Below are 113435 nucleotides of genomic sequence, written 5' to 3'. Positions count from 1 at the left end.
CGGCACGTGATGGCCCGCGCCGCCCGGCCCGACCCGCCCGCCCTCGGCCGCACCGAGACCGCCGTCGTCCTCGTCTCCGCCATGCTCCGTGCCGCCGGCCTCGACTGGTACGAGCAGGGCGACGTCTGGAGCAGGGTCGCCGACCTACGCCCCGACCCGCCCGCCCTTGCGCCCGAGCGGGTGGCCACCCTGACCGCCGCGATGCGCAGGCTGATGACCCTCGACACCCGCCAGCTCACCCGCCCCGGCGAACCACTCGCCGGGCACACCGCCTGGGTCGACGCCTTCGAGCGGACCGGACAGGACCTCGTCCGCCTGCACCGCGACGGCCGACTCACCCGCGGACTGCGCGCCGTCCTCGCCCACCACACGCTCTTCCACGCCAACCGCGCCGGCGTCACCGTCGAGCACCAATCCGCCACCGCAGCAAGGGCGGTGGCCGCAGTCTTCCACTCCGGCGAGGACCCCGCGCCCTCGCAGCCAACCATCCGCACAACCACTAGGGTCGCCCACGTGACTACTCTCAGCGACAGCACCACCCCGGCCGCCGAGCAGCTGCGCGACGCTCTCACCGAGCGCCTGCTCACCGGCAAGCACATCACCAGCGCCCCGGTCGAGAACGCCTTCCGCGCCGTCGCCCGCGAGCACTTCCTGCCCGGCTTCCCGCTCGACGTCGCCTACGCCGACAACCCGACCTACACCAAGACCGACGGCTCCGGCACCCAGATCAGCGCCGCCTCCCAGCCCACCATCGTCGCCATGATGCTGGAACAGCTCGACGCCCAGCCCGGCGAGAAGATCTTCGAGGCCGGAGCCGGGACCGGCGTCAACGCCGCCTACATGGGCCACATCGTCGGACCGGACGGACACGTGGTCGCCGTCGACGTGGACGACGACCTCGTCGACGGCGCCCGCAAGCACCTCGCCGACGCCGGGGCCGCCAACGTCACCGTCGTCCTCGGCGACGGCGCCCTCGGCCACCCCGAAGGCGCACCGTTCGACCGGATCATCGCCACCGTGAGCGCCAGCGAGATGCCCACCGCCTGGCCCCAGCAGGTCAAGCCGACCGGCCGGATCGTCCTGCCGCTGCGGCTGCGCGGAACCGCCAGCAGGGTCATCGCCTTCGAACGCGGCGAGGACGGCTGGGCCTCCGTCAACGACCAGCTCGCCGTCTTCATGCCGCTGCGCGGCAGCATGGACGACGAACGCCGCACCGTCACCCTCACCGGCCAGGGCGACGTCACCCTCCAGGTCCACAAGGACCAGGCCGACGCGGTCGACGCCTCCAAGCTGCTCGGGGTCCTCGACACCCGGCGCCACGAGCGCTGGAGCGGCGTGACCATCCCGGCCGGCACCACCTACGAGTACCACGACCTCTGGCTGGCCCTCACCCTCCCCAAGTCGATCATGCGGATGAGCGTGGCCAAGACCGCCCAGGAGCGCGGCGTCACCCCCATGCTCCCCTGGGGCGCCATGGCCACCGTCCACGACAGCTCCCTCGCCTACCTCACCCTGCGCGCCGGCGAACCCGGCAACGACGGCCGCAAGGTGTATGAGACCGGCGTCGTCGGCCACGGCCCCTACGGCGCTGCCCTCGCCGACCTCGTCTGCGAGGAACTCCGCACCTGGAACGAGCACTTCCGCGACCGCACCCTCCGCTTCGAACTCCCCGACGCCGCCGGAGCTCCCGCCGACCCGGCCGCCGGGCGCTTCGTCCTGGACCGCCCCCACCACCCGATCACCGTCATCTGGGAGTAGCCCCGTGCACCCGACCGGACCCACAGCCCAGCGCTTCCCGCTGGTCGCCCGCGTCCGGCCCGCGTGCCTGCCCCTCGAAGCTCGTGTCGGCCGGCTCCAGCAGCTGGCCGACACGGCCTCCCGGCAGACCGACCCGGGCCTGGCCTCCACCGTCTTCAACCAGGCAGCCCTCCTGGCCTCCGACGTCGGCCTCCCCGACTACGCCCGTGAGCTGTGCCACCGCCACGCTGCCCTCTACCTCACCCGCGGCCCGCTCCCCGCGACGAGCGCCATCCGCGGCCTCGAACCCATCGTCAACGTCGCCCGCCTTCACATCCGCGCCGGACACCACCAGCACGGCCACCAGTTCCTCCTCGATCTCTACCGCGCCGTGACTGCCGGAACCGAGGCCGTACTGGACGGCATCGGGGTGCCCGCCCAGCTGACCGAGACCGACGAACAGCGCGCCGAGGTCCGGGCGTGGCTGTGGCGTGTGGTCCTCGCGGACGGCACCCGAGCCCTTACGTCCGCTGGCCGCTGGGACGAGGCCCTGCGACACATCGAGGGGCACCGCGGCATCGGTCGGCGCATCTTCGACGGCCGCCAGGTCGCGGTTCTCGCCCGAGCCACCGCCAACGACCTTCCCGGCGCCCGCGCCCTGCTGGAGGACACCGAGCCGGGTGAAGCATGGGAGAACGCGGTCACGGCGACGCTCACCGCCTTGTGCCGCCCTGGAAACCGGCGTGCCGCAGAGATGGCGATCAACCGCTATCTCGCGCTCCAGCAGGCAGACGGCCTCACGGTGTTCACCACCCGCCTCGCCCTGACCGCACTCGACGCCGCCGACCCGGACTCGTCTGCCGCCCGAAGCCTGATCGCGAAGGTGTCCGGCCAGGCGAATGAAACCGGCGACGGCTACGTGCTGCGCGACCTGCTTGGGCACTCGGTTGTCCGCGAGCGCCTCGTTCCCGACGTTGCAGGCGAGTACGAACGGATGCTCGCCTCTTGTGCACTCGACTCCGCTGCCCTGTCCGAACCCTTCCGCAGCCGCATGGAGGGCGCCCTGTCGGGTGCCGAGGAAGTGCTCGAAGAGGCCCCACACGACCCGCGGGAGCCGGGGGCTGACCCGTTGCATGTGAGTAGCGGACCAGGTGCGCGAGGGGCCCGGTGAGGCGCTAGTTGCGCTGGGTGGTTTTCCGGTTGTACTCGACGTTGCAGAGGGCCCCGTCCCCCTTCCGCGGCCCAGTATCCGGAGCCGGCCGCCCGCCTCAAGGGCGCTTCGCGTGGCTTCGCCACCGGCCTTCGGCCGGCCCTTGACCCGGACGGCCTCTTTGCCCCGGACCCCAGGCAGCTATCAGGGGGACGGGGGAGGTGTGTACGGGCTGGTCAGCTGTGCCGCCGTACCTTCCGCGCGACCCGCAAACGATCATGAATCCGCCTCGGCCGAAGCGGCCCGAAGCCATCAAGTCTGGTTGACCAAAAACCCTCATTGGGGTATTATTGTTCTTGTTGGGAGGGGATGGCACCCCCGCCCAACGGGCAGAGACCAGGCACCTGTTGGAGGATTTGTGACCACCGTAATCGCCCCCGCTGAGCTGCTGGACGACGAGAGCTGTGCGCCGGAGCCGATCGAGCTGACGGACGCAATCGGGGTCGACCCCGACGACGAGGCCGCCGACCCAGGGGAGGCCCCGGCGAAGATCCTCCTCGAAGGAATCGACCCCGCTGAGCTGATCTTCACGCGCAACGTCCGCAAGGCCGAGTTGACGCCCGACTTCGTCGGCTCGATCAAGGAACACGGCCTGCTCCAGCCGATCATCGCGACCCCCTACGAGGGCGGGGTCGCGATCATCCTGGGCAACCGTCGCGCGAAGGGCTCGATCGAGGCCAACCGGACCGTCGACGTCATCGTGCGCAACGACCTGAGCGCCGAGGAAGCGCGGATCATCGCGCAGCTCGTCGAGAACATGCACCGCGAGGACATGCGCGAAAGCGAGATCGCCGACGCCTACGCACAACTGTCCATCGAACTCGGCCTCGACGCCGACCAGATCGCCGCGCGAGTCGCTCAGGACCCGAAGAAGGTCAGGGCCTCGATCGCTCTGTCAGCGATGCCGAAGACCGCCCGGAGTGCCGTGGACGAGGGAGCGCTCACGCTGGACGACGCCGAGCTGATCGCCGAGTTCGAGGGCGACCCGAAGGCGTACAAGCGGCTGCTCGACACGATCGAACGGGGTGGCAAGCTCAGCTGGGCCATCAAGAACGAGCGTGCCAAGGCCGTGAAGGCCGTGCAGCGCCGGGAGACCACGCAGGCGCTCAAGGCTGCTGGCGTCCGGATGGTCGGCGAGCCGTACGGATTCGGCTGGGGCGGGTCGAAGGAGGTCGGCCTAGAGGATCTTGCCGACGCTGACGGGGTGGTGCTGACGCCGGAGAACCACAAGAGCTGCGGCGGACACGCGGCCTTCTTCAACGAGAACGTACAGGGCGACATCAAAGCCAGGTGGCTGTGCCGTGACCCGCACCAGTACGGGCACACGGTGCTGCTGCGGAGCTACTCGTTCCGCAGCCAGGCCGAGGAGGAGGCGAAGGCGGCGGCGGAGCAGGCCAACCGTGAGCGAAAGGAGGCGCTCGCCATCGCTCAGGAAGTGCGGCACGAGTACATCCAGCAGCTTTGCCGGTCCAAGAAGGTGCCGAAGGGGATGACCCGGAAGGTGCTCGCGATGCTGTACTCGCTGGGGGCTGACCAGCATGACCCCGAGGTGTTGGCCTTCCTCCAAGCGCCGGGTGACGACGACCGCACCGCCCGGTTCGGACGCTTCATCGGACGTACGGCCGAGGCACGACTGCCCCTGGTGATGCTCGCCATCGTGGCGGTGCGCGCGGAACGCGAGGTTCGAAATGCTGTTTCCGGGTGGGGGAAGGCGGCGGTGGCCGTGGCGTGGTTCGAATTCCTCATGGCCTACGGCTACGAGCTGAACGAGCCCGAGATCGACCTGTTGGCCGTACTCCGGGCGAGGATCGCCGAGGCCGCCGCCAAGGCTGCCGCCGAGGCTGCCGCCGAGGCTGCCGCCGAGGAGGACGAGGACGAGGAGCTGGAAGGCGAGGAGGGCGGGGACGGGCCGGAGCTGGCGGCCGTCGCCGAGGAGGACGAGGACGAGGAGCTGGAAGGCGAGGAGGGCGGGGACGGGCCGGAGCTGGCGGCCGTCGCCGAGGAGGACGAGGACGAGGAGCTGGAAGACCCGCTGGACCGCTACCTCGCAGTTGTGACGGAGAACGAGTCCGAAGATGCGGACAGCGACGGCACGGATGACCAGGTCGAAGAGGCCGACGACTGGGAAGCCCGCTACCCGGAGATCAACGAACCGATCGCTGCCTGACCACGGGGGGTGACGCCCTCCCCGCCACGCCGGGGGTGTCCGATGGCACCGGACACCCCCGGCTCTCGGAGACCACACCACCAAGGCCGGAGGCCCCGCATGCTGTACCTCGCTACCACCGACGACCCGCCGCCCATCGTCCGAACCGATCTTGCCGTGCACCTCGCCGGTCGCCACGAGGCGCACGCCGTACTGATCGCCCGAACGATCCTGATGACCATGCCCTCCGCCCGCATCCGCCTGGCCCACCCGCAGCCCGCCTACGAGGCGTACAAGGCGTGGTCGCGCGCTGCCGCTCAGGCCGCCGCCCTGTTCGCGGGGGTACGGTCTGGCGTCGTTCCGGAGCCCGAGGGCCTGATTTCCGGGCACCTGCGCTTTGACGCCCCGGTCCGCCCGCCAGTCGTGGAGGCGCTGCCCGCGAAGCTCAGCCCCACCCGCGCGCCGCAGCTGCGCGTCAGCATCGGCGGGCTCCTGACGATCGTCACCGACATGGACGCCGTCACCAGCCAGCTCAACCTCTGGACCACGGCCTACCGGCACGCCGCGCGCCGGTGGGGCAACCTCCCCGACATCGAGGAGCTGGCCGCCGGGAAGGTGCCGATCTTCGAGGACGCCGAGGCCCCCGCGCTCACCCGGGCGGCGGCATGAACAGCGCCCGGCCGGTCGGCCCGCAGTACGTCACCCTGGTCACCGAAGGCGGCTACCGGATGCACGCCACCATCACTCTGGACTGGGAACACGGGGCCGCCCTGTACCGCGTCGCGGAGCTGGGCGGCACCATCACCGTGGGGTGGCAGCCGGGCCACTATTACCTGGACTGCTGCTCTGGCACCGCCATCGAGATCACGTATGGCAAGCCGACGCCGAGCCCGTTCACCGAGCACTTTGAGGACGCGCCGACCGTCTACGGAGTCCAGTTGGCCCAACAAGCGGTCTTCCACCCCGAGTCGATGAGCCCGGCTAGTCACAGGTGGTTGGTCGTCCGGCGGGAGATCGGCGGCCACTACAGTCCCAGCGCCCCGGAAGGCACCCAGCGCAGGACCGCCGCCATCGTCTACGCGATCACACGGCACATGCTCTCCCGCCCGTGGGCGGCCGAGCTGCGCCGGGCCCACGACGAGCAGCACGCACCCGCCCGCCATCGCCACCACCAGGACGCCGTCAGGAAGTTGGAGGGTGAGGTGGCCCAGCTCCAGGAGCAGTTGACCCGGGAGCGGGAACGGGCGGCGGCCCAGTCTGTCGTGATCGAGAAGGCTGAAACCGGCGAGGGCCGCGTGACAGCGCTGCCTCAGCCGGTGGCGGAGGCCGAGCCGATCGCCGCCTGACCCGGCCGCCCGGACCGGCGGCCGGCACCGAGGGGGAGGGGCATCGAGCCCCTCCCCCTCGCGCGCGCCCGCCGACCGGGGCCGGCCGTCTGCCGCGCCCGTCCCGAGCGCCGGTGTGCCGGTCAGCGCCGGGCACGTACGCTGATGAGAACCACCCGCGCCCGCCCCGCGCGGAGACGAGGAGCAACACCGATGCACGACCCCGACACCCCGGAGAGCCGCCGCCGCGCGTTGTCCTCCGCACTGGGCTCGGTCCAGGCGGAGGGACTCACCCCCACGGCGGCCTACGACGCCGACGCGGAGGAGTACGCCGCCGGAACGATCTCCGCCGACGAACTGGTGGCCCGCGCCGAGGCCCGCCACCGCGCCCCGGGCACCGAGCAGCCGGCCCCCTGATGGCCGACCCGTACGCCGACCCGGACAGCGGCGTTCTGCGGAACACGCTCGGCATCACCGACCACCAGGCCCTCGCCACCGCCGAGGCCGACATCACCGCCGCCCGCCTCACCCGCCTCGCCCAGAAGCCGATCCCCGGCACCTACGACCTGGCGCACCTCCAGGCGTTCCACCGGGAGGTCTTCGGCAGCATCTACCCGTGGGCTGGCCAGATCCGCAGCATCGAGATCGCCAAGGACAACACCCAGTTCTGCCTCGTCCGCATGATCCCCGACTTCGCGAACGACACCTTCGGCCGTCTCGCCCGCCGCCAGAACCACCTGCGCGGCCTCGACCGCGACAGCTTCCTCGCCGGCCTGGCCGACCTGTACGGCGACGTCAACGCCTTGCATCCGTTCAGGGAGGGCAACGGCAGGGCACAGCGGGCGTACCTCGGCCAGCTAGCTGCCGACGCTGGACACCCGATCGACTGGACCCGCCTCGACCCCGACCGCAACACGCTCGCGTCCATCGCCAGTTTCAACGGCAACTCCGGCCCGTTGCGGTCGATGCTCTCGGACCTCACCGTCGACCAGCCGGCACCAAGGACCCGAGCAGCAACCGCGAGCAGCGCGACCGTCAGGGCAACTCCGACGCCGACACCGGTGATCCAGCCACCAGCCATCCAGCCGTCCAACCAGCCGACCATCCGGCGCTGACCCCGGAAACGAGGGCGGCCGGTGGACACCCCCGCGGAAGCGGGTTGGCACGGTCCACCGGCCAGAGACCACAGCACCCCCCGCGAACGGGTGGAGCATGCGGACTACCAGGGTAGAGCACCGGCCGAAGCGCCCGAGTGCTCGACGGCGAACCGGGCGGGATTCGGTCGCGCCTTCGGCGCGGCTGCTTTTTCTGGTCCGGGCGCCCCGCTGCGCGGTTCCCCCGGCCCCCCTTCGCGGCCCAGTATCCGGAGCCGGCCGCCCGCCTCAAGGGCGCTTCGCGTGGCTTCGCCACCGGCCTTCGGCCGGCCCTTGACCCGGACGGCCTCTTTGCCCCGGACCCCAGGCAGCTGTCGGGGGGACGGGGGAGGTACGCCCTCGTAACTGACGGCCCGTCACCCGTCTTTCCCGGGGTGGGGGAGTCCCGTCCCTGAACTTGCTTGAAAACCCTCTTTGGTGTATTCTTATCTTGTTGGTCGGGGAGGGCACCCCCGACCGGCGGACCGAGACCACGGCGCCCGTACCGAACCTCAAGAGGAGCAGCGACTATGGCAGGCGAGACCAAGATCACCCTCATCGGCAACCTCGCGGACAATCCGACCCTCCAGTACACGGACGGCGGTGCGGCGGTGGTCAACATGACCGTCATCGCGAACGAGAAGGTGTACGACAGCGCGACCCGCGCATGGCGGGACGGCGACTCCCTGTCCATGCCGTGTGTCGCTTGGCGCGGCTACGCCGAGAACATCGCAGCGAGCCTGACCAAGGGCGCCCGCGTGATCGTCACCGGCACGCTCAAGCAGCGCTCGTACCAGCCCGCAGACGGGCCCCGCCGCAGCTTCACCGAGCTGCTGATCGACGAGGTCGGCCCGAGCCTGCGCTTCGCCACCGCCGAGGTCACCAAGGCGTCCGGCAAGCGCCCCGCCCTCCAGCAGGCCGCCCTCCAGCAGGCCGCCCCCCAGCAGGCCGCGCCCGCCGCGACGTGGCCGCCCCGTCCCACTACCCCGCCCGCCACCAACCCCTGGCCGACTCCGGCCATGGCGGGATGATCAGCCGGGCCGGGCAGCGCTAAGCCGCCCGGCCCGCCGAACCCAGGCACCGAAAGGCCCCAACCGCCCGATCCTGGTCCCCGCCATCGCTTCCTAGGCCCCCTGCCAGTCCGGCCGAATCGAGGAGCCTCCTCATGTTCACCGATGGTCCCGAGCGGAGCACCGCCGACGAGGCGGCCCGCGCGCTGCTCGCCGCCCACGCCTTCGCCGCCGCTACACCTGGCGCCTACCAGTGCGAGCCCACGATCTCGGAGGCCATGTCCCTGGTCGTCTGCGACCTGATCACCGCACTGCTCCACCTCGCCGACGCCACCAGCGTTCAGGGCGACCGCCAGGAGCTGACGTACGGCGCGTACCTGCGGTACCGCGAGGAAGCCGCTTACGAGAGGATCGCCGAACTCGACCCGTTCTGAGTCCAGTTCCCCGTCCCCGTCCTCGGTGGTTGTTGCTGCCGGGGGCGGGCGGGATTCGGTCGCGCCTTCGGCGCGGCTGCTTTTTCTGGTCCGGGCGCCCCGCTGCGCGGTTCCCCCGGCCCCCCTTCGCGGCCCAGTATCCGGAGCCGGCCGCCCGCCTCAAGGGCGCTTCGCGTGGCTTCGCCACCGGCCTTCGGCCGGCCCTTGACCCGGACGGCCTCTTTGCCCCGGACCCCAGGCAGCTGTCGGGGGGACGGGGAAGGTGCGCCCTCGTAACTGACGGCCCGTCACCCGTCTTTCCCGGGGTGGGGAGTCCTGTCCCTGAACTTGCCTGAAAACCCTCTTTAGTGTATTCTTATCTTGTTGGTCGGGGAGGGCAACCCCGACCGGCAGCCCACGAGGAACTGACTGAAAGGTGCCACCTAAGCATGATCGACCTGATGCGCCTCCGGGAGATCAACGAGGCCAAGCGGGCCGAGTGCGGCCATGCCGAAGGGGCTGGCTGTGGTCGGTGCTGGCTCACCCCCGAAGCGATCACCGAACTCCCCTACGCCGAACGCCTGGCCGCCGCCGTTGAACTCGACCACATGCTTACCGAGATCGGCATCCCCCGCGCGCCCCGTACGGTCGTGATCGTCCACTCCGCGCGGACCTACGCCGTCCAGATCATGTGCGAAGAGCTGGGCACCTGGGAGCTGCGCGTCCCCGCGTCCGGCGAGGAGTACGCGCTGTATCGCGGGGCGATCTACGCCGCGCCCGCCGCGCAGGTCCGTGACGAGAAGGTGCCCACGTGGACCCGGGGCGGCGACGATCCCGCTGCCGTCGCCCGCAGCTTCGCGGGCCTGCTCTGGGCGTCCGGCCTCCGTAACTGACCCTCCACACGGCCCGGCGAGCCGCCGGGCCGTGGCCTGCCCTCGCTCGAAGGAAGATGCATGAAGATCATCGACGTCCACTACGATCTCACCGTTGATCGTCCGGCCCGCTCCCGTGAGGTCCTCGCCGTCCTGTCCGCCATCGGGTCGCGCTTCGACGACGCCGCCGCCGTCGTCCGGGAGGTGGCCCCGGAGGAGCTTGCGCAACTGCCCTCCGTCCCATCGCTCGCAGTCGCCGACTGGGAGCAGGCGTGCCGCGCGCTGGTCGCGCTCGACGCCTTCCTGGCGGGCGCTCAGGCCAGGGTCTCGGCTGTGCGCGAGGGCGGAAGGCTCACGGTTCCGTGGCAGTTGCGCCTGGCGTTCGTGTGCTCCCTCGACACCATCGGCAGGGCGTGGCGAAACGCCTACCTGCCCGGCGCGCACTACGTGGTCAGCCCCGAACTTCCGGTGCGGCCCGGCCTGCGCGCGGCGGTCGCGTGGGAGTCGGGTGCCGGGGAGGCTATCGCCTGCACCCGGCGTTGGTCGGCGGCCGTCACCGTGTCCGTCTTTCGAGAGATGTCGGACATGGTGGACGAGGTGACCAGGCGTCCGCATGTCCAGTGACTTGCCTAAAAACCCTTTTTGATGTATTCTTGTCTTGTTGGTCGGGGAGGGCAACCCTGGCCAGCGGCCCACGATTTGACCACATGCGAAGGGACCTCACACATGACCATCTCCCTGGCCAAGACCTCCACCCGTAACGCCAGTCTGCGCGAGATCGTGGACATCCTGCGGGAGCAGCAGCCCCGCAAGGCCGACATCATCACCCCGGCGCAGAACATCCGCGCCGAAGGTGGCCGACTGATCGTGGACGGCAGCGACTACGAGTACGACATCACCCCTGACGGGGTCACCCGCAAGGCCACCGAGCTTCGCCTCACCGGCGTCGCCGAGGCAGGGCTGGCCGAGAAGCTGGGCATCCCGGTGGGCTACCTGCGCAAGACCCGCGTCGAGGCCCCGGAGCTGTGGGATCAGAACGTCAATGGCTGGCTCACGCACGAGAGCCGCGAGGCCAAGAGCTACATGATCCGTACGCTCCGGCCCGGCCAGGGGGAGGACGCTGGTACGGCCCGCGCGTTCCTGAGCGCGAGCTACCGGATCATCGACAACCTGGACATCCTGACCGCCGCGCTCCGGGGCGTCTGCGACGCGGGTGTTCAGGTCCGCCTGGACAGCTGTGACCTCACCGACCAGAAGATGTACGTCCGGGTTGTCGCCGACGAAGTCCGCGCCTACGCCCCGGAGCTGCTGCGCAACTACCGCTCCCCGTTCACCGAGGCGCGCGGCAGCGACAACCCGACCGTCTTCGCCGGGTTCGAGATCAGCAACAGTGAGACCGGGTGCGGGGCGTTCACGATCGTGCCCCGGCTGGTCGTCCAGGTCTGCGACAACGGCATGACCATCACCAAGGACGCGATGAAGTCCGTGCACATCGGCGGACGTCAGGCGGACGGAGTGATCCAGTGGAGCGGCACCACCCAGGATCGAACCCTGGATCTGGTCACCTCCCAGACGGCCGACGCCGTGCGCACCTTCCTTGACCGCGACTACATCCTCCGGCAGTTGCGGGACATCGAGGAGAAGGCCGGAGCTCAAATCACGGACCCCGAGAAGGCGATTACCACCGTCAGCCAGCGTCTCCGGTTCTCCGAAGCGGTCCGGGCCGACATCTTCGCCCACTTCATCCGGGGCGCGGACCTGTCCGCCGGTGGCGTCATGCACGCCGTGACCTCCGTCGCCCAGACCCTCCCCGATGCCGACGAGGCTCACGAACTCGAATCGCTCGGCATCCGCGCCATGGAGCTGGCTGCCTCGCTGTGACCGCCCCGCCGCCCGGCCCGAGAGGGCCGGGCGGCTCGCCACGGACCAGCCACCGCAGCCCAGTGCGCCCGAGGGAGAGCCCGCCATGAACACCACCGCCGACCGCCTGCGCGATCTGGTCGCCGAGGTCACCACCTTCGAAGAGGAGTGGGAGGAGGAGCTGCGCGCAGCCCTCCCGACGTACGACCCGGACCGCGACGGATTCCCCGTCGAACCACACGACGAAGTCCGGTACTTCGAGCTGTACGACATCCGCGCCGCCGCCGCCCGGGACCAGCTCCACAGGACGACCATAGGCATCGAGAAGGTCATCAGCGAGCTGACGGAAGCCGAGCCCGAGGCCGACCAGCCCGGTTAATTGGTCCAACCGCCGCCCAGCGCGACGCTGGGCGGCCCACCGGACGGGAGCGCCGAGGAGCGGGGATCGACCCCGCACCTCGGCCCAACCCCTCCCGCCGCTTTCCCATCGCAGCACCAAGCGCCGCACCGCCCGCCGGCCTCTGCCGCCCGTGGCCAGCCGGCACCCGGCTCGGGGCGCCGAGCTGCGGGGATCGACCCCGCACCTCGGCCCAACCCCTCCCGGCCCTCCTGCTGCACACCCTCACCCTTCGCACCACCAGGAGAACCACACCGTGCCGACCCTGCCCCACACCGGGCTCCAGACCCCCGACCAGCCCCGCTACGAGGTCACGGCCTACCGTGAGTTGACGCTTCGGCGCGGCTTCCCGTTCAAGGCCACCCTCAGCCACGGCCGCGTGACGATCGGAAGCGCGGAGAACCACGGCACGGGGGGCGACACCGAGTTCGTCCCCCGCAAGGACTTCAACGCGGCCGACTTCGAGCGCTTCGCCGACGCATGCCGCCTCAACGGCCGTCCCCTCAGCACGTCGTTGCTGCTCGACCTGCTGGTCAAGGAGTACAGCATCGCCCGCGCGCTCCGGGCTCATCTTCGCAACGGCCGCACGATGGTCCGAGAGGTCACCGCAGACCGCACCCGGATCACCGCCAACGCCGTGATGCCCGAGACCGCCGCCGCACGGAAGCAGCTTCTCGAAGCCCTCGGCCAACCCCTCACCCTCGGCGCCGTGACCGAGTTCTGGAACGGCAGCAACTGGGAGCCCCTGACAGGCGCCTCCGACTCCTGAACCGCCTCGGCATGGCCCGGCAACCACCTGGCCGCGCCGAGCCCGGTCAGTACCAAGCCCCCAACTGCCCAGGAGACCAGAAGCATGCCGAAGTACACCGTTCCCGTGGACCACATCACCGTGCACGTGGTGACCGTTTTCGCGGCCACCCCCGAAGCGGCCCAGGCCGAGGCCGGGCGCCTGGTCGCGGCCGACTGGGAGACCCACTTCCACCACGCCGCTGACCTCGTGGTCGGCGATGCCCTCACCCAGGACGAGTGGGCCGCTCAGGAAGCCGAGTGGGCCGCGCTGAAGACGGCCGCCGAGCGCCGCGAACGCGAGGTTCACCCCACCTCGCCCCCGACCCGGCAGCCGGGAGGAAACGTTCCTGCGCTCAAGTGTCGCGCACCCCGCACCGACCACCACGCGGACGACAGCGAGTGCCCGCCCACCCACAAGCACACCAGCAGCGGCAGGCCCCTCACCGAGGGGTGCCCCGGGCGGGCGTACTCCACCGCCGCGTGCACGTGCGGGTGGGCCACCCGCTCCACCACCAAGGACTACGTGGACGAGAGCCGCAAGCGCCACGTCGGCGAGCACCGCTGACATCAGGCCCCGTCAACCGTCGCGGCCCGGAGGGCAACCGGGCCGCGACGACCTCCCACGAACCCGGAAGACCAGCACCACGTGAGCACCCCAACCCACCCCGGCAACAGAGCGCCCTTCCACAACGCCTCCGTCAAGCCGGCACCCACCAGGCTCCACCTCCCGCGCGACGGAGACGCGCTCACTGCGGACATCGTCGTCGGCGTCCTCGGAGTCGCGGCGTTTGCGGTGTCCTTCGCCCACGTCGTCCAAACCGCCGATCGCGCCGGCCAGACCGGTTGGGTGGCGTACGCCATCGCCGTCTCGGTCGAGTTGATGGCCCTGGGCGCCGTCTCCGAACTGCGCCGCCGCAAGCGCCACGGACACTCCGCCCGCTGGCCCCGGGCCGTCCTGGTCCTCGGCGTCGCCATGAGCCTGGCCGCCAACCTCGCCGTCGCACAGCCCACACCCTGGGGATACGTGATGGCCGCCTGGCCCGCCGTCGCGTTCCTGGCTGCCGCCGGAATCATCGAGTCCCGCTCCACCGACCCGCAGCCCCCAGCCGCACCCTCCGAACCCCGTGAACCGCAGGACAACCCTGCGGGAGAGAACGACGATGACGCCCCCGAGGCCGCCGCGCACCAGGCCCCGGCACCACCGGCGGACGAGCCCCAGCAACCGGAGCCGGCCGAGCCGGACCCCGACGACGAGCAGCCCGACCTGGCTCAGCCGCCCCAGCGGCGGCCGACTCAGCTGAGCGTCATGACCGAGCTGCTCGCCGCGATGATGGCCGACCCGCAGTGGAAGCCCGATTACGACGCGCTGACCCGTACGACCGGCTATGGCCGGTCCTGGTGCGAGAAGCGAGTCGGCGAGGCCCGCAAGCTCCATCGGGGCCGTGCGGAACCCTCCGTCTCCCAGGAGGCCGCCGCCCGTACGGACGCGCCGAAGCCCCTCAGCCCGGTCCGTACGCCCCGCGACGCCGACGACCAGCCCGTACCCCCCACCTCCCAGCCCGCACCGAACCCGTACAAGGAACCCGCACGTGAGCACCACCCTCCACATACCGCCGCAGCTGCGTGACGCCGACGCGTACGTGCTGAACAACAGCGCGGGCAAGGACAGCGCCGCGATGCTCCACCTGTGGGCGACCACCGCCACCGAGGAGATGCTGGAACGCACCGTCGTGCTCCACCTCGACCTCGGCGAAGCCGAATGGGACGGCGTGCCGGCCCTCGCCGCCCGCCAGGCCGCCGCGTACGGGCTGCCCTTCGAGGTCCGCCGCCGCGAGCGCGGCGGACTGCTCGACCTCGTCCGGTCCCGCGGCCGGTGGCCCGGACCGGGCACCCCCTTCTGCCGCTCGTACTTGAAGCGAGACGTAGCCAGGAAGTTCTACACCGAGCTGACCGCCCGGCTCGAAGTCACCGGCCGCCCCGCGCACATCGTCACCTCGCTCGGGCTGCGCGCCGACGAGAGCACCGTACGGGCTCGCCGCCCCACCCTCAGCACGGACCGTGCCGCCAGCTCAGGCCGGCGCCAGATCACCACCTGGCTGCCCATCCACCGACTCAGCACCGACGACGTGTGGAAGACCGTTCGGGCCAGCGGCATCCCGCCCCACCCCGCCTACCAGCACCTGCCCCGCCTGAGCTGCCGCCTGTGCCCGTTCGCCGGACGCGCCCAGCTCATCACCGCCGCACGGATGGCCCCCGACACCGCACTCGACTACGTCCTCGTCGAAGACGAGATCGGCCAGCCCTTCCGCCGCGACCTGTCGATGGAACAGATCATCACCGCCGCCGAGCGTACGGATGCCGATCCCGTACGCCCCCTGCGCCCGTACGGGGCATCATCCTGCACCGTGGGGGAGCGTACGGAGGGGTGTGCCGCATGACCCGTACCGGCCACGCCCCTGCGGACGCTGACCTCCCCGTCGTGCTGAGCTACGGCATGGGCCTGGACAGCACTGCCGTCCTCGCCCGCTGGCTCACCGAGCCGGCCAGTCGGGACTTCCCTCTGGACCGGCTGACCGTGCTCACCGCGATGACCGGCGACGAGCCGGACGTGACTCGCCGCCTCACCGAGGAACACCTGCTGCCGCTGCTGCGTGGCACCGGTACGCGCCTCGTCCAGATCAGCCGCACCAGCCAGCGCGGCGGGTACACCGTGCTGGACGACTCCCGAACCCCGCTCCGGCTGATCATGAAGGGGCCGTGGCGCCTGTCCGACGAGCTGCGCGCCAGCGGCACCGTCCCGCAGCTCGCGGCCAAACGTCGGCTATGCAGTTTGCACGCGAAGGGCCACGTACTCGACGGGTGGCTCGGCGACGAGTTCGACGGCCGACCCTTCCGGCACGTCCTCGGCTTCGCCACCGAGGAACTGCGCCGAGCCGAGCGCGACGAGGGGTTCACCGCCACCGGCCGCCGTCCCGAGTACCCGCTGATCAACGACTGGGGGTGGGACCGCCAGCAGTGCGCGCAGTACCTGCTCGACCTCTTCGGGGAGCCCTGGTCGAGGTCCGCGTGCGGCTACTGCCCCTTCTCGGCGGGCCACCGAGGTCGGGCCGAGCTGATCGAACGCTGGCGGGCGGAGCCGGCCATCGGCGCTCAAGCCCTCGCCCTGGAGTTCACCGCCATGGCCCTCAACCCGCGCTCGAAGCTCTACGGCAGCGTCGCAGCCCAGGACCTCGCCCGCTCCCACGGGCTGACCGACGTCCTCGCCCGGTTCGAGGAGGACCTTCGACGGCAACGGTGGAGCGTCTACGAGGTCCGCCGCATCGTCCACCCCCGCCGCGACGACCCCGCGGCCAAGGGCGCGGCGTGGCGCAGCGTCCGTACGGTGTTCACCGGGAACCACGACGACGCCCAGCACATGCTCCGCGCCACCTCCGCCGGAACCGTGGTCACCGACGAGTACGGCATCACCAGGGCCGAGATCATCCCGCGCACCATCGGCTACCCGGCCATCGAGAAGGCGCTCGCCCTCGCACCGGCCGGCGTTCTCGACAAAGAGCGGCCCGCCTTCGGCGCCTGGTGGGAGCGACTGCACCACCAGACCGCGCCCGGAACCCGGCGCTCGGTCACCCTTGCGGCGTGACCCGAACGGAAGCCGGGGGCCAGCAGCACGGCCGAAGCCGTGCCGACCTCTCGGGTCGGCTGGGCAAGCTGTCTGGCCCCCTCCCACGAGAAGACCGATCCCGGAAGACGGCTACCTCGCGCAGGTAGATTAGTGCATGTCGGAACAGGGAGGCCGTCACTCCCGCCGGCCTACCCGAAGGAGACCTAGCCGATGGCCCCCGTGACGCTTGCCGAGCGGTTGGCCGCTGCCCCGTCCGACAGCCTCAGCGTCGCCGACATCGCCAGCGCGACCGGCCTGTCCGAGTTCACCGTCCGCCGCCTGATCAAGGACCCGCAGTGGCCGGAGGGCACCGGGCTGGAGGACGCAGGTGAGCAGCGGTTCGCGCGCGATGCCTGCGTGAAGTGGATGCGAGCCCACCAGGCCGCCCGGGTCGACGTCACCGAGTTGCCCGGGGCGGACACCGACCGGGTCACCATCACCGACATCGCGGATCGAACCGGCATCGCTCGCGGCACGCTGAGCCCGATGCGCACGCACTACAAGGACAGCAGCGACCCGTTCCCGGTCGGCGATGCCCTGGGCACGTACAACTGGGGCGAGGTCAAGGCGTGGCTCAGCCGACGCCACCGCCGCACCGGTCCCCGAGGTACCGTCGAACCCCCGGTCACGACGGAGAAGCCGGCCACCACGCCGACGTCAGACGTGCTCACCACCGCCGCCATCGAACGGCTCACCGGCCGGGGCAAGGAAGCTGTCAAGACCCTGGTCCGCCGCCCCGAGATCGCTGATCTCAGCAGCGGCAAGGTGGGCCGCTCGCGGGTGTGGCCTGCCGCCGCCCTGCTGCCGGTCCTCTGGCGTCTCGGCTACCTGCCCGAGTCGGGTCCGCTCTCCCCGGAGCAGACCGCCGTCCTCGTCGAACTCGGGTACCTCCCCGAGACGGGGAAGCCGAGTGCCGAGCAGGCGGCCGTGCTGCGCGATTTCGGCTACGACCAGGAGGGCACCGTCGAACACCGTGCCTGGCTGGTCGGCCCCGTCCGCTCGGCGACCGAGCTGGCCGCCCACTACGGAGTCACTCTCAGCGCGGTGAGCCGGCGACTCAAGCGCGGTCGGGAGACCGGCGACCCACTCTGCCCGACCCCGATCGAAACCGACGAAGGCACGCGGTACGACCCCCGAGCCTTCGACACCTTCTGGCGCAGGTAGCCGGACCTCGACACGACGACGGCGCTGCCGACCATCACGGTCGGCAGCGCCGTCGTCGTTCCTCACCCCGGGCGGCACCCGGCAACGCCCGGACCTTCCGCTCACCCCGGTACCGCTTCGCCGACCTCGACGCTGCCGGAGCCGACCGCCGAGCCCGTCGGCCCGGCCCCTGCCGCAACCTCCGGCCCGGCCCCGCGCCCGCAGTCCCGCAGCGCGGCCGACCCGGCCGACTCCGCCAGGATCGTCCGGACGTCCCCCAGCGCCAGCCCCGTCAGCTCGGCGATCTGATCACGCGGCTCGCCCAGACCGTGGAGCGCGACCACCGCCTCCCGCGCCCGTCGCTCCGGCTCAACCGCAGCCGCCTCCGCGTCCGCCAGGACCTTCGCCGCCCGCGCGCTCGCGCTCGCGCGCAGCTGCTCCGCCCTCCCCGTCTGCTCGTAGAAGTCGGTCAGCGCCGCTTCCACCTGCTTCTCGCGCCGGAGACGCTCCGCGTCCCGCGCTGCCTTCGCCTTCTGCGCCGCCCGAACCGCACTGGCCCGCGACGCCGAAATTCGTCCGTTCATGCCAGCACCATAGCCGCAAAACCGCAGGTGATAAACCCTGTAGATCCTCGCATGATAGGAGTCGATAAAAGTCGAGAAGCCTCGATAGAAAAACCGAGAGGCGAATCACTGAAACTGCTCAGCGAGAGGCTCTGAGCTGGCCATATGCCAGTCAGGCCAAGTCATCCAGACACCTCTTGCAGATATTCTGAGCATGGTCCGCTGCGCGGGGCTAAAGTACTCACATGGCATTTGATGAGGCAGGTGAATCGGCGGCTCGAATAGCCGTTGTGCCTACCCTCATCCGCAACCGGAAAAGCTGGGGGTGGTCGCGTTGATGACCATCCACAAGCTCACCGCTGGCAACGGCTACACCTACCTGACGCGCCAGGTCGCGGGCGGCGACGTACAGCGTCAGCGGGGTCAGTCCGCAGAGGAGTACTACACCCAGAAGGGCAACCCGGCGGGCGTCTGGCTCGGCCGCGGCGCGCCCCTGCTGGAGCTCGACGGCACCACCGTCACCGAGCAGCAGATGAAGCACCTGTTCGGCCTGGGCCAGCACCCGGACGCCCAGCGCATCATCGCCGAGCACCTGGCCGCCAACGTGCGCGCCGACATGGACGATGAGCAGCTCAAGGCCGTCCAGGCCGCCGCGATCAAGGCCGCCACCCTCGGCCGCAAGTACCCCGAGTACGAGCCGCTGGACCCGTTCGCCGAGCGCGTCGAGCGGCGCCTGGCCGTCATCGAGAAGGAGACCCGGCGCACCCCCAGCAGCGCCGAGATCAAGAAGGTCCAGCACGAGGAGTCCCGCCGCCAGCGCGCCGCCGTCGCGGGCTTCGACCTGGTCTTCGCCCCGGTGAAGTCCGCCGCGGTGCTGTGGGCGCTGGACGAGCGCCCGGAGGTCCGCGCCGCCGTCCGCGCAGCCCACGAGGCCGCCCGTGACGCCGCGCTGGAGCTGCTGGAGGAGAACGCCGCGTACACCCGCACCGGCAGCACCGGCCAGGCCCAGATCGACACCAAGGGCCTGGTCGCCGTCGCGTTCGACCACTTCGACTCCCGGGCCGGCGACCCCAACCTCCACACCCACGTCGTCCTCGCCAACAAGATCCAGGGCGTCGACGGGAAGTGGCGCTCGCTGGACGCCCGCGGCCTCCTGGCGATGACGGTCGCCACCTCCGAGTTCTACAACTCGCGGTTCGAGACCGAGCTGACCGCCCGGCTCGGCGTCACCTTCGAGGCCCGTGAGGATTCCGCCACCAAGCGCCAGCCGGTGCGCGAGATCGTCGGCGTCCCCGTCGAGGCGATCACCCACTTCTCCTCCCGCAGGACCGAGATCGAAGCCCGCTACGAGCAGCTCCTTCGGGAGTACCGGCGCGAGCACGGGCACGACCCCTCCCGCGGCATGACCCACCAGCTCGCCCGCCAGGCCAACCTCGACACCCGCGAAGGCAAGAAGGCCGCCCGCTCCCTTGAGGAGATGCGCGCCGACTGGACCCAGACCGTCACCACCGCCCACGGCCAGGACATCGTCCAGCGCGTGATGGCGGCCGTTCCCGCGTCCGAAAGCGCCCCGGCCACTGCCCAGCAGGAGGAGCCGAAGCCGGTCGAGATCCCCACTCTGGCCGCCGCCGTCATCACCGCTGTCGGTGAGGAGCGCGCGGTGTGGACGGTGTGGAACCTGCGCGCCCACGCCGAGCGCCTGGTCCGCTCGGAGCACCCGGCCACCAGCACCGCCGAGCACCAGCAGCTGGTCGAGGCGATCGTCACCGAGGCCGTCTCCCCGGTGCACAGCGTCCGCATCGACGCCCCCGCCCTGCTCACCGAGCCCGAGGAACTGCGCCGGGCCAACGGCGACTCCGTGTTCGTCCAGCACGCCTCCACCCGCTACACCAGCACCGCCATCCTGGACGCCGAACGCCGTCTGGTCACCGCAGCCCTCACCCCCGTCACCGTGGGCCCGAACCCGGCCTTCGTCGGCGCCGCCCTGGACGGCTTCGAGGCCCGGAACCGTGCGCTCGACGAGGGCCAGCGCGCCCTCGTCACCGCGTTCATCACGGACACCCGGATGGTCTCCCTCGGCCTCGGCCCGGCCGGCTCTGGCAAGACCACCGCGATGCAGGCGTACGTCCACGTCGCCAACCAGGCCGGCCAGCGCGTCGTCCCGCTCGCCACTTCCGCAGCCTCCGCCGCCGTCCTCGCCAAGGACCTCAAGCAGCCCGCCGAGAACCTCCACAAGTTCCTCTGGGAGTACACCGGCGGTACGTACATGGGCGAGTTGCTCAGCGGCCGGAACGTGCCCAAGAGCCGGTCCGGCTTCGTCCTGAACCCGGGCGATGTCGTCCTGGTGGACGAGGCCGGGATGGCGGGCACCCTCAACCTGGACAACCTCGTCAAGATCGCCGATCAGCGCGGCGCGACCGTGCGCCTGCTCGGTGACTACCGCCAGCTCAGCAGCGTCGAAGCGGGCGGCGCGCTGCGGCTGATCGCCGCCGAAGCCGGAGCCGTCGAACTCACCACCCTCCACCGGTTCAGCAACAAGACCGAGGCCGCCGCCACCCTCAAGATCCGCACCGGCGACACCGCCGGGCTGGACTTCTACTTCGCCAACCAGCGGGTCGTCAGCGGCTCGCGCACCGCCATGGTCGAGGCCGCGTACGACGGCTGGAAGGCCGACATGCTCGCCGGTCGGACCACCCTGATCAGCGCCCGCACCGGCACCGACGTCACCGCCCTTTCCGCTCGCGCCCGCGAGGACCGCGTGGCCGCCGGTCAGGTCGAGGCGGACGGCGTCCTGCTGCGCGACGGCAACCGCGCGGGACGCGGCGACTGGATCGTCACCCGCGAGAACGACCGCAAGCTCACCACCAACCGAGGCCGCGACTTCCTCAAGAACGGCGACGCCTGGGAGATCCTCAAGCGCCACGAGGACGGCTCGCTGAAGGTTCGCCACCTGGAACACCGCGGACGTCTCACCCTGCCCGCCGAGTACGTCGCCGCCAACGTCCAGCTGCTCTACGCCTCCACCATCACCCGCTCCCAGGGCGGCACCGTCGACACCGCCCACCCCCTGGTCACCGACGACACCACCCGCGAGGAGCTGTACGTCCAGCTCACCCGCGCCCGCCACACGACCACCCTCTACACCGCCACCCACGAACTCCTCCCGTTCGACACCGACGAGCAGCTCGACCGGCCCAAGAACGACCCCGACTCCTTCGCCGCCCGCGAGGTCCTGGAGCGCGTTCTGGGCCGCGAGGGCGCCCAGCTCTCCGCCACCGAGACCATCCGCAACGCCCAGGAGGACGCCGTCTCCCTGGCCACCCTGGTACCCCGGCACCAGCACGCCACCGAGACCCTGACCACCCCCTACTACCACCAGCTCATCCACCGACTCCTCGGCCCCGCCCTCGCCGAACAGATCACCGCCGACGACGCGATGACCGCCGTCACCCGCGCGCTGCGCAACGCCGAAACCATGGGCTGGCAGCCCGAGCGGCTGATCGCCGCCGCCACCTGGCGCGGCGACCTGACCCCCGCCGACTCCCCGGCCCAGGCCCTCGCCTGGCGCCTGAACACCATCACCAACTCCCGCCCCGCCCCCGCCCACCTCAACGCCCCCACCACCGCCGACACCACCCGCTACGCCGCCCTGGTCGCGCAGCTCACCAGCCTGCCCGCCCACCGCTTCGACCCCGAGACCGCGACCACCGAACCGGCCTCCCTGCGCATCGCGCCCGCCGCCGCCCAGGCCCCCGACGCACACCCGCACGTCTCCGCCGACACCCTCAACCGCTACGCCGCCACCACCGCCACCGCGCTCAACACCACCACCGACAAGGTCACGGCCCACCCGCAGTGGCCCCACCTCGCCGGCGCCCTGGCCGCCGCCGAACGCACTGGGCGCGACACCACCAACCTGCTCACCACCGCCACCGCCCAGGCCATCGGCACCAGCGACCTGGTCACCGCCCTGACCCGCGCCGCCCGCACCACCCTGGCCGAAGACGGCATCCCCGAGAACCACCAGCAGGCCCCCGAAGCCCTCCGCCACCAGGCCCTCGCCGCCACCGTCCTCGGCGACGCGCATTTCACCCGCGCCCGCAACGAGGACAGCTGGCCCGCTCTCACCGCCGCCCTGCGCCGCGCCGAGACCACCGGCCACGAACCCGCCGCCCTGCTGCGCCAGGCAGCCGAGCGCCGCTCGCTCACCGGCGTCGACAGCCTCAGCCAGGTCCTCGCCTGGCGCATCGGCCGCCAGCTCGCCGCCAACGCCCCGGCCACCGCTGAGCAGCAGAGCGACCGCGCCGAAGCGGAGCTGTGGCGCACCCTCGCCTGGAACCTCAAGGCGATCGAGAACACCGGTACCACCGCGGAGACCGCCCTCTCCGAGGTGACCGGCCGCACCGCCCTGCCCGAACTGCTCCAGCACACCCAGCGGCAGGTGCTCGCCCACACCCGCGCCGCCTCCGGCCGCGCCGACCTCCCCGCCTGGATCAGTGCCGTCCCGCGCTCCACCGCCGCGAACCCGCTTCACCACGAATACCTCACCGACAGCGCCGCCCTGATCGCCAACCGGCTCTCGGTGCTCGCCGACCGCACCGTGGAGCACCGTCCGGAGTGGAGCCGGACCCTGGGCGAAGCCCCGACCGACCCCACCCAGCGTGCCCAGTGGCAGCAGCACCTCGCCGTCGTCGCCGCCTACCGCGACCAGTACCGGGTCACCGACGACAACGCGATCCAGCCCGCCGGTCCCTACATCGAGGAAGGCCGTACCGGCCACGACGCCTACTGGCAGGCCACCGCGGCAGCCCTCGCTGCCCGCCGGACCGCCGCCGCGCCGGTCGGCCCGGCGAGCAGCACCGGGAACACCGACCAGCAGGCCCGCCACCAGCTCACCGCCGACGTCTACCGCGCCCTTCCCGAGGCCGACCAGGCCGAGATCCTGCGCACCGTCGCCACCCGCACCGGCGCCACCTGGCTCGCTAACCTCCCGCGCCTGGACGACGCCGCCCTGGCCCAGCCGTCCGTGGCCGAGCAGGTCACCGCCGTGCTCACCGAGCGCCGCCAGCTGACCGCCGAGGCCACCCAGCCCGAGCAGCCGCAGGCGGAAGAACGACGTCAGCCGACTCTCGCCGAACGCCGCCGCGCCGGCCGCCAGGCCGAGCGCCAGGCCCACCGTGAGCAGCTCCAGCAGCGTGGCGGACAGCCCACCCGAGCTGCCCGGCCCGTACCCGGCCGCCGACCCGAGCCTGTCGAACAGCGTCAGGCTCAGGCCCCAGTCCAGCGCCCCGCCGCGCCGCAGCAGCAAGTCCAGCAGCCGCCGCAGGCTCGCCAGGACCAGCGCGGTCCGCGCATCCGCTGACGATCATGACCGTTCGCGGCCGAGGGTCCCAGGCCCGGTGCCGAGGTCAGAGCCGTCGAAGTGCCCTCTCGCACTCACGGCATCGTCGGTCCTCGAACGCTGCTGGATACCACGGCTCCCCGTAACCGGCCTGGTAGTGCGTGTGCACCAACGGATCGGTGCTGATGCCACAGAGCGTCGTCAGCAGCGGGTCCTCCGGCACCTCAGGATCGCTCGCGGCGGCGTGGACCGACCGGATGAAGACGGGGTCGGCTTCATCCGGGTCGAATCCCTCAAGAACCTCCAGCAGCACCAGTACGCCCATAGCTCGACGGTGCCCGCAGCACCTGGAGAGCGCACGTCGAGCGCCCTCAGTGGGGGTGGCCGAACGCGGCTCGGCGGTCCGCTAGCTGGGCCGCGCCAACTCGATGGCGGCTGGCCCGAGCCTTAGCACGCTGACATCGAGCCCGTCAGGGTCGGAGTCGTGGACGGCGTCGGCGATTCGGATGGCGCTGTTGACCAGAAGATCCCCTACCTGAGCGCAGGACGGCCCCTTTCGCCATGTCAGGCAACGGGTGGTGTTGCTCCGGCGCGCGGGAACGATCTCGGCGGTGTGGGGCCAGTGCCTCCACCAGGTGCTCGCGCGCACCATCAGCCCACTGCGCAACGGCGTACACGGAGTGGGCGCCCAGTGCGGGGAAGCACTCTCCTCTGCATCCGTGAGACCCGAGGTGTGCCAGAACGTGAGGTTCTCCGGGGTCTCGTCGGAGCCGGTTTCCCACCGCAGGCGCGAGTGCATCAAACGCACGGTGCCATGGTGGGATTCGCGCAGTTCGAGACGGCCCTGCGTGGGCAGGTGAAGCAAGTGGACGGCTCGGGCAGAGACACGTTCGATCCGCAGGCCCGGGATGCCGAAGTGCACATGTGAGCCGTCAGCGTAGGTCGCGGTCGTCGGCAGCAGGTAGTGCGCTACCCGTGGAGCCACGCTCACCTGAATCGTCAGCTGGTTTGGTACGGGCATGACCCACTCGTAGTACCCGGCGAGTTCACGGAAGGACCTTCCACCGCGGTGGTCCCACGGGTGAGAACGACCGGAGCTGAACAACAGATTCCACAGAAGGGCCTGGAACCTCTGCTGGCCGGCGTCCTTGGTGTCCAGCTCGATTCGTCCGTTGACCGTTGCCGCCCGCAGCACGTGCTGAGGCACGGACATGAGGGCCAGGTACTGCTTGAGGCGCGCACGGTCGTTGACATGCGGCATTGGAGATCCTCGCTGGCGACAGCCCGGACTGCGCCGCGAAGTGAGACGGTGAAGACGTCTGATGGCACGGCGAATCGCGAGGAGGTTGGGCATCCCACCCGCCGGCTCTCCAGCACAATTCGTCCGGGCGAACGGCCAGCCGTGGACCACCTCCGGGCCCAATAGGAGAGTAGGGGAACCCGTTGCGATCAGCACTTCGCCACGCCGATGCGCCGAGCACCAGCGCGGTGCTGGCAGGGGCCTGGGGATGGCTCTATTCACCGAGAACCACAGCGGTTGCTCGCGGGTTTGGACAGCACTCGACCCGCTGTAGGCATCGAACAACTCATGATTCCGCGTAGCACGGGGCAGCCGGATGGGCGTGGTCAGAGCCGGTCGGAAGTGATGTCCCTTGACGACACGTCGGCGAGTCCGTCTGTGCCTGACGGGTGCTCAGTGGCTGCCCAGGTGGCGAGCAGTCGCAGGGCGTCGTGGTCGGGGGTGCCGGGGGCGGCGCTGTAGGCGGTCAGGGTCAAGCCGGGCTGTGCCGGTAGCTCCATGGCATCGAAGTCCAGGGTGAGGATGCCGATGGCCGGGTGGTGGAACGCCTTCCGGCCGGTGTGGTGCAGGCGCACGTTGTGCTTGGCCCAGGCGGTGCGGAACTCCTCGCTGCGGGTGACGAGCTCGCCGATCAGACCGGTCAGTTCGGTGTCGTGCGGGGCGCGGCCGGCCTCGGTGCGCAGCAGGGCGACGGTGGTGTTGACGCCGGTTTCCCAGTCGGGGAAGAAGTCGCGGCCGGTGGGGGTGAGGAACTGGGCGCGGGCGATGTTGGTGGTCTTCGCGGTGGGGTCGGGGAACAAGGGGGCGTAGAGGGCGCGGCCGAGGGGGTTGGTGGCGAGGATGTCGAGGCGGCCGTTGCGGATGAAGGCCGGGGAGTCGGTCATGGAGGCCAGGACGCGCAGGACGCTGTCCGGGAGGGCTGCGGCGGGGCGGCGGGTGCGGCGGGTGGGGCGTTTGGCGGCGGCTCGGGCGAGGTCGAACAGGTGGGCGCGTTCGGCGTCGTCGAGCTGGAGGGCGTTCGCGACGGCGTCGAGGACTTCATCGGAGGCGCCGGCGAGGTGGCCGCGCTCCAGGCGGATGTAGTAGTCGATGCTGACGCCGGCGAGCAGGGCGACTTCTTCGCGGCGCAGGCCGGGGACGCGCCGGTTGCCGCCGTAGGCGGGCAGCCCGGCCTGCTGCGGGGTGATCTTGGCGCGGCGGGAGGCCAGGAACTCCCGGATGTCGCTCTCGGTGCTCATGCCTTCCACGCTAGACCGGACGGCGCAGACGTGGGGGGTCCTGCCAGTACCTGTAACAGCAGGCCCTTCTCCACCTTGGTGACCTGCGGTTTCCTCGATACCAGAGGCCGCAGGCGCCGCCCGGACCGGTCAGCACCCGGGTCGCAGCGGCTGCTGCGGACCCGGCACCGACACACCGTGGACCTATCCGGCCCACGCCGCCCGATCAAGGAGTCACCCCGTTATGCCGAAGCAGTCCGCGCCCCAGGCGCTTGCCGCAATCGCCCCGAAGCTGGTCGAGGTCACCAACGAGGTCCTCTTCGGTGACGTCTGGGAGCGTCCCGGGCTCTCCCCCCGCGATCGGAGCCTGGTGACCGTGAGCGTGCTGGCGGCGCTGTACCGCAGCGAGCAGCTCGGTTACCACCTGGGCGTCGCCCTGGACAACGGGCTGAGCGTGGAGGAGTTGTCCGAGGCGATCACGCACCTGGCGTTCTACGCCGGATGGCCCAACGCGATGACCGCGATCACGCAGCTGAAGAAGATCGCCGACGAACGCTCCGCCTGACCCTTACCGCGAGCGACACATCGACAGCCCGCACGGCCGATAGAGCCTGCCGGGCCGAAAGGAGAGAACGCCATGACCGACAGCGGATTCGATCAGATCTTCCCCCTCGGGGAGACGAACGACGCCTACGCGCAGTACTTCACCGGCCAGAGCTACCTGGCCCCGCTCGCCTCGGGGAGCGTTCCCGTCAGCAACGTCTCCTTCGAGCCGGGCTGCCGCAACAACTGGCACATCCACCACGGCAGCGCCGGGGGCGGCGACCAGATCCTGCTGTGCACGGCGGGCAGCGGCTGGTACCAGGCCGAGGGAGAGGAGGTCGTCAGCATGGGGCCGGGAACGGTGGTCCGCGTCCCCGCGGGCACCAAGCACTGGCACGGCGCGAAGGCCGACTCGTGGTTCTCCCACATCGCCTTCATCACGCCGGGCGAGGACGTCAGCAACGAATGGCTGGAGCCCGTCACCGACGAGGCGTACGGGAAGCTGCCGAAGAGCGGAGCGAACGCATGAGCATCCTGAACGAGACCTACACCCTGGCGGGCGGCGTCGAGATCCCCAAGCTCGGGCTCGGCACCTGGTTCATCGACGACGACAAGGCGGCCGATGCGGTCCGCGCGGCCGTCCGGACCGGCTACCGCAACATCGACACCGCCCAGGCATACGGCAACGAGCGCGGCGTCGGCGAAGGCGTGCGCACCTCGGGAGTGCCCCGCGAGGAGCTGTTCGTCTCGACCAAGCTCGCCGCCGAGATCAAGGACTACGACCAGGCGCTCGCCGCGATCGACAGCTCTCTGGAGAAGCTGGGCCTGGACCGCGTCGACCTGATGCTGATCCACAGCCCGCAGCCGTGGGACGACTTCCGCGGCGGCGACTACGCCCAGGGCAACCGCGAGGCGTGGCGTGCCCTGGAGGACGCCCACCGGGCCGGCAAGATCCGGTCCATCGGCGTCTCCAACTTCCAGCAGCACGACCTGGAGAACATCCTTGAGGGCGCGAGCGTCGTCCCGCACGTGAACCAGCTGCTCGTGCACGCCGGCAACACCCCCTCCGACCTGCTGGCCTACTGCAAGAGCAAGCAGATCCTCGTCGAGGCGTACTCGCCGATCGCCCACGGCGCGATCCTCAAGAACGCCGAAGTCCAGGCGATGGCACAGAAGTACGGCGTCTCCGTCCCCCAGCTGTGCATCCGCTACACCCTGCAACTGGGCACGGTATCGCTGCCGAAGACGGTCAACCCCGAGCACATGCGCGCCAACGCCGAGGTCGACTTCGAGATCTCCGGCGACGACATGGACGTCCTGCGTGAGCTGCGCGACGTGGACTACGGCGAGCACAGCGCCTTCCCGGTCTACAGCGGCAGGTGACACCGGGCGAACACCACCTCGCGCAGGCACGAGTCGCGGTCGACGGGCAAGACGCTGCCCGACGTCGACCAGGGTGGAGAGGTGTAGGTCATCAGCTGCTGCGTTGAGGTCGGTCCCGACGTCGGCTGAACCGCGGTCGGGAGGGCGGTGTTCCTCCCGAAGTGGAGCAGGTCATGAGGGGCCGGTGGTTGCCTCCCAGGTCATGTGTCGCCACTTCGGCTTGGCGGTGTGGCTTCCGGACGCGGCTGAGGTGCGAGTTCTTCTGGGGCGGGCATCGGGAGCAGCTGTGGCCTGCGGTGGAGGAGCGGAAGCCACCTGAGTTGCTGGCGAACGAACCGCTGAGCTTTGAACAGCCACCAGCAGCGAGCCCAACGCGGCCCGTTGCGCAGCTCGGCGTAGCGCACCACGGCCTCCTCGGTGGTGGTGCGAACCCAGAGTGGGCGGCCCACGATGATCCGTTGGGCCCCCTGTAGGTCGTCGGTGAGGTTCCATCGGGATTCGGTGAGCACGACGTCCGTGTAGACCTCGGCCATGAGTTCGCACGCCTCCGCGTGGAGGATCGTACGGCCGCGGGTCTCCGGATGCCCTGGCTGCGAATTGGGCAACCAGCCCTCTTCGAGCGCGATCCTCAGCACCTCGACGGAGAGGGCCTCAGGGTCGTCCCACTGCGATGTGTTGACCTGGCCCCGGGTCTCCAGGAGTTCCTGCACCGCGAAGTAGGCCGAGGAGTACCAGCCACCGGTGAAGCTGTCGAGCGGTCCGCTGCCGTGGAGGTTGTCCAAGCTGCCGAACAGGCAGAGGTCGACCCGCTGGCCGGCGCGGTTGGTGGTTTGGAGGTGGACGAGAAGGCCGTCGTTCTTGGCATAGTGGATCATCTTCGAGAGATTCACCCGGCCGACAGTCCAGACCCACGCGGCCTTCGGCGTTTGGTCGAGGGCTTCGGTTGCTTCCGAGCCCATCGCCTCCTTGATCCGTTCAGCTTCCTCCGATCGGTTGCGGGTCTTCCTCTCGCTGCCGCTGAAAGCCCCCTGGAGCTGAGCCGATACCGGAAGGTGCGAAACCGTCGCGCTGACGTTGGCCTGGAGTCGTGAGTTCCTCCCCAGGTCCACGCCGTTGTCCTCCGCGAGCGATTGGATGGCTCGATCGGACCAATAGAGGAACCTGCCCGAGATCCTGGCCTTGCCCATGATGTTTCCTTTCCGGCTCGCCACGTGGTCTGCCCTGGCTACCGGAGAGTCGGGCCCGGAACAATCATGCTGCGCGGCCTTGCTACCGCAAAACGACGACCGCATGGCCGGAGGACGCCCGAGGTTGACCTAGCTGGCCGGCCGCTGCCATGCAAAGCGCGAGCTGCGGAACGCATGGATCGAGCACGCGGCGTACTGGCGTGCGGCCCGAGTCGCCGCCTGTCGGGACATGGCCTTTCCGTCTTCGGTGAAGATGGCGCCCTCCGTACGGTCGCCGATGGCCTCCCGGAGGAGGACCGATGCACTTTCCGGGATGAGCATCTCGGTCAGCCCGGTCTTAGAAGCGCCAGCGGTGGACAACGTGGTGTCGGTCGCGTCCCGGACGTCGAGGGAAAGGAAGTCCGTGAGGTTGAACTTGACCTCCGCGAGCAGCACCCACAGAGCGCGGTGAGCGACAGGGATGGTCGAGTCCGAGATCAACTCGTCGAACCGCTGGGGGGTGATGGTGTCGAGGTGCACGGTCAGCTCCTTGGTTACGTTCCGTGATAGTTGGGGTGGGCGAGGGCGCGCTGCTGCCCGCAGGCTCGCAGCGCTGTCCGACCCGGCTTGGTACCTGCGAGGGGGCCGTGGGCCTGCGATACTGATGGGGCCGCCGGCCAGCCGAGCAGTGGGGCGATCGGCGGCGGCCAGAAGGCCAGCGGATCGCCTCGCAGCACGGAATCGGCACACATGAGGCCGAGAAACGCGGAGAGGTTGCGAGAGCCCCAGAGAGGCATTCTCGCAGGTCACCGGCCAAGTGGCCGAAGTTTGCGCAGGTCAGAGGCTTGCCCGCCGAAAACTTGTAAAGCGGGGGTCGTCGGTTCGAACCTGACAGGGGCTCCGCGCAGAACGGGAAGTGCCGGTCCGACGGGTGTCGGTGGCCAGGGCGCCGCCGTCGGGATGGTTGGCGAAGGTCAGGGTGGCGCCGATGACGCGGGCGTGGCCGGTGGCGATGGTGAGGCCGTGGCCGCGGCCGCGTTCGGGGGCGTTGGTGCGGAAGCGCCGGGGGGCGTGCCGGAGGAGGTCCTCGGGGTAGCCGGGGCCGTGGTCGCGGACGGTGATCCGCGGGCCGTCGACGTGCAGGTGCACCGGGCCGGCGCCGTGGCGGTGGGCGTTGAGGATCAGGTTGCCGAGGATGCGGTCCAGCCGGCGCAGGTCGGTGCGGACCTGCCGGTCGGCGGTGATCTCGACGGTGACGTCCAGGCCGATGAGGGTGACGGTGCGGCGGGCCGCGCGCTCCAGGGGGACGGCGGAGAGGTCGGGGGACTCGGCGTGGGCGTCCAGGCGGGAGACCTCCAGCAGGTCCTCGACCAGGCCGCGCAGGGCCTGGACCCGGTTCTGCACGAGCTGGGTGGGGCGGCCGGGCGGCAGGGGTTCGGCGGTGACGAGGCCGGTGAGCGGGGTGCGCAGTTCGTGGGCGACGTCCGCGGTGAAGCGCTGCTCGTCGGCGAGGCGGCGGTGCAGGGTGCGGGACATCAGGTCGACGGCGGCGGCAAGGTCGGCGACCTCGTCCTTGCCGTCGACGAGTTCGCCGATCCGGGTGTCCGTCCCGCTGGCCGCGATGCCGCGGGCGGCGGTGGCCGCGGTGCGCAGCCAGCGGCTGATCCGGTCGGCGACGAGCACGCCGGCCAGCCCTCTCGCACTGCCCGGCCCGCGCCGAACCGCCGCGTTGAGCCCGTCGACCAGCGCCAGGCCCCGGCCCAGCGTCCGTTCGGTAGCCAGCACCTACTGCTTACTCGTGGGTGGCTCGTTCGATGCGCGCAGACGCCGGTGTCAGACGCTAAAAATCCGTAGTTAGAGGCCCTTAGCATGCGTTCTGAGCGACGCACAGAGCCTTCTGCGGAGCGTTCCAGGGCAGTAACGCCGGACGGCCTTGCTTCCTTGCCATCAGGGCCCTGGGGCAGGAGGCAAGATCGATGCCCAACGAGCCCCGCCCTGACAAGGAGGACGAAGTTGAGGAACACGACAGGACCGGCCCGCGGACCGAAGAACCTTGGACTCGCCCGACTTCAGAACTGGTTGATTACTGAGCGGAATCGATCTGGCCTCACGCTTTACGCTCTGTCTCGAAGGACCGGCTACTCAGTCAGCACGCTCTCGCGTACCTGCCACGGCGACAAGGTGCCGACCATCTGGGTCGTCATGTCATTCGCTGCAGGCTGCGGCTCTGACCAGGATGAGACGTTCAGGCTCTGGGCGAGGGCAGAGGTGTACCAGGGCGGGGGGTGCCAGACTCCCCGGCCGGAACTGATCAGCACCGCCGCTGAACTTCGAGAGGGGCTGCGGCGGCTCTATCGGCTTGCTGGCAGCCCACCTCCTCGGTTCCTGGAGCTGCGGGCACAGGAGATGGGGCTCTCGCTTCCACGAAGCACGCTCAGCGACCTGCTCGGCGGCGTGAGCGCCCCGCGGGAATCTACAGTGCTTGCCTTGATCCGTGTCCTCGGTCACAGCGAGAAGCAAACCAGCAAGTGGCTGGAAGCCTGGCAGCGATCACGCCAGATCCGACGTCCCCCAAGGGCCCTACTGGACATGCCTCCCCAGATCTCAGGTCTCGCGCAGTATCGAGTTGAAGATCTCTACCGAGAACTGATGGCGCTGGGCGCCTCAGTTGACGAAGCGGCTCGTGCTCTTGAAAGCAGCATTCGAGACGTAGGGGAGCGGTTTCACTGGGCCGTTGCTTTCGGCAGCTCCCCGCGTTGACATTCAGGTAGCTGATGTCCGCCGATGTCTATCGGCAATGCGGCTACCGGGACGTTTCTTCGAATCTCAGGGCGCGCTCGGCCGAGTCGAGTAGATCCGCATATGTCAGTACTTGAATCCGGCTAAGGTGCGAGTTGTATGAGCGAATCGTTTGGTCGATTTGCTCCCTGGTTGCGCGATCTGTTATCGCCCTCTCCTGGAATCCGATTACAACTGTTCCGCGAGCGCGTCGATAGTCGTAGTTGAGGCCAAGTTCATTATTGTGCAGAGTTCTAAGGGCTGCCCCCATCTCGTCAATTGTGCGAAGGTAGTTCATGCACTGGCTGACCGCTTCATGGACAGCGCTTGTCACGATTAGATGATTTTCCCTTGCGCGCCGAACGAGCGGGGCTTCGGGGCCCTTGAGCTCAATGATGTGCAGGCTTCCATCCGAACATACCAGAGGAAAATCATGCTCGTCCAGGTTCATTAGATCACGTCTGGCAGCCACTCCAGTGTACTGGCCTCCGAATAGCCAGTAGTGGCCTCCCATTGCCTTATGCATGGCGGTTTCACTGGCATCTGGTTGGAGGGCGAGATCGCGTAGCTCTGCGACCAGCATGCGGCGGCGCCGGACTACTGCCATCTCGGCCGCTGCTAGTCCTGTTGGCGTTGAGGTGAAGCCGGTCATGACATCGGCAATGTCATCTCGATGCGAGAGAGCCTCACCAAAGGAGGCAGAGGACATGCCACCCTGATCCTGGGCGTAACTTAGCGCAGAGACTCTGCTGACAATATCTGAAAGGAAATCTTCGACTCCCATATCCCAGCAAGGCTCTTCCGGCATGGAATCGCCATCGGGCGTGGAGGTGACGTAGCAAATCCCGTCGTAGACCCTATCTTTCAATAGTCGCCCGAAGAAGCCGGCAAAGCGGTCTCGGTAGGATATTCCGTTCATCTTTGATGGGAATCCGGCCACAGCTGACGTGGCCTTCACCGGCCTTCTCGACTCCGGGCAGTCCTCAAGGATAAAGAGGAGGCCGAGATGCGGCTGAAGATCCTTCAGGCCAGACCTCTCGTACTGGCGCCTGACATCCAGAGCCTGTTCGGTGATCTCCTGGATTCGGTTCCTGAAATTGTTCCCGAAGGATGGCCCTGCGGCTGATTTGATATATATGGCCGCGAGCGGGAAGCCATCGCGAGAAATGATGATATCCCAGCCGCCGCTGACGCCCCCGTAGAGCCCGGGAAGGCCGAGCTTCGGCCCACTTTCGATCCATTGTGGTGGAACTCCGGAGCCACAAGATCGGCGACGAGGCACTGCGTTATCTGCCGGAGCGCATGCCCCTGTTTCACGTAGGCATCTCGGCTCCACTCCAGGCGCCTTGCTTGCCAGACGTCCTTGAGGGCGCTTACGACCGAGTCCAGCATGAGGCGCTCCTGTGTTCTCCGAAGGCTGCTTGAAGGCTATCGCTCTGGTCGGACAGCGGTGGCCCTGGCAGTGGCCGGAGCCCGTCAGGGGTATTGCCGCACGGCCGACCATTGATGGTCTGGGCTGGCGGGCAGCTCGAAAAGCAGCAGGAAAGGCGGAGAGTGCCGACGGTCGGGATGCTGGGGACTCAACTGAAATGGCAGCATCCGCATGGGCCGAGGTCGGTCCCGCAGAGGGCGGGTGTCCGGCCGGCCTCCGGAGGACGCTCGGCGTGGTCCGGGTAAGCCCGAGTGGTCACCCTGACGCATGGTCCACAGGAGCAGGGGCCGTCACAATCGGTTAGGAGTGTGACGGCCCCTACTCCGCCCGGCAAGGCTGACTTGCCGTCAGCTATCGGCGTCGCCATTTCACACTCATTTCACATGAGGGCGAGGACGAGCGAGTGACGGCGAGAGCTCATGAGAGACGTTTTCGCAGGTCAGAGGCCATAAAATGGCCTCTTGGCCAAGTGGCCCATGGAGGCCGATCTAGAGGTCGTAGTAGAGCTCGAACTCGTGGGGGTGGGGGCGGAGGGCGATCGGGGCGATCTCGTTGGTGCGCTTGTAGTCGATCCAGGTCTCGATGAGGTCCGGGGTGAAGACGTTGCCGGCGAGGAGGTACTCGTGGTCGGCTTCCAGGGCCTCCAGGACGGCGGGGAGGGAGGAGGGGACCTGGGGGACGTTGGCGTGCTCCTCGGGGGCCAGCTCGTAGAGGTCCTTGTCGACGGGCTCCAGCGGCTCGATCTTGTTGCGGATGCCGTCGAGGCCGGCCATCAGCATGGCGGCGAAGGCCAGGTAGGGGTTGGAGGCCGGGTCCGGGGCGCGGAACTCGATGCGCTTGGCCTTGGCGTTGGAGCCGGTGATCGGGATGCGGATCGCGGCGGAGCGGTTGCGCTGCGAGTAGACCAGGTTGACCGGTGCCTCGAAGCCCGGCACCAGGCGGTGGTAGGAGTTCACCGAGGGGTTGGTGAAGGCCAGCAGCGAGGGGGCGTGCCGCAGCAGGCCGCCGATGTAGTAGCGGGCGGTGTCGGAGAGTCCGGCGTAGCCCTGCTCGTCGTAGAAGAGCGGCGAGCCCTCGGTCCACAGGGACTGGTGGACGTGCATGCCGGAGCCGTTGTCGCCGAAGATCGGCTTCGGCATGAAGGTGGCGGTCTTGCCGTTCCGCCAGGCGACGTTCTTGATGATGTACTTGAACAGCATCAGGTCGTCGGCGGCGTGCAGCAGGGTGTTGAACTTGTAGTTGATCTCGGCCTGGCCGGCGGTGCCGACCTCGTGGTGCTGGCGCTCGACCTCCAGTCCGGCCTTGGCGAGCTCCAGCGACATCTCGGCGCGCAGGTCGGCGAAGTGGTCGACCGGCGGGACGGGGAAGTAGCCGCCCTTGTACTTGACCTTGTAGCCGCGCACGTCGCCCTCGGCGGCGCCGCTGTTCCAGGCGCCGGCCTCCGAGTCGATGTGGTAGAAGGACGCGTTGGCGCTGGTCTCGAAGCGGACCGAGTCGAAGACGTAGAACTCGGCCTCGGGTCCGAAGTACGCGGTGTCGGCGATGCCGGAGGAGGCCAGGTAGGCCTCGGCCTTCCTGGCGACGTTGCGCGGGTCGCGGCTGTAGGCCTCGCCGGTGACCGGGTCCTGGATGAAGAAGTTGATGTTGAGGTGCTTCTCGGCCCGGAAGGGGTCGAGGCGGGCGGTGGCGAGGTCCGGCACCAGGGCCATGTCGGACTCGTGGATGGCCTGGAAGCCGCGGATCGACGAGCCGTCGAACATCAGGATCTCGGACGGGTCGAAGGTCGCCGCAGGTACGGAGAAGTGCTGCAAGACGCCCGGCAGGTCGCAGAACCGGACATCGACGAACTTCACGTCGTTGTCCTGGATGTACTGCTTCACTTCGGCGGCGTTGTTGAACATCCATCCTCCTCGGCGTGCGAATTGGGCTCACCATAGGAATGGGTCGTTTCCAGCCGGTGACCCGCTCGTTTCCTAGATGTTAACCACGGTCGCCTCGCGGGCGGCAAAGATGTACGGGACGGTACAAATCGCCCCGCCCAGCTGCGCACCCTTCCGCAAGTGGTCTGGACCACTTGGAAGGGCGCCGGGATGACGATTCACCCGGTCGGGGGTGATGCCCCGGCCGGAGGGGAGCCGGTGGCGGTGCGACCCGTCAGCCCGGTTAGTGTGGATTCGTGGACACCAGAGAAGCGTTGGGATCGTGGATCGACGGCCCCCGGGCGGCCGCCGAGAAGATGGGCGCCGACTTCGGCCACCGCGGCGAGCGCCTCGGGCTGCCCAAGGAGGGCCCCGGCTCGATCGCCGGCCCCGGCCGCCGGATCGGTGCGCTGTTCGTGGACGGCTGGCTCGTCGCCCTGATCTCGTACGGGCTGATCGCCCGCGGCGACCAGGCCGAGGCCAACCTGTGGACCAGCCCGCTGTACTTCCTCGTCGCGGCCCTGATGCTGTCCACCACCGGCACGACGGTCGGCAAGCGGCTGTTCGGCCTCCGGGTGGTCCGGCTGGACGGCCGCCGCGCGACCATCCCGCAGGTCCTGCTGCGCACCCTGCTGCTCTGCCTGGTGGTGCCGCCGCTGGTCTGGGACCGCGACACCCGCGGCCTGCACGACAAGGCGGTCGGCACGGTCGAGGTCCGCATCTAGCACGGTCCGGACAAGCCCGGCAGCAGATGCCGGACGATGCCGAAACGGCCCCGCTGAGGATTCAGCGGGGCCGTTCTCGTGTCGTGAGGGGCGGGGGAGGGTCAGCGGGCCTGGCCGCCCTTGGGCATCCGGGCGCCCTTCGGCATCGGACCCTTGGGGATCGGCGCCTTGGAGAGCAGGTCGCCCAGCGCGCGCAGGCGGTCGTTGGTCTCGGTGACCTGGGCGGCGGTGATGGCGCGGGGCAGGCGCATCAGGTGGATCTGGAGCTTCTTCAGCGGGATCTCGCCCTCGCCGTTGCCCACCACGATGTCGTGCACCGGCACGTCGCCGACCACACGGGCCATCTTCTTCTTCTCGGAGGCCAGCAGCTGGCGGACCCGGTTCGGGTTGCCCTCGCCGATCAGCGCGATGCCGGCCCGGCCCACGGCGCGGTAGACCGCGTCCTGGCTACGGGTGACCGCGACCGGGGTGCTGTTGGAGCTCCAGCCGCGCCGGATGTTGTTCAGCACCGCCGCGACGGCGCCCGGCTGCCCCTCCATCTGCCCGAACGCGGCGCGCTCGGCCCGGCGCCCGAAGACGATCGCCATGGCCAGCACGGCCACGATGAAGCCCAGGATGCCCAGGTAGACGGGATGCTCGATCGCGAAGCCGATGGCGAGGAACACGCCGAAGGTCAGCAGGCCGACGCCGGCGATGATCAGGCCGATCTTGGTGTCGACCTTCTTGGTCATGGTGTACGCCAGACGGATCTGCTTCAGCCGTCCGGGGTTCTCGGATGTTTCCCTCGCCATAACGCTCATGGTACGTGGCACGGGTACGGGATATCCAAGCCCGGGTACCCGTTCGCCCCAACCGTGACCCGCGCGCCGGTGCGCCGTCGCGCACAGCGACGCCGGGGGCTCACTTCCGTGGCGTGGAACGGGTCCGTGGCGCGGGACGGCCCGGGGGCGTGGAGAGGGGCTGCGGCGTGGTCCGGGCCGCCTCCGCGTCGTCGTGCCGGCGGTCCGCCGCGTACCGGCGGTTCTCGCACACCGCCGCCCACGCGTTGCGGCGCGCGTGCTGTTGGCCGGGGGCCAGCAGGACGCTCTCGGCGTACCGCAGTGCCACTCCGACCGATCGGATCCGCATCCGCATGCCGAACAGCTCCTCTCCGGGCTGATGGGGGCCGAGCCGGCCGAGCCGGGTGAGACGGCCGTGGTGACCGAGCCGGCCGTGGTGGCCGAGAAGAATCGAACGCTCACCAGGCGTCCAGCGTCCCCACCCCGTGTTACCAGCCCGTGACCAGGCCGTCAAAGCGTGGTGAAACCGAAAGGGCGGAGCCGAAGCTCCGCCCTTTCCCTGGCTTGAACAGCACGGCCGGACCGAACGGTCCGACCGGCCCGATCGGACCGAACCGGTCAGGAGACCGTCAGACCGCGGCCTGCTCGCGCCGCTCCAGCGCCTGCCGGTACAGCCGGCCGGCCCGGTACGAGGACCGCACCAGCGGGCCCGACATGACGCCCGCGAAGCCCAGCTCCTCGGCCTCCTGCTGGAGCTCGACGAACTCCTGCGGCTTCACCCAGCGCTCCACGGGGTGGTGGCGCAGCGAGGGGCGCAGGTACTGGGTGATGGTGATCAGCTCGCAGCCGGCGCCGACCAGGTCGGCCAGCGCCTGGCTGACCTCCTCGCGGGTCTCGCCCATGCCGAGGATCAGGTTGGACTTGGTCACCAGCCCGGCCGCGCGGGCCTGGGTGATGACGTCCAGCGAGCGCTCGTAGCGGAAGGCCGGGCGGATCCGCTTGAAGATCCGCGGCACCGTCTCGACGTTGTGCGCGAGCACCTCGGGGCGGGAGGAGAAGACCTCGGCCAGCTGCTCGGGCACCGCGTTGAAGTCGGGGATGAGCAGCTCGACGCCGGTGCGGCCGGCCGCGCGGTCGGCGGTCATCGCGTGCACCTGGCGCACGGTCTCGGCGTACAGCCAGGCGCCGCCGTCCTCCAGGTCGTCGCGGGCGACGCCGGTGATGGTGGCGTAGTTGAGGTCCATGGTGACGATGGACTCGGCGACCCGGCGCGGCTCGTCGCGGTCGAACTCGGCGGGCTTGCCGGTGTCGATCTGACAGAAGTCGCAGCGGCGGGTGCACTGGTCACCGCCGATGAGGAAGGTCGCCTCGCGGTCCTCCCAGCACTCGAAGATGTTGGGGCAGCCGGCCTCCTGGCAGACCGTGTGCAGCCCCTCCTTCTTCACCAGCGACTGGAGGGCGTTGTACTCCGGGCCCATCTTCGCGCGGGTCTTGATCCACTCGGGCTTCCGCTCGATGGGGGTCTCGCTGTTGCGGACCTCCAGGCGGAGCAGCTTCCTGCCGTCGGGCGCGACAGCGGACACGTGCGACTCCTAGAACTAGACGGGGTACCCCCAGGGTACGCCTGTGGTTGTACGGCCTTCGTCGGGCCTGTTGCCCTGCAATCGCAGGGCAACATGGCTACCGGTCGGTAGATTCCCAGCGGCCGCCGGGATTTCCGACGGCCGTCAGGACAGCGGGGCGGACGGCCGTCGGGGCGGACGGCCGCCAGGACGCATCAGGGCAGGTGCTCGGCGGTGCGCCGGAGCCGGGCGGCGGGGCTCAGCGGCTGAGCGCCGGCTCCGGCAGCTCGGCGAGGACGGCCGCCAGGTGCCGCTCGACCACCGGTGCCGCCTCGGCGGCGGACAGCCCGCGCCGCAGCTCGCCGGTGAGCGAGGCGACGCCCGCGTCCCGGATGCCGCACGGCACGATCTTGTCGAACCAGGTCATGTCCGGGTCGCAGTTGAGCGCGAAGCCGTGCATGGTGACCCCGCGGGCGACCCGCACGCCGATCGCGGCGAGCTTGCGGTCGTCCCCGCGCTGGCCGGCGTTGGAGGGCGCGTACTCGGGGCCGGCCAGGCGCGGGTCGATGCCCAGCGGCAGGCCCATCCGCAGGGTCAGCTTGCCGATGTCCACGACCTGCGCCGGGTCCACCACGGCGTCCGGGATGGACTCGCCCAGCACCCAGACCCCGCTGCGGCCCTCGACCCGGGTGGAGTCGATGCCGAACTCGCCGGCGGTGCGGATCAGCGCCTCCTCCAGCCGGCGGACGTAGGCGATGACGTCGATCGGGTCGGGCAGCTTGACGATCGGGTAGCCGACCAGCTGGCCGGGGCCGTGCCAGGTGATCTCCCCGCCGCGGTTGACCTCGACCACCGGCGTGCCGTCCAGCGGCAGGTCGGCGGGGTTGGTGCGCTTGCCCATGGTGTACACCGACTGGTGCTCCAGGAGCAGGACGGTGTCGGGGATCTCGTCCGCGACCCGCAGCGCGTGCAGCCGCTGCTGCTCCTCCCAGGCCTCCTGGTAGGGCACGGTCCGCTCACCTATGCCCATGCGAACAAAACGCACGTTCTCGCTCACCGCTGCCGCTCCTTGCCAGGCGTTCGAGACCAACCTCGCCACTGTACGCCCAGCCCGTCCGAACCCCTTCAGCCGCCTGCGGGCAGCGGCCCCGCCCAGCCCGAGCCCTACCCCGCCCCCGCTCAGCCCCCCGCGAGCAGCTGCAGCCGCAGCGCGAGCTGGAGCTCCAGCGACCGCTCCGGCTGGTTCCAGTCCCGCCCGAGCAGCGCCTCGACCCGGTCCAGCCGCTGGACCACGGTGTTCACGTGGACGTGCAGCTCGTCCTTGGCCCTGGTCAGGCTGCCGCCGCAGTCGAAGTAGGCGCGCAGGGTGCGGACCAGCTCGGTGCCGCGCCGGGCGTCGTAGGCCAGCAGCGGGCCGAGCGTCGCGCCGACGAAGCCGTCCACGTCGTGGCCGTCGCCGAGCAGCACGCCGAGGAAGCCGAGCGCCCGGGCGGAGGCGCCCTCCCCGGCCCGGCCGAGCACCCGCAGTGCCCGGAGGCAGCGCAGGCCCTCGCCGTAGGAGGCGGCCAGCGCGGGCGGCCCGGCCGCCGGGCGGCCCGCGCCGACGGTGACCGGGAACCCGGCCAGCCGGGCCAGCCGTTCGGCGGCCTGTCGGGCGGTCTCCTCGGGATCGCCGGCGCCGACCGCGCCGCCGCTGCCACTGCCGCCGCTGCCGCTCTCGACGGGCGTCAGCAGCACCACCGTCTCGGCGTGCTCGGCGCTGACGCCCCGGGAGCCGAACAGGTAGCGCCGGGCCGCCCCGGCCAGCCGTCCGCGCTCGTCGGTCTTCCCGTCGGCCGGCTCCGCGACCAGCACCAGGTGCGGCCGGGCGAGGTCGACGCCGAGCCGGCGGCCGCGGGCGGTGAGCCCGGCCGGGTCGCGCTCGGGGGCGGTCAGCAGGTCGGTGAGCAGGTCGCCGCGGATCCGGTTCTCGGTCTCGGCGACGGAGCGGCGCAGCAGCAGGAGCAGGGCGGTGACCACGCTGGCCCGCTCGAACAGCCGCCGGTCGGCGTCGTCGAGGTCGGGGCGGCCGCGCAGCACCATGGTGCCGAGCGCGTCGTGCCCGGCCAGCACCGCGCAGACCCACTGCTCGCGGTGGCGTACGGACCGGCCCTCGGCGCGGGAGGCGGCGACCGCCTCGGCGAGTTCGGCGGCGGGGGCGGAGCGTCCGGCCAGCGGCTCGCCCTCGGCGTCCAGGACCGCTATCTCCCCGCCCAGCAGGGCGGCGACGGCGGCGGCGACGTCCGGGACCTCGGCGCCGCGCAGCACCAGGTCGGTGAGCCGGTCGTGGGCCTGCTCGGCGCGCTGGACGGCGGCGGAGTGGGCCCGGACCAGCTCGTTGGCGGCGTTCAGCTCGGCGAGCGCGGCCCGGGTGTCGGCCAGCGACTTGGCGGTGTCCAGGGCGATCGCGGCGTGCGCGGCCAGCGAGCAGAGCAGCGCGACCTCGTCGGGGGAGAAGGCGCGCGGCGAGCGGTCGGCGGCGAACAGGACGCCGATGACCTGCCCGCCGAGCAGCAGCGGCACCCCGATGATCGCCACCAGGCCCTCGTCCAGCACGCCCGCGTCGATCGTGCCGGTGTGGTGGAAGCGCTCGTCGGTGCGGTAGTCGGGGGTGGCGTACGGGCGGGCGGTCTGGGCGACCAGCCCGCCCAGGCCGTGGCCGAGGCTGAGCCGCAGGGTCTGGAACAGGACGGAGACCGAGCCGTCGGTGACCCGCATGTAGGTGTCCCCGGCGGCCTCGTCCGGCAGGGTCAGGTAGGCGGTGTCGGTGCCGAGCAGCATCCGGGCCCGGCGGACGATCGCCTGGAGCACGGTGTCCAGGTCCCGGGAGGCGGCGAGGTCCCCGGCGGTGTCGAACAGGGCGGTCAACTCGGCTTCGCGGCGCCGGTGTTGACGCAGGGTGCGGTGGACCCGCAGGGCCTGCCAGGTGGCGTCGTCGATCTCGGCGAGGACGGCGGCCGGCGCCCCGCGGCGGCGGGCGTCGGCCAGCACGTCGGCGAAGTCCTCGGTGGCGGCGCCGGAGGCGAGCAGGTCGAGCAGTCGCCGCAGCGCGGGCGCGGCGCTTTCCTGAGGGTGGTTCATGGTGCGTGCTGCCAATCGGCGTCGGTTCCGTCGGTTCCGAGAAAGCGCGATCGTACCGGCTCGGCCCTCAGACGACGGCGGGCCTTCCGGCCGCGGCGGCGTCCGGCTCCGGGCCGTCCTGGCCGGCCTGCCCCTCGACCTCCGCGAGGTCCAGGCCCCTGGTCTCCCGGCCGCAGAGCACCGCCAGGACGGTGACCGCCGCCGCGATGGCGACGTACACCGCGATGGGGGTGGCGCTGCCGTAGTCCTTGAGCAGTGCGGTGGCGATCAGCGGCGCCGGGGCGCCGGCCGCCACGGAGGAGAACTGGGCCCCGATCGAGGCGCCCGAGTACCGCATCCGGGTCGCGAACAGCTCGGAGAAGAAGGCGGCCTGGGGCGCGTACATGGCGCTGTGGAAGACCAGTCCGACGGTCACGGCGGCGAGCAGTGAGCCGAAGGACCTCGTGTCGACCAGGCCGAAGAAGACGAAGGCCCAGGCGCCCACCCCGACCGCGCCCACCAGGTAGACCGGCCTGCGCCCGACCCGGTCGGACAGCGCGCCGAACAGCGGGATCAGCGCGAACTGGATCGCGGAGGCGACCAGCACGGCGTTCAGCGCGGTCTGCTTGGAGAAGTGGGCGTGGTTGACGGCGTACACGAGCACGAACGTCGTCATCACGTAATAGGAGATGTTCTCCGCCATCCGCGCGCCCATGGCCACCAGCACCTCCCGCCAGTGGTTCCGCAACACCTCGACCAGCGGCGGCCGTTCGGGAGCCTTCCGGGACTGCTGCGCCGCCAGCGCCTGCTTGAACAGCGGCGACTCGTCCACCGCGAGCCGGATCCACATCCCGACCGCGACCAGCACCGCCGACAGCAGGAACGGCACCCGCCAGCCCCAGGCCAGGAACGCCGCGTCCGACTGCACCGCCGTCATCAGCGACAGCACCCCGGCCGCCAGCAGGTTCCCGGCCGGCGCCCCGCCCTGCGGCCAGGACGCCCAGAAGCCCCGCCGCCGCTGGTCCCCGTGCTCCGACACCAGCAGCACCGCGCCGCCCCACTCGCCGCCGAGCGCGAAGCCCTGCACCAGCCGCAGCACCGTCAGCAGCACCGGCGCCGCGACCCCGATCGAGTCGTACGTCGGCAGCAGCCCGATCGCCGTGGTCGAACCGCCCATCAGCAGCAGGCTCACCACCAGCAGCTTCTTCCGCCCCACCCGGTCCCCGAAGTGCCCGAACACCAGCGCCCCGAGCGGCCGCGCCGCGAAGCCGATCGCGTAGGTCAGGAAGGAGAGCAGCGTCCCGGTCAGCGGATCGCTGTGCGGGAAGAACAGCTTCCCGAACACCAGGGCCGCCGCCGTTCCGTACAGGAAGTAGTCATACCACTCGATCGTCGTGCCGATCAGGCTCGCAGCCACCACTCTCGGGAGTGAACTGCTCGCCGCCGTACCTCGTGCGGAGGTGCTCATGGCCACCACTTCCAGAACCAGGGGGGAGACGATGTCGCCACAAGGTAGGAAGCGGCCGACCCCGGGACTATGTGGGCGGCCCACACAGTCCCGGGGTCGAATGTGCCCGCTCTCCCTATGAGAGGGATGGCCGGACCACGGAGCGCCCGCCGCTCAGTGCGCCGTCCAGCCGCCGTCGACGGGGAGGCTGGCGCCGGTGATGTACGAGGAGGCGGGGGAGCAGAGCCAGAGGGCGAGCTGGGCGACCTCGTCGGGTTCGATGAGGCGCTTCACGGCGGTGCGGTCGAGCATGATCCGCTCGACCACCTCGTCCTCGGGGATGCCGTGGGCGAGCGCCTGGGCGGCGATCTGCTTCTCCACCAGGGGGGTCCGGACGTAGCCCGGGTTGACGCAGTTGCTGGTGACGCCGTACGGCGCGCCCTCCAGGGCGACGGTCTTGCTCAGGCCCTCCAGCGCGTGCTTCGCGGTGACGTACGCGGACTTGAACGCGCTGGCGCGCAGGCCGTGGACGGAGGAGATGTTGACGACCCGGCCCCACCCCTGCTCGTACATGTGCGGCAGGGTGCGGCGCAGGATGCGGAAGGGGGCCTCGACCATGACGCGCTGGATGAGGGTGAAGCGGTCGGGCGGGAACTCGTGCACGGGGGCGACGTGCTGGAGGCCCGCGTTGTTGACGACGATGTCGGCGTCGTCCGGGAGGGCGTCCACGGCCCCGGGGTCGGCGAGGTCGGTGACGATCGCGCGGCCGCCGATCCGCTCGGCGAGCTCCTCGGCCGGGCCGGCCGCGAGGTCGACGACGTAGACCCGGGCGCCGGCCCCGGCGAAGGCCTCGGCGCAGGCTCGGCCGATGCCCGAGGCGGCCCCGGTGACCATGGCCGTGCGCCCGGCGAGCGGGCGGGCAGTAGAGGTGTCCATGGCCCAGAACGGTAGGAATCCGGCGGCCCCGCTCCCATGTGGCGGGCCGCCACAGCATCCCGCCGGTCTGTGGCGTTGTCCGCCATGACGGCGACCCGCGGCCCGAACGGCGGATCGACCCTCGGAGAGGCCCTCGGAGAGGCCCCCGGAACCACCGACGGTTCGGCTACGGAAGACCAAACCCCTCCCGGCTCCGCTTCCCCACAATGGGCGCGGTTGCTTCACCCGTTCGGTGGATTGCTCGGTCAGATCCACCCATAGCGCCCGAATGCTCGCTACATTCACGCCGATTCCCGACAGGGGGCGCCGCCCCAGGCCGCCGAAGTGCTGGTGAGGCCCGGTGCGACGTCCGAGAGGTGTTGACAGACATGCCCCAACGGCCTGCAACCGACAGCCCGGCGTACGGACCGCTCGACCCGCTCGGCCAGCACCGAGGTCCGGTCGGCCGGACCCTTCCGGACGCCCCCGACGCCCTGACCGCCGACGCCATGACCGCCGACACGCTGACGGCCGACGCCATGACCGCCGACGCGTCGACCACCGACACGTTGACCGCCGACGCCCCGGACGCCGACGACCTGCGGCTGCCGGTGCAGGCCACACCCGACCGGCACGAGAACCCCGTCGCGCCCGCCCCGGCCCGCGGCGCCGGCCACTCCGGCCCGGCCCCGCAGAACGGCCAGCTCGCGGCGCTGATCGAGGAGGCCGGCTTCTCGCACGCGGGCCTGGCCCGCCGGGTCGACCAGCTCGGCCTGGAGCACGGCCTCGACCTGCGCTACGACAAGACCTCGGTCACCCGCTGGCTGCGCGGCCAGCAGCCGCGCGGAGCCACCCCGGCGCTGATCGCCGAGGTCTTCACCCGCCGGCTCGGCCGCCGCCTCACCGCCCAGGACCTCGGCCTGGACGCCTGCGCCCCGGTCTACGCGGGCCTGGAGTTCGCCGAGACGCCGCAGGAGGCGGTGGACATCGTGGCGAGCATGTGGCGCAAGGACAACGGCCCGCAGTCCGAGCTGCGCCGGATCGCCTTCACCCCGGCCGGCCTGGTCGTCCCCAGCCGGGACTGGCTGATCGGCCGCACCGACGAGCGGGTCGCCCGGGACGGCTCCACCCTGGCCCGGCCGGACACCGCCACCGGTCCACCCTCCGGCAGCGCCACCTCCGCGGCCATCACCGGCGCCCCGGTGCCGGGTGCGCCCGGCGCGTCCCCCGGGAGCCCGTTGCGCGGCCCGGCCCCCGGCGTCCCCGGGGCCCCCACCGCGCGCAGCACCGCCGGGACGACCGGCACCGCCCCCACCATCGGCCGGGTGCCGATCCAGAGCCGCCGGCCGCCGGTCGCCGTCGAGCCGCCGTACACCGACCCGGCCCGCGAGTCCCGCCCCACCCTGCGGGTCGGCCGCGGCGACATCGCCGCCATCCGCGCCGTCGGCGACCTCTTCCGCGCGCTCGACCACGCCTACGGCGGCGGCCACGCCCGCCAGGCGCTGGTCCGCTACCTGGAGAGCGAGGCCGAGCCGATGCTGCGCGGCCGCTACGGCGAGCAGATCGGCCGGGCCCTGTTCGGCGCCGTCGCCGACCTCACCAGGCTGGCCGGCTGGACGTCCTTCGACATCGCCGCGCACGGCCTCGCCCAGCGCTACTTCGTCCAGGCGCTGCGCCTCTCCCAGGCCGCCGGGGACCGCGCGCTCGGCGGCTACGTGCTGGTGACGATGAGCCAGCAGGCCGTCCACCTCGGCCACGGCCGGGAGGCGGTCCAGCTCGCCAGGGTCGCCCAGCAGGGCGTGGGCACCGCCGTGCCGCCGGTCGTCCAGTCGCTGATGCACGCCGCCGAGGCGCGCGGGCACGGCCTGCTGGGCGACGTCCGGTCCTGCACCACCGCCCTGGTGCGCGCCGAGCGCGCCCTGGCGGCGGCCCGGACGGGCGACGAACTGCCCTCCTGGGCGCGGTACTTCGACGAGGCCCAGCTCTCCGACGAGTTCGCCCACTGCTACCGCGACCTCCAGCAGTGGCGGACGGCCGCGCAGCACGCCGAGAAGTCGCTGCGGCTGCGCTCGCCCGCCTACGCCCGCAGCCGGATCTTCTGCCGCCTGGTGCTGGCCACCGCCCGGCTCGGCATGGGGGACCTCGACGAGGCGTGCACCATGGCCACCGACGCGCTGCGGGCGGCGGGGGAGATGCGCTCGGCCCGCTCGCTGGAGTACGTCCGGGACTTCCACCGCCGCCTCACCCCCTACCGCGGCAGCCCGGTGGCCCGCGCCTTCGAGGAGACGGCCCGGCAGGCGGGAGTGATCTGAGCGCGGAGGTGAACTGACCGGCGGAGTGCGTGGGGACGGGCCTCACGCACCCGGCGTACGGAGGCCCGGGCCTACCAGCTCTCGGCCCGGACCCTCGGCTGATCCGCGTCGGCCGCCACCGGCGGCCGCGCGCCGCCGCGCACCCGCTGCGCCGCCAGCGGGAACACCAGCACCGACAGCATCCCGGCGCCGACCAGCGCCGCCGCGGTGGAGGACGGCAGGTGTCCGGCGTCCACCTCGATGGTGGTGATCACCACGACCAGCGGCAGCGCCGTCGCCCCGTACAGCGCGAGCGCCGCGCGGTCGCGCAGGCCGAGCCCGGCCGGGGCGAGCAGTGCGGCGGGCAGCCCCCGCACGGCCAGGAAGAGCAACAGGAACACCGGGACCAGCAGCAGCGTGCCCGGGTCGTCCAGCAGGGCGTCCAGGTCGAAGTTCATCCCGCTGACCACGAAGAACACCGGCACCAGGAAGCCGAAGCCGATGCCCTCCAGCTTGGCCTCGATCACCTCCTCCTCGGCCTGCCGGACGCCGGCCAGCAGCAGCCGGGAGACGATCCCGGCGACGAAGGCCCCGAGCAGCATGTCGAGGTCCAGCCAGAGCGCGGCGGCGACCATGGCGGCCAGCACCAGGATCACCGCGCGGATCGCGAACTGCCCGGAGGTGCGCAGGGTCCGTTCGATCAGCCGGGTGGTCCAGGCCGGGCGGGGCCGGCGCGCGCCGAACACGGCGAGCGCGGTGATCACCGCGAAGGCCCCGAGGATGACCGCCGTGCGGGCCGGGGAGTTGCCGCTGAGCAGGGCGGCGATCGCGATGATCGGCCCGAACTCGCCGACCGCCCCGGTGGCCATCACCAGGGAGCCGAAGGGCGTGGGCAGTTCACCGGAGTCGCGGAGGATCGGCAGGATGGTGCCGAGCGCCGTGGTGGTGAGCACCAGCCCGGCGAAGGCGCCGTCCAGCGGGTCCCGGTTGACCAGCGCGCCCACGCCGAGCCCGACGGCCACCGAGACCAGCCACGCGGTGCCCGCCCGTTTCAGCGGGCCGCCGCGCAGCTTGGCGAAGTCGATCTCGTAGCCGGCCAGGAACATCAGCATGGCCAGGCCGAACTGGGAGAGCGCGTCGACCAGGCCGTCGACGTGCGCCCAGCCCAGGACGTCCGGGCCGATCAGGACGCCGAGCACGATCTCGAACACGACGGTCGGGACGGCGATCCACCGCAGCAGCCGGTCGGCGAGCAGCGGGGCGGCCACGGCTGCGGCGGGGATCAGGATCAGGGTCAGCGGCTGGGCGGCGGCGCTCACCGCGCAACCGGCCGAACGGTCGAAACCATCCGATGAACGGTCAGAGCAGGCACCCCGGCATCCTGGCACGCCGTCGGTCTGTCACCCCGGCAGACCGCTGGTGTGTCCCGGTGCCCCGATGCGCTCCGGTGGTGGCAACGGCCGCCCCTGCCGCCCCGCCGCTCGGACCGCCCCGACGGCCACCCGTTCCGCCGTCAGGCCGCCGCCTCCGCCTCCCGGGCGTCCGCCGGGACGCCGAGGTCGCCCAGGACCGCCTGCGCCGCCCGCCGCCCGGAGACCAGCGCGCCCTGCACGGTGCTGGTGTCCCGGTGGTCCCCGGCGACGTACAGCCCGGCCAGCAGCCGCACCGGGCGGCGGGGGTTGTGCGGCGGCGGCATCGCGGGCAGCGCGTCCGGGACGTGCCGTACGCCGAGGAACTGCCAGCCCGAGGTCGGGACGTCGTACAGCTCGGTCAGCCGGGCCCGGACGGCCGGCTCCAGCCCGGCCGGGCCGCCCACGTCGAAGGCGCGCCGCCCGAGCACGGTGGTGGCGATCAGCGCCTGGCCGGTCGGGGCGTAGGACGGGTGCAGCTCGCTGAGCACCAGCGAGTGCGAGACCAGTGGCGGGTGCCCGTTCGGCCGGTCGCCGTCGAGCAGCAGGACGGCCTCGCCCAGCGGGGCGGTGTCGGCCGCGTGGTAGAAGGTCGTGACGGGGTGGAAGTCCGGCAGCCGCAGCCCGGGCAGCAGTCCGGTGGCGGAGCGGGCGTCGGTGGCGACGATGACGGCCTGGGCGCCGATCCGCCCGTGCGCGAGGGTCTCGACGCCGTCCGCGGCGATCGAGGTGACCTGCACCCGGGTGCGGACGGTTCCGGCGGGCAGGGCGGCGGCCAGCTGGGCCGGTACCGCTGCGATCCCACCGGCGGGCAGACAGAGCCGCCCGCGCGCGTACGAGCGCAGCACCAGGTCGGCGATCCGGCTGCTGGTGCCGAGGGCCGGATCGGAGAGCAGCGCGCTGAGCAGCGGGCGCAGGAAGCCGTCCACGGTGCGCTGGGCGAGGCCGTGGCCGGCCAGTGCGCGGGCGGCGGTGGTCTCCGGGCGGGCCTGGAGCCGGCCGACCGGGGTGGTGGCGAGCCGGCCGAGCCGGCCGGCCAGCCGGGCCTTGTCCAGCGGGCTGCCGAGCGGGGCCCGGGCGGCGGCCTGCCGGGCGACGGCGAGCTGGGGGTCCCCGGCGCGGTACCGGCGGCCGGCGCTGTGCACCAGCACGCCGGGCGCGAGCGGGCGCAGGTCGAGGCGGTCGAGGTCGAGCGTGCGGCGCAGCTCGGGGAAGGCGGTGTTCAGCAGGTGACTGCCGTCGTCGAGCCGGAATCCGTCCTGTTCGCGGGTGGCCATCCGGCCGCCGATCCGGTCGGTGGTCTCCAGGACCTGGACGTCGAGGCCGTGGCCGGTGAGCGCGCGGGCGGCGGCCAGGCCCGCGAGTCCGGCGCCGACCACGACGACGTCCGGGTCGGACGGCCGGCGGGCGCGGCGGGTGAAGTCGTACGTGGGCACTGGGGTGCTCCCTCCCTGGTCCCGGGGCTCCGGCCGACGCAGGCAGCGGGGTGCCGGGACACGGTCCGTGGAGGGTGATGCCCAGTCAGTACGAGCATCAGACAAGCGCATCGGGCCGGATCCGAGGGCCGGGGAGGGTTGTGCGGCACCGGGCGGGGGCGCGGTCACGGACAGTGCGCCGTGGCGGCCGGGTTCGGGGGTCGGCGGGCGCGTACGGTCACCGGGGGCGTGCGACGCGCCCACCATGTGCTCCCGTGCGCCCCCTCCTCGGGCCCCCTCGGGCCCGGCCCGGCATATGCCGCTGGCCAGGGTGGATGCCGCGGTCGGAGTACGCACGGCTCCGCACACCCCGCGCGCACACCCACGCGTCACATGCCCGCGCGCGCACCCATCCGTCACACCGCCGCGCGCACGCCCAGGCGTCGCGCCCCCGCGCGCACGCCCACTGGTCACATCGCCGCGAGCACCGCCGCACGCACGCCGGCCCGTCACATCGCCGCGAGCACCGCCGAGTACACGTCCGGGTGGGTGAAGCGGAAGCCCGCGTCCAGCAGCCGCCGCGGCACCACCCGATGGCTGCCGACCACCTCGACCGCCAGCTCGCCCAGCACCGCCTTGAGCACCGCCTCCGGCACCGGGAACGGCGTCGGCCGCCGCAGCGCCCGCCCGAGCGCGGTGGTCAGCTCGGCGTTGGTGGCCGGGTTCGGCGCGGTGAGGTTGAAGGCGCCGGAGAGGCCGTCGTGGTCGATCAGGAACCGCAGCGCGGCCACCTCGTCGTGCAGCGAGATGAAGCTCCAGTACTGCCGCCCGTTGCCGAGCCGCCCGCCGAGGCCCAGCTTGAACAGCGGGAAGAGCCGTCCGCCCGCCCCGCCGGCCGCGGACAGCACCATCCCGGTGCGGGGGTGGACGACCCGGATCCCGGCCCGTTCGGCCGGCCTGGCGGCGTCCTCCCACTCCCGGCAGACCTCGGCCAGGAAGTCGTCCCCGGCGGGGGAGTCCTCGTCGATCACCCGGTCGCCGGTCTGTCCGTACCAGCCGACCGCGGAGGCGCTCACCAGGACCTGCGGCGGCTCCTTGAGCGCGGCCAGGGCGACGGCCAGCGTCTCGGTGCCGTACGCCCGGCTCTCCCGGATCTCCCGCTTGTAGGAGTCCGTCCAGCGGCGGTCGCCGACCCCGGCGCCGGCCAGGTGCACCACGGCCTGGACTCCGGTCAGCCCGTCCCGCTCGACCTCGCCGAGCAGCGGGTTCCAGCCGATCGCCGTGCTGCCGTCCGGCCGGGGGCCGGTCTTCGAGCGGTGCCGGACCAGCCGGACCACCTCGTGGCCGTCCGCCAACAGGGAGCGGACGAGCGCCGAACCGATCAAACCCGTGGAACCCGTGACAGCGATGCGCATGCGCCCATCCTCGCAGCTCCCGCCCGCTCCCGCGGTGTTCCCGACCGCCCGTCACCTTCGCATGCGTCCCGTTAGCATGACGCGCATGCCTGACGACGATCTGATCATCCGTACGGCGCGGAGCGAGGACGAGCGCGAACTCGCCGTCCTCAACCACGCCGCCTGGTCCGTCCTGTCCGACGTCTCCCCGCGACCGCCCGTCGAGGACCCGGTCTTCGACGAGCGGCACCCGGCCGAGCAGTACCTGCTGGCCGTGCTGGACGGCCGGATCGTCGGCTACATCCGTCAGGTCCCGGCCACCCCGCTGGCGAGCAACCGGCACGTCCGGCAGATCCAGGGCCTGGCCGTCGACGACACCGTCCGCGGCCGGGGCATCGGCCGCCGGCTGGTCGAGGCGGCCTGCGCCGCGGCCCGGGCCGAAGGCGCCCGCAAGCTGACCCTGCGGGTGCTCGGCTGGAACGCCCCGGCCCGTCGGCTCTACGAGAGCTGCGGCTTCGTCGTCGAGGGCTCGCTGGCCGAGGAGTTCCTCATCGACGGCCGGTACGTGGACGACGTCTGGATGGCCCGCCGCCTGGCCGACTGAGCACCGGACGGCACCCCGCCGAGCCCGCCCGGGCCCGCGCCGAAGATCCGAACAGGCTTGCCGCGAGCGGATGTTCGGCGTTCCGGGCCGGTGCCGAGTCGTGACGGTCCCGCGCTGTCTGGACCGCCGCCGCGCCGGGTACCGTACGCCCGTGAGCAACTCGACGCCTCCCGGGTGGTACCCGGTCCCGGGTGCGGACGGCACCCCCGGTCACGAGCGCTGGTGGGACGGCAACGCCTGGAGCAGCGAGGTCCGACCGCTCCAGGACGGCGTCGCGGGCGGGCTCGCCGACGCCCCCACCCAGACCCGGCCGCCGTCCGACCAGCGGCCCGGCTACGGCTACCCCGGCGGCCCGGCGGCGCCCTACGGCTACCCGGGCCAGGACGCCCACCAGGCCCCGGCCTACGGCTACCCGGGCCAGGACGCCCACCAGCTCCCGCCCCACGGCTACCCGGGCCAGGACGCCTACCAGGCCCAGGGCCAGGCCCAAGGCGGCTACCCGGCCCAGGGCGCCTACCCCGGCCAGGGCCCCGGCTACGGCTACCCGGGCCCGGGCTACCCGCCGCCCCCGGCGGCCAAGGCCAGGCCGCAGACCGGCCTGGTCATCGGCATCGCGGTCGCCGTGCTGGCCGTGGGCGGGATCGTCGCCGGCATCGCGTTCAGCGGCGGCGGCGACCGGAGGGCGGACCCGACCCCGGACCCCACGGTCACCGTGACCCAGAGCGGCAGCCCCACGTCGAGCCCCAGCCCCACCGTGCCCACGCCCACCCCCAAGCCCAAGCCCCTGCCGGTGGTCAAGAGCACCGTCCCCGACCCGCAGCACGCGATCACCGTGCCGGTCTTCGACGGCTGGGACGTGTCCACCAACCCGCCGCACTCGACGGTCTACCTCGGCACCGGCCGCTACAGCTGCCCGGACGGCAGCTCCTGCATCCGCGGCCAGTTCTCGGTCGAGAAGGACACCGTCCAGGGCACCACCCCCAAGGCGGCCGCCGACGCCCAGATCCCCGTCTACGCCGGGCAGATCTTCTCCGGGGTCAGCTCGCACACCGACGCGGGATCCGGGTACGTCAGGGTGGCCGGGGTGCTCGGCTACGCCACCCGCTGGCACATCCGCACCACGGACGGCACCCAGGGCTACGTCCTGCTGGCCGCCCTCCCGGCCAAGGGCGGCGGCTACGTGGTCATGGAGGGCGGCGTGGACGACAGCCCGGCCGCGCCGGACTTCTCGGCGCTGGACCAGATCCTCAACGGCATCCAGCAGGACAGCTCCTCCGGCAGCAGCACCTGACGAAACCGCGAGGGCCGGTCCGCCGGCCCGTCCGGTCCGCCCTAATCCCCGTACCGCTCCCAGAGCTTGGGGTAGCGCTTGGCCATCACGTCCGGGTCGTCGAAGTCCAGCGCCGGCCCGGACGGCTGCTCGGCCTGCCGCCCGCCCACCTCGGGCAGCGGCAGCCCGGTCAGCCGCTCGTACGCCTCGTCGGCGGCGTAGCCGAGGTCCTCGGCGTCGCCGTCCTCCTCCTCGTCGAACTCCGGCAACAGGTCCGCCAGGTCGTCCGGTTCGGCCAGTCCGCCCTCGAAGACCTCGCGGCCCTGGCCGATCAGCCAGAAGCGGAAGTAGTCGAAGGAGTCGTCCGAGGCGCCGTCGAGCAGCAGGTATGCCGCGCCCCACAGGTCGTTGCGGTAGGCGCGCCGGAACCGCGCCTGGAACAGCCGGGCGAAGTCGATCACGTCGTCCGGGGTCAGCTGGAGGAGCCGTTCCACCAGGAGGTCGGCCTGTTCGTCGGGGTCGCCGTCGGCGGCGTCCCGGGTGTCGTCGATGATCTGCCAGAAGTCCGTCTCGTCCATCACCGCTCAAGCATCCCCGTTCGGCCGCCTCCGCGCATGCCACGACTCGACACGGGCCCGTGCCCGGTGTGCCCGGGGGCCGGGAACGGCGGAACCCCGCGCCGTCCGGGGACGACGCGGGGTTCCGTACGCGGGGTGCCGCGGGGACCTGGTGGGGTCAGAGGCCGAGCTCGACCTCGAACTCGCCGGCCTCCAGGATCTCCTTGACCGCGACCAGGTAGCGGGCGGCGTCGGCGCCGTCCACCAGGCGGTGGTCGTAGGAGAGCGACAGGTAGGTCATGTCGCGGATGCCGATGGCGGTGCCGCCGTCGGCCTCGATGACGACCGGGCGCTTGACGGTGGCGCCGATGCCCAGGATGGCGACCTGGTTCGGCGGCACGATCACGGTGTCGAACAGCGCACCGCGCGAGCCGGTGTTGCTGATGGTGAAGGTGGCGCCGGACAGCTCGTCCGGGGTGATCTTGCTGTCGCGGACCTTGCTGGCCAGCTCGGCGGTCTTCTTCGAGATGCCGGCGATGTTGAGGTCGCCCGCGCCCTTGATGACCGGGGTCATCAGGCCCTTCTCGGAGTCCACCGCGATACCGATGTTCTCGGTGTCGAAGTAGGTGACCGTGCCCTCGGCGTCGTTGATCCGGGCGTTGACGACCGCGTGGACCTTCAGCGCCTGGGCGGCGGCCTTGACGAAGAACGGCATCGGGGAGAGCTTGACGCCCTCGCGGGCCAGGAAGCCCTCCTTCGCCTTGGCGCGCAGCGACATGATCTTGGTGACGTCCACCTCGACCACGCTGGTCAGCTGGGCCTGCTCGTGCAGCGCCTTCAGCATGTTGTCGCCGATGACCTTGCGCATGCGGGTCATCTTGACGGTCTGACCGCGCAGGGCGGACGGCGCGGCGGCGGCCTTCGGCGCGGCGGCCGGGGCGGCAGCGGCGACCGGGGCCGGAGCGGCCTTGGCGGCCTCCGCGGCGGCGATGACGTCCTGCTTGCGGATGCGGCCGCCGACGCCGGTGCCGGCGACGGAGGACAGCGCGACGCCGTGCTCGGCGGCGAGCTTGCGCACCAGCGGGGTGACGTAGGCGTCACCGCTGTCGGCCACCGGAGCGGCCGGGGCGACCGGAGCCGGAGCGGCGACGGGGGCCGGGGCGGCGACCGGCGCGGGAGCGGCAACCGGAGCCGGGGCGGCGACCGGAGCGGCCGGAGCGACGGGGGCCGGGGCAGCGACCGGAGCCGGGGCGGCAACGGGAGCCGGAGCGGCCGGAGCCGGAGCGGCAACCGGAGCCGGGGCGGCGACCGGGGCCGGGGCGGCGGCGACGGCACCGGCGGCACCGATCAGCGCGAGCTGGGCGCCGACCTCGGCGGTCTCGTCCTCGGCGACCAGGATCTTCACCACGGTGCCGGCGACCGGCGACGGGATCTCGGTGTCGACCTTGTCGGTCGACACCTCCAGCAGCGGCTCGTCGACCTCGACGGTGTCGCCCTCGGCCTTCAGCCAGCGGGTGACGGTGCCCTCGGTGACCGACTCGCCCAGGGCGGGCAGCAGCACCGGGGTGGCGTCGGCGGCCGGAGCGGCGGCCGGGGCCGGGGCGGCAACGGGGGCCGGAGCGGCGACCGGAGCCGGAGCGGCGACCGGGGCCGGCGCGGCCTCGACGGCCGGGGCCGCGGCGGCGACCGGGGCGCCCGAGCCGTCGTCGATGATCGCCAGCTCGGCGCCCACCTCGACGGTCTCGTCCTCGGCGACCTTGATCGAGGCCAGGATGCCGGAGGCCGGGGCCGGGATCTCGGTGTCGACCTTGTCGGTCGACACCTCCAGCAGCGGCTCGTCGACCTCGACACGCTCACCCTCGGCCTTCAGCCAGCGGGTGACGGTGCCCTCGGAAACGCTCTCGCCCAGCGCGGGCAGTGTTACTGAGACCGCCATGGTTTCAGCGACTCCTATCAAGTCTTGCGTACGGGAAGTACTTGCGTACGGGAAGTACCGGGAAAGGGGGTGGGGCGTGATCAGTCGTGCGCGTGCAGCGGCTTGCCGGCCAGCGCCAGGTGCGCCTCGCCCAGGGCCTCGGACTGGGTCGGGTGCGCGTGGATGAGCTGCGCGACCTCGGCCGGGAGCGCCTCCCAGTTGTAGATCAGCTGGGCTTCACCGACCTGCTCGCCCATGCGGGCGCCGACCATGTGGACGCCGACCACGGCGCCGTCCTTGACCTGGACGAGCTTGATCTCGCCGGCGGTCTTCAGGATCTTGCTCTTGCCGTTGCCGGCCAGGTTGTACTTCAGGGTGACGACCTTGTCCTTGCCGTACAGCTCGACGGCCTTGGCCTCGGAGATGCCGACGGAGGCCACCTCGGGGTTGGAGTAGGTCACCCGCGGAACACCGTCGTAGTCGATCGGCACCGGCTTGAGGCCGGCCAGGCGCTCGGCGACCAGGATGCCCTCGGCGAAGCCGACGTGGGCCAGCTGGAGGGTCGGGGCGAGGTCGCCGACGGCGGAGATGGTGGGCACGTTGGTGCGCATGTACTCGTCGACGAGGACGTAGCCGCGGTCCATCGCGACGCCGTTCTCCTCGTAGCCGAGGCCGGCCGAGACGGGGCCGCGGCCGATGGCGACGAGCAGCAGGTCGGCGTCGATCTGCTTGCCGTTCTCGGTGGAGACGCGGACACCGGTCTCGGTGTACTCCACGCCCGAGAAGCGGGCCTTCAGCTCGAACTTGATGCCGCGCTTGCGGAACGCGCGCTCCAGCAGCTTGGAGGAGTTCTCGTCCTCCAGCGGGACGAGGTGCGGCAGCGCCTCGACGATGGTGACCTCGACGCCGAAGGACTTCCAGACCGAGGCGAACTCGACGCCGATCACGCCGCCGCCGAGGATGACGACCGACTTCGGGATGCGGTCGAGCTTGAGGGCGTGGTCCGAGGAGATCACGCGGTTGCCGTCGATCTCCAGGCCCGGGATCGAGCGCGGCACGGAGCCGGTGGCCAGGACGATGTGGCGGCCTTCGATGCGCTGGCCGTTGACGTCCACCGAGGTCTGCGAGGAGAGCTTGCCCTCGCCCTGGATGAAGGTGACCTTGCGGGAGGCCACCAGGCCCTGGAGGCCCTTGTACAGGCCGGCGATCACGTCGTCCTTGTACTTGTGGACGCCGTTGATGTCGATGCCCTGGAAGGTGGCCAGGACGCCGAACTCGGCGGCCTCCTTCGTCTCGTCCGCGATCTCCGCGGCGTGCAGCAGCGCCTTGGTCGGGATGCAGCCGCGGTGCAGGCAGGTGCCGCCCAGCTCACCCTTCTCGACCAGGGCAACACTCAGGCCCAGCTGAGCGGCGCGGAGCGCCGCGGCGTAACCGCCGCTTCCGCCTCCGAGAATGACTACGTCGAAAACGGTGCTGGCGTCGTTCGCCACGTCACGTCCTCCATGCATGGGGTGGGTCGCCGGGCCGGTCGCGGTCCGGTGGGTCGGAAGCCTTTGTGGGGCGCCCAGTCGTGCCGGAAATACATCTTCGCACTTGTTCACGGTGGCTGATGTCCGGGTCCGCCCCAGGGGTGTCCCGCGGAGTGGTCACCGGGGCGGGAACGCCCCCGACGGAAGGGCATCATCGCAGCTCAGAGCGGTGTTGACAGCCGCCGGACGGGCGTCTTCCGCGCCACCCGCCACGGCTTCTTCCGCACTGTGGAACAAAGTTTCGCCCGCAGCGAACAGGCGTGCGTCGCGGCGCTCCGGCCTACTCGCGGGTAACCGGGCCGGAACGCCGACGGGGCCCGGCGCACACGCGCCGGGCCCCGTCGCAGCGGGTCCTGGACCGGGGGACGCCCCGGGTCAGGGGTGTCCGGGTCAGGCCTTGCCGTTCGCCCGCTGCTCGGCGAAGCGGACCAGGGTGCGCACCGCGCTCGCGGTGCCGCCCTTCGGGGTGTAGCCGTACGGCGCGCTCTCGTGGAACGCCGGACCGGCGATGTCCAGGTGCGCCCAGTCGGTGCCCTCGGCCACGAACTCCTTCAGGAACAGGCCGGCCACCAGGCCGCCGCCCATCCGCTCGCCCATGTTGGCCAGGTCGGCGATGGTCGACTCGGTCATGCCCTTGCGCAGGTCGGCCGGCAGCGGCATCGGCCAGGACTGCTCGCCCACCTCGCCGGCCAGGGCGTGCAGGCCGTCGCGCAGCTCGTCGTTGTTCGACATCACACCGAAGGTGCGGTTGCCCAGGGCCAGCACCATGGCGCCGGTCAGGGTGGCCACGTCGACGATGACGTCCGGGTTCTCCTCGCCGGCCCGCACGATCGCGTCGGCCAGCACCAGGCGGCCCTCGGCGTCGGTGTTCAGCACCTCGACGGTCTTGCCGCCGTACATCCGCAGCACGTCGCCGGGGCGGGTGGCGGAGCCGGACGGCATGTTCTCGGCCAGCGCCAGCCAGCCGGTCACGTTGACGGCCAGGCCCAGGCGCTTGGCGGCCACCACGGCGGCGAACACGGCGGCGGCGCCGGCCATGTCGCACTTCATGGTCTCGTTGTGGCCGGCCGGCTTCAGCGAGATGCCGCCCGAGTCGTAGGTGATGCCCTTGCCGACGAACGCCAGGGTGGCCTTGGCCTTCGGGTGGGTGTAGGCCACCTTCACCAGGCGGGGCGGGTTCGCCGAGCCGATGCCGACGCCGATCAGGCCGCCGAAGCCGCCCTTGGTCAGCGCCTTCTCGTCCAGCACCTCGACCTTGAGGCCGTGCTCCTTGCCGGCCGCCTGGGCGAGCGCGGCGAAGCTCTTCGGGTTCAGGTCGTTCGGCGCGGTGTTGACCAGGTCGCGGGCCCGGTTCATCTCCTCGCCGATCGCGGTGGCGCGCTCCACGGCGGCCTTGGCGTCCTTGCTGCCCTTGCGGGCGGCCAGCACGACCAGCTCGCCGACCGGCTCCTTGCCGTTGCCGTCGCCCTTGTAGGTGCCGAAGGCGTACGAGCCGAGCAGGCCGCCCAGCGCGACCGCCTCGATGTCCGCCGCGGACTCGGCCGGCAGGGCCAGCGCGGCCTTCTTGGCACCGGCCAGGGTGCGGGCGGCGACACCGGCGGCGCGGCGCAGCGTCTCCAGCGCGTAACCGTCCTCGGCGGCCTCGCCCAGGCCGACCGCGAGCACGAGCGCGGCCTTCAGGCCGGCGGGGGAGGGGACCTTGACGGCCTCGCCCTCGGCGCCGGTCGCGCCCAGGGTGCTGAGGACCTCGGTCAGCTTGCCCTCGAACGCCTCGTTCACGGCCTCGGCACCGGGGGCCAGCACGATGCCCTTCGGGCCCTTCGCGACACCGACCACCAGGGCGTCCGCGCGCAGCGAGGCGGCGGAGGAGGTGCTCACAGACAATGCAGTCACGTAATGCGTCCTGTTCTTTCGCGGTCCACGGCCGGCCACGGCGAGGCTGCCGCACCGGCGCAGCCCGCGCCGTCGCAGGCCGTCCGCCGGCGGGCCTCCGGGTCCGGGCCCCCTGGCTGCGCGCGTCCGCCGGGGTGGCCGCGTACACCAGAGGCCCCGGCTCCTCGGTACGCGCCGGGCGGGCAGGACCTGCCACGGTGCAGGGCTGCGGTGCTCCACGCATGGTAGTCCGCATGGTGGGATCACGCGCCGCCCGGTGTCAGCCGAGCAACGCCAGGGCGAACAGCGAGGCGGTCGCGGCGGTTTCGGCCATCGCACCGAGCACGTCCCCGGTGATCCCGCCGAACCTGCGCACGCACCGCCGGAGCAGCAGCCAGGAGCAGCCCGTGCCGACCGCAACGGCCAGCGGGAGGCGGAGAACTGACCATCCGTCGAGCAGTCCGGCCGCGGCCAGGGCGAGCGCGGCGGCGGCCGTCGCGGCGGCGGCCCCGGCGGGCGGCACGGTGCCCGCGACCATCGCCCCCAGCCCGCCCGGCCGGGCGGCCGGCACCGAGCGCAGACAGCCCCAGGCGAGCGCGCAGCGGGCGGCCGTCGCCGAGGCGAGCACCGCGAGCGCGCCGCGCAGCGGGGAGTGGCCGAACTGTCCGGCCAGCGCGGCCACCTGGGCGAGCAGGACGAGGACCAGGGTCAGGACGCCGAACGGACCGATGTCGGACTGCTTCATGATGCGCAGCGCGTCCTCGGCCGGCTTCCCGCTGCCCAGCCCGTCGGCGACGTCCGCCAGGCCGTCCAGGTGCAGACCCCGGGTCAGCCCGGCGAGCACCCCCACCGCGGCCACCGCGCCGAGCGGCCCGCCCGCCCGCCAGGCCACCAGGGCGCCGACCACGGCCGCCAGGGCGCCCAGCACCAGCCCGACCACCGGGGCCGTCACCATCGCCCGGGCCGCCGCGGCCCGGTCCCAGCGCTCCACCCGCACCCGCAGCACGGACAGCGTCCCGAACCCGAACCGCAGGCCCTCGGCCCAGCCGGCCCGGTCGCCGCGGTCCGTCATGTGCGTGTTCCTCTCGAAGGTCAGACAGCAGGACAGTCAGACAGCAGGACAGTCAGACAGCAGGACAGTAGGAGAGGGCGGGAAAGCAAGAACGCCCCGGCGAAGGGGCGTTCTCCGGACGGCCGGGGCCGCCGCTACAGCTTCCGCAGCAGGTCCGCCGCCGAGGGCAGCCTCGGCTGCTCCTTCGGCGCGCCCGGCGCCGCCGGCACGAAGGGCTTCGGCGCCTCGTCCGCGAGCACGTCCCCCGCGGCCTGGAGCAGCGGCAGCGCCAGCAGCGCGCCGACGCCCTCGCCCATGGTGATGCCCTGGTCCTGCAGCGGCGTCAGGGTCAGCCGGTCGTACGCCTTCGCCTGGGCAGGCTCGCCGCTGGACTGCCCGGCGCGCCACCACTCCGGCGCCCGGAAGGCGATCCGCTGCGCGACCAGCGCGCAGGCCGCCGAGACCACGCCGTCCAGCACCACCGGCAGCCGTCGGACGGCCGCCTGGAGCAGGAAGCCGGTGATCGCGGCGAAGTCGGCGCCGCCGGTGGCGCCGAGCAGGGCCAGCTGGTCGCCGAGCACCGGCCGGGCCCGCCGCAGCGAGTCCCGGATGGTGGCGCACTTGACCATCCACACCCGGTCGTCGATCCCGGAGCCGCGCCCGGTCACCGCCGCCGCGTCGGTCCCGCAGAGCGCGCCGACCAGCACGCCGGCGACCGTGGTGGCGCCGACCCCGAGGTCGCCGAGCAGCACCAGGTCGGTGCCGGCGTCGGCCTCCTCGTCGGCGACGGCCATGCCGGCCCGGAACGCCCGGACGGTCTCCTGGGCGGTGAGCGCGTCCTCGACGTCGATCCGCCCGGAGCCGCGCCGGATCCGGTGGGCGACCACCTCGTCCGGGAAGTCGGTCGGGTCGGCGTCCACGGCGACGTCGACGACCCGCACCTGGGCGCCGTAGCGCGCGGCCAGCCGGGACACCGGCGCGCTGCCGTCGAGCACGGCCCGCACCCGGGCCGCGGTGCCGCCCCGGGCGGGCATCCGGGAGACCCCGAGCGCCGCCACGCCGTGGTCGGCGGCGAACAGCAGCACCTTGGGGGCGGAGACGGGCAGCACCGGCGAGCGCCCCTGTACGGAGGCCAGCCAGCTGCCCAGCTCCTCGAGCCGGCCGAGCCCGCCGCGCGGCCGGTCGGCCGCCTGCCAGCGCTCCTCGGCGGCCCGCCGGGCGCTCTCGTCGGGGCGCTCGACGAGCGAGGAGAACGTATCGAGATCCACGGTCGTGTCCATCGTCCGGAAGGCTACACGGCGCGGGTGTTCAGCCAACGGCTGGCTTGACGGTCAGCACCTGACCGGCCACCACCAGCAGGACCCGCTCCGAGGCGTCCGCCACGGCCATGTTGAGCCGGCCCAGGGTGTCGCGGAAGCGGCGGCCCGCGGCGGTGGCCGGGACGACGCCCATGCCGACCTCGTTGCTCACCGCGACGGTGGTCCGTCCGGTGGCCGCCCAGGCCCGCGCCAGCGCCTCGCAGCGGCGCTGCACGGCGGCCTCGCCGCCGGCCGCCCAGACCTCGTCGTCCCAGGCGCCGCACTCGTCCATCACGGCGGTCAGCCACAGGGCGAGGCAGTCGACCAGCACCGGTGCCGGGTCGTCCGGGTCGGCCAGCACGGCCTCCAGGTCGCAGGTCTCGGCGGTGCGCCAGCTCGCCGGCCGGCGCTCCCGGTGCAGCGCGACCCGCTGGGCCCACTCGGCGTCGCCGTCGCGGGTGCCGCCGGTGGCCACGTACAGGACGTCCGGACGGTCGGCGAGCAGCTGCTCGGCGCGGGTGGACTTGCCGGAGCGGGCGCCGCCGAGCAGCAGGGTGCGGGGCAGCGGGGGACGGGTGGGCTCGGATCGGGTCGCCATGCCGTCCATCCTGCCGGAGCAGGCATACGGAAGATCGGGCCGGGCAGGCTATGGTGCGCAGCAACACAGGCAGCGTGGTCAGTGGGAGGAGCCGGCATGGTCTGGACGTGGCGGTACGAGAAGGCGGACGGCAGCGCGGTGACGCCGGGCGCCGGCCAGGAGGAGTTCGCCGGCCAGGGGGACGCCGAGACCTGGATCGGGGAGACCTGGAAGCAGCTCGCGGAGGACGGTGTGGACACCGCGGTGCTGCTGGAGGACGACCGGGTCGTCTACTCGATGAGCCTGGGCGAGGAGTAGCGCGGACGGGGTGGAGCGGCCGCGGCGCGGCTACTTCGCCCCGATCACGTGCAGGAGCGCGGCGACCTGCCGGTACGGGTCGGTGCGGCCGGCCCGGTCCTCGGCTTCCAGGAGCTGGGCCAGCTGCCGCCCGTCCACCGGCGGGGCCGCGTCGTCCGGGGCGCTGTCGGTGAAGACCCGCACGCCGTACCAGTGCCGCAGCGGGACGGACACCTCGGAGAGGGTGACGGTGAGGTCGGCGAGCCGGTCGGCCCGTGCGGCCAGTCCGAGCCGGTTGTAGTACCGGTCGCTCTCGAAGGCGTGCAGGGCGGCCCGCCAGTCCCCGGCGGCGGCCGGCCGCAGGGCGAGCGCGTCGCGGTTGCGGACCAGCAGCGAGAGCAGCCCCCCGGGCGCCAGCAGCCGGGCCAGCGAGGCGATCATCGGGTCCGGGTCGGGCAGGTACATCAGGACGCCGTGGCAGAGCACCACGTCGAAGCTGCGCGGGCCGAACCAGCGCCCGCACTGGTGGCCGTCGCCGCTGAGCAGCTGCATCCGGCCGCGGACCTCCGGCGGCTCCTCGGCGAGCGCCCCCTGGGCGACGCCGAGCGCGACCGGGTCCGAGTCGATCCCGGTGACGTAGTGGCCGGCCCGGGCCAGCCGCAGGGCCTGGGTGCCCTGGCCGCAGCCGATGTCGAGGACGCGCTGCCCGCTGCGGCCGGCCAGCTGTTCGGCGAGCTGGCGGGCGACGAGCTCCTGGCGGACGAAGTTGCGCAGCCCGCCGAGCCGGTCCAGCCAGGCGCCGGTGCCGCCCGCGAAGGAGCCGCTGCGCGAGGGCAGCCGGCGCTCCTGGGCGAGGCGGTCGTGGCCGCCGTCGCCCTGCCCCGGCAGCGCGCCGCCCTGCCCGGGGAGTGCGTAGAGGCCGGGCCCCTCCCAGGAGGGCGGGGCCCAGCCGGAGCCGACCGGTTCGGCGGTCAGGGCTTCTCCCCGCGCCGCACCTGCGGCTTGGGCAGGCGCAGCCGGCGCATCTGGAGGGTGCGCATGATGCCGTACGCGACGGCGCCGCGGGTGTTCTGGTCGGCGAAGCGCTCGGCCAGCTGCTTGCGCAGGCCGAAGCCGAGGCGGACGAAGTCCAGGATCACCAGCACGAAGAACAGCAGGAACAGCAGCGTGGAGAGCAGCTGGAGCGCCGGCACCTTGACGATGCTGAGCACCAGGATGACCACGGCGGCCGGCAGGAAGAACTCGGCCAGCGACCAGCGGGAGTCCACGTAGTCGCGGGCGAACTTGCGCACCGGGCCCTTGTCACGGGCCGGCAGGTGGCGCTCGTCGCCGTTCATCAGCGCCTGGCGCTGCTTCTCGCGCTCGGCGCGCATCCGCTCGCGCCCCTGGCGGGCGGCCTCCTTGCGGTCCTTGGGCACGGTCACCCGGGTACGCCGGTTGGCCTCGGCCTCACTGCGCTTGGGGGTGGGGCGGCCCTTCTTGGCCTGCGGATCGCGGGCCTGGGTCGTCTCGTCCTGCTTCTCCAGCACGGTGGCGGAGGCGGCGGCATCATCTGAACGGCGTCGGAACACACCACCAGCGTACGGGGTGCGACGCGGCTTCCACGGGCGCCCTCGGAACCGAACACATATCGATACCGCCAGGTCGCCGTCCGAAGCGGGTTTCCCGGGCCCTTCCCGTAGGGGATCAGTCGGATGGACGATGGGGGGGATGAGGGGCGGATCCACCCGGGGGAGGAGGAAACGCCACTGGTCGCTGTAGCAGTCTTGTTGCAGGCAGGTGCACTGCGGCGAAGGGCTCGCTGCACATACACTCGTCGTGTCTGGTAACGAGATAGAGACCGCAGGCCGGAGAAGGGGGCACCCGAGGCCCATGAGCGACGGAATCATGAAGCGTATGGGGCTGATCTTCCGCTCCAAGGCGAACAAGGCCTTGGATCGGGCGGAGGATCCGCGTGAGACGCTTGACTACTCCTACCAGAAGCAGCTTGAGCTGCTCCAGAAGGTACGGCGTGGTGTCGCGGATGTCGCGACCTCGCGCAAGCGGCTCGAACTCCAGCTGACGCAGCTCCAGCAGCAGTCGGCGAAGTACGAGGACCAGGGCCGCAAGGCGCTGTCGCTCGGCCGGGAGGACCTCGCCCGCGAGGCGCTGACCCGCAAGGCCAACATGCAGTCGCAGATCAACGACCTGGAGACGCAGTACCAGCAGCTCCAGGCCGAGGAGGAGAAGCTCACCCTCGCCTCCCAGCGACTTCAGGCCAAGGTGGACGCCTTCCGCACCAAGAAGGAGACCATCAAGGCGACGTACACCGCCGCCCAGGCGCAGACCCGCATCGCCGAGTCCTTCTCCGGGATCTCGGAGGAGATGGGCGACGTCGGCCTGGCGATCCAGCGTGCCGAGGACAAGACCGCCCAGATGCAGGCCCGGGCGGGCGCGATCGACGAGCTGCTGGCCTCCGGTGCGCTCGACGACGCGAGCGGTCTCGGCCGCAAGGACGACATCGAGGCCGAGCTGGAGCGGGTGGCCGGCGGTTCCGACGTCGAGCTGGAGCTGGCCCGGATGAAGGCCGAGCTCTCCGGTCCCTCCTCGGCCGGCCCCGCCGCGATCGAGCAGGGCAAGCAGGACGTCCAGCCGCAGCCGCAGCAGGACACCCCGCGCATCAACTACAACAAGTGATCTGAGCTCGACCCCACGAACCAGGGAGACGCACGGCATGATCATGAGGGTCATGGGTGAGGGGCAGTACGAGGTGGGCGACGACCACCTGAACCTGCTCAACGAGCTCGACGCCGAGCTCGTCACCGCAGTGGAGTCGGGGGACGAGGCGCTCTTCCGTGAGGCCTACGGCAAGCTCATCGAGGCGGTGAAGCAGTACGGCACCCCGGTGCCGCTGGATTCGCTGGAGCCGTCCGAGCTGATCCTGCCGAGCGCCGACGCGACGATCGACGAGGTCCGCGAGCTGCTGATGGCCGACGGCGAGGGCGTGATCCCGGGCTTCCCGGAGTAGGGCCGCGGCCGCTGCCAGACGAAAGGGCGGGCCCCCTCCACCACGGAGGGGGCCCGCCCTTCGGCTGTTGTCCGCGGACGGCTACGGCAGGGCCAGCATCCGGTCCAGCGCCGCCTTGGCGTACGTCTCGGTCTCCGGGTCGACGGTGATCACGTTCGGCACCCGGCCCTCGACCAGCGACTCCAGCGCCCAGACCAGGTGCGGCAGGTCGATCCGGTTCATGGTCGAGCAGAAGCAGACCGCCCGGTCCAGGAAGACGATCTCCTTGTCCGGGTGCGCCTTGGCCAGGCGGCGGACCAGGTTCAGCTCGGTGCCGATGGCCCACTTGGAGCCGGGCTCGGCGGCGTCCAGCGCCTTGATGATGTACTCGGTCGAGCCCACCATGTCGGCGGCCGCGACGACCTCGTGCTTGCACTCGGGGTGCACCAGGACGTTCACGCCGGGGATCCGCTCGCGGACGTCGTTCACCGAGTCCAGGCTGAACCGGCCGTGCACCGAGCAGTGGCCGCGCCAGAGGATCATCTTGGCGTCCCGCAGCTGCTCGGCGGTCAGGCCGCCGTTCGGCCGGTGCGGGTTGTAGACGACGCAGTCGTCCAGCGAGAAGCCCATGTCCCGTACGGCGGTGTTGCGGCCGAGGTGCTGGTCGGGCAGGAAGAGCACCTTCTGCCCCTGCTCGAAGGCCCACTCCAGGGCGCGCTTGGCGTTGGAGGAGGTGCAGATGAGGCCGCCGTGCCGGCCGGTGAAGGCCTTGATGTCGGCGGAGGAGTTCATGTACGAGACCGGGACGGTGGCGTCGGCTATGCCGGCGTCGGTCAGCACGTCCCAGCACTCGGCGACCTGCTCGGCGGTGGCCATGTCGGCCATCGAGCAGCCGGCCGCGAGGTCCGGCAGGACGACCTGCTGGCGGTCGCTGGTGAGGATGTCCGCGGACTCGGCCATGAAGTGCACGCCGCAGAAGACGATGTACTCGGCCTCGGGGCGGGCGGCCGCGTCGCGGGCGAGCTTGAAGGAGTCGCCGGTGACGTCGGCGAACTCGATCACCTCGTCGCGCTGGTAGTGGTGGCCGAGGATGAAGACGCGGTCGCCGAGCGCGGCCTTGGCCGCGCGGGCGCGCTCGACGAGGTGGGGGTCGGAGGCCGGGGGGAGGTCACCGGGGCATTCGACGCCGCGCTCGCTGTTCGGGTCGGCCTCGCGGCCGAGCAGCAGCAGAGCGAGCGGCGTCGGAGTGGGGTCGACGCCGTGGGTCTCGGTGATGGTGGTGGTCACGGGCGGGTGCCCTTCTGTGCGGCCGAGCTAGCGGTGGGGCCTTTTCGTCTAACTGACGCTATCTATTCTAACCGCTTAGCGTCAGAGTGACGATGGCCATCCTGTCGATGTGACGAGAACCGCTCGTCGAATCGGATGCTTCCGGGCGTGGCCGAATCGATACTTCGAAGCCGACGGGTATGGCTGAGCCCATGAAAGCAATCGCGATCAACCGCTACGGCGGCCCCGAGGTGGTCGAGTACACCGACCTGCCCGACCCCAAGGTCGGGCCCGACTCCGTACTGGTCGAGGTCCGGGCGGCCGGGGTGAACCCGGTGGACTGGAAGGTCCGGGACGGCGCCCTGGACGGCATCCTCGACGCGCACTTCCCGCTGGTCATGGGCTGGGACGTGGCCGGCGTGGTCCGCGCGGTCGGCGGCGGGATCACCGAGTTCGCCCCGGGCGACGAGGTGTACGGCTACGTCCGCAAGGACGCCGTCGAGCACGGCACCTACGCCGAACTGGTCTCCGCCCCGGTCCGCACCCTGGCCCGCAAACCGGCCGCGCTGGACTGGGCGCAGGCCGGCGGCCTGCCGCTGGCCGGGCTCACCGCCCTGCAGGGCCTGCGGGCGCTGCGCCTCGCCGAGGGGGAGACCGTCCTGGTGCACGCCGCCGCGGGCGGGGTCGGCCACCTGGCGGTGCAGGTGGCCCGGGCCCGCGGCGCCCGGGTGATCGGCACCGCGGCCGAGCGCAACCACGACTTCCTGCGCGGCCTCGGCGCCGAGCCGGTGGTGTACGGCGAGGGCCTGGCCGACCGGGTCCGCGCGCTCGCCCCCGACGGGGTGGACGCCGCCCTCGACCTGGTCGGCCACGGCGCCGTCCAGCTCTCGGCCGGCCTGGTGGCGGACCCGGGCCGGATCGCCTCGATCACCGACTACGGGGTCAAGGCGCTCGGCGGCCGGTACGTCTGGGTCCGCCCGGACGCCGACGACCTCGCCGAGCTGGCCGCGCTCGCCGACGACGGCCGGCTGACCGTCACCGTCGCCTCCACCTTCCCGCTGGCCCAGGCCGCCTCCGCCCAGGCGCTCAGCGCCGAGGGCCGCACCCGGGGGAAGATCGTGCTGCTCGTCCCGTGACGGCCGCCCGCCCGTCATCCGACGGCGGTGAACTCGTCCAGGTCATCCGCCAGAATGGTGGCGAACCGTTTCGGCAGTGGCAGCCCGCCGCCGGAACGCCCCGCCGAACCCCCCGTACGACCCGTGGAGCCCCTCACCCATGACCAGCAGCCGAGCGCACGAGGTGGTCGGGGCCGACCTGGACGAGACCGACCGGCTCCTGCTCGCCCGGCTCGGCAGCGACGGCCGCGCCTCGTACGCCGAGATCGGGCTGCAGGTGAACCTCTCCGCCACCGCCGTGCGCCGGCGGATCGACCGGCTGCGGGCGCGCGGCGTGGTGCGGGGCTTCACCGTGGTGCTCGACCCGTCCGTGCTGGGCTGGCAGACCGAGGCCTTCGTCGAGGTCTACTGCCGCGAGCGCACCGCCCCCGAGGAGATCCTCGCCAGCCTGCGGCAGTTCCCCGAGGTGGTCGCCGCCTGGACGGTCACCGGCGACCCGGACGCCCTGGTGCACCTGCGGGCCGCCGACATGCGCCACCTGGAGGCCGTCATCGAGCGCATCCGGCGCGAGCCCGGAGTGCAGCGCAGCCGCTCCTCGGTGGTCCTCTCCCAGCTCATCGGCTGACCGCCCGCCGGCCGCCCCCGGACCGTACGCAGGAATCCTGCGCGGACCCGCCCGAAGACGCCCGAAACCTGCCTGACCAGCCGCGTTCCGACGCGCGGGGAGGGCCCGGTGCTGCCTACGCTGATCACGTCCGGTCGTCGCGGTGAAGCGTCCCGCCGACCGGACGCCCCCCGACACCCCCACGCCGAGAGGGACCGCCGTGTCCGCAGCACCCGACCGCATGCACCGGCCCGACAACGAGCTGGTCGACCTGGTTTTCGACTACATGCGGGAGCGGCTGCAGTACGACCCCGTCCCGCTCGACCACCCCGGTGACGGCGAGCACCTGCGCACCCAGCTGGCCGGCCTGCTGAACCAGGACGGCAACAACCCGGTCGACGTGCTCAAGCTGTACGACCACGAGCTGTCCCGGGCGGTCATCTCCGCCGACAGCCCCCGCTACCTGTCCTTCATCCCGTGCGCCCCGACCAAGGCCGCGCTGCTGTTCGACATGGTCGTCTCCTGCGCCTCCCTCCAGGGCATCTCCTGGCTGGAGGCGGCCGGCGCGATCGCCGCCGAGAACCAGGTGCTGCGCCTGATCGCCGACCGCGCGGGCCTGCCCCAGTCGGCCGGCGGCTGCTTCGTGTCCGGCGGCTCGGCGGGCAACCTCTCCGCCCTGGTGGTCGCCCGCGACACCGCCCGCCGCAAGCTCGGTGTCGGCCCGGAGGCCCGGCTGCGGATAGCCGTCGCCGACCAGGTGCACTCCTCGGTCAAGAACACCTTCAACATCATCGGCGTCGAGGCCTTCAAGGTCCCGACCGTCAACCGGCGCTTCACCGGCGAGGCGCTGCGCGCCGCGCTGGCCGCCGACCCGAACCCGGAGACGGTGATCGCCGTCGTCGGCACCGCCGGCACCACCAACGAGGGCATCGTCGACGACCTGGCCGGCCTGGCCGAGGTCGCCCGCGAGCGCGACCTCTGGTTCCACGTGGACGGCGCCTACGGCGGCGCCGGCCTGTTCGCCCCCTCGGTGCGCGAGCGCTACAACGGCATCGAGCACGCCGACTCCTTCGTGGTCGACCCGCACAAGTGGCTGTTCGCCCCCTTCGACTGCGCCGCGCTGATCTACCGCAACCCGCAGCTCGCCCGCGCCGTGCACACCCAGGACGCCTCCTACCTGGACGTCCTGCACACCGAGGGCGACGAGTGGAACCCCACCGACTACGCCTACCACCTGACCCGGCGCGCCCGCGGCCTGCCGCTCTGGTTCTCGCTGGCCGTCCACGGCGTCCAGGCCTACACCGACGCCATCGAGGCCGGCCTCACCCTGGCCCGGGAGACGGCCCAGCTGATCCGCGAGAGCGAGCACCTGGAGCTGCTGTTCGACCCGCAGCTCTCGGCGGTCTGCTTCAAGCGCAGGGGTTGGACCAACGACGACTACTACCGCTGGTCGCAGCAGCTGCTCGCGGACCAGATCGGCTTCGTCACCCCCACCGGCTGGGACGGCGAGACGGTCGCCCGCTTCGCCTTCCTGCACCCGGGCACCACCATGGAGATGGTCAAGGAGATCCTGGACACCATGGTCTGAGCACCCTGACGTCCGTACGGCCCCCTCCGGAGCGCTCCGGAGGGGGCCGTACGCGTGCCCGCCTACAGGAACGCCCCGTTCGGCAGGTACGGCGCCGGCGGCCGCATCCCGCGCACCCCGACGAAGCCGCCGGTCTCCGGCGTCAGCCCGACCTCCAGCCCGACGTCCAGCGCCCACTCCTGCTCGGCGGTCAGGTACTCCACCCGCGCCTCGGCCCCGTCCGGCACCCGGGCCAGCGCCTCGCGCAGCAGCCGGGCCCCGATCCGCTTGCTGGTGGCCGCCAGCAGCCGCACCGTGCCGCCGTCCCGGTAGCAGTAGCCGCTGCCGGCCAGCGCGTCCGCGACCAGCAGCTCCTCGAAGTGCCCGAGCATCAGCTCGTGGTCCGGCCCGTGCGCGGACCCGCGCAGCCGGCGGTCCACCGAGTCCAGCAGGTGCAGGTGGGTGGCGTTGCCGCGGTGCACCGGTATGTCGCCCGGATCGATCAGCCCCTGCCGGTCCACCGTCCCGGTCAGCCGCATCGCCGGGTGCAGGGTGAACCCGGCCAGCCGGTAGCGGCGGGCCGCCGCAGGGGAGCCGGAGGCGCAGACCATCCCGCGCAGGCAGCCCCGGGCGTGCGCCATCGCCCGTTCGAACAGCAGCCGCCCCACCCCCCGGCCCTGCGCGGACGGCCGGACGGCGAACAGCGAGGGCGTCCACAGGCCCTCGCGGCGCATCGACAGCACCACCCCGACCGCCTGCCCGCCGCTCTCCGCCAGCCAGCAGCCCCCGGGATCGGTGCGCGCCAGGTGCCTGGTCCGGGCCAGCTGCAGCGGCGTCGGCCGCGGTGGCCGCGCGGGGTCGTCGGACGGTGCGGCGAACGCGGCGAAGGACAGTTCCCGGACGACCTCCGCGTCCGCTGCGGTGTCCCTGACCTGGCGAAGGATCATGCCGACCATCCTGGCGTCCGACGGGCGGCCGTGGGGCCCGTTCACCCGGATCCGTGCCTCGGGCGGTGACCGGCCCTCCGGGGGTGTGCGAGCATGGGGAGCGTAGGGGACGCGGGTGGCACACCCGGCCTACGGACAACCAGCCGCGAACAGGCCGCAGAAATCGATCGCCGCCCGGGAAATGAAACCGGACGGCCGTTGGTTGGCACTGGCGGCAGACCGTCGTCAAGACCGGGAGAAAGCAGATGACCGTCCAGGACGAGACCACCGTCGAGAGTGGCATCCTCCTCACCGATGCCGCCGCGGCCAAGGTCAAGGCCCTGCTGGAGCAGGAAGGCCGCGAGGACCTCGCGCTGCGCGTCGCCGTCCAGCCCGGTGGCTGCTCCGGCCTGCGTTACCAGCTGTTCTTCGACGAGCGCTCGCTCGACGGTGACGTGATCAAGGACTTCGACGGCGTCAAGGTCGTCACCGACCGGATGAGCGCCCCGTACCTGGGCGGCGCCACCGTCGACTTCGTCGACACCATCGAGAAGCAGGGCTTCACCATCGACAACCCGAACGCCACCGGCTCCTGCGCCTGCGGCGACTCGTTCAGCTAAGCCCGCTGCGGAAGGCGGCCCCGGGGTGATCCCCGGGGCCGCCTTTCCGTTTCCGCCCGCGGGCGCCGCGGCGCCTACCGCCCCGCGACGTCCGGGGTGACCGGGTCCGGCCCCATGTGCGGGTCGCCCTCCAGCGGCAGCTCCTGACCGCTCGTCCTGTCGACCACCGTCCGCCCGGCCAGCGGCGAGCGCAGGTCGGCCGCGACCGACTGCCGCTTGGCCAGCGCGTTGCACACCTGTCCCGGCTGGACGGTGGGCGGGCCCGGCACGACCAGCACGTCCACCCGGCCCGGCTGCGACTCGTCCGCCTTCAGCGCGTACGTGGTGCAGACCCCGCCGAAGAAGTAGACGGTCAGCTTGGTGGTGCCGTCCACCCGGTAGGCGACCGGCGGACGGACGGGCGCGTCCGAACCGTTCGGGTTCGGCTCGCCCACCGCGATCCCGTTGCCCGGGGGAGTGGCCGGGGCCGGCTGCCCGGGCGGGGGCGAGGCCGGGCTGGGTGTGAAGCCGGTCGGCGGCTGGGCCGGCTGCGCGGCCCCGGAGGAACTCCCGGTCGGAGCCGCCGAGGACGGGCTCGCGGAGTCCGCCGGGGCCGGCGGCGAGGCACTGGCCGAGGCGGACGCGGCGGCCGAGCCGCTCGTCGCCGCGTCCGAGGCGGGCTTGCCGCCGCCGCCGCTGCCGCAGCCGGCCACCGTCACCACCGCCGCCAGCACCAGACCCGTCAGGGCCACCGCTCGCCGACCGCGCCGGGGCATCGTCTCCAGATCCATCTGCACATCCTCCCGAGGGTTCAGCGGTGCCGCCTCCTCGCCGCTCCGCGCGGATGTGACGTGCTCCGGTCGGATCCGGTTCCACAGTGGTTCCGCAGCGGTTCCGCGCGCGGCTGATCCGGTCCGGCGGGCTCAGAAGCCGTACTCGGCCATCCCGGCGACCACCCGCTGGGCCCCGGAGGACACCCGGAAGCCGGTCGAGGCGGGGGCGACGGGCTCCGGGCCGGCCGCGAGCTGCGGCCAGAACCGGCGCAGCCGCCGGGAGGAGTCCAGCAGGGCGTCGAGCGTCTCGCCGTCCTCGGTCCGCAGGACGGGCAGGGCACAGTGGTCGGTCATCATCCGGTATCGCTCCGATCCAGGGCCGCGGCCACGCTGCCGCGGTCGACGACGGGGCCCGCACGACGGGCCCCCCACGGCCGACCCTAGGCAGGGGCCCGGCCGCCCACCAGTGCTACCGGGAGGTAGTACACGGAGGAGGGCGACGGGTGCCACCATGGCCGTGGGGCGGCAACTTGCGGCACTCTTGCCGGGCGCTCCCCGGGGCCGGGTACCGTAGGCGGGTTCGTCCCCGCCTGCCCGCTGGCCCCGCAGCCACCCTGAGGAGACCCCCCGTGCGTATCGCCGTCGCCGGCTCGATCGCCACCGACCACCTGATGACGTTCCCCGGCCGGTTCGCCGACCAGCTCGTCGCCGAGCAGCTGCACACCGTGTCGCTGTCCTTCCTGGTCGACACCCTGGACATCCGCCGCGGCGGCGTCGCGCCGAACATCGCCTTCGGCATGGGTGTGCTCGGCCTGCGCCCGGTCCTGGTCGGCGCCGCCGGTGCGGACTTCGCCGAGTACCGCAGCTGGCTGGAGCGCAACAACGTGGACTGCGACTCCGTCCACATCTCCGAGACCCGGCACACCGCGCGCTTCATGTGCACCACGGACGAGGACCACAACCAGATCGCCTCGTTCTACACCGGTGCCATGGCCGAGGCCCGCAACATCGAGCTGAAGCCGATCGCCGACCGCGTCGGCGGCCTGGACCTCGTCCTGGTCGGCGCCGACGACCCGCAGGGCATGGTCCGCCACACCCAGGAGTGCCGCACCCGCGGCTACGCCTTCGCCGCCGACCCCTCCCAGCAGCTGGCCCGCCTGGAGGGCGAGGACATCCGCGAGATCGTGGACGGCGCCGCGTACCTCTTCACCAACGAGTACGAGGCCGCGCTGATCGAGGCCAAGACCGGCTGGGGCGCCGAGGAGCTGCTCACCCGCGTCGGCACCCGGATCACCACCCTGGGCAGCAAGGGCGTCCGGATCGAGCGCAAGGGCGAGGCGCCGATCGTGGTCGGCTGCGCCAAGGAGGAGGCCAAGGTCGACCCGACCGGCGTCGGCGACGCCTTCCGCGCGGGCTTCCTGGCCGGCCTGTCCTGGGACCTCGACCTGGAGCGCTCCGCCCAGATCGGCTGCATGCTCGCCACCCTGGTGATCGAGACCGTCGGCACCCAGGAGTACGAGCTGCGCCCGGCCGCCTTCCTGAAGCGCTTCGAGGAGGCCTACGGCGCCGAGGCGGCCACCGAGATCAGCGCCCGCCTGGTCAAGTAGTCCGCCGGACGACGAGGTAGGCCGAGCCCCGGTCGCCGCCGTACTCGGCGGCCGGGGCCTCGCCCGCGTACTCCTGTCCGCGCATCCCGCACCAGGCCGGGATGTCCAGCCGGGCCGCCTCGTCGTCCGCCAGCACGACGACCGTGCCACCCGGCGGCACCTCGCCGATCCGCTTCGCCAGCTCGATCACCGGCAGCGGGCAGCGCTTGCCCAGCGCGTCGATCACTGTGACCCGCCCGCTCGCCTCCGGGCGCTCTGACCCGGCGCCGACGCTCCTCGCTCCGGCACTCCCTCCTCCGTCGGTCGCTTGTCGCTCCTCGCTTTCGGCCCCGGCGCGCCCTTCGGCTCGGGGCGCAGCCCCGATCGCGGCCGGCGCCGGCCCGGGAGCCGGCAGGTCCAGCCCGAGCGGCGCCCGGACGCCGGCCACCAGGTCCGGCAGCACCGCGAGGAAGCGCTCCACGTCCGCCTCGGCCGTCCCGTACGGCAGCGAGACCCGGACGTTCCCCTCGGTGAGCACCCCCATCGCCGCCAGCACATGGCTGGGCGTCAGCGTGGACGAGGTGCAGGAGGAGCCGGAGGAGACCGCGAAGCCGGCCCGGTCCAGCTCGGTCAGCAGCACCTCCCCGTCGACGTACAGACAGGAGAAGGTGACGATGTGCGGCAGCCGCCGCACCGGGTCGCCGACCACCTCGACCTCGGGCACCAGCCGCGGCACCCGGGTGCGGATCCGCTCCACCAGCGCGTGCAGCCGGGCGTTCTCCCGCTCGGCCTCGGCCCGGACGGCGCGCAGCGAGGCGGCCGCGGCCACGATCGCCGGGACGTTGACGTAGCCGGGCACCCGGCCGCCCTCGCGCTCGTCGGCCGGCAGCGGCGAGGCGTACCGGACGCCCTTGCGGACCGCCAGCACCCCGACCCCGGGCGGGCCGCCCCACTTGTGGGCGCTCGCGGTCAGCAGTGACCAGCCCGCCGGGACGTCCGCCCGACCGGCGCTCTGCGCCGCGTCCACCAGCAGCGGGACGCCGGCCCCGGCGCACAGCGCGGCGACCTCGCCGACCGGCTGCACCGTCCCGACCTCGTGGTTGGCGCTCTGCAGCGCGGCCAGCGCGGTGTCCGGTCGCAGCAGCGCGGCGAAGGCCGCCGGGTCGGCCCGGCCGCCCCGGTCGACCGGCGCCACCGACACCTCGCCCCCGGCGGCCTCGTGGCGTTCGGCGACGTGCAGCACGCTGGAGTGCTCCACCGCGGAGTGCACGAAGTGGCCGCCGCGCCGCCGGTTCCCGGCCAGCGCGCCCAGCAGGCCGAGCTGGACGGCCTGGGTGCCGCTCGCGGTGAAGGAGATCTCGTCCGCCCGGGTGCCCAGCACCGCGGCCACCGTCTCGCGGGCGGCGTCCAGCAGCATCCGGGCCTGCCGGCCGGAGCGGTACAGCCGGGCCGGATCGGCCCAGCCCTCGTCCAGGGCGGCGGTCAGCGCCTGCCGGGCGACGGGGTGCAGAGGGGCCGTCGAGGCCGCGTCGAAGTACACGGTCACATTTAACGACACACCCGGCCGCGTCCCCGGTCGGTCGCGCGGCTCACCCGCCGTCAGTCGATCATCCCGAATGTCCGCTTCGTCCGCGCCCGACGGGCCGTCACGGGCGTCGCCCGAGGTCATCCCCCGATCGGGCGTACGGACCTCGAATGCCTACGATGACCTGCGGCGCAGCCCCCACCGGGCCTGATCGGGCTAGCGGGCGGCGCGTTACCGGGGGCTGCCCGTCAGGAGCGCATAAGGCTGGAGTAGGGTTTGGCCCGCATAAGCATTCAAACCGTGCCCGTGGACGGGTCGCCGGGGAGGCTCACACTCCTCCCCGGGGCGACGCGAAGGCGGGCGAGACTTCGGGAAGGCGCTACGTGAGTCCCAACGGCTCCGACCGCTCGCCGCGGCGCACGATGCGGCGGAAGCTGCCTCAGGCGCTGGCACTGGGCCTCGTCATCGCGACCGCCACCGGCTGCTCGGCCAACGACCTCCCCAGGCTTGGCCTCCCGAGCCCCGTCACCAAGGAAGGGCCCATGGTCCTCCAGATGTGGCAGGGCTCCTGGATCGCGGCGCTGGTGGTCGGCGTACTGATGTGGGGTCTGATCATCTGGAGCGTGATCTTCCACCGGCGCAAGCGCACCGGTGTGGAGGTCCCCCCGCAGACCCGGTACAACGTGCCCATCGAGGCGCTCTACACCGCGGTCCCCATCATCATCGTCTCGGTCCTCTTCTACTTCGTCGCCCGCGACGAGTCGAAGCTGACGGCCACCTCCGAGAAGCCGCAGCACTACGTCAACGTGGTGGGCTTCCAGTGGAGCTGGGCGTTCAACTACGAGAACACCGAGACCCCCGACCCGGCCAACAAGGACGCCGCGTACGACGTCGGAACCCCCAAGGAGGTTCCGACGCTGTGGCTGCCGGTCAACGAGTCGGTGCAGTTCCGCCTCACCTCGCGTGACGTCATCCACGACTTCTGGCCCGTCAACTTCATGATGAAGATGGACGTCGTGCCGGGCGTGGTGAACAAGTTCGAGGTCACGCCGACCGTCAAGGGCGAGTACATGGGCAAGTGCGCCGAGCTCTGCGGCGTCGACCACTCGCGCATGCTGTTCAACGTCAAGGTCGTCGACCGCGCCGACTACGACAAGCACCTGGCCGAGCTTCGCGCCAAGGGCCAGAACGGCTGGGTGCCCTCCGGCCTCATCGGCATGGGAAGTGAAGAGAAGTGACCATCCTCAACGAGCCCGCCGCGGCCGGCGGGGGCGCCGATGCCGTCACGGTCGGGGCGCAGCGGACCCGGAAGCCGGGTTCCACCATCATCAAGTGGCTGACCACCACCGACCACAAGACGATCGGCACCCTGTACCTGGGCACGTCGTTCGCCTTCTTCCTGATCGGTGGCATCCTCGCCCTGGTCATGCGTGCCGAGCTGGCTCGTCCCGGGACCCAGATCCTGTCGAACGAGCAGTTCAACCAGGCGTTCACGATGCACGGCACGATCATGCTGCTGATGTTCGCGACGCCGCTCTTCGCCGGCTTCGCGAACTGGATCATGCCGCTCCAGATCGGCGCACCGGACGTGGCGTTCCCGCGTCTGAACATGTTCGCGTACTGGCTGTACCTCTTCGGCTCGACCATCGCGGTGGCCGGCTTCGTGACCCCGAACGGCGCCGCCGACTTCGGTTGGTTCGCCTACTCCCCGCTGTCCGACGCGGTGCACTCGCCCGGCGTCGGCGGCGACATGTGGATCATGGGTCTGGCCTTCTCCGGCTTCGGCACGATCCTCGGTGCGGTCAACTTCATCACCACGATCATCTGCATGCGCGCTCCGGGCATGACGATGTTCCGGATGTCGATCTTCGTCTGGAACGTCCTGCTGACCTCGGTGCTGGTCCTGCTGGCCTTCCCGGTGCTGGCCGCCGCGCTGTTCGCCCTGGAGGCGGACCGCAAGTTCGGTGCCCACGTCTTCGACCCGGCCAACGGCGGGGCGATGCTCTGGCAGCACCTGTTCTGGTTCTTCGGCCACCCCGAGGTGTACATCATCGCGCTGCCGTTCTTCGGCATCGTGTCGGAGATCATCCCGGTCTTCAGCCGCAAGCCGATGTTCGGCTACTCCGGCCTGATCGCGGCCACCATCGCGATCGCCGGTCTGTCCGTGACGGTGTGGGCGCACCACATGTACGTCACCGGACAGGTACTGCTGCCGTTCTTCTCGTTCATGACCTTCCTGATCGCGGTCCCGACCGGTGTGAAGTTCTTCAACTGGGTCGGCACCATGTGGAAGGGCTCGCTGAGCTTCGAGACCCCGATGCTCTGGACGGTCGGCTTCCTGGTCACCTTCCTCTTCGGTGGTCTGACCGGTGTCCTGCTGGCCTCCCCGCCGATCGACTTCCACGTCTCGGACTCGTACTTCGTCGTCGCCCACTTCCACTACGTGGTCTTCGGCACCGTCGTGTTCGCGATGTTCGCCGGCTTCCACTTCTGGTGGCCGAAGATGACCGGCAAGATGCTGGACGAGCGCCTCGGCAAGATCACCTTCTGGACGCTGTTCTTCGGCTTCCACACCACCTTCCTGGTGCAGCACTGGCTCGGCGCGGAGGGCATGCCCCGCCGCTACGCCGACTACCTGGCCTCGGACGGCTTCACCACCCTGAACACCGTCTCGACCATCGGCTCCTTCGTGCTCGGCCTGTCGATCCTGCCGTTCCTCTACAACGTCTGGAAGACCGCCAAGTACGGCGAGAAGGTCACCGTGGACGACCCGTGGGGCTTCGGCCGCTCGCTGGAGTGGGCGACCTCCTGCCCGCCGCCGCGGCACAACTTCCTCACCCTCCCGCGGATCCGCTCCGAATCCCCGGCCTTCGACCTCCACCACCCGGAGATCGCCGCGCTGGACTACCTGGAGAACCACGGTGAGCCGGCCAAGCACCTCGCCGGCGTGACCCCGGCGAAGTACGACGCCCCGAAGCTGGGCAAGGGCAACAAGGAGGGCGACGCCTGATGAAGGAACAGGGAAAGATCTTCCTGGGCCTGTCGGTCTTCGTGCTGGCCATGGCCATCACCTACGGCCTGTGGACCAACTCCGACACCAACGGCCCGGGCCTGGAGGCCGCCGGTACCACGGCGCTGTTCCTGGCCTTCGCGCTGTGCGCCTTCATCGGGTACTACCTCGCCTTCACCGCCCGCCGGGTGGACAGCGGCGCGGGTGACAACCCCGAGGCCGAGGTCGCGGACGACTCCGGCGAGCTGGGCTTCTTCGCCCCGCACAGCTGGCAGCCGCTCTCGCTGGCGCTCGGTGGCGCGCTCGCCTTCCTGGGCGTGATCTTCGGCTGGTGGCTGATGTTCTGGGCCGCCCCGATCATCATGATCGGCATCTTCGGATGGGTCTTCGAGTTCTACCGCGGCGAGAACCAGAACCAGTAGGGTTCGCGCTCGTGCACCAGGGCCGGTCCTCCCGTACGGGGGGACCGGCCCTGCCGCGTTCCCGGACGCCGCTGCGTCCCCGGGATGACGGCCTCACTCAGCTGGGTGAACCGGATGTCCCTCGGATGTCGCTTCACCGGGGGCGTTCCTACGATCTGATCAATCGTGCGAAACCTTCGGAGGCGGCCATGGCCGACAGGCGCGGAATCGCAGCTCTCGGCGGCATCTCGCTGGCCCTCGCCGTGCTGGCCCCGCTGGCCGGCTGCACGGCCGGGGACGAGGCGCCCGTCGGACCGCACCGGGTCGACGCGGCCCCGCTGGTCCACCTCTCGGCGGACGCCAAGGCGGACCCCTCCCAGCCGGTCACCGTGACGGCCGTCCAGGACAGCCGGCTCACCGACGTCACCGTGGTCGGCCCGGACGGCCGGGTGGTCGCCGGGAAGCTCGCCGAGGACCAGCGCAGCTGGCAGACCACCGGCCGGCTGAAGGCCGCCACCGCGTACACGGTGCGGATCTCCGCCGACGACGGCAAGGGCGGCCGCGGCGACACCACCGCGAGCTTCAGCACCCTCGCCGCCGAACGCCTGCTCACCGCCAAGCTCGGCCCGGACTCTTCCGGCAGCGGCGTCTACGGGGTGGGCCAGCCGCTCACCGTGGAGCTCTCCGAGGCGGTGAAGGACCCCCAGGCCCGCCAGGAGGTCGAGCGCGCCCTGACCGTCGGCTCCCAGCCCGCCGTCACCGGCGCCTGGTACTGGGTGGACGACAAGAACCTGCACTTCCGTCCGGAGGACTACTGGCCGGCCGGGACGACCGTCTCGCTGGCCTTCGACGGCACCGGCAGCCGGATCGCCGACGGCCTGTACGGCGGTGACCGCAGCTCGCTGAAGCTGCGGATCGGCGAGCGGGTGGAGTCGGTGATCGACGCGGCCGCCCACGAGCTCACCCTGAAGCGTGACGGCGAGGCGCTGCGGACCATCCCGGTCACCACCGGCAAGCCCGGCTTCGACACCCGCAACGGCGTCAAGGTGGTGCTCGGCCAGGAGCGGTCGGTCCGGATGAACGGCGAGACGATCGGGATAGCGCCGGGCAGCACGGAGTCCTACGACCTCGACGTGCTCTGGGCCACCCGGGTGACCTGGAGCGGCGAGTACGTCCACGCGGCGCCCTGGTCGGTCGGCTCGCAGGGCGTCGAGAACGTCAGCCACGGCTGTACCGGCATGAGCACCGGCAACGCCGAGTGGTTCTTCCAGCACACCCGGGTGGGGGACCTGGTGACGGTGGTGAACAGCCGCGGCGGCCGGATGGAGCCCTTCGGCAACGGCTTCGGGGACTGGAACATCGCCTGGACGGACTGGGTCAAGCACAGTGCCTCCGGACAGCCCGTCAGCACCACCGCACCGGCCTCCCAGGCCCCCGCCGCCGGGATGGTCCGCCCCGAGCTCTGAGACCCCCTGAGGCGCCCTCCGGGGCGCCTCAGCCCTGCGGGTAGGCCAGCCGCAGGGCGGTGTCCACGGCGGCCAGGGCCTCCGCGCGGGAGACGCCCAGGCGGCTCGCCCGGGCGGCGTACTCGGCGGCGGCCTCGGCGGCCAGCCGGTGCGCGGCGTCCCCGGTGGCGGCGATCAGCGTGCCGCGCCGGCCGTGGGTCTCCACCACGCCGTCCGCCTCCAGTTCGCGGTAGGCCCGGGCGACGGTGCCGGCCGCCAGCCCCAGCTGCTCGGCCAGGGCGCGGACGGTGGGCAGCCGCAGCCCGGTCGGCAGCTCGCCGGAGCGGGCCCGGTCGGCGATCTGGGCGCGGATCTGCTCGTACGGGGGAGTGGCCGAGGCGGGGTCGACGGACAGCTGCACGGGGGCTCCAGGTGGCGCGGGCGGCGGGTACGGGAAAGCCCGAGGGCCGCCGACCAGAACTCTGGTCAGCGGCCCTCGGGGTGACGCGGTGGTGCCTACGGGATCAGTGGTGGCCGTGGCCGCTGGTGATCTCGTGGTGCTCCTCGGCGGTCGGCTTGGGGATCTGGCTGCCCTCGCCGTAGAAGCCGCGGGAGAGCTTGGCCCGGGTGCGGGTGACGACGCCGGCCTTGCGGGCCACGCCGTTCTCGTCCGTCTGGGCCGGCAGCTCGACCGGCTGGTTCTGGTCGTGCGCGGTGAGCTTGTACAGGTCCTTCTGCGGCAGCTGGGTGTGCACCTCGACGAACTCGCCGTGCGGCAGGCGCTTGATGACACCCGACTCGCGGCCGTGCAGCACCTTCTCCTTGTCACGGCGCTGGAGGCCGAGGCACCAGCGCTTGGTGATGATGAAGACGACGACCGGGACGACGAAGAAGCCGACGCGGACGAAGTAGGTGACCGAGTTGATCGACAGGTGCAGGTGGGTGGCGAACAGGTCGTTGCCACCGGCCATCAGCAGGATCAGGTAGAGGCTGATCCAGGCGGCGCCCAGGGCGGTGCGGACCGGGGCGTTGCGCGGGCGGTCCAGGATGTGGTGCTCGCGCTTGTCGCCGGTGATCCAGCCCTCGATGAACGGGTAGGCCGCGATCGAGACCAGGACCAGCGGGAAGATCGCCAGCGGGACCATGACACCCAGGTTGAGGGTGTGGCCGCCCCAGACGCTGATCTCCCAGCCGGGCATGATCCGGATCAGGCCCTCGGAGAAGCCCATGTACCAGTCGGGCTGGGCGTCCGTGGACACCTGGTCGGGACGGTACGGGCCGTACGCCCAGATCGGGTTGATCGTGGCGATCGCCGAGATGACGGCGATGAGGCCGAACACCAGGAAGAAGAAGCCACCGGCCTTGGCCATGTAGACCGGCATCAGCGGCATGCCGACGACGTTCTTCTCGGTCTTGCCCGGGCCCGCCCACTGGGTGTGCTTGTGGTAGAAGACCAGGATCAGGTGCGCCACCAGCAGGCCGAGCATGATGCCCGGGATCAGCAGCACGTGGATGGTGAAGAACCGCGGCACGATGTCGTGGCCGGGGAACTCGCCCCCGAACAGGAACATCTGGACGTAGGTGCCGATCAGCGGGACGGCGAGGATCGCGCCTTCCATGAAGCGGATACCGGTGCCCGACAGCAGGTCGTCCGGCAGGGAGTAGCCGAAGAAGCCGTCGAACATGCCCAGGATCAGCAGCAGGAAGCCGAAGACCCAGTTGATCTCACGCGGCTTGCGGAACGCGCCGGTGAAGAACACGCGCATCATGTGGACGAGCATCGCGGCCACGAAGACCAGGGCGGCCCAGTGGTGGATCTGCCGGATCAGCAGACCGCCGCGGACCTCGAAGCTGATGTCCACCGTGGAGGCGTAGGCCTCCGACATCGGGATGCCCTTGAGCGGCACGTACGAGCCGTCGTAGACGACCTCGGCCATCGAGGGCTTGAAGAACAGCGTCAGGTAGACACCGGTCAGGATGATGATGACGAAGGTGTAGAGGCAGATCTCGCCCAGCATGAAGGACCAGTGGTCCGGGAAGATCTTCCGCAGGTTGGCCTTGGCGAGGGAGTAGATCCCCAGCCGGCCGTCAGTCCAGTCAGCCGCGGCTTCCCACTTGTTGGCGGGCTTTTCACGCGTGCTGGAGGGCTTGGCGGCACCGGTCGTGGTGCTGCTCGCGCTACTCATCGAGCACGCTCCCAGTAGCTCGGGCCGACGGGCTCCGCGAAGTCGCCGGTGGCGACCAGGTTGCCCTTCTCGTCAGTGATGATCTTCAGCTGCGGCAGCGGGTGGCCGGCCGGGCCGAAGATCACGCGGGCGCCGTCCGCCAGGTCGAAGGTCGACTGGTGGCAGGGGCAGAGCGCGTGGTGGGTCTGCTGCTCGTACAGGCTGATCGGGCAGCCGACGTGGGTGCAGATCTTGGAGTAGGCGAGGATGCCCTCGAAACCCAGCTCCTTGGACTTGTCGTCCTTGATGTCCTCGGGCGCGATGCGGACCAGCATCAGGGCGTCCTTGGCGATCCGCTGCTGGAAGTCCTCGCTGTGCGTGGACAGGCCCTCCGGCATGGCGAACGTGAGCGAGCCGACGATGATGTCCTCGGGCTTCATCGGCTGCATGGTGTTCATGTTGATGAGCTGCAGCGGCTTGGTCTCGGTCGCCTCCTTCCAACCGGTCTCCTTGAGCTTCTTCTCGGGAAGCGGGCCAAGGTCACGGAGCAGGACCACGCCGGAGAGCGGGACCAGCGCCATGGAGCCGATCAGGGTGTTGCGGATCATCTTGCGGCGGCCGAAGCCGGACTCGGCGGCACCGGTCTTGAACTGCTCGATGACGTCGTTGCGGACCTCGTCGGAGGCCTCGATCGGGTGACGCTCGGCGGGCAGCTCGACGTCCGACATCAGCGTGCGGGCCCAGTGGACCGCACCCGCGCCGATCATGAACAGCGCGACGCCCAGGGTCAGGCCGAGCGCGAAGTTCAGCGCGCTGACGTGACCGAGCGGGAAGATGTAGACGATCTTGTCCGGGTCGATGGCCACGTACGAGGCGATGAACCCGACAGTGGCGAGCATCGAGACCACGAACATCAGCGAGACCTGGCGCTCGGCACGCGACGCGGCCTTCTCGTCGATGTCGGTGCGACGGGGCTCGTGGGCCGGCAGGCCCGGGTCGGCGAACGGGCTGCCGTGGTCGGCCACCTCGCCGGCGGAGCCGTGCGGCTCCGGGAGCTTCTCTTCTGACATGTCGTGGCTCATGACTTCTTGGCCTTGGTGGTGTGGGCGGCGACCCAGATCGCGACCGCGATGAGCGTGCCGAGGCCGAAGATCCAGCCGAACAGACCCTCGGTCACCGGACCGAGGCTGCCCAGGGTGAGACCGCCGGGGTTGGGCTCATCGTTGGTGGTGTGGCGGACGAAGGCCACGATCTGCTTCTTCTGCTCCTCGGGCATGGTGGTGTCCGGGAACGACGGCATGTTCTGCGGGCCGGTCTGCATGGCCTCGTAGATGTGCTTGGCGTCCACGCCCTCCAGCGAGGGGGCGTACTTGCCCTTGGTCAGGGCACCACCCTGGCCGGCGAAGTTGTGGCACTGGGCGCAGTTGGTGCGGAACAGCTCGCCACCCTTGGAGACGTCCTCGGGGTTGGTCGAGGTGAACTGCTCCTCCGTCGGGGTCACCGGGCCGGGACCGAGGGAGGCGACGAAGGCGGCGAGCTGGTCGATCTCCGCCTGCGAGTAGATGTTCTTCTTGCGCGGGACCTGGGCGCCGGGCTGCTGGGCCGGCATGCGGCCGGTGCCGACCTGGAAGTCGACAGCGGCGGAGCCGACGCCGACCAGGCTCGGACCGTCACTGCTGCCCTGGCCGTTCAGGCCGTGGCAGGAGGAGCAGCCCACGGCGAAGAGCTTCTTGCCCTCATCGATCGCGAGCGACTGCGCGGCGACGTCGGCCTGCGCCTTGTCGGCGGGCGCGAACGCGGCGTACAGCCCCCCGGTTGCCGCCAGGGCGAGAAGTAGGACGACCAGCGCCGCCAATGGGTGGCGCCGTCGTGCGGAGAGCTTTTTCACGGAATAACCCCGGTGTCAGGATCTGGTCGACTGGTGGGTGCACCCGGCGGCCGGTCTGGCCGGCACGAGGCTGCCTGTCTAGGGCTGCGCGCGCGGTCGGTCGGTGGGAGCGTCGGCACCGGCAGAAGCGGCCCGTCGCCGGTGAGGGCGGGGGCCGCAGCCGGTGGCCAGCGACCTGATCAGCTGGTTACTTGATCAGGTAGATGGTCGCGAACAGGCCGATCCACACGACGTCGACGAAGTGCCAGTAGTACGACACGACGATCGCGGCGGTGGCCTGCTCGTGCGTGAAGCGCTTGGCTGCGTACGTCCGTCCCAGGACCAGCAGGAAGGCGATCAGACCACCCGTCACGTGCAGCCCGTGGAAGCCGGTGGTCAGGTAGAACACCGTGCCGTACGGGTCGGAGGACAGCGACAGGCCGTCCTTCTTGACCAGCTCGGTGTACTCGAAGACCTGGCCGCCGATGAAGACCGCGCCCATGGCGAACGTGAGGATGAACCACGCCCGGAGCTTCTTCACGTCTCCGCGCTCGGCGGCGAACACGCCGAGCTGACAGGTCAGCGAGGAGAGCACCAGGATCGTGGTGTTGACCGAGGAGAAGGGCACGTTGAGGGCGTGGGCCTTCTCGGTCCAGAACTCCGGCCCCTTGACGGAGCGGAGCGTGAAGTACATCGCGAAGAGGGCCGCGAAGAACATCAACTCGGAACTGAGCCAGACGATCGTTCCGACGCTGACCATGTTCGGCCGGTTGACCGATCCGTGCGCGTGCCCGGTTTCTACTGCTGTTGCTGTCGCCACGACGGACATTATGTCGGTCCCTTATTCCGTCTTCACGTCGGGGGGTGTCCCTCGGAGTGTCCGGTGCGTGCGGTATGCCCGCTTGGGGGGCGACGGGGTGCCCGTACGGGGGGTGAGCAGCGGCGTGTCCCTTTTCTGATGGTTCCTCGGAGGAGCCTGGACCCCGTTGCCCGGCGCGCCGGTGCACGGTCGGAGTAGCCGAGGGAGGTAGGGGGGAGGGCGTCCGGGTGAGCCGTACGGGTGGACCGGGCGGGGTCGGGTGACGGGCCGTCCTCCAGGCGGGTTAGTCCGGGGCGCGGCGGCTTGAGGAGGAACGTGCGCGAGGGGGACTCGGCGGAGGGTGATCGGGAGTAGCATCCGGATCAGGCGAACGTGGTCCGGATCACACTTGAGGGAGCAGGGCCCATGGCGTACACGACCGATGAGACGCTCACCGTCCTCGTCTACAGCGACGACCGCAACACCCGCGAGCAGGTGCTGACGGCGCTCGGCCGCCGCCCTGCCGAGGACCTTCCGGAACTGTCCTACCTGGAGTGCGCGACCACCCCCGCGGTGCTCAAGGCACTGGAGAAGGGGGGAGTGGACCTCTGCGTGCTGGACGGCGAGGCCGTTCCGGCCGGCGGGCTGGGCCTCGGGCGCCAGCTCAAGGACGAGATCTACGGCTGCCCGCCGGTCCTGGTGCTGATCGGCCGGCCGCAGGACTCCTGGCTGGCCGCCTGGAGCCGGGCCGACGCCGCGATCTCCCGTCCGGTGGAGCCGGTGGCGCTGGCCGGGGCGGTCGCCACCCTGCTGCGGGACCGGCTGGCGAAGCGGACTCCGGCCGTCCGCTGAAATCCGCGCCAGGAGTAGGAAAGACAGGGGTAGAAGCGGGCGCTCCGCTCGATAGGCTGGCTCCATCCGTACGGACGTCCCCGGAGCGGGGAACCGACAACAGCTGGAGTCAGCCATGGTGAACGTGAACCCTGCGAACGGCGGTAGCGACCCCGCGCAGGTGGTCCGCACCTGGCCGGACCTCCTGGCGGCACTGTTGCAGGGGGAGGACCTCGACCGCTCGTCCACCGCGTGGGCGATGGACCGGATCATGAGCGGCGAGGCGTCCCCCGTCCAGGTGGCCGGGTTCATGATCGCGCTGCGGGCCAAGGGCGAGTCGGTCGAGGAGATCGCCGGCCTGGTCGACGCGATGTACGCGCACGCCGAACCGCTGGAGATCCCCGGCCCGGCGGTGGACATCGTCGGCACCGGCGGGGATCGGGCGAAGACCGTCAACATCTCCACCATGTCGGCGATCGTCGCGGCGGCCGCCGGCGCCAAGGTGGTCAAGCACGGCAACCGGTCGGCCTCCTCGACCAGCGGCTCCTCGGACGTGCTGGAGAAGCTCGGGGTGGCGCTGGACCTCTCCCCCCGGCGGGTCGCCGAGGTGGCCGAGGAGGTCGGGCTGACCTTCTGCTTCGCGGCGAAGTTCCACCCCTCGATGCGGCACGCCGCCACCGCGCGGCGCGACCTCGGGGTGCCGACCGCCTTCAACATCCTCGGCCCGCTGACCAACCCGGCCAAGGTCACCGCGCACGCCATCGGCTGCTTCGACACCCGGCTGTCCGGGCTGATCGCCGGGGTGCTGGCCCGGCGGGGCGCCACCGCGCTGGTCTTCCGCGGCGACGACGGGCTGGACGAGCTGACCATCACCACGACCTCGCAGGTCTGGCTGGTGCGCGACGGGGTCGTCACCGAGTCCACCTTCGACCCGCGGGACGTGGGCATCGAGCTGGTCGGCATCGAGGCGCTGCGCGGGGCGGACGCCTCGTACAACGCCGAGGTCGCGCGGCGGCTGCTGGCCGGCGAGCACGGGCCGGTGCGGGACGCCGTCCTGCTGAACACGGCGGCGGCGCTGGTCGCGCTGGAGCTGGGCGACGCGCCGCTCACCGAGCAGCTGGCGGCCGGCATGGAGCGGGCCGCGAAGGCGATCGACTCCGGTGCCGCGCAGGACCTGCTGCGGCGCTGGTCGGAGGCCACCAGCCGGGCCTGAGGCGGCAGTTGGGGAGCCCGTGCCGGTACGCCGGTGCGGGCTCCCGTGCTGTCCGGATGCTGGATGCCCGTTTGACCACCCGGTGGACCAGGCCTAGAGTCTTCGCCAGGTCATGAGTGACAGCGCCAAGCCCCAGCTGGCTGTCCGGCAACCCTCCGTCCGTGGCGGGGTGCCCTGGGTGAGGACCGGGTCGTCACGGCAAGCCGTCCGTGCGACAAGCGCGGACGCCCGACGACTAGCACTCCCGGGGTCCCTTGCCCCAGAAGGAGTGCATCCCCATGTCTCTGGCCACCGAAATCCGCACCCCGCTCGCCGTCCTCGGCGCTGACGTCCAGGTCCCGCTCGCCAGCGGTGAGAAGGTCGGCTACGCGGCGCTCGACTACGCGGCGAGCTCGCCGGCGCTCCAGCGGGTGTGGGACGACGTCGCCGCCTACGCGCCGTACTACGGCAGCGTCCACCGCGGGGCCGGGTACCTCTCCCAGCTGTCCACCGACCTGTTCGAGCAGAGCCGCCGCACCGTCGGCGAGTTCCTCGACCTGCGCGAGGGCGACCAGGTGGTCTTCACCCGGGCCACCACCGACTCGCTCAACCTGCTGGCCTCCGCCGTCCCGGCCGGCACCCGGGTGTTCGCCTTCGAGACCGAGCACCACGCCTCGCTGCTGCCCTGGGCGCACGCCGGACTGGACGTCACCTACCTGCGGGCGCCGCGCTCGCGGGCCGAGGCGGTGGCCGCGCTGGACGCCGCGCTCGCCGAGGCGCCCGAGGGCCCCAAGCTGCTCTGCGTCACCGGCGCCTCCAACGTGACCGGCGAGCTGTGGCCGGTCGCCGAGCTGACCGCGACCGCGCACCGGCACGGCGCCCGGGTGGTGCTGGACGCCGCCCAGCTGGCGCCGCACCACCGGGTCTCGGTGCGCGAGCTGGACGTCGACTGGATCGCCTTCTCCGGCCACAAGATCTACGCGCCGTTCGGCGCCGGGGTGCTGGCCGGCCGGGCGGACTGGCTGGACGCGGCCGAGCCGTACCTGGCCGGCGGCGGGGCGACCCGGACGGTGGCCCGGGAGGCCGACGGCTCGGTGGCCGTGCAGTGGCACACCGGCCCGGCCCGGCACGAGGCCGGCTCGCCGAATGTCATCGGCGCCTACGCGATCGCCTCGGCCTGCCGGGCGCTGACCGAGGCCGGCTTCGACGGGCTGGAGGCCCGCGAGCAGCAGCTGATCGCCCGGCTGACGGCCGGGCTGGCCGAGATCCCGCAGGTCAAGGTGCTGAACCTGTTCGGCGAGGGCTCCGCCCGGGTGGGCGTGCTGTCCTTCGTCGTCCGGGACTGGAACAGCTCGCACTTCTCCGCCGCGCTGTCCGCCGAGTACGGCATCGGGGTGCGCGACGGCCTGTTCTGCGCCCACCCGCTGGTGCGCACGCTGCTCGGCGACGAGGACGAGGCACCGTCCGAGTGTGGTGCGCCCGAGCCGTCGCTGCCGGGCGAGCGCAGCCTGAACGCGATCCGGGTGAGCTTCGGAGCCGGGACGCCGGACGAGCACGTCGACCGCTTCCTGACCGCCGTCCGGGAGCTGGTCACGGAGGGCGCGGCGTGGAACTACCGCAACGAGGGCGGGCGCTGCGTCGCCACCGTGCAGGTCGAGCGGGGCCGGCGCGCCGAGGGCTGACCGCTACTCGTCCAGGCCGAGGGCGAAGGCGGCCTCCAGGTCGTGCTGGGAGTAGGTGCGGAAGGCGATCTGGGTCTCGGTGTGGGCCACGCCCGGGACCTTGTTGAGCCGGCCCGGGATGACCTCGGCCAGGTCGTCGTGCCGGCGCACCCGCACCATCGCCACCAGGTTGTAGCCCCCCGTCACCGAGTAGACCTCGCTCACGCCGTCGATGGCGGCGATGGATTCGGCGATCTCCGGGATGCGGTCGACACTGGTCTTGATCAGGACGATGGCGGTGATCACAGTTCGGGCTCCTTTGTGGGGTGCCGCCAGCGTATCGGGCGTCAGCCCGGTCGTCGCGGGGGGTGGCGGACCACGGTGCAGGCGTAGAGGAACCCGGCCGAGAAGCCGATCACGTGGACCAGGTACGCCACCCCGGGGCCGGCCGCGTGCACCGACCACCACTGCAGGACGAACCAGAGGCCGAGCACCAGCCAGGCCGGGAAGCGCAGCGGCAGGAAGAACAGCAGCGGGACGAGGGTGGTCACCCGGGCCCGGGGGTGGAGGCGCAGGTAGGCGCCGAGGGCGGCGGCGATCGCCCCGGAGGCCCCGATGAGCACCCGGGTGGAGTTCGGCGAGTGCGCCTCGGCGAGCGCGAAGCCGTACGTGGTCAGGCTGCCGGCGGCCAGGTAGAAGACGGCGTACCGGGCCCGGCCCAGCCGCCGTTCGACGGTGGGGCCGAAGACCTGGAGGAAGAGCAGGTTCCCGAGCAGGTGCAGCCAGCCGGCGTGCAGGAAGAGCCCGGTGAGGACGGACAGCGCCGGGCGCTTGCCCGGGGTCGGGGCGGCCGGGCAGCCGGGGACCGGGTCGGGGGCCTCGGCGAGCTGTTCGGCGGTCAGCGGCCGTCCGGCCAGCACCTCGGCCGGGACGGCGCCCCAGCGCTGCTCGTACCGCTGCTCCGCGCAGACCCGGGCCTGGCCGGTGCCGTACAGCGGGTTGAGCCCCGCGGCCGGGCCGAGCAGGAAGACCAGGGTGTTGAGGGCGATCAGGGCGTAGCTGACCACGGGGGCGGTCGCCGCCGGGCGGCCGCCCCGGGCGGCGGTGTGGTCGGGGACCGCGAGCGCCATGCGGCCAAGCATCCCTCCGGGCGCCGCAGGTGACACGGCGGTTTACGGCAGGTGGACTAGCCCGGGTGTTCAGGCAACCGGTGGTCGCGACGGTTGCCCCAGGCAATAGGCTTGGGGCGGGCATTCCCGCCTCCCGCCGCCGACGCCGGGGCTCCGGGGGGAGCGCCTGCCCCACCCAGGGACCACCCGAGAGGACCCCCGATGACCGTCCCCGCTCTGACCGCCGAGACGCGCTGGCGCTGCACCCTGTGCGGCAACCTCACCCGCTTCGACGTGACCCGCACCGCGCGGGTGACCGAGTTCCTGCACTTCGACCTGGCCGGCGAGTCCAAGGTCGAGGAGACCGAGGTGCTGAGCGAGACCGTCGAGTCGGTGCGCTGCCGCTGGTGCAACGCCGTGGACCAGGTCGAGCTGGTGGCCCGTCCGGGCGCCGAGGAGACGCAGGCCCCCGCCGACCAGGGCTGATCCCCGCCGCGGCGGCGGGGTGGGTGCGCGGCGCACCCGCCCGCGCCGCACGGGACAATACAGAACAGGACGCACGGAGCGTGCCGACGGGGGGCGGCCGCGGCCGTGCCCCGCTGGACCAGGATCGGAGCCGAGGACGTGGTGGACGCAGCGAAGGAGCCCGGCGCAGCCCAGGGGCTTCAGCCCGCTGCGGCCGAGGCCCCGGCCGAGGCTGCCGGGACGGCGGACGGCGCCTCCGGGTCCGCGGCGGAGCGCGCCGTCGAGAAGCTCGACCGGCCGCTGCCCGAGGGCGTGCGCCGTCGGGTGGTCGGCCTGGCCTCGGACGCGCTCGGCGGGGTGCCGCCGGCCGAGCTCCCGCAGAGCCTGCGTCAGTACGTCAAGTTCACCCCGGCGCGGCGGGCCAAGTACGCGGCCACCGCGCTGGCGGCGGCGCTGGAGGCGGAGCCGGCCTTCCGGGTGCGGATAGCGGAGCGGCTGCGTCTCGGGCAGCCGGACCTGGTGAAGGCGCTGGAGTCGGGCACCGTCCCGAGCGCGGCCGATCCGATGGACGTCGCGGCCGCCGCCTACCTGGTGCGTTCGACGGGCTGGAGCCGGCTGGTGGCCGAGGCCGGCGAGGAGGCCGAGCGGGCCGGTGCCGAGGACGCGGCCGCGGAGGCGGTCCGGCTGGTGGAGAAGCTGCAGGCCGAGCTGGCCGAGGTGCGGGCCTCCGCGCGGGCGGACGCGGACCGGCAGCGGGCCGAGTCCGACGGCGTCCGCAGGGAGGCCGAGTCGCTGCGCAAGAGGGTGCGGTCGCTGGAGAGCGACACCCGCCGGGCGCAGGCCGAGACCCGCCGGGTGGCCGGCGAGCTGGACGCGCTGAAGGCGCAGGCCGCGGCCGAGCGCGGCGCGGCCGAGAGCGAGGCGCGCCGGCTCCGGCACCGGGTCCTGGAGCTGGAGAACGCGGCCGAGCAGGGCCGCCGTTCGGCCCGCGAGGGGCGCAGCGTCGAGGACATGCGGCTGCGGCTGCTGCTGGACACCGTGCTGCAGTCGGCCCAGGGGCTCCAGCGGGAGCTGGCGCTGCCGGTCGCCCAGATCCGCCCGGCGGACCTGGTGGAGGCGGTGGTGCCGGGGGCGGCCTCGCCGCACGACGTGGCCCGGCGCGGGCTGGCCGAGGACGATCCGGCGCTGCTGGACCAGCTGCTGGCGATCCCCCAGGTGCACCTGGTGGTGGACGGCTACAACGTGACCAAGACCGGTTATCCGACGCTGCCGCTGGAGCAGCAGCGGATCCGGCTGCTGGGCGGGCTGGCGATGCTGGCCCAGCGGACCCAGGCGGAGGTCACCTGCGTGTTCGACGGGCAGGACCTGGACGTCCCGGTGATCATGGCGCCACCGCGCGGGGTCCGGGTGCGGTTCAGCCGGACCGGGGAGACGGCCGACGAGCTGATCCGCCGTCTGGTGCGGGCCGAGCCGCAGGGCCGTCCGGTGGTGGTGGTGTCCACCGACCGGGAGGTCGCGGAGGGCGTGCGGAAGGCGGGCGCGCGCCCCGTGGCGTCGGTGCTGCTGCTGAACCGACTGGCCCGGCCCTGAACCCGGGGAGGTTCGCATGATGCCTGGTCAGGGCCTGTTTCGGAGCATTGTGCGAGTCCGGTGAAGTCAGTGTGGGGACCGGAGTTCACGCCTTCGGGGGAGTGGCAAAACGGATAGATCTTCACTAGGGTCTGGCGTCAAACCTATTTTCCGGAATCTCATCCCATCAGGTGAGCCCGTTGGAAGAAGGAGCCGGTCCCTTGGCCTCCCACCGCCGTCCCAAGCAGCCGAGCCGCGCACGGATCTCCGTGCTCACCGCGGCCGCTGCGACCGCGGTCGCCCTCTCCGCCCAGGTGGCCGCGCACGCCGCGCCGCAGCCGAACAAGACGGACGTCAAGGCGCAGATCGACCAGCTCCAGGAGGAGCAGGAGCAGGCGGCCGAGAAGTACAACGGCGCCAAGGAGCGGGCCGACCAGCTGCGCAAGCAGGCCGACCAGCTGCAGGACCAGGTGGCCCGCGGCCAGGAGCAGATGACCCAGCTCCAGGGCGGCCTCGCCGAGGTGGCGGGCGAGCAGTACCGCAGCGGCGGCATCGACCCGTCCGTCCAGCTGATGCTCTCCTCGGACCCGTCCGGCTACCTGGACAAGGCCTCCACCGTCCAGCAGGCCAGCACCAGTCAGGCCGAGGCGCTCAAGGGGCTGCTGGACCAGCAGCGCCGGCTGGACCAGGAGAAGACCGAGGCGGCCGCCGTCCTCGCCTCGCTGGACACCACCACCAAGGACCTGAACCAGGCCAAGTCGGACGTCAACACCAAGCTGAAGGCCGCCCAGGACCTGCTGAACTCGCTGAGCTCCGCCGACCGCGCGGCGCTGCGGGCCCAGCAGGCGCAGGACGACCGCGCCTCGCGCGGCAGCGACCGGGTCGACCTCGGCAGCCTGCCGCCGGCCAGCGGCTACGCGGCCACGGCGCTGGCCAAGGCGATGAGCAAGCAGGGCTCGCCGTACGTGTGGGGCGCCACCGGGTCGACCACCTTCGACTGCTCGGGCCTGATGGTCTGGGCGTACGGGCAGGCGGGCGTCTCGCTGCCGCGCACCTCGCAGGAGCAGGGCCACTACGGCACCCGGATCCCCTCGCTGGACCAGGCCCAGCCGGGCGACCTGGTGATCTACGGCCCCGACATGCACCACGTCGGGATGTACATCGGCAACGGCATGGTGGTCCACGCGCCGCACACCGGCGACGTGGTGAAGGTGATGAAGGCCGACGCGATGTCGATCAACACCATCCGCCGGGTCTGACGGCCCGACACGCCCGGGGGCTCCCGCGGGGGCCTGTGAAAAGCGCCACCCCCGTTCGGGGTGGCGTTTCGGGTTTCCGGCCCTTCGACGACCACATGGTGAGAACCGATCAGCCTTGTGTGCGTCAATGGTCACCATCGGTCATTTTCACAAAGGAACTTGGGTAATCTTCTGTCTTTTTTCTGACAAGGATTTGAACCGATCACGGTTCAGTTACTAGGGTCATGCTCCGAACCACCGCACTGTCGATCGCCCAGCCAGGGTGGCGGCGGTGGTTACCGTCGAGTTCGCAAGGCAGCGGGACAGGTCGAAGCGACTGTCCGACAGGGGAGCCCAGTGGTAGGGGGCGCTGCGGAGCGGAGCCGGGGAACCACGTTCCTCCGGGGTGAATCGGCGCCAGGTCGGCCGGTGGAACGGCCGTGAGGCGTCGTAGGGCATGCTTCCGGCCCGAACCCGTCAGCTCACCCGGTAGGCGGCCGTAGGAAGAAGGAGTCCGCCTTCGTGGCGTCCCATCGTCGTCCCAAGCCCGCCGGCCGCGCCCGGGTCTCGATCCTGACCGGCGTCGCCGCCGCAGCCGTCGTCCTCTCCGCGCAGGGTGCCCACGCGGACCCGCAGCCGACCAAGGAACAGGTCAAGGGGCAGGTCGACCAGCTCAACGAGCAGGCCGAGGTCGCGACCGAGAACTACAACGCCGCCCAGGCCAAGCAGCAGGACCTGGAGAAGCAGGTCTCCGGCCTGCAGGACCAGGTGGCCCGTCAGCAGGCCCAGGTCACCGAGCTCCAGGGCGGCCTCGCCGAGATCGCCGGCGAGCAGTACCGCAACGGGGGGATATCCCCCACCGTCCAGCTGATGTTCTCCTCCAGCCCGGACAGCTTCCTCAGCCAGGCCGACGCGCTGAACCAGGCCGGCAGCACCCAGAAGGGTCAGCTGAAGGAGCTCCAGGAGCAGCAGCGCAAGCTCGACCAGGACCGCAACGAGGCCCAGGGCAAGCTCGCCGAGCTGGAGTCGACCACCCAGCAGCTGAAGGCCTCCAAGGACGAGGTCCAGGGCAAGCTGAAGGCGGCCCAGGACCTGCTCAACACGCTGACCGAGCAGGACCGCCAGGCGCTGCGCCAGGCCGAGGAGAAGGCCGCCGCCGAGGCCAAGGCCAAGGCCGACGCCGCCCAGGCCCAGCAGCAGCAGGCCGACCGCGCCTCCCGCGACAACAGCCGCGGCAGCCTCTCGGCCCCCACGACCACCGCTCCGGTGAACGTGGCCCCCGGCAGCTCGCGCGGTGCCGCCGCGCTGTCCGCCGCCGCCTCCAAGATCGGCAGCCCGTACGTCTGGGGCGCCACCGGCCCGGGCTCCTTCGACTGCTCCGGTCTGATGGTCTGGGCGTACAACCAGGCCGGCGTGTCGCTGCCGCGCACCTCGCAGGCGCAGGCCTCGGCCGGCACCCGGCTCGGGACGGACCTCTCCAAGGCCCAGCCCGGCGACCTGCTGATCTTCTACACCGACGCCCACCACGTCGGCATCTACGCCGGCAACGGCCAGGTGCTGCACGCGCCCAAGCCGGGCGCGTCGGTGCGCTACGAGGCGGTCACCAACATGCCGCTGACCGGCATCGTGCGGGTCTGATCCCCGCTCGGACGTCTCCAGGCCCGGTCTCCCCCAGGGGAGGCCGGGCCTGCGGCTTTTCCGGCGGCTCGATCTGATGTCCGATTGGGGAGTGAATATTCGGGTTGGGAGGGGTTTGGACTCGCTTGCCCGGACTCGCTAACGTCTGCCACCGGACTCCCGCTCGACGGCCGCCCGTCCCGGTGCGGCGGCGGGGGCCGCGCCGCAGGATTGGAGCCGCTGCCGCCATGCCCGTGCACCGCCGTTCCCAACTGCTCACCCGGGCGCTGGTGCTGACCGCGGCCGCCGCCACCGCGTTGGGCGCGGCCACCGGAGGCAGCGCCCAGGCGGCCCCCGCCAGCCCCGACCCGGGCGACCGTCAGGACGTCAAGACGCAGGTCGAGCAGCTGTACGACGAGGCCGAGCAGGCGTCCGAGAGGTTCAACGCCGCGCAGGAGGCCCAGCGGCGGCTCCAGGGTGAGACCACGATCCTCCAGGGCGAGATCGCCCTCGCCCAGGACCAGCTCAACGGGCTGCGCGGCGACCTGGCGATGGTGGCCGGGGCCGAGTACCGCGGCGGCGGGATGACCCAGACCGCCCAACTCATCCTCTCGCCCGACCCGGAGGGCTACCTGGCCCGCGCCCGCACCCAGGGCCAGGCCGCCGTGCGCCAGCAGGAGACCCTGCACGAGCTGATCACCCGCCAGCGCCGGCTCGACCAGCGCCGCACCGAGGCGGCCGACAAGCTCGCCGAGCTGGACCGGACCCGGCGTTCGCTCGCCGACAGCAAGCAGCAGGTCCAGCAGCGGCTGGCCGGGGCGCAGAAGCTGCTGAACGGCCTGGGCGCCGTCGAGCGGGCCCGGCTGGCGGTCCAGGACGCCCGGGACGCCGAGCAGCGCGCCACCCGGGGCACCGACCGGCTGGACCTCGGCACCGCCCCGCCCGCCTCCGAGCGCGGGGCGGCCGCGCTGGCCGCCGCGGTGCGGATGATCGGCTCCCCGTACGTCTACGGGGCCACCGGCCCGCACGCGTTCGACTGCTCCGGTCTGATGTACTACAGCTGGCGGCAGGCCGGAGTGACCCTGCCGCGCACCTCGCAGGCCCAGGCGTACGCTGGGCAGCGGATCAGCTTGTCCGAAGCGCGACCGGGAGACCTGGTGATCTTCTACCGGGACATGCACCACGTCGGCATGTACGCCGGCGGCGGCGTGATCGTGCACGCCCCACGCCCGGGCGCCAGGGTCCGCTACGAGAGCGTCACCGCCATGCCGGTCTCCGGGGTGGTCCGGCTCTGAGCGCCCCGCCGTCCGGCCCCGCCGGACCCGCCGCCATACGTCGCCCCCGCCGCGTGCTGTCCCGGCGGGGCGCGCTGCTGCTCGCGGCCGGCGGGCTGGCCCAGCTGTCGCTGCCGCCGGCCGCCCCGCCGGCGCCCGCGGCGCGGCCGGTGGACCGGCGCGCCGAGGTGGCCGCCGCGCTGGCGGAGCGGGCGCGCTCGGCCCCGCCCTGGGCCGGGCTGCCGGTGGCCGAGGCCGGGTACCGCAACCTGGTGCTCGGCGCCGCCGGCGGGGAGCGGGTGACCGCCGCCGCCGACCTGGCGGTGCGGATCGCCGGGTACGACGAGCACCCGGTGGTGTACCCGCGCCGGATCGGGCTGGTACGGGCCGGGGACGGCTGGCGGGTCGAGCGCGAGGAGAGCGCGTCCGGGCCGCCCGCGCCGTGGGACTTCGGGCCGCTCCGGTCCTCGCCGGGCGCCCACTGCCTGGTGGTCGGGCCGGCCGCGGGACCCGACCAGGCCGAGCTGGTCGCGGTGGGGGACCGGGCGGTGCCAGCCGTCACCGAGGTCTGGGGCGGTGCCTGGCCGGAGCGGCTGCTGCTGGAGCGGCCGGCCACCGAGGAGCAGTTCGCCCGGCTGCTGGAGGGTGACCCGGCCGGCTGGACGGGCATGGCGGCGGTCACCGTGGCCGCCCCCGGCGCGCCCTGGCACACCCCGGCGGACCGGGTGCTGGTCAACCCGGAGGCGTACGGGCGGCTCAGCGGCTTCGGCCGCCAGGTGGTGGTCACCCACGAGGCCACTCACGTCGCGACCAGGGACGACACCCGGGCCTGGACCCCGCTGTGGCTCTCCGAGGGCGTCGCCGACTGGACGGCGTACCGGGACTCGGGCCGCGGCCCGCAGCAGATCGCGCCCGAGCTGGCCCGGGACGTGGCCGCCGGGAAGCTGCCCGCCGCGCTGCCCGCCGACCGGGACTTCGCCGCCGGGGCCACCGGCATCGCCCAGGCCTACGAGCAGTCCTGGCTGGCCTGCGAGCTGATCGGCCGCACCCACGGGCCGCAGCGGCTGGTCGCCTTCTACCGGGCGATCGGCGCGGCCGACGGGCAGGGCGAGGACCGGGAGCGCCGCACCGACCGGCTGATGCGCCGCGAACTGGGCGTCGGCCTGGCGGAGTTCACCCGGCTCTGGCTGGAGCAGGTGGCGGCGCTGAAGGGCTGACCGGCCGCGGAGGGCAGGTCAGCGGCGCTGTTCGGCCGGGGTGCCCGGGTGGTCGATGCCGTCCAGCAGGTCCTGCTCGTAGGCGATGCCCGGGCGCACCGGGTAGCCGGCGGACGGCAGCGCGGCGGGCTCGCGGTCCAGCACCACGGTCGGCGGCAGCGGCGCCTCGCCGCGGGTGGAGCGCCAGAGCCGCACGCAGGAGAGCACGGCGGCGGCCAGCAGCAGCAGGTTGCGCGCGGCCAGGACGGCGACCGCCGCCGGCTCGCTGGCCAGGACCTGGGTGAACATGGTCGGGAACTCGACCAGGGTCAGCGGGCAGGCGAGCAGGATCAGCACCGCCACCGGCCGCTGGCTGCTGTTGCGCACGGTCAGGCAGACCGCCGCGACGCCGACCAGCCAGACCAGGTACTGCGGGCTGATCACCCGGCTGGTCACCACGAAGATCAGCAGCGCGCACAGCGCGGCGTCGTACATGGTGGCCGCGCTGCGGCGCTTGGAGGTGTAGCGCCACAGCAGCAGCCAGGCGAAGCCCAGCAGGGTGCCGGCCATCATGACCTTGCTGATCACGTCGACCCACGGCCCGAGCATCTCGGGGGAGCCGTAGTTCATGGTGACCTTGCCGTCCCAGGCGTCGGCGATCCGGGCGAAGTGCAGCGGCAGCGCGCCGAGCGACTCCACCTCGATGCCGCGGTCCTTCTGGAACGCCAGGAACTCGAAGGCGCCGTTCATCCCGGCCGTCAGCAGGAAGCCGATCGAGACGGCGGTGGCCGCCGCCAGCGTCCAGGAACGGCGGGTGCGGCGGCCCGACGGGGTGCCGATCAGGCCGATCAGCGGCCAGATCTTGACGATGCCGCCCAGGCCCAGCAGCAGCCCGCCGACCGCCGGGCGGCGGATCAGCGCCAGCAGGCCGGCCAGGGCGACCGCGGTGACGATGACGTCGAAGCGGTTGTAGATCATCGGGCCGAGCAGCGGGACGCCCACCACCCACATCCAGGCGCCGGTCAGCGCCCGGCCCCGGCGCAGGCCGGTGCGCACCAGCAGCGCGGCCGCGGCGGCGTCGGCGATCCCGCAGATCACCCAGAACGAGACCAGGTACGACCAGGGCAGCAGGCCCGGCAGCAGGATCACCAGGGCGGCGCCCGGCGGGTACTGCCAGGTCACGTCGTCGAACGGGAAGGTGCCGGTCTGGAGCACGCCGTACCAGGCGTGGTAGATCATCCAGACGTCCGCCGTGACGTCGCCGCCGGGCGCCTTCAGCACACCCGTCGCCAGCAGCACCAGCAGGGCGCGGGTGGCGACCCAGGTCGCGCCGAGCGCGGCGAGCGCCCCGAGCGGGCGGCCGAGGCGGCCGCGCGAAGAACCGGGCTCGGTGGCCGGGGCCAATTCCACTGCGCTCCCTCGTTCGTCTCGGACGTCCCCACCGGAGGCGTCGTACCGACGGACGCCCGGGCCGCGTGCTGGACGACGGCCTAGGTACTAGGACTGACCCGGGGGTCAAACGGTTGCCGTGCGCGGTTCCGTTCCCGGTGGGTCATGGTGTTGACCTATCGTACGGATCACCCAGCGGTACACCGCGCACCCCCCGACCGAGCGAGCCGTGGCCTGATGCACAGAACCTTGATCGTCACCAACGACTTCCCGCCCCGCCCCGGTGGCATCCAGGCCTTCGTGCACAACATGGCCGTGCGTCAGCCCGCAGGCAGTGTCGTGGTCTACGCCTCGACCTGGCGGGACGGCACCGAGGTGGCCCGGTTCGACGCCGAGCAGCCGTTCCCGGTGATCCGGGACCGGACGAAGGTGATGGTTCCCACACCGCGGGTCACCCGGCGGGCCGCCGAGATCCTGCGCGCGGAGAAGTGCGACTCGGTCTGGTTCGGCGCCGCCGCCCCGCTCGGGCTGATGGCGCCCGCGCTGCGCCGGGCCGGCGCCGGGCGGCTGCTCGGCATGACCCACGGGCACGAGGCCGCCTGGGCCCAGCTGCCGGTCTCCCGGCAGCTGCTGCGCCGGATCGGCGCGGGCACCGACGTGCTGACCTACCTGGGCGAGTACACCCGCTCCCGGATCGCCGCCGCGGTCGGGCCGCAGGCCGCCGCCCGGATGGTCCAGCTGCCGCCGGGCGTGGACGAGACGACCTTCCACCCGGGCTCCGGGGGCGCCGAGGTGCGCCGCCGGCTCGGGCTGGCGGACCGGCCGGTGGTGGTCTGCGTCTCCCGCCTGGTGCCCCGCAAGGGCCAGGACACCCTGATCGAGGCGATGCCGCAGATCCTCGCCGACGTGCCGGACGCGGTGCTGCTGATCGTCGGCGGCGGCCCGTACCGGGCGGACCTGGAGAAGCTCGCGGACGCCACGGGCGTCCGGGACTCGGTGCGGTTCACCGGCTCGGTGCCGTGGGAGGAGCTGCCCGCCCACTACGGGGCCGGGGACGTCTTCGCGATGCCGTGCCGCACCCGGCGCGGGGGGCTGGACGTCGAGGGCCTGGGCATCGTCTACCTGGAGGCCTCGGCGACCGGCCTGCCGGTGGTCGCGGGGGACTCCGGCGGCGCGCCGGACGCGGTGCTGGAGGGCGAGACCGGGTACGTGGTGCCCGGCGGCTCGGCCCCGGCGGCGGCCGAGCGGATCGTACGGCTGCTGCGCGACGAGGAGCTGCGGCGGCGGATGGGCGAGGCCGGGCGGCGCTGGGTGGAGCGCTCCTGGCGCTGGGACCTGCTGGCCGGGCGGCTGACCTCGCTGCTGGCCGGCTGACGCGGGTACGCCGAAGGGCCCCGGGGAGTCCCCCCGGGGCCCTTCGGCGTACCGGTGCGGCCCTACTTCCGGTACAGGGCCTCGATCTCGGCGGCGTAGTCCTTCAGCACGACGTTGCGCTTGAGCTTGAGCGAGGGCGTCAGGTGGCCGCTCTCCTCGGAGAACTCGGTGTCCAGCAGGCGGAACTTCTTGACCGCCTCGGCGTGCGAGACGGCCGCGTTGCCGTCGTCCACCGCGCTCTGGAGGGCGGCCAGCAGGTCCGGGTCGGCGGCGAGGTCGGCGACGGTGGCGTCGGCGGGCTTGCCGTTGAGCTCCTTCCACTTCGGGAAGAAGTCCGGGTCGACGGTGATCAGGCAGGCGATGAAGGGCTTGCGGTCGCCGACCACCATGACCTCGCCGACCAGGGCGTGGGCCCGGATCCGGTCCTCGATCACGGCCGGGGCGACGTTCTTGCCGCCGGCCGTGACGATGATCTCCTTCTTGCGGCCGGTGATCGTCAGGTAGCCCTCGGAGTCCAGCGAGCCGAGGTCCCCGGTGGCGAACCAGCCGTCCTTGAAGGCGTCCGCGGTGGCCTGCGGGTTGTTCCAGTAGCCGGTGGAGATGTGCGGGCCCTTGAGGAGGACCTCGCCGTCCTCGGCGATCCGGACGGAGCAGCCGGGCGTCGGCTGGCCGACCGTGCCGATCTTCGGCTTGGCGCACTCGTTGAAGGCGGTGGCGGCGCAGGTCTCCGTCAGGCCGTAGCCCTCCAGGACGGTGAAGCCGATGCCGCGGTAGAAGTGGCCCAGGCGCTCGCCGAGCGGGGCGCCGCCGGAGATGGCGTGGGTGGCCCGGCCGCCGAGCGCGGCGCGCAGCTTGCTGTAGACCAGCTTGTCGAAGACGGCGTGCTTGAGCCGCAGGACCAGGCCCGCGCCGCCCGCGTCCAGCGCCCGGCTGTAGGCGATCGCGGTGTCGGCGGCCTTGTCGAAGATCTTGCCCTTGCCGTCGGCCTGGGCCTTGGCGCGGGCGGTGTTGTAGACCTTCTCGAACACTCTGGGCACGCCCAGGATCAGGGTCGGCTTGAAGGAGGCCAGCTCGGCGGTGACGTTCCGGACGTCGGAGACGTGGCCGAGCTTGATCGGCGCCATGATCGGGGCGATCTCGACGATCCGGGCGAACACGTGGGCCAGCGGCAGGAAGAGCAGCACGGAGCTCTCGCCGGTGTGGAACAGCGGGGCCAGGCGCTCGACCACGTTGCCGCACTCGGCCAGGAAGTTGCCGTGGGTCAGCTGGCAGCCCTTCGGGCGGCCGGTGGTGCCCGAGGTGTAGACGATGGTGGCGATGTCGTCGGGGCCGGCGGTCCGGCGGCGCTCGTGGACGGTCGCGTCCGGGACGTCCTGCCCGGCGGCGGCCAGCGCGGCGATCGCCCCGCCGTCGATCTGCCAGGTGTGCTCCAGCCCGGGCAGCCGGTCGCGGACCTCGGCGACCACCCCGACGTGCTGGTCGGTCTCGGTGATCACGGCGACCGCGCCCGAGTCGCCGAGGATCCACTCGACCTGCTCGGCGGAGGAGGTCTCGTACACCGGTACGACGATCGCGCCGGCCGTCCAGATCGCGAAGTCCAGCAGCGTCCACTCGTAGCGGGTGCGGGACATGACGGCCACCCGGTCGCCGGGCTCGATGCCCGCGGCGATCAGGCCCTTCGCGGCGGCGTGCACCTCGGCCAGGAACTGGACCGACGTCAACTCCTGCCAGTGGCCGTCCACCTTGCGGCTGAGCACGGCGACGTCCGGGTGCTCCTCGGCGTTCCGGTGCACCGGGTCGGCGAGGTTGCCGCCGCTCGGTACCTGGTAGAGGGCCGGAAGGCTGAAGTCGAGCAAGACTGCTCCTCGTTCGCGACGCTGCGGGACGGCAGGACGTTACTGCCCGGTAGGCAGCTTCGACCAGGGGGGTCGGCTCCGGTGTTCGAAGTGTCACACCCGGCCGGGTCCGACCTGGCCGTGACCGGGTCGTTCGAATGGCACCCTACGACAGCGCAGGGCGACCGGCCGGTAACATGCCCGGCCGCCCGGCGCCCGCCCGCACCTCGGCCGCCCCGCGCCGCCGCGCCGCCCACCGGGCGCGATAGCCTGCTCCGGGCGGACCGGGCCGAGCGCGCCCCGGCCGGACCGGCAGGCAGATGGACGAGGCGGAGGGCCATTCCATGGCGGAGCACACCAGGTCGAGCATCACCATCGACGCGACCCCGGCCACGGTCATGGCGGTGATCGCCGACTTCGCCGCCTACCCGGCCTGGACCGGCGAGGTCAAGGAGATCGAGGTCCTCGGCACCGGCGAGGACGGCCGCGCCGCCGAGGTCCGGCTGCTGCTCGACGCCGGCGCCATCCGCGACGAGCACGTCCTCGCCTACACCTGGGACGGCGACCGCGAGGTCTCCTGGACCCTCGTCCGCAGCCAGATGCTCCGCTCGCTGGACGGCTCCTACACCCTCGCCCCGCTCGCCGGCGGCCGCACCGAGGTGACCTACCAGCTCGCCGTGGACGTCAAGATCCCGATGCTCGGCATGATCAAGCGCAAGGCCGAGAAGGTCATCATCGACCGCGCCCTGGCCGGTCTGAAGAAGCGCGTCGAAGGCTGACACGACCGAACGGGGGCCGGACGGCATGACGGCGACACGCACCATCCTGGTCAGCGGCGACGCTGGCGCACCCACGGTGGCCGCCGCCACCGCCCTGCACGCCGCCCGGCGCGGCCACCGCACCTGGCTGCTGGCCGCCGACGACCCGCACCGTGCCCTGGACTCCGCGCTCGGCACCCGGCTGGAGCCCGAACCGCTCCACCACGCACCGGGCCTGACCGTCTCCCGGATCGACGAGCAGGCCGCCTTCCGCTACGCCGTCGGCGCGCTCACCGGCCGGCTCAAGCCCGCCCTCGACCTGCTCGGCGCCGAACAGCTCGACCCCGAGGAGCTCACCGCCCTCCCCGGCATCGCCCGGCTCGCCCTGCTGCGCGCCCTGCCCGCCGCCGACCAGGACGTCCTGGTCGTGCTCGCCCCGCCGCCCGCCGAGCTGATCGCCGCCCTCGCCCTGCCCGAACAGCTCGCCCGCTACCTGGACCGGCTCGTCCCCGAGCAGCGGCAGGCCGCCCGGGCGCTGCGCCCGCTGCTGGCCGGGCTGGCCGGCGTCCCGATGCCCGCCGACTGGCTGTACGAGGGGCGCACCAAGGCCGCCGCGGCACTGGCCGAGTCCCGCGCCGCGCTCACCGACCCCGGCACCAGCGTCCGGCTGGTCGTCCGGGCGGACGGCCACCCGTACACGGAGCTGCGCCGGATCCGGGCCGGGCTCGCCCTGCACGGGCACCGGCCGGACGCCGTGGTGGTGCACGGCGCGCTGCCCGCGGCCGCCGCCTCCTCGCCCGACCCGTGGCTGGCCGCCCTGGCCCGCCGCCGGCAGGAGGAGCTGACCGGGCTCGCCGCCGAGACCGACGCCCCGGTGCTGGTCGCCGGCCTGGACGACGCCACCCTGGAGGCCGTCGCCGACCGGCTCTACGGCGACGGGGACGGGCCCGGGCGGCTCGCCCCCGAGCCCTGGCCGGTCGAGGACCGGCTCGCCGAGGAGGGCCTGCTGGTCTGGCACCTCGACCTGCCCGGCGCCGACCGCTCCGAGCTGGACCTGGTCCGCCGGGGCGACGACCTGGTCGTCGGGGTCGGCACCCACCGCCGGGTGCTCACCCTGCCGTCCGCGCTGCGCCGCTGCACGGTGGCCGGGGCGGGGCTGCACGACGGCGTGCTCTCGGTGCGGTTCGCGCCGGACCCGGCGCTCTGGCCCCGGGGCTGACGGGGGGTTCGGCGGGGGGACCGGCGGGATTCGGTCGGGGCTCCGGCGGGCCCTGGGCCGGGTTCGGCGGCTTTCCGGGCGGCCCGGCCGGTCGGGTAGCGTCGGGCCGGAGGGCCGCGGGGTGCGGCCACGGCTGAGGAGGCGCCCGCGATGACCAGCACCGACGACCGCACCGAGCCCGGCGGCCGGCCGGACGGCGAGCAGGGCGGCCAGGGGCACCCGTTCGGCCCGGAGCTGGGCCCGCTGGTGGACGAGGTGCGCCGGTTCGCCGGTGCGCTCGGCGACAAGGCCCAGGAGGCGAGCGCCACCACCCTGATCACCCTCTCCGGGCTGGCCGACAAGCTGCGCACCCAGCAGCCGGAGGTCTACTCCCACCTCGCCGCCGCCGGCACCGGGCTGGCCGCCGCGGGCAGTGAGCTGCTGGCCGCCTACCGCGCCGCCGTGGCCGGGCACGAGAGCCGCTGGACCGCCGGGCAGGGCGCGCCGACGGAGAAGATCGACCTCGACGGCGACGGCGACGGTGATGGCGGCCGGGGCTCCGGCTTTGACGAGGCTGACGGGCCGTCCGCCAAGCAGTGAAACCGTGACTTCCGGAGGGTGATCGAGCTGCTCTCATACGTCACGAAGAAGGAGATTAGATACGACTTTTGAAGCATCCCGGCCGCGTCGGCCCAGAGTTGTCTTCGGATAATGTATGCGAGGCTGTGTACGGGGGCCGGGTTGGGCGGTAGCGTTCCGTCCAGCGGAACGAGTGAATAGCTGAGGGACACATGGCTCTGACCATCGGCGTCGATGTCGGCGGGACCAAGATCGCGGCAGGCGTGGTCGACGAGGCGGGCGCGATCCTGGCCCGGACCAGGGTGCCCACCCCGGCCGACCCGCAGTGGGCGGTCGACGCCATCGCGCAGGCCGTGCGCGAGCTCAAGGAGGAGCACCCCGACGTCACCGCGGTGGGCGTCGGCGCCCCCGGCTTCGTCGACAGCAACCGCTCCACGGTGATCTTCGCCCCCAACATCGACTGGGAGAACGAGCCGCTGCGCGGGCGGGTCGAGGAGCTTACCGGCCTGTCCACCGTCGTCGAGAACGACGCCAACTGCGCGGCCTGGGCCGAGTTCCGCTTCGGCGCGGCCGCCGACCACCAGGACATGGTGCTGATCACCGTCGGCACCGGCATCGGCGGCGGCATCGTCCTGGACGGCCGGCTGCACCGCGGCCGCTTCGGCGTGGCCGGCGAGATCGGCCACCTCAACATGGTCCCCGACGGCCTGGCCTGCGGCTGCGGCGGCAAGGGCTGCTGGGAGCAGTACGGCTCCGGGCGCGCGCTGCGCCGCTACGGCCGGGAGAAGGCCGCCGCCGACCCGCAGCGCGGCCACCGGATGCTGGAGCTCAACGACGGCGTGGCCGAGACCATCCGCGGCATCCACATCACCCAGGCCGCCGAGGAGGGCGACCCGCTCGCCCTGGAGTGCTACGCCGAGCTGTCCGACTGGCTGGGCCGCGGCATGGCCGACCTCGCCGCGCTGTTCGACCCGGCCGTCTTCGTGCTCGGCGGCGGCGTCTCCGACTCCGGCCGACTGCTGCTCGACCCGGTCGCCAAGGCCTTCGAGCACTACCTGACCGGCGGGGTGCACCGGCCGCGCGCCGAGGTCGTGCTGGCCTCGATGGGCTCCGCCGCCGGCATCGTCGGTGCGGCGGACCTCGCCCGCGTCCCGTAACCGCCGTACCCCTTCGAGCCCGCCGGCGGCGGTGCGACCGGGCCCCGACCGCTCCCGGACGCACCGCCGCCGTCGCACGTCCCGGCCCGGCCGCGTACGGTCGGAGCGATCCGGTGACCGCCCAGGGGAGGACCATGAGCGCCGCGACCACGACCGCCGCCGCGACCACGACCGCCGAGGCCGGGCCCGGCGCCGCGACCGCCGTACGGGCCGAGCCGCTGCCGCCGCCCGGCCCGGGCCGGCTGCGCCTGCTCAGCTACAACATCCGCTCGCTGCGCGACGACCGGCGGGCGCTGGCCCGGGTGATCCGGGCCTGCGAGCCCGACCTGGTCTGCGTCCAGGAGTCCCCGCGCTACTGGCGGCCCGAGGGCCAGGCCGCCTGGCTGGCCCGGAGCACCGGGACGGCCGTCCTGGCCGGCGGCGGCCGCACCGCCGCGGGCCCGCTGCTGCTCGGCCGGCCCGGCGCGGTGGAGCTGCTGGGGGTGCATGACCGGCTGCTGCCCAAGACCCGCGGCCTGCACGCCCGGGGCTTCGCCAGCGCGCTGCTGCGGCTGCCCGGCACGGCGCCGTTCACCGTCACCAGCTGCCACCTCAGCCTGGACCAGGAGGAGCGGTACGGGCAGTTCGAGCTGCTGCTCGACCAGCTCGGGATCGCCGAACTCGGCATCGTGGCAGGGGACTTCAACGAGCACCCGGACGGGCCGGGCTGGCGGCTGCTGGCCTCCCGACTCCAGGACGGGTACCCGACCGCGCCCTGGGGAGGCGAGTTCACCTCCGTACCGGAGCGCCCCTACCAGCGGATCGACGCCGTCTTCGCCACGCCCGGGATCACCGTCCTCGGCTGCGGGGTGCCGCACGGGCTGCCCGGTGTCACCGAGGCCGACCTGCGGGCCGCGACCGACCACCTGCCGGTGCTCGCCGTCCTCGAACTGCCGGCCGGCCGACCGGACAGCGCGACGGGCGGCCGGACGGACGGTTAGACGACGGCGCCGTGGTCCGGGTCCTCCGGCTCGTCCTCGTCGCGGTCCTTCATCCGCGCGACCAGGGTGACGAAGCCGCCGAGGAAGGCGGTGATCCCCACCCAGGCGGGCCAGCCGGAGATCTCCCGCCAGACCACCGCGTCGACCAGCAGCAGCGCCGGGCCGCCGAGCACCGCCAGCCAGGCGAACTTGGCGGTCACGTCGGCGGGCGGCAGCGGCGGGGGCTCCGGCGGGACGAAGTGGCCCTCGTCGGTCTCCTCGGCCAGCTCGAAGTCGCGCGGGCCCGCGCCGCCCGCCGGCATCACCGGCCGGCCGGAGCGGGGGCGGGGCTGGGGGGCGAGGTCGGAGAGGTCGTCCTGGTCGCCGCGACCGCCGGGGCCGCCCTCCTTGTGGCCGCCCTTGAGCTCGTTCTGCGCCCGGAGGTTCTCGACCTCGGGCCAGTTCGGGTTGTTGAGGTCGACCGGGTCGTCGAACTGGGCCACCAGGGCGGCGAAGATCGCGTCCTGCTCGGCCTGGCTGCGCTCGGGCGCGCGGCGCGGACGGCGTTCGGCGGCCTCCCCCGGGGCGCCCTCGGCGGTGTTCCCGGCGGAGCCCCCGGCGACGTCCTGGACGGGCGGGGGCGTCGGGGTGCCGTCCGGGCCCGTACGGTCCGTCGGCGCACCGCCCGGGGCGGCCGCGTTCGTCCCGCCGTCCTTGGTCGCGCCGTCCTCGCGGGGAGTCTCGTCCCCGCCGCCCGCCGTGCTGCTCTCGTGCACTTCCGGCCCTTCAGCCATGGTGATCGTCGGATTCGACCCGGGTGACGCCCGCCGCGTGCGCGGGAGCCAGCCGTCGGATGAAGTCCTGGCCGGCCGCGAATATTTCCGCCGCGTCGTGGTCCAGCGTCGCGACGTGGAAGCTGCGCTGGCACAGCCGCTCCGTCACGTCCGTCGAGGATATCCGGGCCAGCACCAGTTCCGAGTTGGCCGGCGAGACGACGTGGTCCTGCGGGCTGTGGAAGAGCAGCACCGGCTGGGTCACCTCCGGCAGCAGCCGCTGGACCTCCCGCCACAGCAGGCTCAGCGACCAGGCGGCATGCAGCGGGGTGCGGTCGTAGCCGACCTCGGTCACGCCGGCCCGGGCGATGTCATTGGCGACCCCGGGCAGGCTGGGGACCAGGTGGCGCAGCACCGGCAGCAGCGCGCTCGCGGGGGTGTCCGAGCGCACCGACGGGTTGACCAGCACCAGGCCGGAGACCGTCGGCCCGTGCAGCGCCGCGAGCCGCAGCGCCAGCGCGCCGCCCATCGACAGCGCGCAGACGAAGACCTGCTCGCACTCCTCGGCGAGCGCCAGCAGCTCCCGCTCGACCTCGGCGTACCAGTCCTCCCAGCGGGTGAGCTGCATGTCCTGCCAGCGGGTGCCGTGCCCGGGCAGCAGCGGCAGCGACACGGTGCAACCGGCCGCCGCCAGCTCGTCGGCCCACGGCCGCAGCGACTGCGGCGAGCCGGTGAAGCCGTGGCAGAGCAGCACCCCCACCGGTCCGCCGCGGTGGCGGTACGGCTCGGCACCGGGCAGCAACGGCATGGCGGACTCCTTCGCGGGCGGGTGGCGCTGGGGGAGGGGACGCTGGAGGGGAGGTGCTGCGAATTCGCATCGTCCCACGCTCCGCGCCGGGTCGTACACCCCCTACGAGCAGGCCGGGTACGGCCGCTTCGGCGGGGTCGGGCACAGCGGGCGGCCGCGGGGCATTAGGATCGACCGGTCCGCATAACAGGAGGCCCGGGTTGTTCTACCGACTGATGAAGATGATCGTCGCGCCACTGCTTCGGATCTTCTTCCGGCCCTGGATCGAGGGCGAGGAGAACATCCCCACCGAGGGTGCGGCGATCATCGCGAGCAACCACCTGTCCTTCTCGGACTCGTTCTTCTTCCCCGCGCTGATCAAGCGCCGGGTCACCTTCATCGCGAAGGCCGAGTACTTCAACACCCCGGGCCTCAAGGGCCGGCTGACCGCCGCGTTCTTCAAGGGCGTCGGCCAGCTGCCGGTGGACCGCTCGGGCGTGCGCGGCGCCGGCGAGGCCGCGATCCGCAGCGCCATCGCGGTGCTGGAGGAGGGCGAGCTGTTCGGCGTCTACCCCGAGGGCACCCGTTCGCCCGACGGCAAGCTGTACCGCGGCAAGGTCGGCGGCCTGGCCCGCGTCGCGCTGGCCACCGGCGCCCCGGTGATCCCGGTCGCCATGATCGACACCGAGAAGGTGCAGCCGCCCGGCCAGGTGATCCCCAACTTCGGGATCCGCCCCGGCATCCGGATCGGCCGCCCGCTGGACTTCTCCCGCTACCACGGCATGGAGAACGACCGCTTCATCCTCCGTTCGGTGACGGACGAGGTGATGTACGAGATCATGCGGCTCTCCGGCCAGGAGTACGTGGACATCTACGCGACCGCCGCCAAGCGGCAGATCGCCGAGGACAAGAAGAAGGCCGACGCCGAGCGCCGGGCCGCCGCCAAGGCGGAGAAGGCGGAGGCGGCCGAGGCCGAGAAGGCGGAGAAGGCCGAGCGGGCCGCCGAGGCGGAGAAGGCGGCCGAGGCCGAGAAGTCCGCCGGGGCGGGCACCGCGGAGAAGCCGGAGAAGCCGGAGTAGGCGTCCGGGCGGCCGCTCCGAGCGGCCCGGGGAGGGGCGGGGCGGATGACGGACGACGGCGGCAGAGCCGGCGCGGTCGGCGGCACGGTGGCGGCCGGCGGCATGTCCGTCGAACTCCCGCTCTGGAAGGCGATCTCCTACTTCCGGGTGCTGGCCCTGTGCTACGCGCTGCTGCGGTACTTCAACTCGTACCTGCACTTCCTGCACCCGGTGGCCGGCTGGATCTTCCTCGGCGCGCTGACCCTGTGGACCCTGGCCAGCACCCGGGCCTTCGCCAACCCGCAGCGCTGCACCCGGTTCGTCCTGGGCACCGACCTCGCCCTCGCCGTCACCGGCATCGTGATGAGCGGCATGACCGACTCCCCGGCCCGGATCAGCCACGGCGCGCCCACCCTGCCGACCATCTGGGCGGCCGGCACGGTGCTGGGCTTCGCCGCGAAGGGCGGCTGGCGCCCGGCGGCGGCCTCGGGCTCGGTGATCGGCGTCGCCAACATCCTCGGCCACGGCGGGCCGACCGGCGACAACATCCACAACATCGTGCTGCTGATGGTGGCCGGCTGCGCGATCGGCTACGTGATCGAGCTGGCCCGGGCCAGCGAGGCCACCCTCACCCGGGCGCTCCAGGTCGAGGCGGCCACCCGGGAGCGCGAGCGGCTCTCCCGGGACATCCACGACGGCGTGCTCCAGGTGCTCGCCCTGGTCCAGCGGCGCGGCGCGGAGCTGAGCGGTACGGGGCCGGGCGGCGGGACGGGCTCCGGTACGGACTTCGCCGAGCTCGGCCGGCTGGCCGGTGAACAGGAGCGCGCGCTGCGGGCCCTGATGACGGGCGGTCCGCTGCCGGAGCAGCGCGCGCCGCGCTCCGACGCCGCCGAGCCGCCGGACCCGGACGCCCTTCGCGACCTCACCGCGCTGCTGCGCCCGTACGCGGACGAGCGGATCACGCTCTCCGCCCCCGGCACCCCGGTGCCGCTGCCCGGTGCGGCGGCGGGCGAGCTCGCGGCGGCGGTCGGCGCCGCCGTCGACAACGTGCGCAAGCACGCGGGGGAGCGGGCCCGGGCCTGGATCCTGGTCGAGGACGAGCCGGAGGCCGTCACGGTCAGCATCCGCGACGACGGCCCCGGCTTCGCCCCCGGCCGGCTCGGCGAGGCGGAGCAGGCCGGCCGGCTCGGCGTCTCCCAGTCCATCCGCGGCCGGCTGCTGGACCTCGGCGGCACGGCCGAGCTGTACTCGGCGCCCGGGGAGGGCGTCGAGGTCGAACTGCGCGTCCCGAGGAAGGCCACTCCATGACCGACCAGCCGATGACCGACCAGCCGACCGCCGACCGGCCGGTGCGGGTGATGGTGGTGGACGACCACCCGATGTGGCGGGACGCCGTCTCGCGCGACCTCGCCGAGGCCGGACTGGACGTGGTGGCCACCGCGGGAGACGGTGAGGAGGCCGTGCGCCGGGCCCGTGCCTGCACGCCGCAGGTGGTCGTGCTGGACCTCAACCTGCCCAGCCTGTCCGGCGCGGAGGTGTGCCGCCAGGTGGTCGCGCACGACCCGGCGGTCCGGGTGCTGGTGCTGTCGGCCAGCGGCGAGCACCAGGACGTGCTGGAGGCGGTGAAGTCCGGCGCGACCGGCTACCTGGTGAAGTCGGCCGGGCGGGAGGAGCTGCTGGACGCGGTGCGCCGCACGGCCGTCGGCGACGCGGTGTTCACCCCGGGCCTGGCCGGCCTGGTGCTCGGCGAGTTCCGCCGGCTGGCCGCCGAGCCGGCCCCGGCCTCGGCGCCGGCCGCCCCGCAGCTGACCGCCCGGGAGACGGAGGTGCTGCGGCTGGTGGCCAAGGGACTGTCGTACCGGCAGATAGCCGACCGGCTGGTGCTGTCGCACCGGACGGTGCAGAACCACGTGCAGAACACGCTCGGGAAGCTGCAGCTGCACAACCGGGTGGAGCTGGTCCGGTACGCCATCGAGCAGGGCCTGGACGACGAGATCTGAGCGCCGCCCGGCCCCGCGCCGCCGCCCCGTCGGATGGCGGTGCCCGGTGCGACGGCGCGGCCCGGTTCAACGGCGCGGCCCCGGGCGGGGCACATCCGCCCGGGGCCGCGCCGCCGGCTCAGCGCAGCGCGGCCGTCGCCTCGCGCAGCAGGCCCGCCACGATGCCGACCCCGTCACGGGTGAGCACCGACTCCGGGTGGAACTGGAGCCCCGCGAAGCCGTGCCCGCGCAGCGCGTGCACGTCGCCGGTGGCGGCGTCCCGGGAGACCTCGACGCCCTCGCCGAGGAGCCGCGCCGCGTCGGCCTCCGAGCAGCGCGCGGTGAAGGTGTTGTAGAAGCCGACCGTGCGCTTGGCGCCGAACAGGTCGATGCGCTCCTGCGCCCCCTGGTACGGGACGGCCTTGCGGCCCAGCGGGAGCCCGAGTTCGGCGGCCAGCAGCTGGTGGCTCAGGCAGACCGCGAGCAGCGGCGAGGTGCGGGCGCCGGAGCGGACGGCGGCCAGCGCGTCCGCGACGATCGGCCGCAGCAGCACCATCTTGGGGTCGTCGGCGAGCGCCGGGTCGCCCGGGCCGGGGCCGAGCACCAGCGCGCCCCGGTGCGCCGCGACCCGCTCGCGCAGCCCCGGCTCGTCGTAGCGGGCCACCGTCACCCGGTGGCCGAGCGAGCCGAGCAGGTGGGAGAGCATCGAGGTGAAGGTGTCCTCGCCGTCCACGACCAGGGTCGGCTCGGCCTCGGTGATCTCGGCCGGCTGCTGCATCCGCAGCCAGAACGGCGCGAGGTCGGCCCGGCGGGAGTCCAGGGCGGCCTGCACCCGGTGGTCGTCGGCGAGCCGGGGCCCGGTCGGGTGGGGCAGCCGGGTGGGCGCGGGCCGGGCGCCGATCGCGGTGAGCACGCCGGCGGCCTTGGCGTGGGTCTCGGCGACCTCGGACTCCGGGACGGAGTGGCGCACCAGGGTGGCGCCGACCCGGACGACCAGTCGGCCGGTGGCCGGGTCGATGTCGGCGGTGCGGATGCAGATCGGCGAGTCCAGCAGCTGCCCGCCGCTGGCTGCGCGGCCGATCAGGGCGAGCGCGCCGGAGTAGTAGCCGCGCCCGGTGGGCTCGTAGCGCTTGATCACCCGGGTGGCGTTCTCGACCGGGCTGCCCGTGACGGTGGCCGCGAACATCGTCTCGCGGAGCACGTCGCGGACGTCCAGCGAGGTGCGCCCGCGCAGCTCGTACTCGGTGTGGGCGAGGTGGGCCATCTCCTTGAGCCGGGGCCCGAGCACCTGGCCGCCGAGGTCGCCGACCGTGCACATCATCTTGAGCTCCTCGTCCACGACCATGGTGAGCTCCTCCAACTCCTTGGGGTCGTGCAGGAACTGGAGCAGCGAGTCGAGGTCGGAGCCGCCGGCCGGGTAGCGGTAGGTGCCGGAGATCGGGTTCATCACGACGGTGCCGCCGCTCTGCCGGACGTGCACCTCGGGGGAGGCGCCGACCAGGACCCGGTCGCCGGTGTGCACCAGGAAGGTCCAGTACGCGCCGCGCTCCTGCTCCAGCAGCCGCCGGAAGAGCGTCAGCGCGAGTTCGGGGGAGAAGTCCTCCATCGTCGCGTGGAAGTCGCGCCGGATGACGAAGTTGGCGCCCTCGCCGTTCCCGATCTCGTCCTGGATCACCCGGCGGACGATCGCGGCGTACGCGTCGTCGTCCACATCGAACCCGCCACCGGCAAGTGAGACCGGCAACTTCGGTAGGGCGTAGGTGAATTCGGCCAACGGCAGGGCGTGCTGCTCGGTCACCGAGAGGGCCTGGAGCGGGGTCTCGTCGTCGTGCGCCTCGAAGCCGCGCTCGCGGATCTGGCGGTACGGGACGAGCGCGAGCAGGTCGTGCACCGGGCCGCCGCCGGCCGGTGGGCCGCTGCGTACGGGCAGGTCGGCGAGGTGCTCGTAGCTGTCGACGGTGCCCAGCAGCACCTCGACGGTGTCCGGGCTGAGCCGGGGCGTGCGGCGGTGCAGCAGGGCGAACGCGGGGGCATCGGGGCCGGTGAGACGGGCGAGCAGGTCGACAGCGGTGGTCACGGGAACGGCTTCCTTCCGGGTGGACTGGTGAGAGGCGGTGCAAGGTCCGCTCCCGGAGGGCCGTCTGCTCAGACGCCGACGGCCGCCCCGAGGGGCGGCCGTCGTGTTCGTCTAGGAACGCGCCAGTTGTGGGCCACCCTGGGGGGAGGCCCACCACCAGGAGTGGCTGTGGGGCGCGTGCATGGTTCGAGACTAGCGGATGCGTCGGGGCGGGTGAGGGGCATCACGTCTTTGTCCGAGATGTGTCTCATTCCTCGGGCAATAGGCACGAGTCACTCCTGCCACCCCGTAGCCTTGGCGGTGTGACCGCTACGACTGAGACATCGAGGGCTGCCCACTCCTGGCAGTCCCTGCCCGCGGCGCAGCAGCCTGAATGGCCGGACCAAGAGGCTCTGCGCAAGACCCTTGCCGAGCTCGCGTCCTATCCGCCGCTCGTCTTCGCCGGCGAGTGCGACCAGCTGCGCGCCCGGCTCGGAGCCGTGGCGCGCGGGGAGGCCTTCCTCCTCCAGGGCGGTGACTGTGCCGAGGCCTTCGACGGCGTTTCGGCGGAGCACATCCGCAACAAGCTGAAGACGCTGCTCCAGATGGCCGCCGTACTGACGTACGCGGCCTCGGTGCCGGTGGTGAAGGTCGGCCGCATCGCCGGCCAGTACTCCAAGCCGCGCTCCAAGTCGACCGAGACCCGCGACGGCGTGACCCTGCCGGTCTACCGGGGCGACTCGGTGAACGGCTTCGAGTTCACCCCCGAGTCCCGCATCCCGAACCCCGAGCGCCTGAAGCGGATGTACAACGCGTCCGCCGCGACGCTCAACCTGGTGCGCGCCTTCACCACCGGTGGCTACGCGGACCTGCGCCAGGTGCACGCCTGGAACCAGGACTTCGTCCGCAACTCGCCGGCCGGCCAGCGCTACGAGCAGCTCGCCCGGGAGATCGACAACGCCCTGGCGTTCATGAGCGCCTGCGGCGTGGTGCCGGAGGAGTTCAAGGCGGTCGAGTTCTTCTCCTCGCACGAGGCGCTGGTCCTGGACTACGAGACCGCGCTGACCCGCGTGGACTCGCGCACCGGCGAGCTGTACGACGTCTCCGGCCACATGGTGTGGATCGGCGAGCGCACCCGGCAGCTGGACCACGCGCACATCGAGTTCGCCTCCAAGATCCGCAACCCGATCGGCGTCAAGCTCGGCCCGACCACCTCGGTCGACGACGCGCTCGCCCTGATCGAGAAGCTGGACCCGGAGCGCGAGCCCGGCCGCCTGACCTTCATCACCCGGATGGGCGCGGGCAAGATCCGCGAGCACCTGCCCACCCTGGTGGAGAAGGTCACCGCCTCCGGCGCCAGGCCGGTGTGGATCTGCGACCCGATGCACGGCAACACCTTCGAG

Annotated in this window: 103 protein-coding genes, 1 pseudogene and 2 riboswitches (2 of these 106 cut by a window edge); of the genes and pseudogenes, 59 read left to right on the top strand and 45 right to left on the bottom strand. The window is 72.2% G+C overall.

What is annotated here, in order from left to right; genetic code table 11:
- The 19 genes from fxlM to ACFVU7_RS01645 all read left to right on the top strand — a co-directional run.
- Nucleotides 1-1758: the 3' portion of a methyltransferase, FxLD system gene (fxlM, locus tag ACFVU7_RS01735; RefSeq protein WP_388043741.1), read on the top strand. 324 nt of this gene lie to the left of the window's left edge; only the last 1758 of its 2082 coding nucleotides appear in the window; its start codon lies off the left edge, out of view; it ends in the stop codon at nt 1756-1758.
- 4 nt (nt 1759-1762) lie between these two features.
- Nucleotides 1763-2908, top strand: coding sequence for a hypothetical protein (locus ACFVU7_RS01730; protein ID WP_388043739.1), 1146 nt, complete (start codon nt 1763-1765; stop codon nt 2906-2908).
- A 397-nt stretch (nt 2909-3305) separates the two neighbouring features.
- Nucleotides 3306-5114, top strand: coding sequence for a ParB/RepB/Spo0J family partition protein (locus ACFVU7_RS01725; protein WP_388043737.1), 1809 nt, complete (start codon nt 3306-3308; stop codon nt 5112-5114).
- 99 nt (nt 5115-5213) lie between these two features.
- Entirely contained in the window at nt 5214-5762 is a 549-nt protein-coding gene (locus ACFVU7_RS01720) for a hypothetical protein (protein WP_045700690.1), read from the top strand.
- A complete protein-coding gene (locus ACFVU7_RS01715) occupies nt 5759-6439 on the top strand; it encodes a hypothetical protein (protein ID WP_388043735.1) in 681 nt (226 codons plus the stop codon). Before ACFVU7_RS01720 ends, ACFVU7_RS01715 begins: the two co-directional genes overlap by 4 nt.
- 192 nt (nt 6440-6631) lie before the next feature.
- Nucleotides 6632-6835, top strand: coding sequence for a hypothetical protein (locus ACFVU7_RS01710; protein WP_388043732.1), 204 nt, complete (start codon nt 6632-6634; stop codon nt 6833-6835).
- Nucleotides 6835-7533: a Fic/DOC family protein gene (locus ACFVU7_RS01705; protein WP_388043731.1), complete on the top strand. Its 699-nt coding sequence runs from the start codon at nt 6835-6837 to the stop codon at nt 7531-7533. Before ACFVU7_RS01710 ends, ACFVU7_RS01705 begins: the two co-directional genes overlap by 1 nt.
- A 548-nt stretch (nt 7534-8081) precedes the next feature.
- Nucleotides 8082-8582: a single-stranded DNA-binding protein gene (ssb, locus tag ACFVU7_RS01700; protein ID WP_388043729.1), complete on the top strand. Its 501-nt coding sequence runs from the start codon at nt 8082-8084 to the stop codon at nt 8580-8582.
- Between the two features lie 134 nt (nt 8583-8716).
- Nucleotides 8717-8995, top strand: a complete 279-nt coding sequence (locus ACFVU7_RS01695; RefSeq protein WP_388043727.1) for a hypothetical protein — start codon at nt 8717-8719, stop codon at nt 8993-8995.
- Nucleotides 8996-9423: 428 nt separating this feature from the next.
- Nucleotides 9424-9867, top strand: a complete 444-nt coding sequence (locus tag ACFVU7_RS01690; RefSeq protein WP_388043725.1) for a hypothetical protein — start codon at nt 9424-9426, stop codon at nt 9865-9867.
- Between the two features lie 60 nt (nt 9868-9927).
- Nucleotides 9928-10470 (top strand): hypothetical protein, encoded by a 543-nt coding sequence (locus ACFVU7_RS01685; protein ID WP_388043724.1) that lies wholly within the window; start codon nt 9928-9930, stop codon nt 10468-10470.
- A 102-nt stretch (nt 10471-10572) separates the two neighbouring features.
- Nucleotides 10573-11727 carry a DUF932 domain-containing protein gene (locus ACFVU7_RS01680; RefSeq protein WP_388043722.1) on the top strand — a complete coding sequence of 385 codons (1155 nt, stop codon included), beginning with the start codon at nt 10573-10575 and terminating at the stop codon, nt 11725-11727.
- Between the two features lie 85 nt (nt 11728-11812).
- Complete coding sequence (locus ACFVU7_RS01675; protein ID WP_388043721.1) at nt 11813-12085, top strand: hypothetical protein; 273 nt, start codon at nt 11813-11815, stop codon at nt 12083-12085.
- Between the two features lie 274 nt (nt 12086-12359).
- Nucleotides 12360-12872, top strand: coding sequence for a hypothetical protein (locus ACFVU7_RS01670; protein WP_388043718.1), 513 nt, complete (start codon nt 12360-12362; stop codon nt 12870-12872).
- 84 nt (nt 12873-12956) lie between these two features.
- Nucleotides 12957-13457 carry a hypothetical protein gene (locus tag ACFVU7_RS01665; RefSeq protein ID WP_388043716.1) on the top strand — a complete coding sequence of 167 codons (501 nt, stop codon included), beginning with the start codon at nt 12957-12959 and terminating at the stop codon, nt 13455-13457.
- An 81-nt stretch (nt 13458-13538) separates the two neighbouring features.
- The gene (locus ACFVU7_RS01660; RefSeq protein WP_388043714.1) at nt 13539-14519 is read left to right on the top strand and encodes a DUF2637 domain-containing protein; all 981 of its coding nucleotides are present in this window, start codon (nt 13539-13541) and stop codon (nt 14517-14519) included.
- Nucleotides 14482-15330 carry a phosphoadenosine phosphosulfate reductase family protein gene (locus ACFVU7_RS01655; protein WP_388043712.1) on the top strand — a complete coding sequence of 283 codons (849 nt, stop codon included), beginning with the start codon at nt 14482-14484 and terminating at the stop codon, nt 15328-15330. The genes ACFVU7_RS01660 and ACFVU7_RS01655 overlap by 38 nt, the downstream gene beginning before the upstream one ends.
- On the top strand, nt 15327-16532 hold the full coding sequence (locus ACFVU7_RS01650; RefSeq protein WP_388043710.1) for a hypothetical protein: 1206 nt from the start codon (nt 15327-15329) through the stop codon (nt 16530-16532). Before ACFVU7_RS01655 ends, ACFVU7_RS01650 begins: the two co-directional genes overlap by 4 nt.
- Nucleotides 16533-16724: 192 nt before the next feature.
- Nucleotides 16725-17717 carry a hypothetical protein gene (locus tag ACFVU7_RS01645; RefSeq protein ID WP_388043708.1) on the top strand — a complete coding sequence of 331 codons (993 nt, stop codon included), beginning with the start codon at nt 16725-16727 and terminating at the stop codon, nt 17715-17717.
- Nucleotides 17718-17818: 101 nt separating this feature from the next.
- Here ACFVU7_RS01645 and ACFVU7_RS01640 read toward each other — a convergent pair whose 3' ends face one another.
- Complete coding sequence (locus ACFVU7_RS01640) at nt 17819-18280, bottom strand: hypothetical protein (protein WP_388043707.1); 462 nt, start codon at nt 18278-18280, stop codon at nt 17819-17821.
- A 316-nt stretch (nt 18281-18596) separates the two neighbouring features.
- On the opposite strand from ACFVU7_RS01640, the gene mobF reads away from it, so the two are divergent.
- Entirely contained in the window at nt 18597-23621 is a 5025-nt protein-coding gene (mobF, locus tag ACFVU7_RS01635; RefSeq protein WP_388043705.1) for a MobF family relaxase, read from the top strand.
- Nucleotides 23622-23667: 46 nt separating this feature from the next.
- Here the strand turns inward: mobF and ACFVU7_RS01630 are convergent, their stop codons facing one another.
- The 3 genes from ACFVU7_RS01630 to ACFVU7_RS01620 form a co-directional block, all read right to left on the bottom strand.
- Nucleotides 23668-23925 (bottom strand): hypothetical protein, encoded by a 258-nt coding sequence (locus tag ACFVU7_RS01630; protein WP_387926664.1) that lies wholly within the window; start codon nt 23923-23925, stop codon nt 23668-23670.
- Nucleotides 23926-24006: 81 nt separating this feature from the next.
- Nucleotides 24007-24861 carry a hypothetical protein gene (locus ACFVU7_RS01625; RefSeq protein ID WP_388043703.1) on the bottom strand — a complete coding sequence of 285 codons (855 nt, stop codon included), beginning with the start codon at nt 24859-24861 and terminating at the stop codon, nt 24007-24009.
- A gap of 365 nt (nt 24862-25226) precedes the next feature.
- Complete coding sequence (locus tag ACFVU7_RS01620) at nt 25227-26138, bottom strand: helix-turn-helix domain-containing protein (RefSeq protein ID WP_387926668.1); 912 nt, start codon at nt 26136-26138, stop codon at nt 25227-25229.
- A gap of 223 nt (nt 26139-26361) precedes the next feature.
- Here ACFVU7_RS01620 and ACFVU7_RS01615 point away from each other — a divergent pair, with 223 nt between their 5' ends.
- From ACFVU7_RS01615 to ACFVU7_RS01605, 3 genes are all read left to right on the top strand, one after another.
- Nucleotides 26362-26682, top strand: a complete 321-nt coding sequence (locus ACFVU7_RS01615; RefSeq protein WP_387926670.1) for a carboxymuconolactone decarboxylase family protein — start codon at nt 26362-26364, stop codon at nt 26680-26682.
- Nucleotides 26683-26754: 72 nt separating this feature from the next.
- Nucleotides 26755-27189, top strand: a complete 435-nt coding sequence (locus ACFVU7_RS01610) for a cupin domain-containing protein (RefSeq protein ID WP_387926672.1) — start codon at nt 26755-26757, stop codon at nt 27187-27189.
- Nucleotides 27186-28043 carry an aldo/keto reductase gene (locus ACFVU7_RS01605; protein ID WP_387926674.1) on the top strand — a complete coding sequence of 286 codons (858 nt, stop codon included), beginning with the start codon at nt 27186-27188 and terminating at the stop codon, nt 28041-28043. Before ACFVU7_RS01610 ends, ACFVU7_RS01605 begins: the two co-directional genes overlap by 4 nt.
- Nucleotides 28044-28243: 200 nt before the next feature.
- On the opposite strand, the gene ACFVU7_RS01600 is transcribed toward ACFVU7_RS01605, so the two are convergent.
- The 3 genes from ACFVU7_RS01600 to ACFVU7_RS01590 form a co-directional block, all read right to left on the bottom strand.
- Entirely contained in the window at nt 28244-29230 is a 987-nt protein-coding gene (locus tag ACFVU7_RS01600) for a hypothetical protein (protein WP_387926676.1), read from the bottom strand.
- A 129-nt stretch (nt 29231-29359) separates the two neighbouring features.
- Nucleotides 29360-29749 carry a hypothetical protein gene (locus ACFVU7_RS01595; RefSeq protein ID WP_387926678.1) on the bottom strand — a complete coding sequence of 130 codons (390 nt, stop codon included), beginning with the start codon at nt 29747-29749 and terminating at the stop codon, nt 29360-29362.
- 297 nt (nt 29750-30046) lie between these two features.
- Complete coding sequence (locus tag ACFVU7_RS01590; RefSeq protein ID WP_388043701.1) at nt 30047-30994, bottom strand: sensor histidine kinase; 948 nt, start codon at nt 30992-30994, stop codon at nt 30047-30049.
- 84 nt (nt 30995-31078) lie between these two features.
- Here ACFVU7_RS01590 and ACFVU7_RS01585 point away from each other — a divergent pair, with 84 nt between their 5' ends.
- Nucleotides 31079-31969 carry a helix-turn-helix domain-containing protein gene (locus tag ACFVU7_RS01585; RefSeq protein WP_388043699.1) on the top strand — a complete coding sequence of 297 codons (891 nt, stop codon included), beginning with the start codon at nt 31079-31081 and terminating at the stop codon, nt 31967-31969.
- A 43-nt stretch (nt 31970-32012) separates the two neighbouring features.
- Here the strand turns inward: ACFVU7_RS01585 and ACFVU7_RS01580 are convergent, their stop codons facing one another.
- Together ACFVU7_RS01580 and glnA are read right to left on the bottom strand one after the other, a co-directional pair.
- On the bottom strand, nt 32013-33269 hold the full coding sequence (locus ACFVU7_RS01580) for a Shedu anti-phage system protein SduA domain-containing protein (protein WP_388043697.1): 1257 nt from the start codon (nt 33267-33269) through the stop codon (nt 32013-32015).
- Between the two features lie 638 nt (nt 33270-33907).
- Nucleotides 33908-35320, bottom strand: coding sequence for a type I glutamate--ammonia ligase (gene glnA, locus ACFVU7_RS01575; RefSeq protein WP_049656821.1), 1413 nt, complete (start codon nt 35318-35320; stop codon nt 33908-33910).
- 275 nt (nt 35321-35595) lie between these two features.
- Here glnA and ACFVU7_RS01570 point away from each other — a divergent pair, with 275 nt between their 5' ends.
- Nucleotides 35596-36063, top strand: coding sequence for an RDD family protein (locus ACFVU7_RS01570; RefSeq protein ID WP_074000874.1), 468 nt, complete (start codon nt 35596-35598; stop codon nt 36061-36063).
- A 101-nt stretch (nt 36064-36164) separates the two neighbouring features.
- Here ACFVU7_RS01570 and ACFVU7_RS01565 read toward each other — a convergent pair whose 3' ends face one another.
- The 7 genes from ACFVU7_RS01565 to ACFVU7_RS01535 all read right to left on the bottom strand — a co-directional run bounded on the left by ACFVU7_RS01565 (nt 36165) and on the right by ACFVU7_RS01535 (nt 43886).
- Nucleotides 36165-36854 carry a DUF4191 domain-containing protein gene (locus ACFVU7_RS01565; RefSeq protein ID WP_049656816.1) on the bottom strand — a complete coding sequence of 230 codons (690 nt, stop codon included), beginning with the start codon at nt 36852-36854 and terminating at the stop codon, nt 36165-36167.
- A gap of 109 nt (nt 36855-36963) precedes the next feature.
- Complete coding sequence (locus ACFVU7_RS01560; protein WP_074000875.1) at nt 36964-37197, bottom strand: hypothetical protein; 234 nt, start codon at nt 37195-37197, stop codon at nt 36964-36966.
- A 274-nt stretch (nt 37198-37471) separates the two neighbouring features.
- Nucleotides 37472-38425, bottom strand: coding sequence for a lipoyl synthase (gene lipA, locus ACFVU7_RS01555; protein ID WP_049656812.1), 954 nt, complete (start codon nt 38423-38425; stop codon nt 37472-37474).
- Between the two features lie 238 nt (nt 38426-38663).
- Entirely contained in the window at nt 38664-39434 is a 771-nt protein-coding gene (gene lipB, locus ACFVU7_RS01550) for a lipoyl(octanoyl) transferase LipB (RefSeq protein ID WP_049656811.1), read from the bottom strand.
- A 149-nt stretch (nt 39435-39583) separates the two neighbouring features.
- Complete coding sequence (locus ACFVU7_RS01545) at nt 39584-41524, bottom strand: helix-turn-helix domain-containing protein (protein ID WP_388043696.1); 1941 nt, start codon at nt 41522-41524, stop codon at nt 39584-39586.
- A gap of 67 nt (nt 41525-41591) precedes the next feature.
- The gene (locus ACFVU7_RS01540; protein ID WP_049659105.1) at nt 41592-42971 is read right to left on the bottom strand and encodes an MFS transporter; all 1380 of its coding nucleotides are present in this window, start codon (nt 42969-42971) and stop codon (nt 41592-41594) included.
- Between the two features lie 153 nt (nt 42972-43124).
- Complete coding sequence (locus ACFVU7_RS01535) at nt 43125-43886, bottom strand: 3-hydroxybutyrate dehydrogenase (RefSeq protein WP_049659106.1); 762 nt, start codon at nt 43884-43886, stop codon at nt 43125-43127.
- A gap of 368 nt (nt 43887-44254) precedes the next feature.
- Here ACFVU7_RS01535 and ACFVU7_RS01530 point away from each other — a divergent pair, with 368 nt between their 5' ends.
- Nucleotides 44255-46177: a regulator gene (locus tag ACFVU7_RS01530; RefSeq protein WP_388043694.1), complete on the top strand. Its 1923-nt coding sequence runs from the start codon at nt 44255-44257 to the stop codon at nt 46175-46177.
- Between the two features lie 71 nt (nt 46178-46248).
- Here ACFVU7_RS01530 and ACFVU7_RS01525 read toward each other — a convergent pair whose 3' ends face one another.
- The 3 genes from ACFVU7_RS01525 to ACFVU7_RS01515 form a co-directional block, all read right to left on the bottom strand.
- Nucleotides 46249-47475 carry a cation:proton antiporter gene (locus tag ACFVU7_RS01525; protein ID WP_049659880.1) on the bottom strand — a complete coding sequence of 409 codons (1227 nt, stop codon included), beginning with the start codon at nt 47473-47475 and terminating at the stop codon, nt 46249-46251.
- Nucleotides 47476-47669: 194 nt separating this feature from the next.
- The gene (locus tag ACFVU7_RS01520) at nt 47670-49001 is read right to left on the bottom strand and encodes an FAD-dependent oxidoreductase (protein ID WP_388043692.1); all 1332 of its coding nucleotides are present in this window, start codon (nt 48999-49001) and stop codon (nt 47670-47672) included.
- 488 nt (nt 49002-49489) lie between these two features.
- A complete protein-coding gene (locus ACFVU7_RS01515) occupies nt 49490-50395 on the bottom strand; it encodes a TIGR01777 family oxidoreductase (RefSeq protein ID WP_074000879.1) in 906 nt (301 codons plus the stop codon).
- A gap of 76 nt (nt 50396-50471) precedes the next feature.
- On the opposite strand from ACFVU7_RS01515, the gene ACFVU7_RS01510 reads away from it, so the two are divergent.
- Entirely contained in the window at nt 50472-50978 is a 507-nt protein-coding gene (locus ACFVU7_RS01510; RefSeq protein WP_380737820.1) for a GNAT family N-acetyltransferase, read from the top strand.
- Nucleotides 50979-51129: 151 nt separating this feature from the next.
- Entirely contained in the window at nt 51130-52269 is a 1140-nt protein-coding gene (locus tag ACFVU7_RS01505; RefSeq protein ID WP_388043690.1) for a DUF2510 domain-containing protein, read from the top strand.
- 41 nt (nt 52270-52310) lie between these two features.
- On the opposite strand, the gene ACFVU7_RS01500 is transcribed toward ACFVU7_RS01505, so the two are convergent.
- The 7 genes and pseudogenes from ACFVU7_RS01500 to cobU form a co-directional block, all read right to left on the bottom strand.
- The gene (locus ACFVU7_RS01500) at nt 52311-52826 is read right to left on the bottom strand and encodes a DUF4240 domain-containing protein (protein ID WP_049658975.1); all 516 of its coding nucleotides are present in this window, start codon (nt 52824-52826) and stop codon (nt 52311-52313) included.
- A gap of 157 nt (nt 52827-52983) precedes the next feature.
- Nucleotides 52984-54741: a 2-oxoglutarate dehydrogenase, E2 component, dihydrolipoamide succinyltransferase gene (sucB, locus tag ACFVU7_RS01495; protein ID WP_388043688.1), complete on the bottom strand. Its 1758-nt coding sequence runs from the start codon at nt 54739-54741 to the stop codon at nt 52984-52986.
- Between the two features lie 80 nt (nt 54742-54821).
- Nucleotides 54822-56228, bottom strand: a complete 1407-nt coding sequence (gene lpdA, locus ACFVU7_RS01490) for a dihydrolipoyl dehydrogenase (RefSeq protein WP_107086631.1) — start codon at nt 56226-56228, stop codon at nt 54822-54824.
- Nucleotides 56229-56639: 411 nt separating this feature from the next.
- Nucleotides 56640-58142: a leucyl aminopeptidase gene (locus ACFVU7_RS01485; protein WP_380737814.1), complete on the bottom strand. Its 1503-nt coding sequence runs from the start codon at nt 58140-58142 to the stop codon at nt 56640-56642.
- A gap of 259 nt (nt 58143-58401) precedes the next feature.
- Nucleotides 58402-59193, bottom strand: a complete 792-nt coding sequence (locus ACFVU7_RS01480) for an adenosylcobinamide-GDP ribazoletransferase (RefSeq protein WP_388043687.1) — start codon at nt 59191-59193, stop codon at nt 58402-58404.
- Nucleotides 59194-59327: 134 nt separating this feature from the next.
- Nucleotides 59328-60452, bottom strand: coding sequence for a nicotinate-nucleotide--dimethylbenzimidazole phosphoribosyltransferase (locus tag ACFVU7_RS01475; RefSeq protein ID WP_049651854.1), 1125 nt, complete (start codon nt 60450-60452; stop codon nt 59328-59330).
- Nucleotides 60453-60480: 28 nt separating this feature from the next.
- Nucleotides 60481-61041 (bottom strand): annotated as a pseudogene (cobU, locus tag ACFVU7_RS01470) (bifunctional adenosylcobinamide kinase/adenosylcobinamide-phosphate guanylyltransferase); the annotation flags it as partial.
- A 123-nt stretch (nt 61042-61164) separates the two neighbouring features.
- Here cobU and ACFVU7_RS01465 point away from each other — a divergent pair.
- On the top strand, nt 61165-61365 hold the full coding sequence (locus tag ACFVU7_RS01465; RefSeq protein WP_049651853.1) for a hypothetical protein: 201 nt from the start codon (nt 61165-61167) through the stop codon (nt 61363-61365).
- Between the two features lie 30 nt (nt 61366-61395).
- Here ACFVU7_RS01465 and ACFVU7_RS01460 read toward each other — a convergent pair whose 3' ends face one another.
- Nucleotides 61396-62136 carry a class I SAM-dependent methyltransferase gene (locus tag ACFVU7_RS01460; protein WP_181970803.1) on the bottom strand — a complete coding sequence of 247 codons (741 nt, stop codon included), beginning with the start codon at nt 62134-62136 and terminating at the stop codon, nt 61396-61398.
- A gap of 179 nt (nt 62137-62315) precedes the next feature.
- Nucleotides 62316-62915, bottom strand: coding sequence for a DUF3043 domain-containing protein (locus ACFVU7_RS01455; protein WP_241852715.1), 600 nt, complete (start codon nt 62913-62915; stop codon nt 62316-62318).
- A gap of 301 nt (nt 62916-63216) precedes the next feature.
- Between ACFVU7_RS01455 and ACFVU7_RS01450 the strand changes: the two genes are divergently transcribed.
- Nucleotides 63217-64020, top strand: a complete 804-nt coding sequence (locus tag ACFVU7_RS01450; protein WP_074000884.1) for a PspA/IM30 family protein — start codon at nt 63217-63219, stop codon at nt 64018-64020.
- A gap of 37 nt (nt 64021-64057) precedes the next feature.
- Nucleotides 64058-64351: a hypothetical protein gene (locus ACFVU7_RS01445; protein ID WP_049651850.1), complete on the top strand. Its 294-nt coding sequence runs from the start codon at nt 64058-64060 to the stop codon at nt 64349-64351.
- An 81-nt stretch (nt 64352-64432) separates the two neighbouring features.
- On the opposite strand, the gene nadA is transcribed toward ACFVU7_RS01445, so the two are convergent.
- Nucleotides 64433-65617, bottom strand: a complete 1185-nt coding sequence (gene nadA, locus ACFVU7_RS01440) for a quinolinate synthase NadA (RefSeq protein WP_375874022.1) — start codon at nt 65615-65617, stop codon at nt 64433-64435.
- Nucleotides 65618-65808: 191 nt separating this feature from the next.
- Here nadA and ACFVU7_RS01435 point away from each other — a divergent pair, with 191 nt between their 5' ends.
- The 3 genes from ACFVU7_RS01435 (at nt 65809) to ACFVU7_RS01425 (ending at nt 68903) form a co-directional block, all read left to right on the top strand.
- A complete protein-coding gene (locus tag ACFVU7_RS01435) occupies nt 65809-66732 on the top strand; it encodes an NADP-dependent oxidoreductase (RefSeq protein WP_074000885.1) in 924 nt (307 codons plus the stop codon).
- A gap of 139 nt (nt 66733-66871) precedes the next feature.
- The gene (locus ACFVU7_RS01430) at nt 66872-67336 is read left to right on the top strand and encodes an Lrp/AsnC family transcriptional regulator (protein WP_049651848.1); all 465 of its coding nucleotides are present in this window, start codon (nt 66872-66874) and stop codon (nt 67334-67336) included.
- Between the two features lie 199 nt (nt 67337-67535).
- Nucleotides 67536-68903: a pyridoxal-dependent decarboxylase gene (locus tag ACFVU7_RS01425; protein ID WP_117487462.1), complete on the top strand. Its 1368-nt coding sequence runs from the start codon at nt 67536-67538 to the stop codon at nt 68901-68903.
- Nucleotides 68904-68965: 62 nt separating this feature from the next.
- Here the strand turns inward: ACFVU7_RS01425 and ACFVU7_RS01420 are convergent, their stop codons facing one another.
- Nucleotides 68966-69829, bottom strand: coding sequence for a GNAT family N-acetyltransferase (locus ACFVU7_RS01420; protein ID WP_074001184.1), 864 nt, complete (start codon nt 69827-69829; stop codon nt 68966-68968).
- A gap of 245 nt (nt 69830-70074) precedes the next feature.
- Between ACFVU7_RS01420 and erpA the strand changes: the two genes are divergently transcribed.
- The gene (erpA, locus tag ACFVU7_RS01415) at nt 70075-70428 is read left to right on the top strand and encodes an iron-sulfur cluster insertion protein ErpA (RefSeq protein ID WP_049651846.1); all 354 of its coding nucleotides are present in this window, start codon (nt 70075-70077) and stop codon (nt 70426-70428) included.
- 74 nt (nt 70429-70502) lie between these two features.
- On the opposite strand, the gene ACFVU7_RS01410 is transcribed toward erpA, so the two are convergent.
- Nucleotides 70503-71198, bottom strand: coding sequence for a hypothetical protein (locus ACFVU7_RS01410; RefSeq protein ID WP_388043685.1), 696 nt, complete (start codon nt 71196-71198; stop codon nt 70503-70505).
- A gap of 132 nt (nt 71199-71330) precedes the next feature.
- Nucleotides 71331-71537 carry a hypothetical protein gene (locus tag ACFVU7_RS01405; protein WP_049651844.1) on the bottom strand — a complete coding sequence of 69 codons (207 nt, stop codon included), beginning with the start codon at nt 71535-71537 and terminating at the stop codon, nt 71331-71333.
- 272 nt (nt 71538-71809) lie between these two features.
- Between ACFVU7_RS01405 and ACFVU7_RS01400 the strand changes: the two genes are divergently transcribed.
- On the top strand, nt 71810-72787 hold the full coding sequence (locus ACFVU7_RS01400) for a carbohydrate kinase family protein (RefSeq protein ID WP_388043683.1): 978 nt from the start codon (nt 71810-71812) through the stop codon (nt 72785-72787).
- On the opposite strand, the gene ACFVU7_RS01395 is transcribed toward ACFVU7_RS01400, so the two are convergent.
- Nucleotides 72780-74306, bottom strand: a complete 1527-nt coding sequence (locus ACFVU7_RS01395; RefSeq protein ID WP_388043681.1) for a cysteine desulfurase/sulfurtransferase TusA family protein — start codon at nt 74304-74306, stop codon at nt 72780-72782. The two genes, ACFVU7_RS01400 and ACFVU7_RS01395, sit on opposite strands and share 8 nt — an antisense overlap.
- A 368-nt stretch (nt 74307-74674) precedes the next feature.
- Here ACFVU7_RS01395 and coxB point away from each other — a divergent pair, with 368 nt between their 5' ends.
- The 4 genes from coxB (at nt 74675) to ACFVU7_RS01375 (ending at nt 79168) form a co-directional block, all read left to right on the top strand.
- Nucleotides 74675-75529, top strand: a complete 855-nt coding sequence (gene coxB / locus ACFVU7_RS01390) for a cytochrome c oxidase subunit II (protein WP_049651842.1) — start codon at nt 74675-74677, stop codon at nt 75527-75529.
- Entirely contained in the window at nt 75526-77301 is a 1776-nt protein-coding gene (ctaD, locus tag ACFVU7_RS01385; RefSeq protein WP_074000888.1) for a cytochrome c oxidase subunit I, read from the top strand. The genes coxB and ctaD overlap by 4 nt, the downstream gene beginning before the upstream one ends.
- Nucleotides 77301-77723, top strand: coding sequence for a cytochrome c oxidase subunit 4 (locus tag ACFVU7_RS01380; RefSeq protein WP_049651840.1), 423 nt, complete (start codon nt 77301-77303; stop codon nt 77721-77723). The genes ctaD and ACFVU7_RS01380 overlap by 1 nt, the downstream gene beginning before the upstream one ends.
- A gap of 188 nt (nt 77724-77911) precedes the next feature.
- Nucleotides 77912-79168 (top strand): Ig-like domain-containing protein, encoded by a 1257-nt coding sequence (locus tag ACFVU7_RS01375; protein WP_117487459.1) that lies wholly within the window; start codon nt 77912-77914, stop codon nt 79166-79168.
- Nucleotides 79169-79196: 28 nt separating this feature from the next.
- Here ACFVU7_RS01375 and ACFVU7_RS01370 read toward each other — a convergent pair whose 3' ends face one another.
- From ACFVU7_RS01370 to ACFVU7_RS01350, 5 genes are all read right to left on the bottom strand, one after another.
- Nucleotides 79197-79568, bottom strand: a complete 372-nt coding sequence (locus ACFVU7_RS01370) for a GntR family transcriptional regulator (RefSeq protein WP_375874018.1) — start codon at nt 79566-79568, stop codon at nt 79197-79199.
- 103 nt (nt 79569-79671) lie between these two features.
- Nucleotides 79672-81333 (bottom strand): ubiquinol-cytochrome c reductase cytochrome b subunit, encoded by a 1662-nt coding sequence (locus ACFVU7_RS01365; protein ID WP_074000891.1) that lies wholly within the window; start codon nt 81331-81333, stop codon nt 79672-79674.
- A complete protein-coding gene (locus ACFVU7_RS01360) occupies nt 81330-82382 on the bottom strand; it encodes a ubiquinol-cytochrome c reductase iron-sulfur subunit (protein ID WP_049651837.1) in 1053 nt (350 codons plus the stop codon). The genes ACFVU7_RS01365 and ACFVU7_RS01360 overlap by 4 nt, the downstream gene beginning before the upstream one ends.
- A gap of 8 nt (nt 82383-82390) precedes the next feature.
- Nucleotides 82391-83200, bottom strand: coding sequence for a c-type cytochrome (locus ACFVU7_RS01355; protein WP_049651836.1), 810 nt, complete (start codon nt 83198-83200; stop codon nt 82391-82393).
- 187 nt (nt 83201-83387) lie between these two features.
- Nucleotides 83388-84008 (bottom strand): heme-copper oxidase subunit III, encoded by a 621-nt coding sequence (locus ACFVU7_RS01350; protein ID WP_049651835.1) that lies wholly within the window; start codon nt 84006-84008, stop codon nt 83388-83390.
- A 396-nt stretch (nt 84009-84404) separates the two neighbouring features.
- Here ACFVU7_RS01350 and ACFVU7_RS01345 point away from each other — a divergent pair, with 396 nt between their 5' ends.
- The 3 genes from ACFVU7_RS01345 (at nt 84405) to ACFVU7_RS01335 (ending at nt 87683) form a co-directional block, all read left to right on the top strand.
- On the top strand, nt 84405-84830 hold the full coding sequence (locus tag ACFVU7_RS01345) for a hypothetical protein (protein ID WP_049651834.1): 426 nt from the start codon (nt 84405-84407) through the stop codon (nt 84828-84830).
- 115 nt (nt 84831-84945) lie between these two features.
- A complete protein-coding gene (gene trpD, locus ACFVU7_RS01340; protein WP_107086441.1) occupies nt 84946-86022 on the top strand; it encodes an anthranilate phosphoribosyltransferase in 1077 nt (358 codons plus the stop codon).
- A 108-nt stretch (nt 86023-86130) separates the two neighbouring features.
- Nucleotides 86131-86249, top strand: a riboswitch (SAM riboswitch).
- Nucleotides 86250-86300: 51 nt separating this feature from the next.
- Nucleotides 86301-87683 (top strand): aminotransferase class V-fold PLP-dependent enzyme, encoded by a 1383-nt coding sequence (locus ACFVU7_RS01335; protein ID WP_049651833.1) that lies wholly within the window; start codon nt 86301-86303, stop codon nt 87681-87683.
- Between the two features lie 3 nt (nt 87684-87686).
- Here the strand turns inward: ACFVU7_RS01335 and ACFVU7_RS01330 are convergent, their stop codons facing one another.
- Nucleotides 87687-87968, bottom strand: coding sequence for an Lrp/AsnC family transcriptional regulator (locus ACFVU7_RS01330; RefSeq protein ID WP_049651832.1), 282 nt, complete (start codon nt 87966-87968; stop codon nt 87687-87689).
- Nucleotides 87969-88009: 41 nt separating this feature from the next.
- Nucleotides 88010-88792, bottom strand: a complete 783-nt coding sequence (locus ACFVU7_RS01325) for a rhomboid family intramembrane serine protease (RefSeq protein WP_049651831.1) — start codon at nt 88790-88792, stop codon at nt 88010-88012.
- A 201-nt stretch (nt 88793-88993) separates the two neighbouring features.
- On the opposite strand from ACFVU7_RS01325, the gene ACFVU7_RS01320 reads away from it, so the two are divergent.
- The 6 genes from ACFVU7_RS01320 to ACFVU7_RS01295 all read left to right on the top strand — a co-directional run bounded on the left by ACFVU7_RS01320 (nt 88994) and on the right by ACFVU7_RS01295 (nt 96151).
- Nucleotides 88994-89257, top strand: a complete 264-nt coding sequence (locus ACFVU7_RS01320) for a hypothetical protein (RefSeq protein WP_049651830.1) — start codon at nt 88994-88996, stop codon at nt 89255-89257.
- Nucleotides 89258-89395: 138 nt separating this feature from the next.
- Nucleotides 89396-90826, top strand: coding sequence for an NYN domain-containing protein (locus ACFVU7_RS01315; protein WP_375874017.1), 1431 nt, complete (start codon nt 89396-89398; stop codon nt 90824-90826).
- A 200-nt stretch (nt 90827-91026) separates the two neighbouring features.
- Entirely contained in the window at nt 91027-92064 is a 1038-nt protein-coding gene (locus ACFVU7_RS01310) for a C40 family peptidase (protein ID WP_049651829.1), read from the top strand.
- 337 nt (nt 92065-92401) lie between these two features.
- Nucleotides 92402-92555: riboswitch (cyclic di-AMP (ydaO/yuaA leader) on the top strand.
- Nucleotides 92556-92565: 10 nt separating this feature from the next.
- Complete coding sequence (locus ACFVU7_RS01305; RefSeq protein ID WP_049651828.1) at nt 92566-93681, top strand: NlpC/P60 family protein; 1116 nt, start codon at nt 92566-92568, stop codon at nt 93679-93681.
- Nucleotides 93682-93908: 227 nt separating this feature from the next.
- Nucleotides 93909-94955 carry a C40 family peptidase gene (locus tag ACFVU7_RS01300; RefSeq protein WP_049651827.1) on the top strand — a complete coding sequence of 349 codons (1047 nt, stop codon included), beginning with the start codon at nt 93909-93911 and terminating at the stop codon, nt 94953-94955.
- A 53-nt stretch (nt 94956-95008) separates the two neighbouring features.
- Nucleotides 95009-96151 (top strand): hypothetical protein, encoded by a 1143-nt coding sequence (locus ACFVU7_RS01295; protein WP_079271758.1) that lies wholly within the window; start codon nt 95009-95011, stop codon nt 96149-96151.
- 18 nt (nt 96152-96169) lie between these two features.
- Here ACFVU7_RS01295 and ACFVU7_RS01290 read toward each other — a convergent pair whose 3' ends face one another.
- Nucleotides 96170-97540 carry a glycosyltransferase 87 family protein gene (locus ACFVU7_RS01290; RefSeq protein WP_259316559.1) on the bottom strand — a complete coding sequence of 457 codons (1371 nt, stop codon included), beginning with the start codon at nt 97538-97540 and terminating at the stop codon, nt 96170-96172.
- A gap of 216 nt (nt 97541-97756) precedes the next feature.
- Here ACFVU7_RS01290 and ACFVU7_RS01285 point away from each other — a divergent pair, with 216 nt between their 5' ends.
- Complete coding sequence (locus ACFVU7_RS01285) at nt 97757-98893, top strand: glycosyltransferase family 4 protein (protein ID WP_049657557.1); 1137 nt, start codon at nt 97757-97759, stop codon at nt 98891-98893.
- 62 nt (nt 98894-98955) lie between these two features.
- On the opposite strand, the gene ACFVU7_RS01280 is transcribed toward ACFVU7_RS01285, so the two are convergent.
- Nucleotides 98956-100749, bottom strand: coding sequence for an AMP-dependent synthetase/ligase (locus ACFVU7_RS01280; RefSeq protein ID WP_380745207.1), 1794 nt, complete (start codon nt 100747-100749; stop codon nt 98956-98958).
- Nucleotides 100750-101072: 323 nt separating this feature from the next.
- Between ACFVU7_RS01280 and ACFVU7_RS01275 the strand changes: the two genes are divergently transcribed.
- The 5 genes from ACFVU7_RS01275 to ACFVU7_RS01255 all read left to right on the top strand — a co-directional run bounded on the left by ACFVU7_RS01275 (nt 101073) and on the right by ACFVU7_RS01255 (nt 105400).
- Nucleotides 101073-101507 carry an SRPBCC family protein gene (locus ACFVU7_RS01275; RefSeq protein WP_049657553.1) on the top strand — a complete coding sequence of 145 codons (435 nt, stop codon included), beginning with the start codon at nt 101073-101075 and terminating at the stop codon, nt 101505-101507.
- Between the two features lie 25 nt (nt 101508-101532).
- Complete coding sequence (locus ACFVU7_RS01270; RefSeq protein ID WP_375877460.1) at nt 101533-102705, top strand: ArsA family ATPase; 1173 nt, start codon at nt 101533-101535, stop codon at nt 102703-102705.
- A 150-nt stretch (nt 102706-102855) separates the two neighbouring features.
- A complete protein-coding gene (locus tag ACFVU7_RS01265; RefSeq protein WP_117487454.1) occupies nt 102856-103284 on the top strand; it encodes a DUF5304 family protein in 429 nt (142 codons plus the stop codon).
- Between the two features lie 191 nt (nt 103285-103475).
- Nucleotides 103476-104420, top strand: coding sequence for an ROK family glucokinase (locus tag ACFVU7_RS01260; RefSeq protein WP_049660648.1), 945 nt, complete (start codon nt 103476-103478; stop codon nt 104418-104420).
- A gap of 134 nt (nt 104421-104554) precedes the next feature.
- Nucleotides 104555-105400 (top strand): endonuclease/exonuclease/phosphatase family protein, encoded by an 846-nt coding sequence (locus ACFVU7_RS01255; protein WP_388043677.1) that lies wholly within the window; start codon nt 104555-104557, stop codon nt 105398-105400.
- Here ACFVU7_RS01255 and ACFVU7_RS01250 read toward each other — a convergent pair.
- Nucleotides 105397-106155 carry a hypothetical protein gene (locus ACFVU7_RS01250; RefSeq protein ID WP_053112481.1) on the bottom strand — a complete coding sequence of 253 codons (759 nt, stop codon included), beginning with the start codon at nt 106153-106155 and terminating at the stop codon, nt 105397-105399. The two genes, ACFVU7_RS01255 and ACFVU7_RS01250, sit on opposite strands and share 4 nt — an antisense overlap.
- Before the next feature lie 10 nt (nt 106156-106165).
- Entirely contained in the window at nt 106166-106960 is a 795-nt protein-coding gene (locus tag ACFVU7_RS01245; protein ID WP_388043675.1) for an alpha/beta hydrolase, read from the bottom strand.
- A 200-nt stretch (nt 106961-107160) separates the two neighbouring features.
- On the opposite strand from ACFVU7_RS01245, the gene ACFVU7_RS01240 reads away from it, so the two are divergent.
- From ACFVU7_RS01240 to ACFVU7_RS01230, 3 genes are read left to right on the top strand one after another with little or no spacing between them, the layout of a single operon-like run.
- On the top strand, nt 107161-108018 hold the full coding sequence (locus tag ACFVU7_RS01240) for a lysophospholipid acyltransferase family protein (protein WP_388043673.1): 858 nt from the start codon (nt 107161-107163) through the stop codon (nt 108016-108018).
- A 45-nt stretch (nt 108019-108063) separates the two neighbouring features.
- The gene (macS, locus tag ACFVU7_RS01235; RefSeq protein WP_388043670.1) at nt 108064-109305 is read left to right on the top strand and encodes a MacS family sensor histidine kinase; all 1242 of its coding nucleotides are present in this window, start codon (nt 108064-108066) and stop codon (nt 109303-109305) included.
- Entirely contained in the window at nt 109302-109997 is a 696-nt protein-coding gene (locus tag ACFVU7_RS01230; protein ID WP_369808377.1) for a response regulator, read from the top strand. The genes macS and ACFVU7_RS01230 overlap by 4 nt, the downstream gene beginning before the upstream one ends.
- A gap of 118 nt (nt 109998-110115) precedes the next feature.
- Here ACFVU7_RS01230 and ACFVU7_RS01225 read toward each other — a convergent pair whose 3' ends face one another.
- Nucleotides 110116-112053: an anthranilate synthase family protein gene (locus tag ACFVU7_RS01225; RefSeq protein WP_380743432.1), complete on the bottom strand. Its 1938-nt coding sequence runs from the start codon at nt 112051-112053 to the stop codon at nt 110116-110118.
- A 302-nt stretch (nt 112054-112355) separates the two neighbouring features.
- Between ACFVU7_RS01225 and ACFVU7_RS01220 the strand changes: the two genes are divergently transcribed.
- Nucleotides 112356-113435 carry the 5' portion of a class II 3-deoxy-7-phosphoheptulonate synthase gene (locus tag ACFVU7_RS01220; RefSeq protein ID WP_049655382.1) on the top strand. 270 nt of this gene lie beyond the right edge of the window, so only the first 1080 of its 1350 coding nucleotides appear in the window; it begins with the start codon at nt 112356-112358; its stop codon lies beyond the right edge, outside the window.

The organism is Kitasatospora sp. NPDC058046 (assembly GCF_042885595.1).
Taxonomy (GTDB): Bacteria; Actinomycetota; Actinomycetes; order Streptomycetales; family Streptomycetaceae; genus Kitasatospora.
The sequence above is the reverse complement of the archived record's forward strand: the minus strand, read 5'-3'. Positions and strand labels throughout refer to the sequence as shown.

Excerpts from the sequence above, each read along its gene's own strand:
- ACFVU7_RS01260 (WP_049660648.1), top strand. The coding sequence starts at position 103,476 with ATGGCTCTGACCATCGGCGTCGATGTCGGCGGGACCAAGATCGCGGCA.
- ACFVU7_RS01255 (WP_388043677.1), top strand. The coding sequence starts at position 104,555 with ATGAGCGCCGCGACCACGACCGCCGCCGCGACCACGACCGCCGAGGCC.
- ACFVU7_RS01620 (WP_387926668.1), bottom strand. The coding sequence starts at position 26,138 with ATGAGCACCGAGAGCGACATCCGGGAGTTCCTGGCCTCCCGCCGCGCC.
- ACFVU7_RS01410 (WP_388043685.1), bottom strand. The coding sequence starts at position 71,198 with ATGGATCTGGAGACGATGCCCCGGCGCGGTCGGCGAGCGGTGGCCCTG.
- ACFVU7_RS01530 (WP_388043694.1), top strand. The coding sequence starts at position 44,255 with ATGCCCCAACGGCCTGCAACCGACAGCCCGGCGTACGGACCGCTCGAC.
- ACFVU7_RS01345 (WP_049651834.1), top strand. The coding sequence starts at position 84,405 with ATGGCGTACACGACCGATGAGACGCTCACCGTCCTCGTCTACAGCGAC.
- ACFVU7_RS01375 (WP_117487459.1), top strand. The coding sequence starts at position 77,912 with ATGGCCGACAGGCGCGGAATCGCAGCTCTCGGCGGCATCTCGCTGGCC.
- trpD (WP_107086441.1), top strand. The coding sequence starts at position 84,946 with ATGGTGAACGTGAACCCTGCGAACGGCGGTAGCGACCCCGCGCAGGTG.
- ACFVU7_RS01690 (WP_388043725.1), top strand. The coding sequence starts at position 9,424 with ATGATCGACCTGATGCGCCTCCGGGAGATCAACGAGGCCAAGCGGGCC.
- ACFVU7_RS01500 (WP_049658975.1), bottom strand. The coding sequence starts at position 52,826 with ATGGACGAGACGGACTTCTGGCAGATCATCGACGACACCCGGGACGCC.
- ACFVU7_RS01650 (WP_388043710.1), top strand. The coding sequence starts at position 15,327 with ATGACCCGTACCGGCCACGCCCCTGCGGACGCTGACCTCCCCGTCGTG.
- glnA (WP_049656821.1), bottom strand. The coding sequence starts at position 35,320 with ATGTTCAACAACGCCGCCGAAGTGAAGCAGTACATCCAGGACAACGAC.
- ACFVU7_RS01645 (WP_388043708.1), top strand. The coding sequence starts at position 16,725 with ATGGCCCCCGTGACGCTTGCCGAGCGGTTGGCCGCTGCCCCGTCCGAC.
- ACFVU7_RS01710 (WP_388043732.1), top strand. The coding sequence starts at position 6,632 with ATGCACGACCCCGACACCCCGGAGAGCCGCCGCCGCGCGTTGTCCTCC.
- ACFVU7_RS01715 (WP_388043735.1), top strand. The coding sequence starts at position 5,759 with ATGAACAGCGCCCGGCCGGTCGGCCCGCAGTACGTCACCCTGGTCACC.
- ACFVU7_RS01705 (WP_388043731.1), top strand. The coding sequence starts at position 6,835 with ATGGCCGACCCGTACGCCGACCCGGACAGCGGCGTTCTGCGGAACACG.
- ACFVU7_RS01585 (WP_388043699.1), top strand. The coding sequence starts at position 31,079 with ATGCGTTCTGAGCGACGCACAGAGCCTTCTGCGGAGCGTTCCAGGGCA.
- ACFVU7_RS01535 (WP_049659106.1), bottom strand. The coding sequence starts at position 43,886 with ATGGACACCTCTACTGCCCGCCCGCTCGCCGGGCGCACGGCCATGGTC.
- ACFVU7_RS01325 (WP_049651831.1), bottom strand. The coding sequence starts at position 88,792 with ATGGCGCTCGCGGTCCCCGACCACACCGCCGCCCGGGGCGGCCGCCCG.
- ACFVU7_RS01270 (WP_375877460.1), top strand. The coding sequence starts at position 101,533 with ATGACGGCGACACGCACCATCCTGGTCAGCGGCGACGCTGGCGCACCC.
- ACFVU7_RS01610 (WP_387926672.1), top strand. The coding sequence starts at position 26,755 with ATGACCGACAGCGGATTCGATCAGATCTTCCCCCTCGGGGAGACGAAC.
- ACFVU7_RS01600 (WP_387926676.1), bottom strand. The coding sequence starts at position 29,230 with ATGGGCAAGGCCAGGATCTCGGGCAGGTTCCTCTATTGGTCCGATCGA.
- ACFVU7_RS01515 (WP_074000879.1), bottom strand. The coding sequence starts at position 50,395 with ATGCGCATCGCTGTCACGGGTTCCACGGGTTTGATCGGTTCGGCGCTC.
- ACFVU7_RS01720 (WP_045700690.1), top strand. The coding sequence starts at position 5,214 with ATGCTGTACCTCGCTACCACCGACGACCCGCCGCCCATCGTCCGAACC.
- ACFVU7_RS01435 (WP_074000885.1), top strand. The coding sequence starts at position 65,809 with ATGAAAGCAATCGCGATCAACCGCTACGGCGGCCCCGAGGTGGTCGAG.
- sucB (WP_388043688.1), bottom strand. The coding sequence starts at position 54,741 with ATGGCGGTCTCAGTAACACTGCCCGCGCTGGGCGAGAGCGTTTCCGAG.
- ACFVU7_RS01540 (WP_049659105.1), bottom strand. The coding sequence starts at position 42,971 with ATGAGCACCTCCGCACGAGGTACGGCGGCGAGCAGTTCACTCCCGAGA.
- ACFVU7_RS01625 (WP_388043703.1), bottom strand. The coding sequence starts at position 24,861 with ATGCCGCATGTCAACGACCGTGCGCGCCTCAAGCAGTACCTGGCCCTC.
- ACFVU7_RS01300 (WP_049651827.1), top strand. The coding sequence starts at position 93,909 with ATGCCCGTGCACCGCCGTTCCCAACTGCTCACCCGGGCGCTGGTGCTG.
- ACFVU7_RS01230 (WP_369808377.1), top strand. The coding sequence starts at position 109,302 with ATGACCGACCAGCCGATGACCGACCAGCCGACCGCCGACCGGCCGGTG.
- ACFVU7_RS01245 (WP_388043675.1), bottom strand. The coding sequence starts at position 106,960 with ATGCCGTTGCTGCCCGGTGCCGAGCCGTACCGCCACCGCGGCGGACCG.
- ACFVU7_RS01365 (WP_074000891.1), bottom strand. The coding sequence starts at position 81,333 with ATGAGTAGCGCGAGCAGCACCACGACCGGTGCCGCCAAGCCCTCCAGC.
- ACFVU7_RS01445 (WP_049651850.1), top strand. The coding sequence starts at position 64,058 with ATGATCATGAGGGTCATGGGTGAGGGGCAGTACGAGGTGGGCGACGAC.
- lipB (WP_049656811.1), bottom strand. The coding sequence starts at position 39,434 with ATGGGCATAGGTGAGCGGACCGTGCCCTACCAGGAGGCCTGGGAGGAG.
- ACFVU7_RS01420 (WP_074001184.1), bottom strand. The coding sequence starts at position 69,829 with ATGATCCTTCGCCAGGTCAGGGACACCGCAGCGGACGCGGAGGTCGTC.
- ACFVU7_RS01285 (WP_049657557.1), top strand. The coding sequence starts at position 97,757 with ATGCACAGAACCTTGATCGTCACCAACGACTTCCCGCCCCGCCCCGGT.
- ACFVU7_RS01275 (WP_049657553.1), top strand. The coding sequence starts at position 101,073 with ATGGCGGAGCACACCAGGTCGAGCATCACCATCGACGCGACCCCGGCC.
- ACFVU7_RS01680 (WP_388043722.1), top strand. The coding sequence starts at position 10,573 with ATGACCATCTCCCTGGCCAAGACCTCCACCCGTAACGCCAGTCTGCGC.
- ACFVU7_RS01545 (WP_388043696.1), bottom strand. The coding sequence starts at position 41,524 with ATGAACCACCCTCAGGAAAGCGCCGCGCCCGCGCTGCGGCGACTGCTC.
- ACFVU7_RS01320 (WP_049651830.1), top strand. The coding sequence starts at position 88,994 with ATGACCGTCCCCGCTCTGACCGCCGAGACGCGCTGGCGCTGCACCCTG.
- ACFVU7_RS01560 (WP_074000875.1), bottom strand. The coding sequence starts at position 37,197 with ATGCGGATGCGGATCCGATCGGTCGGAGTGGCACTGCGGTACGCCGAG.
- ACFVU7_RS01335 (WP_049651833.1), top strand. The coding sequence starts at position 86,301 with ATGTCTCTGGCCACCGAAATCCGCACCCCGCTCGCCGTCCTCGGCGCT.
- ACFVU7_RS01640 (WP_388043707.1), bottom strand. The coding sequence starts at position 18,280 with ATGAACGGACGAATTTCGGCGTCGCGGGCCAGTGCGGTTCGGGCGGCG.
- ACFVU7_RS01565 (WP_049656816.1), bottom strand. The coding sequence starts at position 36,854 with ATGGCGAGGGAAACATCCGAGAACCCCGGACGGCTGAAGCAGATCCGT.
- ACFVU7_RS01665 (WP_388043716.1), top strand. The coding sequence starts at position 12,957 with ATGCCGAAGTACACCGTTCCCGTGGACCACATCACCGTGCACGTGGTG.
- ACFVU7_RS01350 (WP_049651835.1), bottom strand. The coding sequence starts at position 84,008 with ATGTCCGTCGTGGCGACAGCAACAGCAGTAGAAACCGGGCACGCGCAC.
- ACFVU7_RS01450 (WP_074000884.1), top strand. The coding sequence starts at position 63,217 with ATGAGCGACGGAATCATGAAGCGTATGGGGCTGATCTTCCGCTCCAAG.
- ACFVU7_RS01265 (WP_117487454.1), top strand. The coding sequence starts at position 102,856 with ATGACCAGCACCGACGACCGCACCGAGCCCGGCGGCCGGCCGGACGGC.
- ACFVU7_RS01695 (WP_388043727.1), top strand. The coding sequence starts at position 8,717 with ATGTTCACCGATGGTCCCGAGCGGAGCACCGCCGACGAGGCGGCCCGC.
- macS (WP_388043670.1), top strand. The coding sequence starts at position 108,064 with ATGACGGACGACGGCGGCAGAGCCGGCGCGGTCGGCGGCACGGTGGCG.
- mobF (WP_388043705.1), top strand. The coding sequence starts at position 18,597 with ATGACCATCCACAAGCTCACCGCTGGCAACGGCTACACCTACCTGACG.
- ACFVU7_RS01480 (WP_388043687.1), bottom strand. The coding sequence starts at position 59,193 with ATGACGGACCGCGGCGACCGGGCCGGCTGGGCCGAGGGCCTGCGGTTC.
- ACFVU7_RS01380 (WP_049651840.1), top strand. The coding sequence starts at position 77,301 with ATGAAGGAACAGGGAAAGATCTTCCTGGGCCTGTCGGTCTTCGTGCTG.
- ACFVU7_RS01360 (WP_049651837.1), bottom strand. The coding sequence starts at position 82,382 with ATGTCAGAAGAGAAGCTCCCGGAGCCGCACGGCTCCGCCGGCGAGGTG.
- ACFVU7_RS01675 (WP_388043721.1), top strand. The coding sequence starts at position 11,813 with ATGAACACCACCGCCGACCGCCTGCGCGATCTGGTCGCCGAGGTCACC.
- ACFVU7_RS01475 (WP_049651854.1), bottom strand. The coding sequence starts at position 60,452 with ATGGACACGACCGTGGATCTCGATACGTTCTCCTCGCTCGTCGAGCGC.
- ACFVU7_RS01630 (WP_387926664.1), bottom strand. The coding sequence starts at position 23,925 with ATGGGCGTACTGGTGCTGCTGGAGGTTCTTGAGGGATTCGACCCGGAT.
- ACFVU7_RS01430 (WP_049651848.1), top strand. The coding sequence starts at position 66,872 with ATGACCAGCAGCCGAGCGCACGAGGTGGTCGGGGCCGACCTGGACGAG.
- ACFVU7_RS01465 (WP_049651853.1), top strand. The coding sequence starts at position 61,165 with ATGGTCTGGACGTGGCGGTACGAGAAGGCGGACGGCAGCGCGGTGACG.
- ACFVU7_RS01510 (WP_380737820.1), top strand. The coding sequence starts at position 50,472 with ATGACGCGCATGCCTGACGACGATCTGATCATCCGTACGGCGCGGAGC.
- ssb (WP_388043729.1), top strand. The coding sequence starts at position 8,082 with ATGGCAGGCGAGACCAAGATCACCCTCATCGGCAACCTCGCGGACAAT.
- ACFVU7_RS01605 (WP_387926674.1), top strand. The coding sequence starts at position 27,186 with ATGAGCATCCTGAACGAGACCTACACCCTGGCGGGCGGCGTCGAGATC.
- ACFVU7_RS01405 (WP_049651844.1), bottom strand. The coding sequence starts at position 71,537 with ATGATGACCGACCACTGTGCCCTGCCCGTCCTGCGGACCGAGGACGGC.
- lpdA (WP_107086631.1), bottom strand. The coding sequence starts at position 56,228 with ATGCATGGAGGACGTGACGTGGCGAACGACGCCAGCACCGTTTTCGAC.
- ACFVU7_RS01685 (WP_388043724.1), top strand. The coding sequence starts at position 9,928 with ATGAAGATCATCGACGTCCACTACGATCTCACCGTTGATCGTCCGGCC.
- erpA (WP_049651846.1), top strand. The coding sequence starts at position 70,075 with ATGACCGTCCAGGACGAGACCACCGTCGAGAGTGGCATCCTCCTCACC.
- ACFVU7_RS01615 (WP_387926670.1), top strand. The coding sequence starts at position 26,362 with ATGCCGAAGCAGTCCGCGCCCCAGGCGCTTGCCGCAATCGCCCCGAAG.